This window comes from Brevibacillus choshinensis (assembly GCF_001420695.1).
GTDB lineage: Bacteria > Bacillota > Bacilli > Brevibacillales > Brevibacillaceae > Brevibacillus > Brevibacillus choshinensis.
Genome location: NZ_LJJB01000010.1, coordinates 1,855,131 through 1,970,473, shown reverse-complemented (window position 1 = coordinate 1,970,473; position 115,343 = coordinate 1,855,131). Strand labels below are relative to the sequence as shown.

At 48.7% G+C, this 115,343-nt stretch carries 118 protein-coding genes, 8 tRNA genes, 1 other RNA gene, 1 pseudogene and 2 other annotated features (2 of these 130 cut by a window edge); of the genes and pseudogenes, 22 read left to right on the top strand and 106 right to left on the bottom strand.

Annotation, left to right across the window (positions count from 1 at the left end):
* The 6 genes from AN963_RS19470 to AN963_RS19445 form a co-directional block, all read right to left on the bottom strand.
* Positions 1-4 (bottom strand) — tRNA-Lys (locus tag AN963_RS19470) (it extends 72 nt beyond the left edge of the window).
* 37 nt (positions 5-41) lie between these two features.
* Positions 42-118, bottom strand: a tRNA-Asp gene (locus tag AN963_RS19465).
* 18 nt (positions 119-136) lie between these two features.
* A tRNA-Met gene (locus AN963_RS19460) sits at positions 137-213 on the bottom strand.
* 30 nt (positions 214-243) lie between these two features.
* Positions 244-319 (bottom strand) — tRNA-Val (locus tag AN963_RS19455).
* 87 nt (positions 320-406) lie between these two features.
* Positions 407-480: transfer RNA gene (locus tag AN963_RS19450), tRNA-Glu, on the bottom strand.
* A gap of 18 nt (positions 481-498) precedes the next feature.
* Positions 499-591: transfer RNA gene (locus AN963_RS19445), tRNA-Ser, on the bottom strand.
* A gap of 786 nt (positions 592-1,377) precedes the next feature.
* Here AN963_RS19445 and AN963_RS19440 point away from each other — a divergent pair.
* Positions 1,378-1,842, top strand: a complete 465-nt coding sequence (locus tag AN963_RS19440; RefSeq protein WP_055746133.1) for a GNAT family N-acetyltransferase — start codon at positions 1,378-1,380, stop codon at positions 1,840-1,842.
* Between the two features lie 85 nt (positions 1,843-1,927).
* Here the strand turns inward: AN963_RS19440 and AN963_RS19435 are convergent, their stop codons facing one another.
* The 7 genes from AN963_RS19435 to AN963_RS19405 form a co-directional block, all read right to left on the bottom strand.
* A complete protein-coding gene (locus AN963_RS19435) occupies positions 1,928-2,692 on the bottom strand; it encodes a type III pantothenate kinase (RefSeq protein ID WP_055746132.1) in 765 nt (254 codons plus the stop codon).
* A 13-nt stretch (positions 2,693-2,705) separates the two neighbouring features.
* Positions 2,706-3,551 carry a carboxylating nicotinate-nucleotide diphosphorylase gene (gene nadC / locus AN963_RS19430; protein ID WP_055746131.1) on the bottom strand — a complete coding sequence of 282 codons (846 nt, stop codon included), beginning with the start codon at positions 3,549-3,551 and terminating at the stop codon, positions 2,706-2,708.
* A complete protein-coding gene (locus tag AN963_RS19425) occupies positions 3,541-5,163 on the bottom strand; it encodes an L-aspartate oxidase (RefSeq protein ID WP_055746130.1) in 1,623 nt (540 codons plus the stop codon). Before AN963_RS19425 ends, nadC begins: the two co-directional genes overlap by 11 nt.
* Before the next feature lie 254 nt (positions 5,164-5,417).
* The gene (locus AN963_RS19420; protein WP_055746129.1) at positions 5,418-5,843 is read right to left on the bottom strand and encodes a Fur family transcriptional regulator; all 426 of its coding nucleotides are present in this window, start codon (positions 5,841-5,843) and stop codon (positions 5,418-5,420) included.
* A gap of 38 nt (positions 5,844-5,881) precedes the next feature.
* Complete coding sequence (locus AN963_RS19415) at positions 5,882-6,721, bottom strand: metal ABC transporter permease (protein WP_055746128.1); 840 nt, start codon at positions 6,719-6,721, stop codon at positions 5,882-5,884.
* Positions 6,722-6,755: 34 nt separating this feature from the next.
* Positions 6,756-7,526, bottom strand: coding sequence for a metal ABC transporter ATP-binding protein (locus AN963_RS19410; protein ID WP_055746127.1), 771 nt, complete (start codon positions 7,524-7,526; stop codon positions 6,756-6,758).
* Between the two features lie 150 nt (positions 7,527-7,676).
* Entirely contained in the window at positions 7,677-8,657 is a 981-nt protein-coding gene (locus AN963_RS19405; RefSeq protein ID WP_055746126.1) for a metal ABC transporter substrate-binding protein, read from the bottom strand.
* A 277-nt stretch (positions 8,658-8,934) separates the two neighbouring features.
* On the opposite strand from AN963_RS19405, the gene AN963_RS19400 reads away from it, so the two are divergent.
* Positions 8,935-9,426, top strand: a complete 492-nt coding sequence (locus tag AN963_RS19400) for a PCYCGC motif-containing (lipo)protein (protein WP_055746125.1) — start codon at positions 8,935-8,937, stop codon at positions 9,424-9,426.
* Between the two features lie 43 nt (positions 9,427-9,469).
* Here AN963_RS19400 and AN963_RS19395 read toward each other — a convergent pair whose 3' ends face one another.
* The 17 genes from AN963_RS19395 to AN963_RS19315 form a co-directional block, all read right to left on the bottom strand.
* Positions 9,470-10,201, bottom strand: a complete 732-nt coding sequence (locus tag AN963_RS19395; RefSeq protein ID WP_055746124.1) for an MBL fold metallo-hydrolase — start codon at positions 10,199-10,201, stop codon at positions 9,470-9,472.
* A gap of 175 nt (positions 10,202-10,376) precedes the next feature.
* The gene (gene nadA / locus AN963_RS19390) at positions 10,377-11,321 is read right to left on the bottom strand and encodes a quinolinate synthase NadA (RefSeq protein WP_055746123.1); all 945 of its coding nucleotides are present in this window, start codon (positions 11,319-11,321) and stop codon (positions 10,377-10,379) included.
* A gap of 99 nt (positions 11,322-11,420) precedes the next feature.
* Complete coding sequence (locus AN963_RS19385; RefSeq protein ID WP_055746122.1) at positions 11,421-12,284, bottom strand: Cof-type HAD-IIB family hydrolase; 864 nt, start codon at positions 12,282-12,284, stop codon at positions 11,421-11,423.
* 100 nt (positions 12,285-12,384) lie between these two features.
* The gene (ftsH, locus tag AN963_RS19380; RefSeq protein ID WP_055746121.1) at positions 12,385-14,307 is read right to left on the bottom strand and encodes an ATP-dependent zinc metalloprotease FtsH; all 1,923 of its coding nucleotides are present in this window, start codon (positions 14,305-14,307) and stop codon (positions 12,385-12,387) included.
* Between the two features lie 69 nt (positions 14,308-14,376).
* Positions 14,377-14,916, bottom strand: a complete 540-nt coding sequence (gene hpt, locus AN963_RS19375; protein ID WP_055746120.1) for a hypoxanthine phosphoribosyltransferase — start codon at positions 14,914-14,916, stop codon at positions 14,377-14,379.
* A complete protein-coding gene (tilS, locus tag AN963_RS19370; RefSeq protein WP_055746119.1) occupies positions 14,913-16,337 on the bottom strand; it encodes a tRNA lysidine(34) synthetase TilS in 1,425 nt (474 codons plus the stop codon). The genes hpt and tilS overlap by 4 nt, the downstream gene beginning before the upstream one ends.
* On the bottom strand, positions 16,315-16,761 hold the full coding sequence (locus AN963_RS19365) for a threonine/serine exporter family protein (protein ID WP_055746118.1): 447 nt from the start codon (positions 16,759-16,761) through the stop codon (positions 16,315-16,317). The genes tilS and AN963_RS19365 overlap by 23 nt, the downstream gene beginning before the upstream one ends.
* A 4-nt stretch (positions 16,762-16,765) precedes the next feature.
* Complete coding sequence (locus AN963_RS19360; protein ID WP_055746117.1) at positions 16,766-17,515, bottom strand: threonine/serine exporter family protein; 750 nt, start codon at positions 17,513-17,515, stop codon at positions 16,766-16,768.
* Between the two features lie 15 nt (positions 17,516-17,530).
* Entirely contained in the window at positions 17,531-18,469 is a 939-nt protein-coding gene (locus tag AN963_RS19355) for a serine/threonine protein kinase (RefSeq protein ID WP_236708019.1), read from the bottom strand.
* On the bottom strand, positions 18,459-19,220 hold the full coding sequence (locus AN963_RS19350; RefSeq protein ID WP_055746115.1) for a VWA domain-containing protein: 762 nt from the start codon (positions 19,218-19,220) through the stop codon (positions 18,459-18,461). The genes AN963_RS19355 and AN963_RS19350 overlap by 11 nt, the downstream gene beginning before the upstream one ends.
* 63 nt (positions 19,221-19,283) lie before the next feature.
* Entirely contained in the window at positions 19,284-21,758 is a 2,475-nt protein-coding gene (gene spoIIE, locus AN963_RS19345) for a stage II sporulation protein E (protein WP_055746114.1), read from the bottom strand.
* A 354-nt stretch (positions 21,759-22,112) separates the two neighbouring features.
* A complete protein-coding gene (locus AN963_RS19340) occupies positions 22,113-22,484 on the bottom strand; it encodes a S1 RNA-binding domain-containing protein (protein ID WP_055746113.1) in 372 nt (123 codons plus the stop codon).
* Between the two features lie 43 nt (positions 22,485-22,527).
* On the bottom strand, positions 22,528-22,836 hold the full coding sequence (locus AN963_RS19335) for an FtsB family cell division protein (RefSeq protein ID WP_055746112.1): 309 nt from the start codon (positions 22,834-22,836) through the stop codon (positions 22,528-22,530).
* 20 nt (positions 22,837-22,856) lie between these two features.
* On the bottom strand, positions 22,857-23,429 hold the full coding sequence (gene yabQ, locus AN963_RS19330) for a spore cortex biosynthesis protein YabQ (protein WP_055746111.1): 573 nt from the start codon (positions 23,427-23,429) through the stop codon (positions 22,857-22,859).
* A complete protein-coding gene (gene yabP / locus AN963_RS19325; RefSeq protein WP_055746110.1) occupies positions 23,426-23,710 on the bottom strand; it encodes a sporulation protein YabP in 285 nt (94 codons plus the stop codon). Before yabP ends, yabQ begins: the two co-directional genes overlap by 4 nt.
* A gap of 106 nt (positions 23,711-23,816) precedes the next feature.
* A complete protein-coding gene (locus tag AN963_RS19320; RefSeq protein WP_055746109.1) occupies positions 23,817-25,853 on the bottom strand; it encodes a copper amine oxidase N-terminal domain-containing protein in 2,037 nt (678 codons plus the stop codon).
* Positions 25,854-25,914: 61 nt separating this feature from the next.
* A complete protein-coding gene (locus AN963_RS19315) occupies positions 25,915-27,702 on the bottom strand; it encodes an ABC transporter substrate-binding protein (RefSeq protein WP_055746108.1) in 1,788 nt (595 codons plus the stop codon).
* Positions 27,703-27,805: 103 nt separating this feature from the next.
* Here AN963_RS19315 and AN963_RS19310 point away from each other — a divergent pair, with 103 nt between their 5' ends.
* Positions 27,806-29,086 carry an MDR family MFS transporter gene (locus tag AN963_RS19310; protein ID WP_055746107.1) on the top strand — a complete coding sequence of 427 codons (1,281 nt, stop codon included), beginning with the start codon at positions 27,806-27,808 and terminating at the stop codon, positions 29,084-29,086.
* 29 nt (positions 29,087-29,115) lie between these two features.
* Here AN963_RS19310 and AN963_RS19305 read toward each other — a convergent pair whose 3' ends face one another.
* The 13 genes from AN963_RS19305 to glmU all read right to left on the bottom strand — a co-directional run bounded on the left by AN963_RS19305 (position 29,116) and on the right by glmU (position 45,827).
* On the bottom strand, positions 29,116-31,254 hold the full coding sequence (locus AN963_RS19305; RefSeq protein WP_055746106.1) for a GDYXXLXY domain-containing protein: 2,139 nt from the start codon (positions 31,252-31,254) through the stop codon (positions 29,116-29,118).
* Between the two features lie 115 nt (positions 31,255-31,369).
* Positions 31,370-31,663 carry an RNA-binding S4 domain-containing protein gene (locus AN963_RS19300; protein WP_055746105.1) on the bottom strand — a complete coding sequence of 98 codons (294 nt, stop codon included), beginning with the start codon at positions 31,661-31,663 and terminating at the stop codon, positions 31,370-31,372.
* A 3-nt stretch (positions 31,664-31,666) separates the two neighbouring features.
* Positions 31,667-33,154, bottom strand: coding sequence for a bifunctional methyltransferase/pyrophosphohydrolase YabN (gene yabN / locus AN963_RS19295; RefSeq protein WP_055746104.1), 1,488 nt, complete (start codon positions 33,152-33,154; stop codon positions 31,667-31,669).
* Positions 33,155-33,239: 85 nt separating this feature from the next.
* A complete protein-coding gene (locus AN963_RS19290) occupies positions 33,240-34,874 on the bottom strand; it encodes a putative polysaccharide biosynthesis protein (RefSeq protein WP_055746103.1) in 1,635 nt (544 codons plus the stop codon).
* Between the two features lie 128 nt (positions 34,875-35,002).
* On the bottom strand, positions 35,003-35,545 hold the full coding sequence (gene spoVT, locus AN963_RS19285; protein ID WP_055746102.1) for a stage V sporulation protein T: 543 nt from the start codon (positions 35,543-35,545) through the stop codon (positions 35,003-35,005).
* Positions 35,546-35,781: 236 nt separating this feature from the next.
* Complete coding sequence (locus tag AN963_RS19280) at positions 35,782-36,870, bottom strand: peptidylprolyl isomerase (RefSeq protein ID WP_055746101.1); 1,089 nt, start codon at positions 36,868-36,870, stop codon at positions 35,782-35,784.
* A gap of 31 nt (positions 36,871-36,901) precedes the next feature.
* Positions 36,902-40,450, bottom strand: a complete 3,549-nt coding sequence (gene mfd, locus AN963_RS19275) for a transcription-repair coupling factor (RefSeq protein ID WP_055746100.1) — start codon at positions 40,448-40,450, stop codon at positions 36,902-36,904.
* Between the two features lie 154 nt (positions 40,451-40,604).
* Entirely contained in the window at positions 40,605-40,835 is a 231-nt protein-coding gene (locus AN963_RS19270) for an anti-sigma-F factor Fin (RefSeq protein ID WP_055746099.1), read from the bottom strand.
* Positions 40,836-40,943: 108 nt separating this feature from the next.
* Positions 40,944-41,513 carry an aminoacyl-tRNA hydrolase gene (gene pth, locus AN963_RS19265; protein WP_055746098.1) on the bottom strand — a complete coding sequence of 190 codons (570 nt, stop codon included), beginning with the start codon at positions 41,511-41,513 and terminating at the stop codon, positions 40,944-40,946.
* 84 nt (positions 41,514-41,597) lie between these two features.
* Positions 41,598-42,575, bottom strand: a complete 978-nt coding sequence (locus AN963_RS19260) for a spermidine synthase (protein WP_055746097.1) — start codon at positions 42,573-42,575, stop codon at positions 41,598-41,600.
* Between the two features lie 138 nt (positions 42,576-42,713).
* Positions 42,714-43,334, bottom strand: a complete 621-nt coding sequence (locus tag AN963_RS19255) for a 50S ribosomal protein L25 (RefSeq protein ID WP_055746096.1) — start codon at positions 43,332-43,334, stop codon at positions 42,714-42,716.
* Positions 43,335-43,469: 135 nt separating this feature from the next.
* Complete coding sequence (locus tag AN963_RS19250; protein WP_055746095.1) at positions 43,470-44,420, bottom strand: ribose-phosphate diphosphokinase; 951 nt, start codon at positions 44,418-44,420, stop codon at positions 43,470-43,472.
* Between the two features lie 21 nt (positions 44,421-44,441).
* Positions 44,442-45,827 (bottom strand): bifunctional UDP-N-acetylglucosamine diphosphorylase/glucosamine-1-phosphate N-acetyltransferase GlmU, encoded by a 1,386-nt coding sequence (glmU, locus tag AN963_RS19245; protein ID WP_055746094.1) that lies wholly within the window; start codon positions 45,825-45,827, stop codon positions 44,442-44,444.
* A gap of 197 nt (positions 45,828-46,024) precedes the next feature.
* Here glmU and AN963_RS19240 point away from each other — a divergent pair, with 197 nt between their 5' ends.
* Positions 46,025-47,038 (top strand): CobW family GTP-binding protein, encoded by a 1,014-nt coding sequence (locus AN963_RS19240; RefSeq protein WP_055746093.1) that lies wholly within the window; start codon positions 46,025-46,027, stop codon positions 47,036-47,038.
* 54 nt (positions 47,039-47,092) lie between these two features.
* Here AN963_RS19240 and spoVG read toward each other — a convergent pair whose 3' ends face one another.
* The 11 genes from spoVG to metG all read right to left on the bottom strand — a co-directional run bounded on the left by spoVG (position 47,093) and on the right by metG (position 56,784).
* Positions 47,093-47,380, bottom strand: coding sequence for a septation regulator SpoVG (gene spoVG / locus AN963_RS19235; RefSeq protein ID WP_007719936.1), 288 nt, complete (start codon positions 47,378-47,380; stop codon positions 47,093-47,095).
* Positions 47,381-47,591: 211 nt separating this feature from the next.
* Positions 47,592-47,975, bottom strand: coding sequence for a RidA family protein (locus AN963_RS19230; RefSeq protein WP_055746092.1), 384 nt, complete (start codon positions 47,973-47,975; stop codon positions 47,592-47,594).
* A gap of 93 nt (positions 47,976-48,068) precedes the next feature.
* A complete protein-coding gene (gene purR, locus AN963_RS19225) occupies positions 48,069-48,893 on the bottom strand; it encodes a pur operon repressor (RefSeq protein ID WP_055746091.1) in 825 nt (274 codons plus the stop codon).
* Between the two features lie 55 nt (positions 48,894-48,948).
* Complete coding sequence (ispE, locus tag AN963_RS19220; protein ID WP_055746090.1) at positions 48,949-49,827, bottom strand: 4-(cytidine 5'-diphospho)-2-C-methyl-D-erythritol kinase; 879 nt, start codon at positions 49,825-49,827, stop codon at positions 48,949-48,951.
* A gap of 168 nt (positions 49,828-49,995) precedes the next feature.
* Entirely contained in the window at positions 49,996-50,178 is a 183-nt protein-coding gene (locus AN963_RS19215) for a small, acid-soluble spore protein, alpha/beta type (protein ID WP_055746089.1), read from the bottom strand.
* 204 nt (positions 50,179-50,382) lie between these two features.
* Positions 50,383-50,655: a biofilm formation stimulator Veg gene (gene veg, locus AN963_RS19210; RefSeq protein WP_055746088.1), complete on the bottom strand. Its 273-nt coding sequence runs from the start codon at positions 50,653-50,655 to the stop codon at positions 50,383-50,385.
* Positions 50,656-50,867: 212 nt separating this feature from the next.
* Entirely contained in the window at positions 50,868-51,764 is an 897-nt protein-coding gene (gene rsmA, locus AN963_RS19205) for a 16S rRNA (adenine(1518)-N(6)/adenine(1519)-N(6))-dimethyltransferase RsmA (RefSeq protein ID WP_055746087.1), read from the bottom strand.
* Positions 51,765-51,767: 3 nt separating this feature from the next.
* Positions 51,768-52,316, bottom strand: a complete 549-nt coding sequence (gene rnmV / locus AN963_RS19200; RefSeq protein ID WP_055746086.1) for a ribonuclease M5 — start codon at positions 52,314-52,316, stop codon at positions 51,768-51,770.
* 168 nt (positions 52,317-52,484) lie between these two features.
* Positions 52,485-53,579, bottom strand: coding sequence for a 3D domain-containing protein (locus AN963_RS19195; protein WP_055746085.1), 1,095 nt, complete (start codon positions 53,577-53,579; stop codon positions 52,485-52,487).
* Positions 53,580-53,953: 374 nt separating this feature from the next.
* Entirely contained in the window at positions 53,954-54,721 is a 768-nt protein-coding gene (locus tag AN963_RS19190; RefSeq protein ID WP_055746084.1) for a TatD family hydrolase, read from the bottom strand.
* A 35-nt stretch (positions 54,722-54,756) separates the two neighbouring features.
* Positions 54,757-56,784, bottom strand: a complete 2,028-nt coding sequence (gene metG / locus AN963_RS19185) for a methionine--tRNA ligase (protein ID WP_055746083.1) — start codon at positions 56,782-56,784, stop codon at positions 54,757-54,759.
* A 54-nt stretch (positions 56,785-56,838) separates the two neighbouring features.
* Positions 56,839-57,092: a binding site (T-box leader), on the bottom strand.
* Positions 57,093-57,515: 423 nt separating this feature from the next.
* Between metG and AN963_RS19180 the strand changes: the two genes are divergently transcribed.
* A complete protein-coding gene (locus tag AN963_RS19180; protein ID WP_055746082.1) occupies positions 57,516-57,767 on the top strand; it encodes an AbrB/MazE/SpoVT family DNA-binding domain-containing protein in 252 nt (83 codons plus the stop codon).
* 185 nt (positions 57,768-57,952) lie between these two features.
* On the opposite strand, the gene rsmI is transcribed toward AN963_RS19180, so the two are convergent.
* The 12 genes from rsmI to AN963_RS19120 form a co-directional block, all read right to left on the bottom strand.
* Complete coding sequence (gene rsmI, locus AN963_RS19175) at positions 57,953-58,834, bottom strand: 16S rRNA (cytidine(1402)-2'-O)-methyltransferase (protein ID WP_055746374.1); 882 nt, start codon at positions 58,832-58,834, stop codon at positions 57,953-57,955.
* Positions 58,818-59,147, bottom strand: coding sequence for a GIY-YIG nuclease family protein (locus AN963_RS19170; protein WP_083497007.1), 330 nt, complete (start codon positions 59,145-59,147; stop codon positions 58,818-58,820). The genes rsmI and AN963_RS19170 overlap by 17 nt, the downstream gene beginning before the upstream one ends.
* A complete protein-coding gene (locus tag AN963_RS19165; RefSeq protein ID WP_055746081.1) occupies positions 59,083-59,850 on the bottom strand; it encodes a tRNA1(Val) (adenine(37)-N6)-methyltransferase in 768 nt (255 codons plus the stop codon). The genes AN963_RS19170 and AN963_RS19165 overlap by 65 nt, the downstream gene beginning before the upstream one ends.
* A 103-nt stretch (positions 59,851-59,953) precedes the next feature.
* The gene (gene yabA / locus AN963_RS19160) at positions 59,954-60,325 is read right to left on the bottom strand and encodes a DNA replication initiation control protein YabA (protein WP_055746080.1); all 372 of its coding nucleotides are present in this window, start codon (positions 60,323-60,325) and stop codon (positions 59,954-59,956) included.
* Positions 60,326-60,353: 28 nt separating this feature from the next.
* Positions 60,354-61,169 carry a PSP1 domain-containing protein gene (locus tag AN963_RS19155; RefSeq protein WP_055746079.1) on the bottom strand — a complete coding sequence of 272 codons (816 nt, stop codon included), beginning with the start codon at positions 61,167-61,169 and terminating at the stop codon, positions 60,354-60,356.
* A gap of 2 nt (positions 61,170-61,171) precedes the next feature.
* A complete protein-coding gene (gene holB / locus AN963_RS19150) occupies positions 61,172-62,152 on the bottom strand; it encodes a DNA polymerase III subunit delta' (RefSeq protein ID WP_055746078.1) in 981 nt (326 codons plus the stop codon).
* Between the two features lie 18 nt (positions 62,153-62,170).
* Positions 62,171-62,617: a YaaR family protein gene (locus tag AN963_RS19145; protein ID WP_055746077.1), complete on the bottom strand. Its 447-nt coding sequence runs from the start codon at positions 62,615-62,617 to the stop codon at positions 62,171-62,173.
* 100 nt (positions 62,618-62,717) lie between these two features.
* Positions 62,718-63,047 (bottom strand): cyclic-di-AMP receptor, encoded by a 330-nt coding sequence (locus AN963_RS19140; RefSeq protein ID WP_007719896.1) that lies wholly within the window; start codon positions 63,045-63,047, stop codon positions 62,718-62,720.
* A 139-nt stretch (positions 63,048-63,186) separates the two neighbouring features.
* A complete protein-coding gene (gene tmk, locus AN963_RS19135; protein WP_201783760.1) occupies positions 63,187-63,861 on the bottom strand; it encodes a dTMP kinase in 675 nt (224 codons plus the stop codon).
* Between the two features lie 8 nt (positions 63,862-63,869).
* Positions 63,870-65,345 (bottom strand): aminotransferase class I/II-fold pyridoxal phosphate-dependent enzyme, encoded by a 1,476-nt coding sequence (locus tag AN963_RS19130; RefSeq protein WP_055746076.1) that lies wholly within the window; start codon positions 65,343-65,345, stop codon positions 63,870-63,872.
* Positions 65,346-65,440: 95 nt separating this feature from the next.
* Positions 65,441-65,623, bottom strand: coding sequence for a sigma factor G inhibitor Gin (locus AN963_RS19125; protein WP_055746371.1), 183 nt, complete (start codon positions 65,621-65,623; stop codon positions 65,441-65,443).
* 60 nt (positions 65,624-65,683) lie between these two features.
* On the bottom strand, positions 65,684-66,751 hold the full coding sequence (locus AN963_RS19120; protein ID WP_236708018.1) for a hypothetical protein: 1,068 nt from the start codon (positions 66,749-66,751) through the stop codon (positions 65,684-65,686).
* A 194-nt stretch (positions 66,752-66,945) separates the two neighbouring features.
* Between AN963_RS19120 and AN963_RS19115 the strand changes: the two genes are divergently transcribed.
* Positions 66,946-67,473, top strand: a complete 528-nt coding sequence (locus AN963_RS19115) for a hypothetical protein (RefSeq protein ID WP_055746075.1) — start codon at positions 66,946-66,948, stop codon at positions 67,471-67,473.
* 18 nt (positions 67,474-67,491) lie between these two features.
* On the opposite strand, the gene AN963_RS19110 is transcribed toward AN963_RS19115, so the two are convergent.
* From AN963_RS19110 to AN963_RS19065, 10 genes are all read right to left on the bottom strand, one after another.
* On the bottom strand, positions 67,492-67,758 hold the full coding sequence (locus AN963_RS19110; RefSeq protein ID WP_055746074.1) for a pro-sigmaK processing inhibitor BofA family protein: 267 nt from the start codon (positions 67,756-67,758) through the stop codon (positions 67,492-67,494).
* An 11-nt stretch (positions 67,759-67,769) separates the two neighbouring features.
* Complete coding sequence (locus AN963_RS19105) at positions 67,770-68,000, bottom strand: DUF2508 family protein (protein WP_055746073.1); 231 nt, start codon at positions 67,998-68,000, stop codon at positions 67,770-67,772.
* Between the two features lie 11 nt (positions 68,001-68,011).
* Entirely contained in the window at positions 68,012-68,986 is a 975-nt protein-coding gene (locus AN963_RS19100) for a CPBP family intramembrane glutamic endopeptidase (RefSeq protein WP_055746072.1), read from the bottom strand.
* Between the two features lie 63 nt (positions 68,987-69,049).
* Positions 69,050-69,526: an SRPBCC family protein gene (locus AN963_RS19095; RefSeq protein WP_055746071.1), complete on the bottom strand. Its 477-nt coding sequence runs from the start codon at positions 69,524-69,526 to the stop codon at positions 69,050-69,052.
* Positions 69,527-69,616: 90 nt separating this feature from the next.
* Positions 69,617-70,213 (bottom strand): recombination mediator RecR, encoded by a 597-nt coding sequence (gene recR, locus AN963_RS19090; RefSeq protein ID WP_055746070.1) that lies wholly within the window; start codon positions 70,211-70,213, stop codon positions 69,617-69,619.
* A 27-nt stretch (positions 70,214-70,240) separates the two neighbouring features.
* Complete coding sequence (locus AN963_RS19085; protein WP_055746369.1) at positions 70,241-70,552, bottom strand: YbaB/EbfC family nucleoid-associated protein; 312 nt, start codon at positions 70,550-70,552, stop codon at positions 70,241-70,243.
* Positions 70,553-70,590: 38 nt separating this feature from the next.
* A complete protein-coding gene (dnaX, locus tag AN963_RS19080; protein ID WP_055746069.1) occupies positions 70,591-72,294 on the bottom strand; it encodes a DNA polymerase III subunit gamma/tau in 1,704 nt (567 codons plus the stop codon).
* 180 nt (positions 72,295-72,474) lie between these two features.
* Entirely contained in the window at positions 72,475-73,905 is a 1,431-nt protein-coding gene (locus AN963_RS19075; protein WP_055746068.1) for a PAS domain-containing sensor histidine kinase, read from the bottom strand.
* A 291-nt stretch (positions 73,906-74,196) separates the two neighbouring features.
* Positions 74,197-74,461: signal recognition particle sRNA large type (gene ffs, locus AN963_RS30415), an RNA gene on the bottom strand.
* Positions 74,462-74,532: 71 nt separating this feature from the next.
* Positions 74,533-76,269 carry an HD domain-containing phosphohydrolase gene (locus tag AN963_RS19065; protein WP_055746066.1) on the bottom strand — a complete coding sequence of 579 codons (1,737 nt, stop codon included), beginning with the start codon at positions 76,267-76,269 and terminating at the stop codon, positions 74,533-74,535.
* 169 nt (positions 76,270-76,438) lie between these two features.
* Between AN963_RS19065 and AN963_RS19060 the strand changes: the two genes are divergently transcribed.
* Complete coding sequence (locus tag AN963_RS19060) at positions 76,439-77,332, top strand: EamA family transporter (protein ID WP_055746065.1); 894 nt, start codon at positions 76,439-76,441, stop codon at positions 77,330-77,332.
* Between the two features lie 10 nt (positions 77,333-77,342).
* On the top strand, positions 77,343-77,924 hold the full coding sequence (locus tag AN963_RS19055; RefSeq protein ID WP_055746064.1) for a hypothetical protein: 582 nt from the start codon (positions 77,343-77,345) through the stop codon (positions 77,922-77,924).
* Between the two features lie 79 nt (positions 77,925-78,003).
* Here the strand turns inward: AN963_RS19055 and AN963_RS19050 are convergent, their stop codons facing one another.
* The gene (locus AN963_RS19050) at positions 78,004-78,642 is read right to left on the bottom strand and encodes a DedA family protein (RefSeq protein WP_055746063.1); all 639 of its coding nucleotides are present in this window, start codon (positions 78,640-78,642) and stop codon (positions 78,004-78,006) included.
* Positions 78,643-78,663: 21 nt separating this feature from the next.
* Positions 78,664-79,251 carry a class I SAM-dependent methyltransferase gene (locus tag AN963_RS19045; protein WP_055746062.1) on the bottom strand — a complete coding sequence of 196 codons (588 nt, stop codon included), beginning with the start codon at positions 79,249-79,251 and terminating at the stop codon, positions 78,664-78,666.
* A gap of 253 nt (positions 79,252-79,504) precedes the next feature.
* On the opposite strand from AN963_RS19045, the gene AN963_RS19040 reads away from it, so the two are divergent.
* Positions 79,505-79,813, top strand: coding sequence for a DUF4870 domain-containing protein (locus tag AN963_RS19040; RefSeq protein WP_055746061.1), 309 nt, complete (start codon positions 79,505-79,507; stop codon positions 79,811-79,813).
* 87 nt (positions 79,814-79,900) lie between these two features.
* Here AN963_RS19040 and AN963_RS19035 read toward each other — a convergent pair whose 3' ends face one another.
* Both AN963_RS19035 and AN963_RS19030 read right to left on the bottom strand, forming a co-directional pair.
* Positions 79,901-80,536 (bottom strand): NAD(P)-dependent oxidoreductase, encoded by a 636-nt coding sequence (locus tag AN963_RS19035; RefSeq protein ID WP_055746060.1) that lies wholly within the window; start codon positions 80,534-80,536, stop codon positions 79,901-79,903.
* Between the two features lie 169 nt (positions 80,537-80,705).
* The gene (locus AN963_RS19030) at positions 80,706-81,335 is read right to left on the bottom strand and encodes a TetR/AcrR family transcriptional regulator (RefSeq protein WP_055746059.1); all 630 of its coding nucleotides are present in this window, start codon (positions 81,333-81,335) and stop codon (positions 80,706-80,708) included.
* A 202-nt stretch (positions 81,336-81,537) separates the two neighbouring features.
* Here AN963_RS19030 and AN963_RS19025 point away from each other — a divergent pair, with 202 nt between their 5' ends.
* Complete coding sequence (locus tag AN963_RS19025; protein WP_055746058.1) at positions 81,538-82,296, top strand: SDR family oxidoreductase; 759 nt, start codon at positions 81,538-81,540, stop codon at positions 82,294-82,296.
* A gap of 60 nt (positions 82,297-82,356) precedes the next feature.
* Here AN963_RS19025 and AN963_RS19020 read toward each other — a convergent pair whose 3' ends face one another.
* The 4 genes from AN963_RS19020 to AN963_RS19005 form a co-directional block, all read right to left on the bottom strand.
* Positions 82,357-82,746 carry a rhodanese-like domain-containing protein gene (locus tag AN963_RS19020; RefSeq protein ID WP_055746057.1) on the bottom strand — a complete coding sequence of 130 codons (390 nt, stop codon included), beginning with the start codon at positions 82,744-82,746 and terminating at the stop codon, positions 82,357-82,359.
* 17 nt (positions 82,747-82,763) lie between these two features.
* A complete protein-coding gene (locus AN963_RS19015) occupies positions 82,764-83,030 on the bottom strand; it encodes a metal-sensitive transcriptional regulator (protein ID WP_055746056.1) in 267 nt (88 codons plus the stop codon).
* A 55-nt stretch (positions 83,031-83,085) separates the two neighbouring features.
* The gene (locus AN963_RS19010) at positions 83,086-83,568 is read right to left on the bottom strand and encodes a DsrE/DsrF/DrsH-like family protein (protein ID WP_055746055.1); all 483 of its coding nucleotides are present in this window, start codon (positions 83,566-83,568) and stop codon (positions 83,086-83,088) included.
* A gap of 99 nt (positions 83,569-83,667) precedes the next feature.
* The gene (locus tag AN963_RS19005) at positions 83,668-84,459 is read right to left on the bottom strand and encodes a sulfite exporter TauE/SafE family protein (protein ID WP_055746054.1); all 792 of its coding nucleotides are present in this window, start codon (positions 84,457-84,459) and stop codon (positions 83,668-83,670) included.
* 116 nt (positions 84,460-84,575) lie between these two features.
* On the opposite strand from AN963_RS19005, the gene AN963_RS31550 reads away from it, so the two are divergent.
* Complete coding sequence (locus tag AN963_RS31550; protein ID WP_169791929.1) at positions 84,576-84,746, top strand: hypothetical protein; 171 nt, start codon at positions 84,576-84,578, stop codon at positions 84,744-84,746.
* 38 nt (positions 84,747-84,784) lie between these two features.
* Here the strand turns inward: AN963_RS31550 and AN963_RS19000 are convergent, their stop codons facing one another.
* The 4 genes from AN963_RS19000 to AN963_RS18985 are packed head-to-tail and all read right to left on the bottom strand — an operon-like array spanning position 84,785 to position 87,143.
* Positions 84,785-85,009, bottom strand: a complete 225-nt coding sequence (locus AN963_RS19000) for a sulfurtransferase TusA family protein (protein ID WP_055746053.1) — start codon at positions 85,007-85,009, stop codon at positions 84,785-84,787.
* Positions 85,010-85,058: 49 nt separating this feature from the next.
* Positions 85,059-86,210, bottom strand: coding sequence for an MBL fold metallo-hydrolase (locus tag AN963_RS18995; protein WP_055746052.1), 1,152 nt, complete (start codon positions 86,208-86,210; stop codon positions 85,059-85,061).
* Positions 86,211-86,227: 17 nt separating this feature from the next.
* A complete protein-coding gene (locus tag AN963_RS18990; protein WP_055746051.1) occupies positions 86,228-86,809 on the bottom strand; it encodes a sulfurtransferase TusA family protein in 582 nt (193 codons plus the stop codon).
* Between the two features lie 16 nt (positions 86,810-86,825).
* Positions 86,826-87,143, bottom strand: a complete 318-nt coding sequence (locus AN963_RS18985; RefSeq protein ID WP_055746050.1) for a rhodanese-like domain-containing protein — start codon at positions 87,141-87,143, stop codon at positions 86,826-86,828.
* 311 nt (positions 87,144-87,454) lie between these two features.
* Between AN963_RS18985 and AN963_RS18980 the strand changes: the two genes are divergently transcribed.
* Genes AN963_RS18980 through AN963_RS18970 form a run of 3 tightly spaced genes read left to right on the top strand, consistent with a single transcriptional unit; the run spans position 87,455 to position 90,658 of the window.
* Positions 87,455-87,943 carry a hypothetical protein gene (locus AN963_RS18980; RefSeq protein WP_236708017.1) on the top strand — a complete coding sequence of 163 codons (489 nt, stop codon included), beginning with the start codon at positions 87,455-87,457 and terminating at the stop codon, positions 87,941-87,943.
* Between the two features lie 18 nt (positions 87,944-87,961).
* On the top strand, positions 87,962-90,124 hold the full coding sequence (locus AN963_RS18975) for an ATP-binding cassette domain-containing protein (RefSeq protein ID WP_055746048.1): 2,163 nt from the start codon (positions 87,962-87,964) through the stop codon (positions 90,122-90,124).
* A 12-nt stretch (positions 90,125-90,136) separates the two neighbouring features.
* Positions 90,137-90,658 (top strand): hypothetical protein, encoded by a 522-nt coding sequence (locus AN963_RS18970; RefSeq protein WP_055746047.1) that lies wholly within the window; start codon positions 90,137-90,139, stop codon positions 90,656-90,658.
* A gap of 297 nt (positions 90,659-90,955) precedes the next feature.
* Here AN963_RS18970 and AN963_RS18965 read toward each other — a convergent pair.
* Positions 90,956-91,044: transfer RNA gene (locus tag AN963_RS18965), tRNA-Ser, on the bottom strand.
* 178 nt (positions 91,045-91,222) lie between these two features.
* Between AN963_RS18965 and AN963_RS18960 the strand changes: the two genes are divergently transcribed.
* Positions 91,223-91,939 (top strand): pseudouridine synthase, encoded by a 717-nt coding sequence (locus AN963_RS18960; RefSeq protein ID WP_055746046.1) that lies wholly within the window; start codon positions 91,223-91,225, stop codon positions 91,937-91,939.
* Between the two features lie 79 nt (positions 91,940-92,018).
* Here the strand turns inward: AN963_RS18960 and tadA are convergent, their stop codons facing one another.
* Positions 92,019-92,504 carry a tRNA adenosine(34) deaminase TadA gene (gene tadA / locus AN963_RS18955; RefSeq protein WP_407922557.1) on the bottom strand — a complete coding sequence of 162 codons (486 nt, stop codon included), beginning with the start codon at positions 92,502-92,504 and terminating at the stop codon, positions 92,019-92,021.
* Positions 92,504-93,103: a nitroreductase family protein gene (locus AN963_RS18950; RefSeq protein WP_055746044.1), complete on the bottom strand. Its 600-nt coding sequence runs from the start codon at positions 93,101-93,103 to the stop codon at positions 92,504-92,506. The genes tadA and AN963_RS18950 overlap by 1 nt, the downstream gene beginning before the upstream one ends.
* Positions 93,104-93,407: 304 nt before the next feature.
* Between AN963_RS18950 and AN963_RS18945 the strand changes: the two genes are divergently transcribed.
* The 6 genes from AN963_RS18945 (at position 93,408) to nagE (ending at position 99,445) form a co-directional block, all read left to right on the top strand.
* Entirely contained in the window at positions 93,408-93,905 is a 498-nt protein-coding gene (locus AN963_RS18945; protein WP_055746043.1) for a ribonuclease H-like YkuK family protein, read from the top strand.
* 434 nt (positions 93,906-94,339) lie between these two features.
* Positions 94,340-95,194: a glucose PTS transporter transcription antiterminator GlcT gene (gene glcT, locus AN963_RS18935; protein ID WP_055746041.1), complete on the top strand. Its 855-nt coding sequence runs from the start codon at positions 94,340-94,342 to the stop codon at positions 95,192-95,194.
* A gap of 129 nt (positions 95,195-95,323) precedes the next feature.
* Positions 95,324-95,818 carry a PTS sugar transporter subunit IIA gene (locus AN963_RS18930; RefSeq protein WP_055746040.1) on the top strand — a complete coding sequence of 165 codons (495 nt, stop codon included), beginning with the start codon at positions 95,324-95,326 and terminating at the stop codon, positions 95,816-95,818.
* A 22-nt stretch (positions 95,819-95,840) separates the two neighbouring features.
* Positions 95,841-96,104 carry an HPr family phosphocarrier protein gene (locus AN963_RS18925; protein ID WP_055746039.1) on the top strand — a complete coding sequence of 88 codons (264 nt, stop codon included), beginning with the start codon at positions 95,841-95,843 and terminating at the stop codon, positions 96,102-96,104.
* A 33-nt stretch (positions 96,105-96,137) separates the two neighbouring features.
* Complete coding sequence (ptsP, locus tag AN963_RS18920; RefSeq protein WP_055746038.1) at positions 96,138-97,850, top strand: phosphoenolpyruvate--protein phosphotransferase; 1,713 nt, start codon at positions 96,138-96,140, stop codon at positions 97,848-97,850.
* A gap of 155 nt (positions 97,851-98,005) precedes the next feature.
* Positions 98,006-99,445, top strand: a complete 1,440-nt coding sequence (nagE, locus tag AN963_RS18915; protein WP_055746037.1) for an N-acetylglucosamine-specific PTS transporter subunit IIBC — start codon at positions 98,006-98,008, stop codon at positions 99,443-99,445.
* A gap of 110 nt (positions 99,446-99,555) precedes the next feature.
* Here the strand turns inward: nagE and AN963_RS18910 are convergent, their stop codons facing one another.
* A complete protein-coding gene (locus AN963_RS18910; protein ID WP_055746036.1) occupies positions 99,556-99,918 on the bottom strand; it encodes a winged helix-turn-helix transcriptional regulator in 363 nt (120 codons plus the stop codon).
* Between the two features lie 182 nt (positions 99,919-100,100).
* Between AN963_RS18910 and AN963_RS18905 the strand changes: the two genes are divergently transcribed.
* Entirely contained in the window at positions 100,101-100,511 is a 411-nt protein-coding gene (locus AN963_RS18905; protein WP_055746035.1) for a DoxX family protein, read from the top strand.
* A 106-nt stretch (positions 100,512-100,617) separates the two neighbouring features.
* Here AN963_RS18905 and AN963_RS18900 read toward each other — a convergent pair whose 3' ends face one another.
* From AN963_RS18900 to guaB, 14 genes and pseudogenes are all read right to left on the bottom strand, one after another.
* Positions 100,618-101,826, bottom strand: a complete 1,209-nt coding sequence (locus AN963_RS18900) for an MFS transporter (RefSeq protein WP_055746034.1) — start codon at positions 101,824-101,826, stop codon at positions 100,618-100,620.
* Positions 101,827-101,862: 36 nt separating this feature from the next.
* Positions 101,863-102,288, bottom strand: coding sequence for a MarR family winged helix-turn-helix transcriptional regulator (locus AN963_RS18895; protein WP_161827294.1), 426 nt, complete (start codon positions 102,286-102,288; stop codon positions 101,863-101,865).
* Between the two features lie 123 nt (positions 102,289-102,411).
* Entirely contained in the window at positions 102,412-103,266 is an 855-nt protein-coding gene (locus tag AN963_RS18890) for a pentapeptide repeat-containing protein (RefSeq protein WP_055746032.1), read from the bottom strand.
* Positions 103,267-103,349: 83 nt separating this feature from the next.
* Positions 103,350-105,086, bottom strand: coding sequence for a stage II sporulation protein P (spoIIP, locus tag AN963_RS18885; protein ID WP_055746368.1), 1,737 nt, complete (start codon positions 105,084-105,086; stop codon positions 103,350-103,352).
* A 184-nt stretch (positions 105,087-105,270) separates the two neighbouring features.
* A pseudogene (locus tag AN963_RS32385) lies at positions 105,271-105,351 on the bottom strand (GNAT family N-acetyltransferase); the annotation flags it as partial.
* 7 nt (positions 105,352-105,358) lie between these two features.
* Entirely contained in the window at positions 105,359-105,562 is a 204-nt protein-coding gene (locus AN963_RS18880; RefSeq protein ID WP_055746031.1) for a hypothetical protein, read from the bottom strand.
* A gap of 208 nt (positions 105,563-105,770) precedes the next feature.
* Positions 105,771-105,847 (bottom strand) — tRNA-Arg (locus AN963_RS18875).
* 178 nt (positions 105,848-106,025) lie between these two features.
* Positions 106,026-107,315, bottom strand: a complete 1,290-nt coding sequence (gene aceA / locus AN963_RS18870; RefSeq protein ID WP_055746030.1) for an isocitrate lyase — start codon at positions 107,313-107,315, stop codon at positions 106,026-106,028.
* 56 nt (positions 107,316-107,371) lie between these two features.
* Positions 107,372-108,982, bottom strand: coding sequence for a malate synthase A (gene aceB / locus AN963_RS18865; protein WP_055746029.1), 1,611 nt, complete (start codon positions 108,980-108,982; stop codon positions 107,372-107,374).
* Positions 108,983-109,489: 507 nt separating this feature from the next.
* Complete coding sequence (gene serS, locus AN963_RS18860; protein ID WP_055746028.1) at positions 109,490-110,770, bottom strand: serine--tRNA ligase; 1,281 nt, start codon at positions 110,768-110,770, stop codon at positions 109,490-109,492.
* A 53-nt stretch (positions 110,771-110,823) separates the two neighbouring features.
* Positions 110,824-111,044 (bottom strand) — a binding site (T-box leader).
* A 124-nt stretch (positions 111,045-111,168) separates the two neighbouring features.
* Positions 111,169-111,744, bottom strand: a complete 576-nt coding sequence (gene pdxT / locus AN963_RS18855) for a pyridoxal 5'-phosphate synthase glutaminase subunit PdxT (RefSeq protein WP_055746027.1) — start codon at positions 111,742-111,744, stop codon at positions 111,169-111,171.
* Positions 111,745-111,754: 10 nt separating this feature from the next.
* The gene (gene pdxS, locus AN963_RS18850) at positions 111,755-112,639 is read right to left on the bottom strand and encodes a pyridoxal 5'-phosphate synthase lyase subunit PdxS (protein ID WP_055746026.1); all 885 of its coding nucleotides are present in this window, start codon (positions 112,637-112,639) and stop codon (positions 111,755-111,757) included.
* A 170-nt stretch (positions 112,640-112,809) separates the two neighbouring features.
* Positions 112,810-114,117 carry a D-alanyl-D-alanine carboxypeptidase family protein gene (locus tag AN963_RS18845; RefSeq protein WP_055746025.1) on the bottom strand — a complete coding sequence of 436 codons (1,308 nt, stop codon included), beginning with the start codon at positions 114,115-114,117 and terminating at the stop codon, positions 112,810-112,812.
* Positions 114,118-114,308: 191 nt separating this feature from the next.
* Positions 114,309-115,343, bottom strand: partial view of an IMP dehydrogenase gene (gene guaB / locus AN963_RS18840; RefSeq protein ID WP_055746024.1) — the 3' portion only. The gene runs 426 nt beyond the window's last position; 1,035 of the gene's 1,461 nt are visible here — the last part of the coding sequence; its start codon lies beyond the right edge, outside the window — the gene reads right to left on this strand; the stop codon is at positions 114,309-114,311.

The window sequence follows — 115,343 nt, the reverse complement described above, 5'->3', positions numbered from 1 at the left end:
GCTCGTGCTATTATGATGCCATGTTAACCACGAGGGTTAAATGGCGGAGCTGACGGGACTCGAACCCGCGACCTCCGGTGTGACAGACCGGCGTGAACTCCAACTTCACCACAGCTCCATATTTGGTTAAGAAATTTGGTTGCGGGAGCAGGATTTGAACCTGCGACCTTCGGGTTATGAGCCCGACGAGCTACCGAGCTGCTCCATCCCGCGACAGGGACCTATTCGGTCAATTTGAACAAATGGTGGAGGCTGACGGGATCGAACCGCCGACCCTCTGCTTGTAAGGCAGATGCTCTCCCAGCTGAGCTAAGCCTCCACAGTTCTCCACGAAGTGACGAGTATGCTCTGAAGCGTACTCCGAATACTTTGCGGAGGCCCCAACAACTAGTTGGGTTGTTCTAGGTGACCCGTAGGGGATTCGAACCCCTGTATGACAGCGTGAAAGGCTGCTGTGTTAAACCGCTTCACCAACGGGCCGTATATATAAAGGTGTTATGGCGGATGGAGTGGGATTTGAACCCACGAGACGGGTCGACCCCGCCTACACGATTTCCAATCGTGCTCCTTCGGCCGCTCGGACATCCATCCATGTATGATTAAGGATCAAGCGATCCGTGTTGTTTCCCTCACGGAATTACTATGTTATCAGGTTTCCTTAGTTAATGCAACTACTTTTTTAATTCCATTTAAAAAGTTCAACTAGACAACACATCGCTGTTAGACACAATAGCCATTGTATCTCGTGAAAGACCCGTTGTCAACGATTGTTTTCATTTTTTCGCTCAGCGCTTGCCTGCGATTATCATAACCTGCACAACCCGAAAATACTCTCTCCGATTTTCCCCTACCCCATGCAAGTTTCAGGGGTATTTTCCATTTCTGTCGCATATGGACTAGGAAGGACAACTGCACCATTTCTATAAGTATGAGGCCTAGGACATTTTTGCTTCTCTACAGAAATGGTATACTTTTCCTGAGACGAGATTGGCGGTGGACGACCACGGCGCAGCTTCCTGCAAAGGGGATGATGCTGATGGTCACGCTCGGCACGCTTTACTTTTGCCTGAAAGTATTAGCCACTCTGCTTAGCCTCTGGTTTAGCAGCAGGAAGCTTTTCCGCTGGTGGAAGAGAAGGTGTAACAAGCGAAAACCCACCGCCTGAGTTGACTGCCCGACGGTGAGTTTGCTGGTTTGTTAACATGCGCGCCGTGGGGTTCCACAGCATCTTGTCTCGGGAGCCTTGCCGCTGCAACGGCGTAGGCTCCTTTATTTTTATGTCTCGTTTTCATCATTGTATACCTTTATTTTATCACCCTGTGACTTCTACATACAAGAAAAGAGCCATTCCACACAAAGGAAAGGATGCTGCCTATCATGACCATGATCCGTCAAGCAACCCAGCAAGACATGACAGCTATCTGCCGAATTGATGCCATCGTGCTGGGAAATACCAGCCGCTCTCAGGAGCTAGGCGAGTCTGTAGCTGCGGGCGATTGCTACGTTGCCTACCTGGACACCGACATCATTGGTTTTGTTGTCATGAATCAAAGCTTTTTTAAACAGAGCTTTATCCAGCACCTGATCGTTCATCCCCAGTACCAAAATCAAGGAATCGGCGAAGACCTCATGCTCCATATGGAGGCTGTTTGCACGAGAGAAAAATTGTTCACTTCCACTAACCTTTCTAACAAACGGATGCAACGTCTCTGTCACAAGCTGCACTATGTCCAGAGCGGAATCATTGATAACCTCGATCCAGGAGACCCAGAAGTTATTTTTTGCAAGCAAATTAGAAGGCGCTTACCAAAAACATATCCAAGCAAAGTCCAGACGATCTGAAATACTACGTCAGGCGATTACCCCTAAAGTCGCCAGCAAAAAAGCCGCAAACTCGAAGGAGTCGCGGCTTTTTCTTGTTCACTTGCTATTGATTTCGTTCGTAGATCAAGCGAAGCCCTTTTAACGTCAAATAGGGATCAACTACATGAATGCACTCCGTTTCCTTTGCCACCAACGAAGCGAGTCCACCTGTCGCAACTACTTTGGGCTCGGTCCCATATTCTGCAACGATCCGGCGCACGATGCCTTCTACCTGTCCAACAAATCCGTAGTAGATGCCCGACTGCATCGCTGCAATCGTATTACGTCCCACGACACTAGCCGGCTTGGCAATTTCGATGCGCGGCAGTTTGGCTGCACGGCTGACCAACGCCTCGGTGGATATTCCGATCCCTGGTGCAATGGCACCGCCCCAATACTGCCCCCGCTCGTCCACATAGCAAAAAGTCGTAGCCGTCCCGAAGTCCACCACAATCAACGGCGTTCCGTAATGATGAATGGCCGCTACTGCGTTCACAATCCGGTCCGATCCCACTTCCCGTGGATACTCGTATTTAATGTTCAATCCAGTTTTGATCCCTGGACCGACAAGTAATGGCTTTTGATGTAAATACTTTTCACACATCCGCTCAATGGTAAAGTTCAAAGGCGGCACAACCGAAGAAATAATGACGCCGCTCACCTGAGCAAGCACCAGGCCCCCGTGATGGAACAGACTTGTTACCAGCATGCCGTATTCATCTTCTGTCTTGTTCCGGTCGGTGGCCACTCGCCAATGATGCCGCAGATCGTCTCCCTCGTACAAACCCATGACGATATTGGAATTGCCGATGTCTATCACTAATAGCATTGTGATTTACTCCTTAGCGTTTCCGCGTATTCAAATCAAGACTGATGTCAAATGCCTTGACCGAATGCGTCAGTGCACCTACAGAAATGATGTCAACACCTGTCTTCGCAATGGAACCAATCGTCTCGAGATTGACCCCACCAGAGGCTTCGACCAAAGCGCGTCCAGAAATCAGTTGGACAGCCTCCACCATTTGCTCGTTCGACATGTTATCCAGCATGATGATATCGGCACCTGCATTCAACGCTTCCTGTACTTGTCCCAGTGTCTCTGCCTCTACCTCTACTGTCATTGTATGAGGAATGGCAGCCCGTGCTGCTGCTACAGCCTGAGCAATTCCACCTGCACCCTTGATGTGGTTGTCCTTGATCATGACGGCATCATACAACGCAAAGCGATGGTTGTGCCCACCCCCGACGCGAACCGCATACTTTTCCAGAAAGCGCATACCCGGTGTGGTTTTGCGTGTATCGACTACTCGTACCTTTGTGCCAGCTACCGCCTGGACATACTCGCTCGTTTTTGTGGCGATCGCAGAAAGACGTTGCATCAGGTTGAGAGCTAAACGCTCCCCACTCAAGATCGATCGTACAGACCCGCTCACTTCTGCGATCTGCTGTCCATACTCCACTCGCGCGCCTTCTTCCACTTTTGCCGTGAAATTCAAATCGGGATCTACCGTCTCAAACACTTGCTGGGCGATTTGCAATCCAGCCACGATTCCCGCTTCCTTAGCGTACAGAATCCCTACCCCTTGCTCACTTTCAGGGATCGTACTCATGGTGGTAATGTCGCCATAACCCAAATCCTCATGCAGCCATTCTTCTATTTTCCGTTGTAGCTCTCGTCTATTCCACATCGTTCTTGCCACTCTCCTCCTGTACACCCGCACGAATGGACTGTACCAAATGCTTGCGCCAAATCAAGTCATCTTTATCAGGGAAGTCGTTGCGGTAATGCCCTCCCCGGCTTTCTTCCCGCATGAGGGCAGCCCTGGTCGTCAACACTGCCGCATTCAATAAGTTCAGGTATTCAAAATCTTCCCGTTCCACCGGAATCCCCTGATAGTCCTGCTCCATGCGCTCCAGCTCTTCCAACGCCTTTTGCAGTCCTTTTTCATCCCGTTTTACACTTACATAGCGAAGCATGAGCTTTTGGAGCTTCACCCGCTGTTCACGAGTGCTCGCATCACGGTCTTGGCAATGCTCGGAAACTGCTGTCAACGGCTGAATCTGTGGCAACTCCGGGAGTTCCTTGATCCGCTTGGAAATACGATGACCAAATACCACCGCTTCGGACAGCGAGTTGCTGGCCAGACGGTTGGCCCCATGAACGCCCGTGCTAGACGCTTCGCCGCAAGCAAACAACCTCTTGGTAGAGGTCTCTCCATGCAAATCGGTCTGCACGCCCCCCATAATATAATGGCAAGCCGGTGCTACTGGAATCCAGTCCGTCACCATATCCAGGCCGTACTGCAAGCAAAATTGATAAATCGTCGGGAACCGATGTCTAATCAGATCCGCCGATTCATGTGTGATATCGAGAAACACATTGGTTGTATTCGCCTTTTCCATCTCGGAGACAATCGCTCGAGCCACTACATCACGAGGAGCTAGCTCTTTTTGGGCATGATACTTGTCCATAAATCGCTCGCCGTTGCTATTGCGCAAAATCGCTCCTTCACCGCGAACGGCTTCGGAGATCAAAAAGCGAGGAGCCCCTGGGTAATATAGAGCAGTTGGGTGAAACTGGATAAACTCGACGTCTTTTATGCGGGCACCCGCTCTATAAGCGATCCCAATTCCATCTGCAGTAGCAATCTCCGGGTTGGTCGTATAGCGATACAATTGCCCTGCACCACCCGTAGCCAAGACGGTCGCTTCTGCCTCCAGGAAAAAGAGCTCTCCATCCGGCTTTCTCACGATCACTCCCACACATTCCTCATCCTGCGTAACGACGTCGATCGCAAAATGATTTTCCAGTACCATAATGTTCGGTTGTTCCATGACTCGCGCGGATAAGGCTCGGACGATTTCCGCTCCTGTCGCATCTCCATTGGCGTGCAAAATGCGTCGTTTGCTATGAGCGCCCTCCTGGGTGAGCTCATACTGCCCCTGCGCATCCCTGTCAAACTCCGTACCGTATGCAATCAATTCTTTCAGGCGTTCCGGGCCTTCATTCACCAGGACTTCCACCGCATCGTACGAGCAAAGTCCCGCCCCAGCTATCAAAGTATCCTGACGATGCAAGGCAGGTGAATCAGACTTGGCGGTCACCGCCGCAATCCCTCCCTGGGCCCAGCGTGTGTTGCTGTCGTCCAATCCCTTTTTACTGATCAGTACCACATCAGCATATTCACTCGTTTGCAACGCTGTATACAAGCCGGCGATCCCGGCTCCGATGATAGCGACCTTCGTTTTCTTTCGAGGCAAAGCGTGCAAATCAAAGTCGACGATATAACGGGGAATCATCCTCGTCCCTTCTCTCCTAATAGTCACAGCTTTTTATTTTAAAAACCTTCTGTCGTCCTATGCCTGTGAAAAAACCGATGATTTCCAAACCATTATAGCAAATCCTGCAGGTTTTTCGTTCATACAAAACGGTCATGACCGTTTTGCTTGACCGCAAGCGGTCACATCCAATTTAATGAAAAACGTCGAGACGTTTTTCACAGAAAAAGAGCATCCACCATCTCGGTAGACACTCCATCGCTTCATTTATCCATTCAATTGGAATGTTGCACGCATTCCTTACACGTGCCATAGACCTCGAATTTGTGACCCGTGACCTGAAAATCGTCGGGGACAGCCGACATGATATTCATGGGACAGCCTGGCAAAGAGGATGTCTTGCCACACTCGGTACAAATGACATGGTGATGATGATGACCGTCAGTCGAACAAGCCAAACGGAATTTTCCCTCGCCATCCAGCTCCGTTTCCTCCAAGATCCCCAGTTCTACAAAGGTGGAGATATTGCGATAAACTGTATCAAAGCTGAGGGTAGGATAAAGCTCCTTGATTCGCTCCATAATATCTTTGGCAGAAAGGTATCGCTTCTCTGCCGCGCAGATGCGAATCATCTCCTCCCGCTTGCCTGTATATTTGAATCCATGATCCTTTAATATCTGCAGCGCTTCTTCTACTTTCATCGACAAACACTCCTTCCTTTTGTCTTCACGTAGGTGACCTATCGCATGAGACTACGCAGTTTTTTTGCACCTAGTACAACGAGCAAAATCAATACAGCCATTAACACAATTGTACCACCAGATGCCCAATCTAGCAGATAGGCAAAATACAATCCGCTCAAAACAGATATTTCCGCAAACACGATGGAAAAGAAAATCGTTTGGCGAAAGCTACCAGCAATCTGTAGGCTGGCTGCTACCGGAAGCGTAATTAATGCGGAAATCAAGAGCACGCCGACAATCCGCATGGAAGCTGCGATCGTCAAGGCAACCAAGACCATAAACCACAAGTTGATCGACCGACGCGCGACACCGGATACACGGGCAAATTCTTCATCGAAAGAAACGGCGAACAGTTCCTTGTAAATCAAAATGACCGTTCCCAGCACGACGACAGCAACGGCGACTAGCGCATATAAGTCCTCAATGGACACCGTTACAATCTTCCCGAATAAATAGGAGTACAAGTCCGTATTGAAGCCATCCGCAACGCTGATCAATACCGTAAATAAGCCCAACCCAGTGGACAAAATAATCGGGATGGCCAGGTCCTGGTACGCTTTATACACCTTTCGTAAGCGTTCAATGAACAGCGACCCGATCACGGCAAACAGCATCCCAAAAAACAGCGGATTCACAGCCGAGAAAAAGGCCACCTTTTTGGATATCAGCATCCCGGCTGCGACACCAGAGAGCGTTACGTGGGACAAACCATCCGCCATCATCGACAAACGCCGAACGATCAGAAAAGTTCCTAATATAGGGCAGATCAGTCCGATCAAAATCCCTGAAAACAGGGTATACCTCAAAAAATCATACTGCCACCAATCAGCCAGCATGTTCATACTCCTTCTTTTTCCATGTTTTACGCACCTAGTGATGATGAGACAGCAGCTTTACTGAATCACCGTACATTTGCTGCAGGATTTGCTCATGATTGTGAGCGAATTCGTGAGCTGTTCCGTGGAAATGAATTTTCTTTTGGACACAAGCTACTTTGTTTACCCACTGCGTCATGACCCCTACATCGTGGCTGACAATCATCATCGTCATGCCGTTCTCCTCTTTCAAGGAGCGCAACAAGCTGTAGAACTGCTCGATGGATTCTTGATCCACACCGACAGTCGGTTCATCCAAAATCAGTAGCTCCGGATCCGCCACAAGCGCTCGTGCGATAAACACGCGCTGCAATTGCCCACCCGATAAGCTGCCAATCCGTTGATCCAGCTTTGCCGTCAGACCGACGCGTTCGACCGCATCCCGCACCTTCTCGTGATGACGAGAAGTCAACCTGCGAAAGAGGCCAACCTTACCGACCAGACCAGAAGCGACCACTTCCCTCACCGTTGCCGGAAAACCGCCTGCGCCATGAGCGACCTGCTGTGCTACATAACCAATACGGCTCCACTCGCGGAACTTGGGCAACGGCTGCCCAAACAGCTCCACCGTCCCCTTCGTGGGAGACAGCAACCCGAGAATGAGCTTCATCAACGTAGATTTACCCGAGCCGTTCGGGCCGACGATACCGACAAAATCACCGCGCTCGAGGGAGAAAGCCACATGATCGAGAACCACTTTTTCTTCGTATTGAAAGGATACATCCGTGAGCTTTACCACAGGTTCTCCTTGAGATGTCCGTTCCATGAATCGATCATTCCTTAAATCGGATTTGTTCTGATTTGATACCCTTCATCGTACTACGATTTTGTGTGTACCACAAGAGCCCAGGGACAAAAACAGCGAAAGTATGAAAAGATGCCGCCCATCCTAGAGCGACATCTTCATTATTCCCATTTATTTTAACGCTGTACGCAGAGTCTCGATGTTCTCACGCATGATCGACAGATAATCCCGACCTGCTTTGACATCTTCTTGTGTCAGACCCTCCAGCGGATTGAGCGTAGCTGTTTGTACGCCAGCCTCTCTAGCGATTACCTCCGCCACTTTCGGAGATACCAGTGTCTCAAACAAAACGTACGATATCTGATGTTCTTTCACATGCTCGACCAATTCTTTCAATTCGGACGGCGATGGTTCGTCAGCTGGATTTACTCCTGAAATGGCGATCTGTTCCAAACCGTAGCGATTAGCCAGGTAGCTAAATGCGCTATGCGAAACCATGAATTCCTTTTTAGAGGTTTGGACGACCATCTCTTTAAATTCTTTGTCCAACTGATCCAAATCAGCAGAGAGTTGTTGGAAGTTCTTTTCAAAATCAGCTGCATGCGCTTGGTCTTTTTTCACCAAGGCATCTTTCACCTTTGCAGCTTGTTCCTTTAACTTGCTAGGATCTAACCAAACATGCGGGTCGTTTTCTCCATGGTTATGTTCATGCTCTTCTGCCTTCCCTGTTGCTGCCGCTTCAGACTCGTGTCCATGCTCCTCTTCTACTGCGTGGAGCAAATCCATTCCCTCTGTAGCATTCACAATCGTCGTCTTGTTTTTGTCGAGGCTTTCTACCGTCTTGTCTACCCACAGCTCCAGACCACTGCCATTATAAGCAAAGACGTCCGCACCGGATAGAGCCACCATATCTTTTGCAGTCGGCTCGTAGTCATGCGGCTCTACGCCTGCCGGGATCAGGTTGGTGACCTCCACGTAGTCTCCACCAATCCGTTTCGCGGCGTACTCCAGCGGATAGATCGTCGTATACACTTTAGGCTTTGCTACCGCACCATCAACAGATGTTGGTGTGCTCGCCGTCTCCTTTGCTCCGCACCCTACGATGCTTATCGCTGTCACTATACTAATCACGGCCAAAAGGCTCTTCTTCATTCCCCGAGTCATCTCCTCATGCAATTCATAATGATTCCGATTTACTTTCTTCCCGTTTTTCATTATACGGACAGATGACTAGAAAGTAAATAGGATTTATTACGATTTAATCGGCATAATTAGGTAGCACTCTTCATAGCTTCACCATTTTTCCTCATTCCTGTGGTAAGAAGAGCCTCTATCCTCGTCTTACTTACGGGCGAGTGCTCCAGAATTCACAAGCGTTTGCGCTTACAAATTCCTATACGGTAAAATAAGCGGGAGGAGGTTTGTCCAGATGAAACGGAAATCATGGTTAGCCATCAGTATTATGACGGCTGCCTTGTTAACCGGCTGCGGTTCTACCGATCAAGCCGGTCAGGAGCACGCCAATCACTCTCAACACGCGGCGAACGGTGATCTGCAGGAAATGACCGCTTCCGCAGATCAATTGCCGAAATTTCTCGACAATCAGGATCCAGTTATCGTAGCGTCCTACAAAGCTGCAGCTGCCAACCGCGAACTACTAAAATCGATTCCTTGCTATTGCGGCTGTGGTGAAAGTGCGGGACACCTGCACAACGGTAACTGCTTTATTAAAGAAGAGCTACCCGATGGGTCCATCGTTTGGGATGATCACGGTACACGTTGCGGGGTATGCATGGAGATTGCCGTTATTTCCTCCAAGCTAAAGGACGCCGGCAAGACAACCAAGGAAATTCGCGATTACATCGATAGTGCCTACAAAGAAGGGTACGGAAAGCCAACTCCTACACCGATGCCGTCCTAAAAAGAAAAAGCTCGGAACCAAGTGTTCCGGGCTTTACGCGTATTTATAGAGAGAATCCTTCCTTGTGCTGTAGGACTCTTACCGTTACTTCTATTTGTGAAGCGCTGGTGTGCAATCGTGACAGTACGTCAGGAGTCTGCATATAGGTGGGGGGGTGATGAAACGATCCGTAATGAATCGGTACCAGTGCTGATACACCCAATATCGATGCCGCCGCTACTCCCTGCTCAGGTGACATACAAATTGGCTGGCCGTTTGAAGCTTCAATGACTGCACCATTTACAGGCAAGAAGGCGACATCCACATTGCCATATTCGCGAGCGATGTTCCACCATTGCCCATGCCACAGCGTATCCCCGCAGTGAATCAGGCGTTTTCCCTCGGCTTCGATTAACCATGCCACTTGCGGATCACCCAAACCATCTGCCGAATAGACTGCTGTGATCTTCATGTCTTCAATCTGGGCCACTTCCCCAAAGGCCATTCCCTTCACCTTCTTCAATCCTGCAGCTTCTGCCCGGGAAACTCCCTCGTATGGGACGAAAACTTGCACCTCATCTCCCCATGCCTCCTTGATCGCTTCTGGGTCAAAGTGATCCGAGTGCATATGGGTCACGGCTACTACATCAACGGAACCGAACTCAGTCAACGGATAAAACGGCTCCTTCGGTTGACCAAAAAAAGATGAATAACTTCCATACATCGGGTCAATCGCCAAGGTTACGTTTTTGGTACGAATAAGAGTACCTGCCCACTGTAGACGTTGAATGTGCATGAGTCGTCCCTCCAGGTTATAACCATTAATATTTTATTTCACAGGTTAATCTTACTACGACTTCTATAACCTGTAAATATGTATTTTAACAGTTAATAATCCATGCCCCTGCACCCTTTAGAAAACAAAATAAACTGCGTTTGCCTCAGCAAACGCAGCTTATTTACTAGATGGTTTACGCAGGAGCTACTTCCAGCATCCGTTCAAGAGATGCCCGAGCAGCATCGGCTACATCTTCTGGAACGAAAATCTCTGGCTTCATGTTCTCCAGTGCCTCTACACATTTTTTCAGGTTGTTCACCTTCATGTTCGGGCAGACCAAATATTTAGAAGCGAAAATAAATGTTTTATCAGGGCTGTCTTTTTCGAGCATGTAGCGTGTGCCATCTTCCGTTCCGATAATGAATTCCTTGTGAGAAGACTCGCGGCAGTATTTCAAGATACCAGTAGTGGATCCCACGTAGTCAGCCAGCGATACGACTTCTGGGCGGCACTCCGGATGGACGACGACAACTGCCTCCGGGTATTGTTGTTTCAAGGTCATGATATCTTCGACGGACAGCTGGTCATGCGTATTGCAGTACCCTTCCCAAATGATCATCTTCTTGTCGGTAAACTGGGATACGTAATGGCCCAGGTTTTTATCCGGCACCCAAATGATCTCGTCACTGTCGACGGATTCGATGACTTGTTTTGCGTTGGACGATGTACAGCAGATGTACGTTTCTGCTTTTACATCCGCCGATGTATTGATGTACGCTACTACCTTTGCATTAGGATGCTGCGCTTTGAGCTTGCGCAAGCCATCTACGTTTACCATATCCGCCATCGGACAACCCGCTCGTTCATCAGGAATAATGACCGTCTTTTGGGGATTGAGAATTTTTGCACTTTCTCCCATGAAGTGAACACCACAGAACAAAATGACGTCTGCATCTGTTTCCTTTGCTTTTTGAGCCAGCCCAAAAGAATCACCAATAAAATCGGCCACTTCCTGAATTTCCGGACGTTGATAAAAGTGTGCCAAGATAATGGCATTGCGCTCTTTCTTCAACTGCATCAGTCGTTCTCGTAACTCAGCGTTGCGCTGGGCTTTTTTTTCTAACGCTAAAGCGTCCATGGAAAAAATCCCCCTACGTAGGTGTCATAATTTACGGTCATTGTAAGCGGTTCCCCCGGCCTTGTCAATGTATGTCCGGTGGCAAAACTGTTTGGATCGTTACGTGCGTCCCAAAACATGGTCCCGAATAAAACGGGCCACACCATCCTCATTATGATGGGCCGCTACATAACGAGCGAGCTCCTTGATGGCAGGAGAAGCGTTCTCCATCGCCACGGAATAGCCAACCTCTGTCAGCGCTTCCCTGTCATTCTCCGCATCACCAAAAGCCATCACCTGATCAGGCGTAATTCCCCATTTGCTGCAAAAATAACGTAGGCCTTCCCACTTGGAAACACCATGAGGAATGACCTCCACGTTGTGTTTGCCGGACGTCGTAATCGACGAACGATTGGACCAAGGTTCCAGCTGCTCCCGAACCCATTCCAGACGCTCTGGACTATTGTGCCAGATAAAGAGCTTTACCACTTCGCTCTCCCCCGACTCGACCATATCCAGTAGCTCTGCCAGCGGTACGACGCGTGCCAGCTTATAAAAAGCAAAGCGGCGGATCGAAATGCCTTCGACCGAAGTATCTTCCTCGACTAATGCCTCCAGACGCTCCCGATCTTCCTTTACCATCAATCGATTGCTCGCCGTATCATGCAGTTCATAATAGATCGCTTCTTTACGCAAGGCGTGAATAGCACCGATCACCATGTCCTTTGGTAAAATGGTGCGGTGAACCATCGTGCCATCTGCCTCATAGACAGTAGCTCCATTACTGCAGACGTAGCCATCAAACGGAAAAGAATCAACGGGAATCAGTGCAGACCCGTACGTTCTGCCAGTAGACAATACCAGCTTGCAGCCTTGTTCCTGCAGCGCCCGACAAGCTTCCTTTGTGGCATCTGCCATTTGGGATTGTTCGTTTAACAGAGTCCCATCCATATCAAAAGCAGCCAAACGCGGTGTGAGCAGCATCCGTATTCCCCCTTTGGTGACATGAGACAAAATGACTTTCCAACTAAAGCAATATGATTACTTTCTAAGAGTAGAACAAAAGGAGCACCTGAGGCGCTCCTTATTGTGTAGGTTCATCGTTCGTTTCTTCATCTTTTTTCGGCTGAATGTTAACGACCACGTCGTTGTTTTCTTGAGGGTCATTTTCCAATTTGCCTGTTTCGATCAGTTGTCTGATTTGATCCGCATCGAGAGTCTCGACGCGCAACAAAGTGTTGGCAATCAGATCGAGCTGGTCACGGTGCTTGGTCAACAAATCCGTGCATCGTGCATAGCATTCGTGGATGATATTTTGCATCTCCTGATCGATCTCATAAGCGATCTGATCAGAGTAGTTGCGCTCGTTGCCGTAATCACGACCCAGGAATACTTGGCCTTGGCTCTTACCGAACTGCATAGGACCCAATTTGCTCATACCGTATTCCGTAATCATGCTGCGAGCAATCGCTGTCGCACGTTGGAAGTCATTGTGTGCACCGGTACTGATATCTCCGAGCACCAATTCTTCTGCGACGCGTCCACCCAACAACCCAACGATCTTGTCGAGCAGGTCTGACTTGGTGGCAAAGAAACGATCTTCTTTTGGCAACATGACCGTGTACCCGCCAGCTTGACCGCGTGGGATGATCGTTACCTTATGTACCATTTCGGCATTTCTCAAATGATAGCCGATGATCGTATGACCAGCTTCGTGGAACGCAACCAGACGTCTTTCGTCTTCGCTGACAACGCGGGACTTTTTCGCCGGACCGGCAATGACGCGGTCGATCGCTTCGTCCACTTCCACCATGTTGATTTGTTTTTTGTTTTTACGGGCAGTCAAGAGGGCTGCTTCGTTCAGCAGGTTCTCCAGATCAGCACCGGTGAAGCCCGATGTACCACGAGCAATCACATCCAGCTTTACGTCCTCGCCAAGCGGCTTGTTGCGAGCATGTACTTTAAGTACTGCTTCACGGCCCCTGATGTCTGGGCGATCAACTGTAATCTGACGGTCAAAGCGTCCCGGACGCAAGAGTGCCGGGTCAAGAATGTCCGGGCGGTTAGTCGCAGCCACCATGATGATGCCTTCGTTTCCACCGAAACCGTCCATTTCTACGAGCAACTGGTTGAGAGTTTGCTCACGCTCATCGTGGCCGCCGCCGAGTCCAGCTCCGCGTTGACGACCAACTGCGTCAATCTCATCGATAAAGATAATGCAAGGTGCATTTTTCTTAGCATTTTCAAACAGGTCACGCACGCGGGATGCACCGACCCCGACGAACATCTCTACAAAGTCAGAACCAGAGATGCTAAAGAAAGGAACGCCAGCCTCACCTGCAACAGCACGAGCGAGCAAGGTTTTACCAGTACCCGGAGGACCTACGAGCAGAACACCTTTCGGAATGCGGGCACCAACAGCATTAAACTTGCGCGGGTCTTTTAGGAACTCAACGACTTCCTCCAGCTCCGCCTTCTCTTCGTCCGCGCCAGCTACGTCGTCAAACGTAACGCGCTTCTTCTCTTCGTTGTACAGCTTGGCACGGCTTTTCCCGAAGTTCATGACTCGGCTGCCGCCACCCTGCGCATTGTTCAGAAGGAAGAAAAACAAGATGAAGATGATCACAAACGGAATGATCGAGGTCAGGAAGGTGAGCCAAATACTGTTGCCCTCCGCCGGATGAACCTCTACCTTTTTCACTTTTTGTTCATCAATCTTCTGCTCTACCAAAGAGATAATGTTGGAATCATACAGTGGAACATTGGTGAAGAATTTGTTGCTTTCCTGTCCCGGAATTGCTTTAGCCAACGTACCATCAACTCGGTATGTACCATTCTCAGGGCGAATAGCCATCTCGGTGATGTTATCAGCTTGCAACTGTACCCGGAAATCCTGATATGTAAGTTTCCCAACCTTATCAGTACCGGAGAGGATGAAATTCACGATCCCGACCGTGACAAGAAAAATCAGTAGGTAGAACCCGGTATTACGAAAAAAGCGATTCATTCCTTACCTCCTCTCACGAACAGACACTTTACACATTTTATCATATTAAGCAGGGTCTCCACAACAAACCTACTTTGTGTAAACCTCAGGCTTCAATACCCCAATGTACGGAAGGTTACGATAGTGCTCAGAATAGTCTAACCCAAATCCTACCACGAACTCGTCCGGAATATCAAAGCCGCTGTAGTCTGGTGAGATATCCACCTTGCGACGCTCCGGTTTGTTCAACAAAGTAACTACTTTGACAGAAGCTGCTTCGCGATGGTGCAAAAGCTCCACCAAACGGCTCAAAGTCAATCCGCTGTCCATAATATCTTCGACAACCAGTACGTGACGGTTTTGCACAGAGGAATCGAGATCTTTCAAGATTTTCACCATGCCTGAGGACTCTGTACCACTTCCGTAGCTGGAAACAGCCATGAAATCCATTTCGCACGGGATATCCATGTGGCGGATCAGGTCTGCCATGAATACGACGGCACCTTTTAGCACGCAGATCACCAATGGGTTTTTATCCCGATATTCATCAGCAAGGATCTTGCCTAGTTCTTGTATCTTACCCGCAATCTCGTCTTCTGATAGCAAAATCTTCTTGATGTCTTGATTCATGAAAAAACCTCCCGCCAATCTTCTCCAAACTCTACCCGCACGTGTAGCAAACGCCTGGTTTGTTCATCTACAGGCGCAACGGCGGAACGGCGCACACCCGGCACCAGAATCACTTCTTCTCCCGCAGTCAAAAGCGGAAGTCGATCTCGCCACGCTCTCGGAACTTTCGCATCAATCAACAAGTCCTTCAGCTTCTTTTCCCCTGAGCCAAACACAGCGAGACGGTCACCTGGTTTTCGATTGCGCAAAAACAGCGGCCCTGGTAAACGATCAGCATCAAACACCGCTTCGTTCCCCATAAGTCGCTCCCAATCCATGGAACGTTCAAGATAACTCGTATGTACCCAAACCTTGCTCTCGTCAATCCAGGTCGAGCCCGGAACGGAAAGCTCATAACAATACATATGTATGCGTTCTTCTCGTCCATTTGGACAAAAATGAATTCGCCCATACACCCGGCTCACAACCAGATGATCTGGCAAATGCAACTCTGCCGAAGGACGGCTACCACCTGACAAGTGCAAAACAGCCTCTACATGCTGAGAAGACCACTCAGTTTGTTTTGAGACATAACCTAATATTAGAGTAATCATTCTCCTTTGTAAAGCAACGTCACAGTTTTGAAACTTGTCGTTATCAATTACAATCTCATCTTGTTTTTGGGTGATCAAAACCTTTTGCAGATGCTCTTCTGCCAATCTCGCCAAAAACAAATGATCTTGCGAAATAGCCTCAGCTGCTTCCAGGATATGTTCCCTGTAACGTTCATTGACCTGCGCTAAAAGGGGCATGACGTCGATCCTCAGTAGATTCCGCTTGTACTTGCGAGAGCGATTGCTGCTGTCTTCCCGCGGCATAAGGCCATTCTCCCGACAGTATCCTTCCAGTTCCTGACGCGTTTTATGCAAGAGAGGGCGAACCAGCTCGATTCTCCCCTCATCCAGCCAACGCCGTTTTGGCATCCCAGAAAGTCCGTGCATTCTCGTGCCGCGTACAAACCGAAACAGAATCGTCTCCACTTGATCGTCAGCATGATGAGCCAAGACCAATTTGGTTGCTCCTTGCTCTTTTGCTACCTGCTCATAGTACCCGTACCGGACTTCTCGGCTCGCTTCCTGTCCACCCATGCCCGTTTGTTCCATATAAGCGGGCACATCAAACTCAAAAAGATGAAACGTGACACCGAGCTGTCTGCAAAGCTCCTGAGCGTACAAAGCATCCTGGCGTGACTCCTCACCCCGAAAACAGTGGTTCAGATGAACGGCATGGAGCATCCACCCGTAGTGATAGTTTTTATTGAGCGCCACCAAGATATGCAAAAGGGCTGTAGAATCATTCCCACCCGACACGCCTACGACAACGGTTTCTCCTGGAAGTAAAAGGCGCTCTCGTTGAATTTCATTGTGCACGCTTGCCAGCATGACGGGCTCCTTTCACGATCGTGACGACAGATATGCCAAAAATAAGTCCGGAAGCAATCGCTCCTGCCACCATCATCGTCTTGGTGGCCAGCGTTATGCCCCCAATGTAATCGTTGTTCACAAATGCGAGCATCGCCTTGTAAGCGAGTGACCCTGGCACTAATGGAATAATACCGGCCACGCTGAAGTTAGTAGATGGAACTCGCAAAAAGATCGACATGACTTGGCTGAGCAAGGAAACGATTGCGGCAGAAACAAAGGTCGACAGGAGTACCTCTGCGTTTAGGAGCGGCAATAAGGAGTAGACGACGTACCCGACCATCCCCGCAATGCCACCGGCGAAAATGGTGCGGACAGGAACGTTGAACAGAACACACCATGCCATGGACGAAACTAGACTGAGCGCCAAGCCTTTCAACAACATTAGATCACCTCGTAAACCAAAGAATAATTGCTGTAGCCACTGCGACAGATACCGCCGTCAGCATCGCCTCCACGCCGCGTGAGACACCTGCTACCAAATCGCCTGCCATCAGATCCCGCAGCGAGTTGGTGATCGCAATACCTGGAAACATCGGGAGCATGGCACCAATAATGATGATACTAATGTGAAGCTCAGGAAAAATCGTCACGGCCAGGAGGGCAAACAAGCCACCCAGTAAAGCTGCCGAAAACTCGGTAAAAAATTTCATTCGAACAAACTGTTCCAAATATTCAAGGCTGAGAATGACCGTCAGACCCGCCAAAGCAGATGGCAACAGGTCAAACCACGTACCACCAGCGAGCATGGCAAAAGAGCCGCTGGCAATAGCGGCTGCTATATGCTGCATCCACTTTGGATAAAGCGGTTTTTTCTGATCGATTTCACAAAGGGTCAAATAAGCCTGTTCCAAGGTAATGCTGCCCCCGACAAAACGTCGGGACACGTCATTGACCAACGTGATTTTATTGAGATTGGTCGTCCGCGAGGGGGTACGAACCATTCTGGTATGATCCAGACCTCTGCAACGAAATGAGAGAATAATGCTCGTGGGCGTGGCGGAGCTGTTCACATCATCCATCCCAGCCGCTTGGGCGATCCGCGCCATCGTCTCTTCGGTCCGGTAGGTTTCTCCCCCGTTTTTTAAAATAATCGAGCCTGCCAGCAGGCATGTATCCATCACCAAATCTGAGGACACGAACCGTCACATCCTTTACATGAACCATGCGTAATAAAGTGTGCCAGCCAAGAGCAACAAAGAAGCGACAAACAAGCCGCTAATCCCCATTCCCCCTGCCCCAGATTTCCGCTTTTTCACTTTCTTTTGCGGGGCGGCAACCGTGAGTTCTCGCAGAATTGGCAGCATTTCCGCTCTCATTTCCCCTGCCGTCGTGTACTTTCCGTGAAAAGCCTTCAGGAGAGGCACGCGATAGGGGTACAGGCCGTCACTTTTTCGTATTATATCACAGAGCAATACCGTGTGACGCGTCTCGCCCAGACTGCTTTTCCACGTCTCCCGGTCGACGGCGAGACGCACCATCATGACAGCAACGGAAAACAGGTCGTAGCTAATCTCTGCCTTTCTGTCCCCAGCATGCCAAAACGCACGATCGTATTCCTCGGTAAACTGGCGAACCGCATTGCCCAGCTTGGTCACTCCACCAAAGTCGATGAGGCGCACCTGCTTGTCTGACTGGGTCACCATCACATTTTCTGGCTTTAGGTCGCCGAACACCCACCCGTGCTTGTGTAGCACATCCAGCCGGGATAACAGCTGCACGATCATTACGGCAACCCATTCCTGACCATGTTGCCGGATATAGCGATCCAGCTGTTCGCCTTCTAGATATTCCATCGCATAAAACGTACTGGCCTTTCCATCGATAAGCAGATCATCGACATCAGACAGGAGCGGTCCCACTCGGGAATGCCGCCCCTGTTGTACGCTTTTCAGCACATTCACTTCCATTAAAATATCGATACCTTCTACCCCGACCTTGACCGCCCGCCTGACTCCACCCTGGGTAGTCAAATAAACCGCACCATTCGCTCCGCGCCCCAACTCCCTCAGGACATGGTACGATTTTTTGTTCCATTTTCCTTGAAATTGCCGGGGCAGGCTGGGGATCGTAGGCGTTTGATTAAAAGACATGGTCACGCAGGCTTCCATCTTCGTTATCGTCCGTTTCCATGTCGGCATAACGCTCAGACAGAGAGCGTGGGAGCTTCACATGCTCGAACAACGCAATCGCTTCAACAATGGCCGGACCTGTCGGCGTAATGCCGCTCATCGCCAGATCACTTGAAATCTGATGAGCTTGCTCCACTTTTTCGGTCCAAGGAATTCGTACGTCCAAATGCTTTTGTTTCCCAGGAAATGAACAGACGGCCATTCGACTCTGTCCGCTACGAGAGTGCAAACTGATGCTGAAATCATGGATCGCTTGTTGTACGGCCGACAGCTTGGGCTTCATGCTCCCCGAAGTATCCACCAGCATGACGACGTTCAGGCTGCTTTTTTCACCCAGCTCGTCCACCATGCCCGCTACTTGTACGCGCTTCTGCGGCTCTAGCTTTTCTATACCGGAATCGCCCAAAATCTCTTTCAATTCTTTATTGACCACTTGGTGAATGGTGCGCGTCATCGCTTTGCGTGTGAGCATCTGGACGGTTTGCGCCAATTGCTGCGGGTACACAATATCGCACAAACCGCCACCTGCTTCTGCAATCTCACGGATCTCCGTCTCGCCCTTTTCACCCAAATCACTTTTCTCAATAACCCCAATGACATTTACCGTAATCCCTTGTTCTCTCGCAAGGGCAGCTGCCGCGACCGGACTCATTCCTGTGTTGGAGCACCCATCCGTCACAACCAAAATTTGCCGAAGTGTCGCTTCTTTCACAAATTATCTCCCCATTCTGCTTTTTAGCAACAGTATCGACGGGGAGTACGGAAAACATACTTGTCAGCTGACAATCCGTGGTCGCTCGAGCTTTTGCATGCCGTGTACCTGAATGGCTGACCATTGCGGCACAAACCGATCAATCCGAGCGACCAGTACCGTCATATCGTCTACTATCTGACCGGAATGCTGCCGAATGACTTTTTCCAGAAGCAGATCCGCTACTTCCTGAGGATCGTCCGTTTCCAGCTCGCTGATTATTCGCTTCATCCACGCTTGACGATTCTCGATGTGTCTCGGCGCCTCGTAAATGCCGTCAGACATCATGATTAATAGATCACTCGGTTTGAGCATGCGAGAGACGACATCCACCTCGATCTCGTCCAAGATACCTACCGGCAAATTGTTGGCGGTAATGGTAATCACGTCAGAGTTCCTTTTAACAAAACTGGGTGTAGATCCGATTTTCACAAAACGGGTATGGGCCGTCTGCAAATCAATCAGGGCCAAATCGACCGTCGCAAACATCTCGTCGGTAGAGCGCAGCGCCAAGACCGAATTGACCGTCTTGATCGATATTTTTTCGTCCATGCCTGATCGCAGCAGCTGCTGGAGCATGTCCAGCGCAGACTGGCTCTCCAGGGAGGCTCGTTCTCCATTCCCCATCCCATCGCTAATGGCCAATGCCATTTTTCCATTGCCTAAGTCCATAGTCCGGAAACTGTCACCGGACAAAAGCTTGCCATCCTTGGCGGCCCCCGCCACGCCGATATCGATCTCAAACGTTTTGGCCGAAGCGAGACACATGGTGCAAGAGCCGTCCTTTTGGGCTTCGCAGTGCCTTTCCCTGACCACAATGTTCTCACCCAAAATTTCAGTCAGCATAGGAGCCACGATCTTGGCGCATTCGTCCCGCCCGTAGCACGTTGGCTGACTGATCTCGATGTCCACCCTTCCTTCTTCCAGACTGTGTATATCCACGCGGCGCACGGACAGACCGAGTCCCTCCAACGCCTGCGATACTTGCTTCTCCTGAAAGCTAAGCTCCATTCCTTCTCGCTGGATTTCGCGAGCAAAATCACTCATGACCCGGGAAACACCGGATAGCTGATCAGCAACAAGTTTGCGGCTCTCCTTTACCTGCTTCTTTAATTGATCAAAAGACTGCTGTCGGTCGTATTCTTGCTCCATAACGGTCATCACTTTGTCCGTCTTTACGCATTTTCTCTCCCAATCTTTGGGCGGTGTGACTCCTGCTAGCGTTCCGTTTTCCTGCACCTTTTCCGTGAGCCAGCGCATCCCCTGATAGGTGGACTGCATATCCTTGTCCCAGCACTGTTCTTTCTTCCAGCATTTCTGACACGTAAATTCCGTGACGCGACTGAGGAATGCGTCTGCCTGCTCCTCGATTTCTTCCGGATCTGCCGTTTGGGCAAAGCTGCGGGACAACTGGGTAAACAGCTCAGAAAACTGCTGGATCTTGCCTGCCGTCACATCGCGAACGCGGCGCATATATTCTTGATGGGACTGCTGATTTTCTGCAGAACCCGGGATAAACCTCGCTACTTTTTTCCACAGCATAGCCGGAGTCAGAATAAACAACACAATCGCTATTGCTGATTCCATTAGGGATAAATAAAGCGTATCTTCTGCGCCACCGTATATCGCCAAAATCGCCGTACCGATGAGTAGTCCTGCCGAAACGCCGACTTTTCCTCCCTCTTTCAGTAAACCCGCCATCAGTCCAGAGAAAGCGAGCAGATTGATCTGCAAAAGGGCACTGACGTTGGCCAGACTCAGGATTAGCCCCGTGACGACCCCTACGGCTGCCCCCACCGTCCCCCCGCCGACAAAGGCGAACAAGAGTAACAAATATCGAGAAAGAACATGCTCCATGGAGATGCCCTCTACCATCCAATCAACCGTTCCCGTCATCAAGGAAGCGAGTAATATGACCAGCGACACGATCTCTTCGTTTTTTAACGGCTCATACGGCTTGGCCAAATGAACGATCGAGAGAGACTGGATAAAGATCAGTGTCAGAACGAAACCCAATACCGATTCTACTGCCACCATGACCAGTTCGTAGGTGTTTACCTGATTCGTCAATGCGTGGTACAACAGATGACTGATAAATACAGTAGCCATGACGAGCAAGGGCGTTCGGGAAAAATCCTTTCGCCTCATTCGTTCACTAATTTTGCAGACTGCGAAAGCGAGTACGATGCTGAGCACCGTTTCCAGTCCGAGCGGCACGGATTGGGTAAACGCTCCCAGAATCAAGGCAAACCCGGTCGTTACGATGCAGTCCCGCCTTACATAAAACATGACCATGAAATAGGGGATGACAAAAGGAGTGAGCTCTTCTAAAATCAGAGCCCTACCTAGCAAGAAACCCATTAACAAGGGGAGCACATTCCATCGATGAGCAGCATCAGCTATTTTTTCTCCCCAGGTCTGTGCCGTCGTATCCATTTGTTCAGATACTTGACGAGTCCATACCTGACCGGTACCAGAAACATTTTTGTTTGCGATCATGTCACACCACCCCGTTCTTGTTCATTGTGTTTCTCAATTATACGGAGGTGGTATTGTAAAATTTGTCAAAAAACCAACGAATATTCCCAGAATCGTCCGACAAATTCGTTGACACATTTGGACATTCACGATCTCTTTGAAGAAACTACCGTGACGCCCTGTGTCGCAAGAAACGAACTGACGTGTGGAGACGAAAAAAAGCCGACGTTATGGCGGATAACGTCGGCTGACAGGTGATTCGCGCTTTGCGAAACGGGCTTACGATACCTATTCGTCACGAGTTTGAAATGACCTTCCTGCTTTTACAGTCAAAATGCATAATCCACAAAGATGGAAAAATCTAAATATTCCAAATCAATGTTGTCGACCGCGCCCCTTCTTGTCCCCATTTTTCTTTAACGGGGACTGGCGGTCTTCGCTCTCTTTCAAAAACCGATTCAGTTTATCTTCAAAGGCTTCCCCGCGCTCCCGGTGAGGACGAGAAGGCCTTTCCTTTTCCTGCGCTTTCTTGATCGACAAGCCGATTTTGCCCTCGCGAATATTCAAGACCTTCACGGTTACCATATCCCCGATTTTCAAAAAGTCGTGGATGTCTTTGACGAACGTGTCGGCAATTTCACTAATATGCACAAGACCGGTCACATTTCCAGGCAGCTCCACAAAGGCACCAAATTTCGTAATACCTGTCACTTTTCCTTCAAGTTTGCTCCCGATCTCGACTCCCATGAACGTGGAAAGCCTCCCTCTGCTTGAAGATCAGCCAGACAGCTTACTCCGGAATCACATAGATGCTCTCACCAGGCTTGGTATAGTAGATTCGTTTGCGTGCCAGCTCCGCCAAGTACTCTTGGTCGTTCAGCCGACTCGCATCGTATGTCAGTTCCTCTTGTTGTTGCAGCAATACTGCAGACTCTTGTTTTAGAGCTCCCAGTTCAGATTCTTTCTGAGACAGGTCCCCGCTCTGCAAATAAAGGGTATAGCCAGTCCAGACGAAAAAACAAAGAATGAAAAAGAAAAAAAGCCGCATTCTTCGCTTTTGCCCTTTTCGGTTGGTTGGAGAGGACGTTGCATCTTTCATCATTAGGCCACCTCGGATGTTTACTCCCGCTTTCTCTTTGAGTGAAACCAATTCTTCCAATTGGTCCAAATTCCTTTCGATTTTCCGAACATTTTTTTCCCTAAATGTTGACCCCATCTGGCAAACGGCGAAGTGACAAAACGCGTCACTTTCCACAAAAAGCCGAGGATCGCGAGCAACACGGAATACAAAAATGCCAGCACCATCAGGATCACTCGGTAGAAAAACAGGATGGGACGCACAACCAGGGCGTCAATGATTCGCAATACCGTTCGATATAACCACTGACAGAATTTTATCACGCGATGTAAAAAATGGATATACTTCTTACTACCCAATACAAAATATACCCAAGCACCGAAAATCATTCCAAAAAAGATGGGAAATCGAATAATCCCGTCGTTCACTTTTACCAATATCAAGAAAACAGCACCCATGCTGCCCACCCAAAAGAGAATGTCAAAGATGAACACCATCCAGAGTGGCAACCTGCTCTTTCCCTTGAATACGTGATACGTATCAAATCCGATTCCCATGAGAGCACCGCACGTCGACATGGCCAGCACCGTCTGAAGCTGGATCCCGATACTCACTTGAATAACTTGCCGAAGAATCCTCTCGACCGATCCCCGGCCTGCCCTTGCTCCAGATAGGCCATTTCGTGAACCAATCCCTCGATCGCCACTTCTCCGGTTTCCAAACTCAGATTTTTCATATGCAGATTTTGTCCCCGTATGGTTAAAAAGCCGCCTTCCGTCTCCAAAAGAAACTCTTCACTGTCAAAACTTTCGACGTTTTTCACACCCGAAATCGCCAAACTGCGTCGGTTGATCATCACGACTTCATGGCGAGGCCGCTTCGTGTGCTCGTTCATGCTAACTCCTCCCTTACGTACCCTTCTTGTACCATCGTATGGGAGGGGATGTCCTTTTAGAACAAAAAACCCCGCCAAATAGCGGGGCTCCTGCTCTTTACTCTGTTTATTTGTACACCGTGTAGTTGCCATTCACAAAGATAATCTTGTAGCCGGTCCGGTCTGTGATCGTGCGCAGAGGCAGGGCCGGAATTTTGTTTTTCAATTGAACAGCTACAGGCAGTGTCACGTTTTGACCATTGACAGTGGCCACGTTTGAGCCTACCTTGAACTGCATGACGGTATTGCCGCTCACGACCTTGGCTGTCGTTGTTGTCCAGGTAACAGACATACCCAATCCATCACGGAAGAACGAAGCCGGCATCAAGGTATTGCCATTGACGATATACGGTGCTGCTGCCATTGCCGTTGCTTTACCGGATTTGGTAAAGGAAGCTACGTTTGCCTTAAAACTAACCCCATTGAGAGCCACGATCGTCGCTGGTCGGGCAAACAGCAGTCCCTTTTCCTCGGAGGTGTAGACGCCGATGCTGTACACACCTGTAGTAGCCGGGTTTACAATTCCCCCAGCTTCCAGCACATTGACTTGGACAGCTGTCTGCGCCGGAATATCCTGCGATGGTACGATAATCAGGTTTTGACCGCGGACACCTACATAATTGACGGCAGCACCATTGACGGTCACTTGATTCGCCGGGATATAGGCAGGCACACGGAAGCCAGCTGGCAGGACGATTTCAAAGAAACCTTGCGAACGCACGATTGGCGCACCCAGTCCTTTGATCGCGATCTGCAAGCCTGTTGGAGTCGAAGCTGTAGCCCGAGTCAATCCAATCGTAGCAGCTGCGTTGTCTACCGCAACCGGTGCAGAAGTACCTGAGACCTCAAAGCTCTTCGAACGGTACGTTTTGTTGTCGATTTTGGCAGTCAGACTGTATGTACCAGCTGTTTTTGGGTTCGTCAAATACGCATCATAGGCAAATTTGACAGTCAGGTTGTCCGTACTTTTAAAGCCACTCGGTGTGCGGAATGACACCCTGCCGTTGCTCGTGCTTACTACTCCGACTTGGTCACCATTCACCGTAATGCTGTAACCAGACATAACTGGCGGCACCATGTCCGCGCTCGGGAAGTCGATTTGGATGTCTGTATTGGAATACAGCTTGGTCGAGAGGTCGATGTCGAACGAATAGCTCGAACGCGCTCCTGCTCCCCGATCTGACAAGGCTACATCAAATGACGCATTCGCTGATCCGGTGACTTCGATTTTCTCCGAAGTATACTTCTTGTCATCGTATTCAACTTCAAAGGTGTAATCGTCATCAGCACTTGAAGGGTTCTTGATTCCTGCCGAAGAGGTAAACTCCAGCTTGATCGAAGTATCTCCGTCTGCACCACTCGGTACTTCGATACGGATAGAGTCGCTATCGAGAACGGATACGTAATCAGCCTTGGTGCCATTCACTTTCACATCAGATTTACTGATGCTTTTTGGCAGCATATCTTTGGTTGGGAAATCTACATAGATGTATTTGCCCTTCTTTAATTTGGACTTAGAGGACAAGTTGAATTTGCCCAGCGTCAAGGAGATGCTTGCTTCGGCAGATTTGCTGCTTTGGGATACACTGAACTTGCTCCCGCTACTGCTGCTACTGCTGCTGCTCGATGATTTCCCGATGGTGATTTTCTCGTTTTTGTAAGTGGATTCCTTTGACGTTTTTACCCCGATGGAATAGCTTCCTTTGTCATCCGGGTTGGTAACGTTGTCGATGGTCAAGGTCAGCACGGTACCCTTGCTTACCTTTTCTTTCAGCTCCACTGTGACTACGTTGCTGCTGACAGACACGCTGGAGATCGATACATCGTCGCCATCGTCATCCTCGAGCGAAACATCTGATTTTTTCAGCTTTTTATCGACCGTGTAGCCCGATGGAAACTTGACGGAAATTTCGTCGCCGGATTTCAACTCTTTGTCGATTTCAAATTCAATCGTATATTCTGTTTCTTCATCTGCGCTCGTATCGTCGGCCGAAATGTCTTCGACTGTTAAAGCATAAGCGGCTTTTGGCACCATGACAAACGGGCTCGCCAACACCGTAGTCGCCAGCAATACGGAAATACCTGTTTTTGCGCTTTTGTGCAACGGTAACGCCTCCTTTAACCTGCAATTCTCTCTATGATAGGAAAAGAACGGCAGGAAAAGGTTACAGAGTGGTAACGAATGATTTCACCCACAGCTTGGAGAAATCGACCCAGCCGTAAGAATCCGTGACGAAGCCTTGCAGCGCGGGGTGGAAGCGATCGACTCGCTTCATATGAAAATGAAACAAAAGACCTACATCCTCATTGAGGGTGTCTTCGATCTGGACAAGGGCTCGTAGACGCTCTTCCCGATCCGTCATCCGCAGCACTTTGGACAGGTGACAATCAATCATTGCTCGTCTGTCATCATCCATGAAGCGGTGAACCATCGTGCATTTATTCTTGTATACCTCGAATAGCCCCAGCTCTATATCGTTCTGCAATACCTCCCCCATCACGGCCATATCCGCCTCACGATCCACATGCTCGGACAGGAAGTTCGCTTTGGTCATCCGTACGACTTTGATCTGGATCCCGATCTGCTCGCATCTGCCACATATCCAGGCCGCCTCCTCCTCAAACAGCTGCCCTTCACTGATAAAGAGGGAAAGCGTCTCCCCTCTATATGAACTGCGATGAAGCCAGGCTGCCGCTTCCTCCAGAGAACTCGAAGGGAATGTCATAGTCGCACTCTTTTTGGGCAAAAAGCTGCCAGCAGGTCCGTAGCTATACTTGCTTAACACTTCACTAAGTTGCTTGCGGTCGACCAACAAACGCATCGCCTTCCGAAAGGCAAAATCATGCTGTACACCTTGCCTGCGAAAATTGAAGGCGAGATAGTGGCAACCGATCTCTTCAAAAATTAGATTTTCACTTCCACTCACCGATTCATGCTTCGGCTCCTGATGTGGCAGCTGATACAGCTGTTCGGAGCACCCATCCCCCGGTTCAGGAACAATCCAAATCTCCACCCGATCGAGTACAGCACGCTCCCTGTAGTACTCGTCAAACGCCTCCAGAATCAGCCTCTCATCCGTGTACTCAGCCATCCGAAAAGGACCCGTACCGACGATGGCCCTCTGCGAAAAGGAAACGTCATGCGGCAGAATGGACATGGCAATTGACCCCACAAGGTGGAGAAAAAAATGGTTGGGCTGGCGTAAATGAAACGTAATGATCCGCTCATTTTGATGTTCAATCCATTCTACATCATCCATTTGCCATCGATACGGAGAGTCCAATTCTCTGAGGCGCTGGACCGTGTATTCGACATCTTTTCCCGCCAGAATGCGACCGTGATGAAATCGGACCCCTTTGCGCAAATAAAAGGTCCAAGCTGTCATCTCTGCATTGCACTCCCAGGCATGAGCAAGCTCAGGCAGAAAAGTCTCTTGCTCCTGATCGAAATAAACCAGCCTATGACACATCTGATGAAGAAAATGGCTCTCGGCTGCTACTGCCACAAAGGCTGGATCGAGGATAGAAAAACCACGTGGTCGAGGAATACGCAATACATCGAGACTGGCCGATTCACTCCGTTCGGAAACAAACCCGATTTGACTATCCCATATTTGCTGAAGCAATCGCTTGATTCTAGGCGGAAGCTTTTTATTTTGAATAAGCTCAATAGCCTCTCCAATCTTGCCGTCTGACAAGAGCTTTTTGAAATAGGCGCTAAAAAAGTGTGAGGTATCGCACAAAATCGTTAACGTCGAATGGTTCCCTCGTCCGACCCCCGCCTTCCAGCGCAAGAGTCCTTCGTTTTCCCATTTGCGAAGGATCAATTTGACATTGCGCGGCGTACAGCAAAGAATCTCCGATAATGCATCGACGCTAATGGACTGTTCTCGGTTCATTTCCCATTCGGATAGACCAAATAGCATTTGCATAAAGTGCTCCTGGCTCTTCATCCATTCCGCCCTCCTAAAAAGGTGAAATTCCTATACGAATCTTACCCTTTTTCTTCTCCTTTTGACAGGTAAAATGTAGAAAAACGAAAGGTGGTCTGCTCTTATGAGCTTTATGCAATTGCACCCGAACATTCGCATACGCATCGTGACTTCCTTTCTGACCAGGGTCGTTGGCACCATGATCTTTCCTTTCATGGCCATCTATTTCTCTGACAAACTGGGGCAGGCGGTCGCCGGCTTTCTGCTATTTGCCAATGTGTGCGCACAGATTTTGATGGGCTTTTACGGGGGATACCTCGCAGACCGCTGGGGGAGAAAAAAGGTAATGGTGTACGGCGAGGTCGCTCAGTGCATAGCATTTATCCTGATGGCGCTAGCCAACTCCCCTATTCTCGATTCTGCTTGGCTCACGTTTGCGATGATGCTCGTACAAAATGCGAGTAACGGTATGATTGGTCCAGCTGCCGATGCGATGCTGATCGATGTGAGTACGAAAGAGAACCGAACGTTCATGTACAGTATCAATTACTGGGCGGTTAATTTATCGATTGCCATCGGTTCCGTCCTCGGCGGCATTTGGTTTGCTACCCACCGCTTCGAATTGATTGTAGGTCTGACTGTAGTCAGCTTGTTCACGCTCGTCTTGACCGTCTTTTTCATGCAAGAGTCCTATCATCCACAGATAAGGAACACCCATTCCAAACCCAACATGTTGAAAGATGTATTCACCAGCTACAGGCAAGTGATGAAGGATCAGCGATTTTTGCTCTTCTCCTTGGGCGGATTGCTCATCTTTTCACTCGAATTTCAGACCGCCAATTACGTCGCTGTCCGTCTGACAAAAGAATTCCATACACAAACGGTGCATATGGGGAACCTGTTTTCCTTTGAATTGACAGGTCTCAAAGTATTCAGCTTTATTCAACTGGAAAATACGCTATTGGTCGTGTGCCTCTCCCTCCTGGTGAGCAAGCTGATCCGTCATGGTCGAGAGGCGAATGCCATGTACATGGGCGTACTCCTATTTATCATGGGTTACTCGATCATCAGCTACAGCAACTCGCTATTCGTTATTACCATCGCGATGTTCTTTGCTACGTTTGGTGAACTGCTCCACATCCCTACTCGACAGACCTACCTAGCACAAATCGTACGAGACGATGCCCGCAGCTCGTATATGGCGGTAAACGGCCTCGTATTCCAAGGGGCAAAGCTAACAGGAACCATCGGTATCAGTCTGGGTGCCATCCTGCCCTCCATGGCGATGTCGATTTTGTTCCTTGTTATGGGTCTCACAGGCCTTCTGTTGGTACGTCGCGTGCTGCTCCAGTTGGATCAACGAACCTCCCTTTCCCTTTCTCACGCAAAAGGAGCTACCGATTAATTCGGCAGCTCCTGACTCATTTCAGATGGTTACTGCGCGGACAACTCCTGTAAGATGGCATCCCCTTTTTTGCCTACCCTTATTTGTGCGAATTTGGCTGAGCGCTCTACCTCACGTCCAGTTCCCTCTGGGACAAAATAGCTTTCAATGCCATACTCGACTCGATCTGAACCGATTGCATGGCCGTTCAAAATGACATCGTCGGCTTGGGGCCGATACGTTTTGTTCCAGACCCCGTCTTGTTCGTAAAAGCCACTATATCCGTACACGCCATTCTGATGCGACCTCAGCACCACTCGAATTTTTCCATCCGCATCCGGAATATGTTCGTTATCGAGCGTGGAGATCGTGTAGTTCAGCCGCACATAGTCACCTTGTAACAGCGAACGCGGGTCGATCGGTGCGAGCTCCAGCTTCACGGATCGTCCTTGAGACAGAATCGATTCACTGCTCCAGATCTGGTACCCAACCATCACGAATTGCAGCAAAATAATCACTAGAAGAGCGAGTTGTTTTTTTGCAAATATCGGAGGCTGCGTGGCTTCCCATTGACCTCTTCCGGACCGGTCCAGCCAATAACTCACCACGAAGAACACCATACTCAGCAGCAAAAGGCTGAGGGATTTGTGCAGAAGACTCCAGAAAAAGTCGTAATACTTCATCAGCAAAAAGGCAAACCAGAAGCCGAGGGCAATCCCAAAGCTCGTTCTTCCCTTTTTGTGGAGGGTTCGATACACGAGATAGGTCGTGATCGCAAAATAGACGAGATTGATCGCAATGTTGTATGCCATCCCCCATGTAGTGGTTTCCGTCAGAAATAGCAACGAGAGTAGGGCATACACCAGTGAGCTGTTCTGCAGAGCGCTTGGCAATCGTGGTAGCAGATACATCGCCATCTGAAAAACAAATAGCAACCAGAGAACCCATTCCTCATGTCCCCAGTCACTGAGCTTCACATACAACACGAGCAGAAAGGTAAACTGTGTCAACAGTCTGGTGGGGATACTGCCAGAGGCTATCCATACGTATCCCAATGCCAACAGGAACACGACCCAGTAGTATCCTTCTAAATAAATGGACGAAGCAATCCCGATCATGTATCCCATCGTGAGAATCGTGTAGAATACCGTCGTGTTCATTTTCTTAGCGAGTATGACCGGCAATAGAAAGCCGATCAATGACAAAAAATAAAGGAAGTATACGACTGTATCATCCTCGAACAAAAGAAACAAAAAGCCCGACAAGGATATGGCTCCAATCGAAGCCGCTACAAGCGTTACGAGAACCGTAAACGCTTCCTGAACAAAACGCACCCATTTGCTTTCCTTCTGAGAGGACTGTTTACGCAGCCATTTGATACCTTCCACTGCCCCCCAGACGATACCCGCAGCGACCAGGAGTGCAATCAGGAAAAACCCCTCTGAACCGTATTCGAGCATAAACCAGAAGAATTTTCCGAGTAAAAACAAAGCGAGTAGAGTCGAGGTCACTACCAGCAATGCGCGATTTGGCTTCCACCTGAGAAAGGTAAAGAATAACGCTGCGCCGATGACCACATACAACAATTCCGGTAGCGGTCCATACACGTCGACAAAAGAGGAGAGGAACAGCGAGAACTGAAAGACAAAAAAAGACAGGTAGTAGATCGGACTAGATTTGAGACGTTCCGTTGAGGTGAGCCAAAACAGCACGATATTACCAAGCGCGATTAGCCAAAAGACCATAAACCACCACTGGCTATCTCGTGTCACGTGAATGACTGAGGGGTCCAGAAAAAAGCAGACGGCTAAATGTGCGAGAACATAGCTAATCACATAAAAAGGTTGGTACCTCGTCACGATGGCAAATAAAAGATTGGGAATCAGCCATACGACAAACAGCATGTAGCTATCGGCGTGGGAATTGTAGATTTGTCCTAACAAAGCTACGCTGATGCCAAAGGCCAGCCCCCCCGCGACAAGAAGCCAGTTGCTGATAAAGGAATGTTTTTTCAAGACAAGAGAGCCAACATACGCAAATAAATAGAAGAGAAGTAGTACGGACGCACTCACTCCGATTTTTCCCCATCGGTCGAGCGCTGGCCAATTCGATGCAAAGAAATAAAGAAGAGCGGATAGCAAAAGGGAAATCGCTAAAAAATATCCCAGTCGCACAGCGTTTTGTTGCATGTGTACACATCCCTTCGTCTTCGTGGTGCTCACATGTACACCCATTATATACCAAACTCTAACAAAAAAAGACTACCCGCTATGGGGCAGTCTTGAATCGCCTTCTGGATGAAGCCTAGCCTTTGATGTAAGCATCTTCTTCTTTTTCGTCTCGTGGGACGGGTACTTCGCCGATCACCGTGTAGAGCGAAGCCGCTTCTTCTTTGCGCGGATTTTCCTTGATGTCTTCCACTTTGACCGACACGATTTTTTGTCCGAATCGGATCGCCAGCTTGTCTCCAATCTTTACATTGCTGGAGGATTTCGCCTGCCGATCATTGATTTCGACACGTCCTTTGTCGCAAACCTCTTTGGCCAACGTACGACGCTTGATCAGACGGGATACTTTTAAGTACTTGTCTAGTCTCATGAACTATCCTCTCCTTTTTCCGTGTTGCTTGGCTTCTTCCCACCATTGATCCATCTCTTTCAGATCAGTATCGTCAAAAGACTTGCCAGTCTCACGGAGCTTATCTTCAATATAGGAAAATCGTTGTTTGAACTTATTATTGGTCAAAGCCAATGCTTCTTCGGGGTCGAGACCCATGAAACGGGCCAGATTGACGACGGCAAACAACAAATCCCCCAGCTCGCCCGCTCGTTCGTCTTCTGTTGCTTCTCGCAGCTCGCGATACTCTTCCTCTACTTTCGCATAGACGTCAGCTACATCGTCCCAGTCGAATCCCACCTGAGCAGCCTTCTTCTGCAGCTTGTAAGCGTACATCAGTGCAGGGAGATCGCGCGGAATACCTGCCAGTTGTGATTCAACCGTCGTATCGATTCCTTTTGCTGCCTTTTCCTGCGCTTTGATTTCCTGCCAGTTAGCCAGTGCCTCCTCAGAATCATTGGCACTCTTCTCTCCAAATACATGCGGATGGCGACGGACAAGCTTTTCGTTTAGGGTCGCCACCACATCATCAACGGTAAAATATCCATCCTCAGAAGCGATTTGCGAATGCAGCATGATCTGCATCAACAGATCACCCAGCTCCTCACACATGGCATCCGGATCTTCATCGTCGATTGTTTCTAATACCTCGTACGTTTCCTCGATCAGGTTCTTTCGGATGCTTTGATGCGTCTGCTCCCGATCCCATGGACAACCGTCTGGACTGCGCAAAATCGCCACGATGTCCTTTAGGTAAGAAAACTGTCGATAAGATATGCGCTCATCACGTGCTGGCGGCACATAAACGAGTGACAGGTTCCCAAAATGATCCAGTCGATCGAGCTCATACAACGGAACTGTCTCAATCCGCTCTTGTCCCGCTACTCCTACCGCTGTGGCAACCGTCACGAGAAAATCATCCGGCAAGACTTCCATGAGTGTCAGTTTGACATCGGATGCGACAAACGCGTCGTATACCTGGGCGATGATCGTGTGCAGTCCTGGCGATACTTGATCCGTTTTCAGTGCGGTTCCGTCGAGCAACGAAAACCCTTCGATTGGATCGATTTTCAGCCGTGCAAACAGAGGGTCAATGAAGCTTTGACCGCCGCCAATCTCGATCTGAACCCCACGGTCATGTCCTTGCTCCAGCAGTAGCTGCACCGTGCGCTCTGCTACAAGGGGATGTCCCGGTACGGCGTAGACAATCTCACCCTGCTGCTGTGCACTGACAAACAGCTTTTCTACGATGTCTGTGTACACATCCTCGAACGATTCGTGTTGCTCATATATCTCATCAAAGGAAGCAAAAGCGATATTCTCCGCGCTCAGCTGCGCGACGACCGGATGCTCCTGCGTACGCAAGAATAGATGCTGGGCCTGTTTTAGCGTCCGATAGATTCCATATGGCAATTGATCGAGGTCTCCTGCACCCAGACCAACTACTGTAATCGTGTGCTTGGTTGTTGCCAATCGTCACGCCTCCTTTATCAGTAAACCGATACAGAGATCACTCAAGGATGAGCGACCACGGTTCGACGGAAAATGTTTGAATCACTTATTTTGGTAACAGATGTAGTCTAGTGAGTAGCGAAGCAATCCGCTTGCCTTTCGGCAAAAACTGAATGTCGGTACGTGTCAGTCCGCCTGTCTTGAGGAGAGCCAACAGATAGACTAGTGCTCCGCAGCCGACAGCTACCAAACCGATGATGGTATGGAACAGACGCTCTGGGCCAGGCATGTTGCCCATAAGGGCGGTTGCCCCCCATTCGACCACCACTACCACGACAGACATGATCAGCACGGAGATCAATGGCTTCAATACCGTCTGGCGAAAGCCAATCTGTGCTCCAGTGTATTTCTTAACAGCCAGCACGTTCAGTCCCATCGCTACCAGGTAGGCGAGTACGGTCGATAAAGCCGCCCCGGATATTCCCCAGAACGGGACCAATGCCAGATTCAAGATGAGCTTGACCAAAACACCGATAAACAGATTGCGCGCTGGCCGCATGACGCGTCCCAGGCCTTGCAGAATACCAGCACTGGCGATACTCAAAGTCGCAAAGAGAATCGTAAAGGACTGCACGGCGAGCGCCTCTGTTCCGCTATTATCTCCGTAGAGCATCACGTTGATTGGCTCTGCGAGCAAGGCCAATCCAAACGAAGCTGGGAGTCCCAGCAAAAAGGTCAGGCGGATCGCGATTTCTGAGCGATTGGCAATCAGTTGATGTTGACGCTGCGCAACAGCTTCGCTAATCGCAGGAACCAAGGCCAGGGAAAGAGAGGTCGCAAAAAACGTCCCAAACTGAATGAGAGGCTGTCCACGGTCAAACGCTCCCTTTGCCAGCTTGGCGAGATCTTCCTGCATTCCACTCCACTGCAGCATGTTTACGACCGTGACCGAGTCTACCAACGGAATGAGCGGCAACACTAATGCCCCCATACATATCGGCAATGCGTAATACAAAAGGCTGCGCAAAACTTGGCGGTTGGTCCATTCAGCGACACCAGCAGACTGCTCTTGGTTAGCGTCCATCTGCCTGATCTGCTTGTCCTTGCGCCAATACCACAGTAAAACGAGAACAGCTGCCACTCCTCCAGGAAAAGCGGCAAATACCGCTCCTGTCCCTGCAAGATAAGCATCCTGATACACATTCATTGCCCAGAAAGCAGTGAGGAGGATGAAGATCACCCGGATCAACTGCTCGATCACCTGAGAAACACCTGTGGGCATCATATTCTGATGGCCTTGAAAATATCCCCGCAGAATCGCCGCCATGGGTACCAGCGGCAATGACCAGGCAACCGCCCGAAGTGGAGTCATCAAATGCTCATCACCCATGAAGCGAGCAATTAAAGGTGCCCCACTATACAGCAACAGAAAGAAAAACAAGCCGAGTACGACTAGTGCAATACTGGCAATACGAAAGGCTCGACGCGCTCCAATCGCATCACCCACGGCCACCCGCTCGGAAACGATTTTGGAAATGGCAATCGGAAAACCCGCCGTCGCCAAAATTAAAAGCGTGGTATACAGCGGGTAAACTTGCATGTATACGTACAGACCGATGTCACCGGCAATGTTTTGATACGGAATGCGGTATACAGCGCCCAACAGCTTGGAGACAAGACCGGCAACCCCGAGAATCGCGGCGCCTTTCACAAATTGTACAGAAGCCTTTTCTTGAGCCATATGAGTGAAATTTCTCCTCTCCAACCAGAAACTTTGTACATTATACCACATGCGTTTGGAGATAAAGAAAACTTGAATATCAACACAAAAACAGCCCCGATCATCGAGGCTGTTTTCTGGCTTTCCATCTACTGTTCCATTTGTTTTGCCAAGAATCCTGCGGCAGTCTCCGACATCTTCATTTCTAGATCACTCATCTTGGTTGACTCGTTTTTATTGAGTAGGATAACCGAACCAATCGGGTCTCCCCCTGCAACGATTGGAGCGACGACGAAGGACCCATACGTTTCACTCATATCGCGACAAATTTCATACGAGCCTGCATTTTTCTCCAAACGGGTTTTGCGTTCCTCCAGGCATTTCTCAACAATACTCCCAATCGGCTTCTCGAGATATTCTTTCTTGGAAGCGCCAGCCACTGCGATCACGGTGTCTCGGTCAGTAATCAATACGGTATGATTCATACTCTCATACAGAGAGTCAGCGTATTCTTTCGCGAAGTCTCCCAACTCTCCAATAGGAGAGTACTTCTTGAGAATGACTTCTCCATCACGATCCACAAAGATCTCCAGCGGGTCGCCTTCACGAATGCGCAGAGTACGACGAATCTCCTTAGGAATCACGACCCGTCCGAGGTCGTCAATTCGACGAACGATACCAGTTGCTTTCATGTCATGTTGCCTCGCTTTCCTAAGAGAAGTGGGTAGTGAATAAGCTTGGTTCGTTACCTGTATTTTTTCCTCAAATTCTAATTTTACCTATGCGTGGCGACTGCAACTTTTTCCAGCTTGTTTCAGTTACTCTCCCCCGGGCGGTAGCGAGTGATAATAGTATTTGCCCACGTTTCAAGAATATGCGAGAAAACGAAAAAACAGGGAACTAAAGTCCCTGTTTTCTTGTGTAGCGATTATTTCGTTGCTGGTGCCTGTGCCGGGTGATTCACTTTCGGCAGATTGTACTTGGTAATGAGCTTGTCCAACTCATTTTTGCCAAAGGCATCGTATGCTTTCTCCAATGCACCTGCACGCAGTTGTTCTTTCATTTCATCAAATGTTTTTTCTTTACGGCTTTCCACTTTAATGATGTGGTAGCCATAATCGGTTTTCACTGGAGGTCCAACTTGTCCTACCGGCTGAGCCAGAGCTGCATCCTTGAACTGAGGTACCCATTGAGTCACATCAGCGTCAGCGTAAAGGCCACCGTTTTCTTTGCTGCCTGGGTCGTCTGTAAACTCTTTCGCGAGCTTCGCGAAGTCTTCGCCCTTTTTCAGACGAGCTTCCAGATCGTTTGCCAGCTTCAGTGCTTCTTCCGGCTTGCGTTTTTCAGTGGAGATCAGGATGTGACGAACAGACGCAACGGTACGGGAAGCTTTATCCATGCTATCGTACTCTTTTTTCAGCGTGGCATCGTCAATGCCTTTTTTCAATACATTGATGGAATCGTTGATCAAAGCCATCTGACCGACAACCATTTCTTTCGTGACACCTTGACCTTCCATCAGCTTGGTAAATTTCGCTTCATCCTTGCCAATGTAGCCCAGGTATTGGTTTTTGATCTTTTCAAACGTTTTTTCCGCCAGATCCTTGGACTCTTTTTGCATTCCCGCATCAGCGCGGGCTGCCATGATCTTGGTCGCTGTGTATTCACGTGCAAATGCCTTCAATGCGTTATCGTCAGCCGCTTCAATCATGCCACCTTGTTGTGGATTCATGAAGTTGATGACACGCAGGAACTCTTCGAACTCTTTTCCATTCATGGTGCCACCCTGATACTCTACGAGGGTAGCTGTAGGATCTACAGTAAACGGCAGAGTCAGCTTAGGAAATTGAGCCAATGGGTCATTTGCATCCGCAGCTTGATTGCCTTGCCCGCTTCCTTCTGTCTGATTTGCTGGTGGTGTTTGTGGCTGAGCACTTTCATCTGCTTTTCCGCATCCTGCCAGCAATGCCATAACGAGTACAGCAGAGGACAGAACCGCTACAGAACGTTTCTTCATGAGGATCTCCCTTCCTGGCTAGCCCAGTTTTCTAGGATACAGGGCTCTCCGTACCGGTGTCTTTGCGCACCTGGTGAAATTGACGCAGCAGCTTCTCTACCAGCTGCACGCCCTCGTCTTCTCTCAACCCTTTTACTTTAACAGCAATGGTGATCTGTTGTCCACCCGAGAGCCCTACCCTGCGGCTCCAACTACTGGCAAGTGCGAACAAGGCGCCCCCGTCAATGTTGTTGTTTTGACTCGGATGTAGGAACAGCTTGATCTCATCCGGATTCTTTTGACTGATTTCCGTAATGCTGTGCTGCAAGGCATAGACGCGCATCCTGGAAATGGTCAACAGATTTTCCACTGGCTTCGGTACAGGTCCAAAACGGTCGAGCAATTCCTCTGACAAATCGTCCACGTCGTCCAGTGATGAGACGGCCACAAACTTTTTGTACATCTCGATCTTTTGGCGGCTGTCTGTGATGTATAACGAAGGAATATAGGCATCCAGTTGCAGGTTGATTTCCACAGTCGTGGCGCTCTCCTGCTTTACTTCGCCCTTCAGTTCATCAATGGCATCCTTCAGCATTTGACTGTACAAATCAAAACCGACCGTGTTAATGAAACCATGCTGCTCAGCGCCCAATAAATTACCGGCACCACGAATAGACAAGTCGCGCATGGCGATCTTGAATCCGGAGCCCAGCTCCGTAAATTCTTTGATGGCCTGCAGACGTTTTTCCGCTACCTCTGTCAGTACTTTGTCCCGTTGATACGTAAAGTAAGCGTACGCGATCCGATTGGAACGACCTACCCGTCCACGCAGCTGATACAGCTGGGACAAGCCCATTTTGTCAGCATTGTAGATGATCAACGTATTGACGTTCGGGATGTCCACACCGGTCTCAATGATCGTAGTACTCACTAAAACGTCGAAATTCCCCTCCAGGAAGTCGAGGATCACTCCCTCCAGCTCACTTTCATTCATCTGACCGTGAGCAACGGCAATCCGTGCGTCAGGCACGAGCATGGAAATCTGCTCAGCCATCTGCTCAATTCCCTGGACTTGGTTATAGAGGAAAAACACCTGTCCGTCACGGGCCATTTCACGTTCAATGGCTTCCCGCACCAATGCAGGGCTATAGTCCATGACGTACGTCTGCACAGGGAAACGGTTTTCCGGCGGCGTCTCAATAACCGACAAGTCGCGGACACCGAGCATGGACATGTGCAATGTACGCGGAATCGGCGTAGCTGTCAGTGTCATGACGTCCACATTGGTTTTGATTTGCTTCAGCTTTTCCTTGTGGCTCACCCCAAAGCGCTGCTCCTCATCCACGATCAACAGACCCAGCTCGCGGAATGTCAGATCTTTGGAGAGCAGACGATGAGTACCGATGACCACATCCACGGTGCCTTCCTTGAGTCCTTTTAACGTCGCATTTTGCTCCTTGCGGGAACGGAAACGGCTCAACACCTCGACACGGATCGGATAATCGGCAAAGCGCTCGCGGAACGTCTCGTAGTGCTGCTGTGCCAAAATTGTCGTAGGTACAAGTACAGCAACTTGCTTGCCATCCATCACAGCCTTGAATGCCGCACGAATCGCAACCTCTGTCTTCCCATAACCCACGTCCCCACAAACTAGACGATCCATCGGGCGTCTGCGTTCCATGTCAGATTTCACCTCTGAGATGGCACGCAGCTGGTCTGGCGTTTCCTGATACGGGAACATCGCCTCGAACTCACGCTGCTCCGTCGTATCCTGTGAAAAGGAGTGTCCGACTGCCGCCTCGCGGGATGCATACAGCTTGATCAAGTCTTCGGCGATATCTTTTACGGAGGATTGTACTTTGCTTTTGACTCGTTTCCATTCGCTACCGCCCAAGCTGTAGATCTTCGGTTGGGCTTCTTCGCTCGCCACGTATTTTTGGACGTGATCGATCTGGTCAATAGGAACAAACAGGCTGTCTCCAGCTGCGTATTGAATATGCAGGTAATCTTTATGAATTCCGAGTATTTCCTTGGTTTCAATTCCAAGGTATTTTCCAATCCCGTGGTTAACGTGCACCACGTAATCGCCCGGCTTTAGCTCCAGGTAATTCTTGATCCGCTCAGCGTTGTTCATGGTTTGCTGTACTTTTCGTGCCTTACGCTGCTTGGCCGTGAAGACCTCGCCCTCCGTAATGACCACGAGCTTGTTCAAGGGAAGCTCAAATCCGGTCTGCAGGTTGCCGAGAATGATCGTCGGACGACCTGGCGGCACGGTCTCTACTGCCTCGGCCAGCACATCTGCTTCCATGTCGTAATCATGCAGGACGCGTTCCAGTCGTTTGGCACGCTCCAGATCCGCTGCTACAAAAACGATCTGGTCATGAGACTTTTGCCACCGAGCCAGCTCTGTCTTCAATACGTTCATTTGACCGTGGAAGTTTTGCATCGTCCGACAGGTAAGATTGACGATATTTTGTGGCTGCGTCTTGGGGGACTGTCTCAGGAAAAGTGACAGATAGACGATCTGACGCTTTTTCGTCGAGATGATATCCTCGTAGGTTCGAGACAGGGTAAGATTGGCCATGTACTCACCGGAAATAATGCGTCCTGTCAGCCATTCTGCTTCTTCCTTTTGCAGTTGGGCAGCCGTATCCAATACGCGCGTCGGTTCATCTACAATCATCAGCGTGTCAGCAGGCATGTAGGACAGCAACGTCTCTTCGGTCGGATAGATCACGGAGATGTATGAGTACAATTGCGGGAAGCGTTGACCGTGACTCATCCGCTCGATGTCTGCTCCGATGCGCTCTACTACCTTTTCCTTGGCCGAGCCATCCTTTAGTTTGGCAACGGTTTCACCGAGCTTCTGCTCTAACCGAACGGCAGATTCTTGCAGCAACGGGGTAGACGCGATCATTTCTTTAGCAGGTCCGATGAGATAGGTCTGAACGGATTCCAGAGAGCGTTGGGAAAGCATGTCGAATGTACGGATCGAATCGATTTCCACATCGAACAGCTCGATCCGCACCGGCCATTCAGAATCGATCGGATAAAGGTCAATAATGCCGCCACGAACACTCAATTCGCCTTTTCTCTCGACCATATCGACTCGCTCGTAGCCTAATTCGATACAGCGGAGCAAAAACGTCTCGATGTCCAGCTCTTCACCGATTGCCAGTTTGATTTGCGATTCCTTCCACGCGTTTGGAGGAACCACCAGTCGACGCAATCCAGCGAAAGGCGCAACTAAAAAACCCGTAAAGCCCCGGGCCAAACGGTTGAACACATGAATTCTCTGTGCGAGCATTTCCGGACTGGCGATAGCGAGTTCGGAGCCGATCAGTTCATTCCCTGGATAGAGTAAAACTTGATCGCTGGGCACCAGCTCAATCAGGTCTTCGTATACTTTTTGCGCCTGATACATGTTATGGGTCACGACACAGACTGGGCGATCTGTCATCTGCTTCAGCGTCGCCATAAGTGTCTGCCGAGCAGAACCAGCCAAACCGGAGACGAGTTGCTCGTGCAGTCCTTTTTCTAGACCTGCCACGATCGTGCCTACGTTCGAGTCCTGCTTCATCGGGTTAATGATGACTTGCATTCACTAATCCCCTCTCTAATTCTTCTGTCATTCGTAAATGGGGCCCCAGCAGCTTTTGCCACATTTTTACATACAGGTCGGCCATGCGAAAAGAAGCCTTAGCTCCCCAAGCTAAGGCCTTGTCAGTGCAAGCCTTCCTAACGAGTGTATCCACTTATTGAAGTGGGTTTCCGACTAGTGAAAGCTCTGGATGCTGATTCAGCGCTTCACGGCAATAGTCGCACGTGATGCTGACGACCGTATCTCCACTTTGTTCTCTCGATATTATAAGAGCCCGCTCTTCCGGGGTCAAGGAATCAAACCCGAGCTGCGCCTCGGTTACTTGTGATTCGTCAAATTCTGCGATTTTCATCCCGCAGCAGCGACACGCATAACGTATGCTCATGTATATGCCACCCCCATACCTTTCATATCGATTAGTATGGACCGCAGGGTGGAAAATCATACTAGACTCGTACCTTCTGAGGGATGTGCATGGAGGCTCAAGCTTTCTTTACCGCTTCAAGCTGTTATAGTGGTTCATGACCTTGACAAAGGGCTCTCTGGTCCACATTCCAGCAGCATCTGCAGCCAGACTGACAGCCTCGTTGATATCTGCTTTCTCCCCAGCCGGAAATGACTGCAACACATAATCACTGACGCTTCTCCCTGGCTCTGGACGGCCAATTCCTACCTTGATTCGTTTAAAATCTTGTGTCCCCAAATGCTGAATCATGGATTTGATCCCGTTATGACCCCCCGCGCTCCCTTTTTCCCGTAGGCGAAGCTGTCCAGTAGGCATATCCAGGTCATCGAAAATGACGACCAGCTCATCCGGTATCAGTTTGTAAAATTTCAGGATTTCCGCAACCGATTCACCAGAGAGGTTCATATACGTTTGTGGCTTCACGAGAAGAACTTTCTCTCCCTCGATCCTGCCTTCCCCTACGAGTGCCCGGAACTTGTTTTGCTGGACAGAAATGCCCCATTTCTCGCTTATTTTATCTATGGCCATAAATCCTGCATTATGTCTTGTATCCTCATATTTCTTGCCAGGATTCCCTAGCCCTATGATTACTTTCACGGTGATCCCTCCTACTCTTTCCCCATTGTACTAGAATGGCCTCATGAACAAAAGATAAAGCCCCACCTGAAGTGGGACTCATAGTCAAATGTCTTCATTCTGAATATACGCCAATACTCTATTCCGGTCTGTCTGAATTTCGTCTTCTTCCCAGTACTTCCAGTAACCGTAGCGAATATGGAACATATCCTTTAGCCTGTCACGATTCAAGTAGCGGTTTGGAACCAGAATGTTCACATCTGCAGGTGAAATCGGTCTGGTAGCGGCCACACAGTATCCCCAGTCTTCTTCATGTTCCACGATAACGTCAAAGTGATAGGGTAATACCGAAAAACCGGCTGCCTTCAACGTAGCCTGTATGGTCCAGTAGTACTCTGGTGTGTTTGAAAGGACCGAGCAAGCTATCCCGACGACTCCGCCTGGATTCAACCGCTCTTTCAAGAGATGATAAAACTCCCAGCTATAAAGGCGACTGAGCCCGAGGCTTTCCATGGTGGGTTCGGGTAGATCCAAAATGATGACGTCCCACTTATCCTCATTTTTCTCCAGAAAAACTCTTCCATCCTCTACTACGGTACGAACCTTGGGATGATTCAACGAACCTTGATTAAACTTGACGAGCGGCTCCAGCGTTTTACCAAATTCGATCATGACAGGATCAATGTCAATCACCGTAATTTCTTTTACATCTGGATAGCGAAGTACTTCTCGTGTCGTAATACCCCCTCCCGCTCCAATGAGCAAGACACGTTCTCGTTTCTCTGCAATGGACACAGGAATGTGAATCATGGCTTCCCCATACATGTCTTCATCTTCGGTTGTACCAAACATGACATATCCATTTGAGTAGACCAATAACTTGTCTTCATGCTCAACTAAGGCTACTCGTTGGGTAGGGGTCTGCACCTTCTGCAAAATACGATACTTTCCTTCGGGCTCTTCATCCTCAGACACGTATTCTCGCAGGCTTCTGTCCCCCTCAAAATGCCAATAGACCCAAAAAAGACCGACGAATATCAAGGTTGACACTACACCAGTTGCAATCCAAAGTAATTCCATCATTTCTCAGCTATTCCACCCTCCATTTAACATATTAGCAAGATATGAAGCTTGTTCTCCTCTTGCATAGATGCATGGACAATGGAATTCAAAAAAGATGAAAAAAGGCTAAGGTGTCTTCACCCGAGCCTTTTGTGTAAACTACACTCTGTTTGCCTGCTCAGTCGAGCCCGCAGCTTCTGCCACTTGCTCGGCGTCATGCTGCGCCTCGATAGACTCCTCCGACTTGGCTTTGACAGGCAGCACGCTGATCAATACTTCTGTGGCATCCACCCCCAGCTCCACCCCCGGGGGAACGACCAAATCGCTGACCAGTATCACGTCCCCGATATTCAACCCGTCTACATCGACTGTAAACGATTCCGGAATATTGCCCGGCAGGCAGCTGATATCGACATTATGGCGGACTAGAGTAGCTACCCCAAGCTCTGGATCACCTGTCATGAGTACAGGAACTGAAGTGTTGACTTTTTCATTCATATTAATCTTTCTAAAGTCTGCGTGGAGGATATTTCCCATCACCGGATGCCGTTGCAGTTCGTTTACCATGACGTCGAACGAATTGCCATCTACCATTAGTTTATAAGGTTTGTTTGTCGCTTGACGACGTAATGCCGCATCCAGTTCTTTGCCTTGCACTTGAATTTCCTGATTGCTAATATCTGAGCCGTAAACAATGCCAGGTACCCAGCCGTTCCGCCGCAGTGCCTTGACCGAGTTTCCTATGCCCTGCGCTCGTGATTGACCCTGAATCGCTTCCACAAAAAAAACCTCCTTTGGACCGCTAGTAAAAGTTTCCTCACTAGCTTGTCCAACGGAGGTTTGTTTCAATCCCCTTACAAAGGGGCCCAAAAAACTGAGGTGATTGACTTCGAAGCGGAAACCGGGCCCCGGTAATTAATCGAACAGTTTGCTTACAGACAGCTCTTCGTGTACACGAATGATCGCTTCACCGATGATCGGTGCTACAGACAGCACGGTGATTTTGTCGATGATTTGTTCTTCCGTGAGAGGAATAGAGTTGGTCACGATCAGTTCGCGAATATTGGAATTGCCGATTCGCTCGATTGCAGGGCCAGACAGTACTGGATGGGTGCAGCAAGCGTATACTTCACGCGCGCCTGCTTCTACCAGTGCACTCGCTGCCAGCGTGATCGTTCCCGCTGTATCGATGATATCGTCGATGATGATCGCTGTTTTTCCTTCGATATTCCCTACGATATTCATGACTTCCGCTACGTTTGGCTCCGGACGGCGCTTGTCGATAATGGCGATTGGAGCTTCCAGACGCTCAGCCAGTTTGCGAGCACGAGTAACTCCACCGTGGTCAGGAGAAACCACTACGATATCAGACAGACCTTTTTCGGAGAAGTGTTTAGCCAGGATCGGTACGCCCAACAGATGATCAACCGGGATGTCAAAGAAACCTTGGATTTGAGTCGCATGCAGGTCCATCGTGATTACGCGTTGTGCACCAGCTGTTTCAATCAGGTTGGCAACCAGTTTCGCTGTAATCGGATCACGTGCGCGTGCTTTACGATCTTGACGAGCATAGCCGTAGTAAGGAATCACTACGTTGATACTCTTAGCAGAAGCACGTTTCAATGCGTCCACCATCACCAATAGCTCCATCAAATGCTCATTAACGGGAGCAGATGTTGGCTGAATAACAAATACGTCACAACCGCGAACGCTTTCATTCAATTTGATTTGGCACTCGCCATCACTAAAGCGCACAGCTTGTGCGTTTCCGAGTGGTACACCAATATGTTCGGCGATTTCTTTCGCCAGTTCAGGGTTTGCGTTGCACGTAAAAACCTTCAGTTTTGGGTCGCGGTAGTTAGCCATGATCTTCTCAAGAACCTCCCGTTATGATTGCTTTTTGCCCTTGCGAGGCATTCTGTTGGCGTAGTCGATTTTATTTACTTGTCTTTCACGAGCGATAGCCAGTGCATTGTCAGGAACATCCTGGGTAATCGTTGAACCAGCAGCTACATAAGCATTCTGTCCGACGGTGACCGGCGCAACCAGATTCGAGTTACAACCGATGAACGCACCATCTTGCACGACGGTTTTGTGTTTGACAGCCCCATCGTAGTTGACAGTGATCGTTCCACAACCGATATTGACGCCATCGCCAATCTCAGCATCCCCCACATAGCTGAGGTGAGGAACTTTCGAGCCTTCTCCGATTTTCGCATTTTTCAGCTCTACGAAATCGCCGATTTTTGCTTTTGGACCAATCAAGCTTCCCGGACGAACGTAGGCAAACGGCCCGATGGTGCTCTCCTGTTCCACGCGAGCATCTACCATTACCGTGTACGTAAGGGAAACACAGTCTGCTACCTGGACATCGGTCAAATCTGCCTGCGGTCCAATGACGCAATCGGCCCCGATGGTTGTCCGTCCGCGCAAGAATGTACCCGGATGGATGACCGTATCGGCCTCGATGGTCACGTCCGCTTCGATATAGGTGGAGGACGGATCCAGGATGGTCACACCATTACGCATATGACAAACGGCAATACGGCGTCTCATATACGCTTCCGCTTCGGAAAGCTGCACACGATCGTTTACACCCATTGTTTCATCTGGATCAGCTGCTTCGAAAGCCGTTACCTTTTCACCTGCATCCCGCAAAATACCGACAACGTCTGTTACATAGTATTCGCCTTGTACATTGTCATTTTTCACTTGTGTCAAGGCTTTCCATAATTTTTGGTTGTCATAGCAGTATATGCCCGTGTTAATTTCCTGGATCGCCCGTTCCTCGTCGGAGGCGTCCTTGTGTTCCACGATTCGCAATACTTCGCCTGCCTCATCACGCACGATGCGTCCGTAACCGGTAGGATCGGACAACACGGCGGTCAATACGGTTGCAGCCGCTTGCTGCTCTTCGTGATAGGTCAACAAAGCGGACAACGTCTCTGCAGACAAAAGTGGGACATCTCCGTACAAAAGAAACGTAGTGCCTTCTTTATCTTGTAAAAATGGCGCTGCCTGCTGGACGGCATGCGCCGTTCCCAACTGTTCTTCTTGTAGTGCGTATGCAACGTCCTCGCCTAGTTTGGCGCGGACTGCGTCTGCACCATGACCTACGACGACAACGATATCCTCCACCTGCATGGATGCCATTGTATCCACTACATGTTGGACCATTGGCTTTCCGCACACAGGGTGCAGGACCTTGTACAGCTTCGATTTCATCCGTGTACCCTGACCAGCGGCCAGAACCACGGCATGGATCTTAGACATGACAACCCTCCATCGTAGAAGTTCCACAATGACTATATCTTAATCATATGTGGATTTCAAGACAATCGATGCAGGATTATAGCCGTTTTCCGGACATTGCCTGAAAGTTGGACAAACATCTGACAACATTTAATCTTCTGATAAAAGTGTGATATATTGATGGACGATAGGGGTAATTGAGAAGGAGGCCAAACTCGATGAGCGCTCAAGTGTACTTGCTGACTGGTTATTTAGGAAGCGGAAAAACCACCCTGTTGCAGAAAATGCTCACTCATTTGCGTGCGCAGGATTGCAAAGTCGTGGTCATGATGAATGAAATGGGCGAGGAAGATATCGACGGAGAGCAGCTTCAAGGATTTGGATTTCCTGTAAAAAAACTGTTGGACGGATGCATCTGCTGCTCGATTCGGGGGGAAATGACGGAGAGTCTAAAGGAAGTAATTACCTCACTGAATCCTGATAAAATTCTCATTGAAACGACAGGGGTGGCCGATCCCATCGATGTGATCGACGGATTGACTCATCCTGAACTGTATGAGTCGATCGATTTAAAAGGCATCATCTCCGTCGTGGACGCCTCCCGCTTTCTAGAACTCAACTCACGCTTCCAGTCTACCAGTGCTCTCGTGAAAACGATACGCAATCAGGTGAAATATGCAGACCTTTTGCTAGTGAACAAGGTCGATATGACCCCAGCCGATATGCTGGAAAAAGTGCAGCGAAAGCTTTCCGAGCTAAATCCACATGCTCCCGTACACCTCACTATTCAGAGCGACATGGACCTTCACACCCTCTTATCCATCACACGCCTGACAGAACACTTGGCTGCACAGCGAGAGGCAGTCAGCAACGTACCTGTCCAAAAGAGCATCGGTCGTATGTCTCCTATGGATCGGCTAAAACAGTCACTCGGAATGAACACGAGCATGCCATCGCTGTTCAACAGCATCGAAACATTTTCTTATCCCTTTACAGGACCTGTAGATGCTGCCAAGTTTGAAGAATTCCTATACAGCCTGCCCAAAAACGTGTATCGGGCAAAGGGCTACGTCTTGTTTCACGGCAGAGAGCAACTCATCTCTTTTCAGCACACCGACAATCAGGTGCACCTGTTTCCTTTTGAAAATCACGGACCCAAAATGGTGGCCGTTTTTATTGGAGAGGGAATGAACCGAGAGAAAATGATTACGGACCTGCAGAAATGCTACTGATAGCCACACGTCGAAGCACCCTGTCCAAAGAGACAGGGTGCTTGTTTGTTCTACCTATGCACCTGCTTCGATCGTGCTTTCCTCTTCTTGACCTACGCGATCATACTCAGTCAAGACAGCAGCCTGAATTTTTTCGCGGGTAGTGGAAGAAATCGGATGCGCGATGTCACGGAACTCTCCATCCGGTGTACGCTTGCTCGGCATGGCAACGAACATACCATTGTTTCCGTCAATGACACGGATATCATGAACCACAAATTCATGGTCAATTGTAATGGACGCAATCGCTTTCATCCTACCATCCGTATTCACTCGGCGAAGTCTAACGTCTGTAACTTCCATCTAGTTCACTCCCTTTATCTATGAAAACGCGTTTAGGAGTATTTCCACCCTTTGGGTAAATATTCCTGCTGTCTCTATGCAAATTTTTAAAAAAATATATAAATTTATTCATATCGACGGAATTCGCACCATGACTATGGGGGGAAATGTCGAAAAAAAACAGCCTAGCGCGCATTTTGCACGAGGCTGTTCTGTGGTCATTTAGCGTTTCTTACGCTTCCAAATAAGCTACAATCTCAATTTCTACTTTCACATCACGCGGGAGACGAGCCACTTCCACAGTGGAACGAGCCGGTTTGTGATCGCCGAAATATTGTCCGTACACTTCATTGAGTTGGCCGAAGTCATTCATGTCTTTGATGAACACGGTGGCCTTTACGACGCTGGACAAGCTGCCGCCTGCCTCTGCCAGGACTGCCTGGATGTTGGAAAACACCTGATGGGTTTGTGCTACGATGTCGCCTTCCACGAGAGTGCCGTCCGCGCGCAGTGGAATTTGACCAGATGCAAATAGGAATGGGCCTACCTTAGCAGCTTGGCTGTAAGGACCAATTGCTGCTGGAGCTTTGTCAGTGGAAACAAAAGAGATTGCCATGTGGATCTACTCCCCTCTATTTTGGAAAACCTGGCTCTGCATTTGCTTTGCAGAGCCTCAGCTACACTGTTGTAGATAGGAACTTACGGATTCCTATCTACCAAAAAAGCTTCCGAGCTCGATTTCGATTTGCTTACCCTTGATGTCAACATCCTGCAGCTTGGCCAATGACACGTATTCATCGACCAAGCGTTCAGATACGTCAGCTGTCGTTTCTACCAATACTCCGCACCCTACTACAGTAGCGCGGAACTCTTGCAATAGATCGATCATACCACGCAGCGTACCGCCTGCCTTCATAAAGTCGTCCACAATCAGGACACGAGACTGCTCGGCCAGTGCGCGACGAGCTAGAGACATCGTCTGAATCCGCTTACTCGACCCTGAAACGTAGTTGATACTAACGACCGAACCTTCCGTCACCTTGTTGTCACGGCGCACAATTACCACAGGGACATTCAAAAACATCGCGGTCGCATAAGCGAGTGGAATCCCTTTGGTTTCCACTGTCATGACCACATCGACGTTTTTGTCCGAGTAAGCTGTAGCGAATAGCTTGCCGATCTGCGCCATAGTGGACGGATTGCCGAGAATATCGGACATGTACAGGTACCCACCTGGCAAGAGACGATCCGGATTAGCCAATTGACCAATCAGTTCTTGCACGAAAATCAGGGCTTCATCCGTTTTGACCTGGGGAATATACTTCACTCCACCGGCCGCTCCCGCCACCGTTTTCAACAAGCCTACACCCTGAACCTCAAACGCTTCTTTGATGATAGACAAGTCTTCACTGATCGACGATTTTGCCGCCCCGTATTGTTCGGCAAACAGAGTGAGCGGAATCAGCGTATGGGGATGGGCGAGCAAGTGCTGAGTCATATCGACGAGACGAGCACTTCTACGCAATTTCTTCATAGCTCTTCCTCCAAAACCGAATATTATGGTGCTAATGTATCATTTATATACGGGTTCATGCAAGCATTTCCCCTTCTTGCGCACCTAACATTCGGGCAACAAATACATCTTTCACAAATCCACGCAAGGCGTTGTATATACGATGCACCTTGGCTTCCTTCTGCACGAGGGCAAATACCGTAGGGCCGCTACCTGACATCAGCACGCCATCAGCTCCTGACGCCATCATCAGCTCCTTGATCTGCCTTACTTGCGGATGGAGCGCCAACGTGACATTTTCGAGCACATTTCCGAGCGATTGACACATTAACGAGAAGTCTTGGTCCTCGATCGCCATCAGCATCTCTCCGGTTTGTGGATGATCGGCAATCTCCGGCACTCGAAGATTCCCGTATACATCTGCCGTCGACACACCTATTGGTGGCTTGGCGAGAATGACCCAGCACGGTGCTGGAGGCCCCAGATGGGTTATCTGCTCGCCGCGACCTTTTGCCAGCGCTGTTCCCCCGTATACACAGAAAGGAACGTCAGAGCCAATCTCAGCTCCCACTGCCGCCAACTCGTCAAGGCTTAATCCGAGATTCCATAATTGATTCAGCCCACGCAGCGTTGCTGCCGCGTCACTGCTTCCCCCTGCCAGACCCGCTGCAACCGGGATCTGTTTATCGATATACAAATGCACGCCTTCGCGTACATGATAGCGTTCTTTTAATAGGACCGCCGCTTTATACGCGTGATTGCGGATATCATCTGGTACGAAGCTAGCAGAGCAGTCCAGCGTTATCTCTCCATCTCCGCGTAGAGTCAGATCTACACGATCCGCCAAGTCTACGGTAGTCATCACCATTTCCACTTCGTGATAACCGTCCGGCCGCTTGGCGAGAACATCAAGAGTTAAGTTAATTTTGGCCGGAGCTTTGACCGAGATACGCACGTTGTTCACCTCTGCCTACGTTCTAAATTTCCTAGTCTCTTATTGTAGCATAGGCATTCTCTTCCATGCCACTCGGTCGGAAAAAACAATATGATCGTGAAGATTATGACGGTTTAGAAAATATCGATCTCACAGAAAAGACCGGGTTTCCCCGGCCTCGCCAACGAGTCATGTAGTATGCTGTTTGGCCAATGCTTCCTCGGCAATCTGAATGGCGCGCTTGACTAGGTTTCCCGCGTCACGCGTCGTGATGGCACCCCAGCCCTCGGCTTTCACCGTATCGTAAAATCCAAGCTCCTTGGCGATCTCCATCTTAAACTGCTCAGACATAATGCCTCGTCTGCGACCCATAACATCCTCCCCTTCTCGTTGACACAAGTAGTGTGTGCAACATAGGGGCATTTCACTCTATATGGAGGCGGTAGTCAGCAACCGAATATTTGGCATTAGAAAACTTGGCTACGCCGTTTCTGGCGTAGCCGTAGTTGCACTTATGCGAATAAGAATTTTATAAATTCTTATCGTGAAAAATAAAACAGTAGAACCCAGGGGGTTCTACTGTTGTACAAATGTGATGCGGATGTGCTGATTCTCACGGCACACCGTCAACTCTACAGTTTCTGTCAAGATGTCCGCATAGCTGTAAGAAACCCGCTCGAAAAGTTGATCGTCGTCTAGCTTTACTACAAATACTGATGGGTATGTTTCTTCGAGGATGCCACTACGTTCGACGGTTTTGCGGCGACCGCCATTTGCCTTCAGCAGGATGCGCTCACCAATGTGTCCGTCTAAACTGCGTTTAATGTCAAGCAATGCGTTTCTTGCCATTGTTCCATCCACCTCGCTTACATCTATTATAACAGCACACATTTATTTTGTCAAAGAAATAAAAAATTATAGCAACCCAGTGCAGATTTTGTCAACGGGCTTTTTTTCATGAATTACGTAGATATTTGTCAGTATCATATCGAAAAGAAGCAGAAAACACAAAAAACCCTCACTTTTGGCGTTATTAGCCCAAAAATGAAGGTTTCCCTAGACTATTGCCCAATCAACCCTCGCCGCAAGCTTTCGTTGGCGAGGCGGGCAAACTCTTCGAGGCTGAGCGTTTCTCCACGACGTGTTGGGTCAACCTGGATGTCGGCAAGCATCTGTATTACTTCATCCTTCTGTTCTTTGCGAAACAGACCGTTCATGAGGTTGTTCAAAAGGGTCTTCCTGCGTTGGGCGAACGAGCTTCGTACGACGCGGAAGAACATGTCCTGGTCATCCACCTCGACTGGTGGACGATCTCGAACCTTTAGGCGGATGACTGCTGAATCTACGTTTGGACGAGGAATGAACACGCTAGCTGGAACGATCATCGCTACTTCCGTCTCCGCATAGAATTGAGCAGCGACAGAAAGAGAGCCGTAGTCTTTCGTACCAGGCTTTGCAGCAATTCTCTCTGCTACTTCCTTTTGTATCATCACGACGATGTTTTCCAGCGGCAGACGCTCTTCTAGCAGCTTCATCAGGATCGGCGTAGTCACATAGTATGGCAGATTCGCGACGACACTGATCTTCTCCACCCCTGCCATTTTTTCCGCTAGTAACGTTTTCAGGTCAAGCTCGAGCACATCACCGTGCACGACCTCGATATTTTCATAGGGCGACAGCGTGTCCTCCAGAATAGGGAGCAGTCGTTGGTCAATCTCGATCGCCATCACCTTTTTAGCAGCTCGTCCTAATTGCTCCGTCAATGCACCAATACCCGGTCCAATTTCCACGGCTCCCTTTTCTTTCGTCAGGTCCGCCTCCGCCACGATATTATGCAGGATGTTGGTGTCGATGAGGAAGTTTTGTCCCAGACTCTTTTTGAACGAGAAGCCGTACTTCTCCAGGACCTCTTTTGTCCGTGTGGGTGTGGCAATATCTTTGCCTGTCATTTGAGTCATCGCTTACTCCCTCTCTTTGTCTATGGCTTCCATAGCTGCTTCAAATTCATCCCGTTTGATCTGAAAGGCATTGAGTCGCTGTAGCATCTGCTTGGCATTGGCATATCCAATCCCCAGCTTCTCCCCTAGCTTGACCCGCCGCTCCTTGGAGGTAGCTCCTGATGTCAGACCGTGAGCCAGCATATCATCAGCAGTAATTTCTCCTGCTGTATCAGCCATCTCCGTGCGGACTTCCGACAAAGCCTGAATGATTACTTCAGGAGTGGCATTTTCCACCCCGATATCTCCCTTTTTCATACCATTCTCCTGGGTGATGAACGCATGCTTGCAGCCAGGCACCGCTTTGCTGATAATTTTGCGAATACGCTCTCCCTGGTAATCAGGGTCGGTAAAAATGATTACGCCGCGCTTTTGCTGCGCCAAACGGATTTTTTCAATAGTCCAAGTATGGATAGCGGAACCGCCTGTCTCGATCGTGTCAGCGTTGACTGCTCGCTTGATCGCAGCGGTATCGTCCCTGCCCTCCACCACGATAACTTCCTTGATCTTCATTCTTTGTTCCCACTTTCGTACATTGTCACTATGGTACAAGTATGCCAAAAAAATACGGCCAAAAGCCCCAGAAAGCTGAAACGACCCAAGCTATCGGAGCGTCTAACTAACAAACAGCTTAACACGGCCCGCAACCAAACAGAAGAACAGGAGCATATCGCTCCTGTCCTACGGCTTCTGCGGTCCAATTATATAGACAGTTTTGTTACGCTTGCGGCCAAACTGGACCGCCTCCGACTCCGTGCTAACAAATACGTCAATCTTGCCACCTTGCATGGCCCCACCTGTATCTTCTGCACGACGATACCCTACACCGTCGATATAGACCCACCATCCATAAGGAATGACGCGAGGATCTACCGCGATCGTGTGACCCGCCTTTGCCTTTACTCCTGTCGCCGTACGACCATAACCCGGCGAGCTAGGATGTTTGCCTCCTCCTGAAGGAGAATAGGCTGTCAAGGTAACCCCGTTCAGTACTTTTTTCGGCCTGAAAACTTTTCCACCGCGGGAAACACTCCCCGCTGCTGATGCGATCAGAACCCGTTGCGATTTGTCTTCCGTACGCATCGCCACCGCAGTTCCTACGGCAACTACATGGTCCTTCTTTGGTATGACGACGTCTCTCGTCACAAGCTCACGGGAGATTTCTTTGCCATCCATCATGACCAGCTTGTAGTGTGCAATTGCCTTACCTTCTTGTCCTGTTTGTAATACTTTGGTTTTACCTTTTTCCAACACAGGATCGTTCTTGCGAATCTCCTGATAAGTGACGCGCTCTTCCTCTTCTACCATCTTCTCGACAACGCGTTTGACGGTGATGGCTGAATTTTTGGCTAGAGACGCTGTCAAGGCCGGTTCCACCCGATCCTTTTCACTAATCGCGATGTTGCCGTCCTTCAACGCGCCAGCTACATCTCGACTGAGTGTATCAATCATTTTTGTCTGCCCGTCAATCTGGACCGGTATGGACCAGACTGTATGTAAAGTGATTACTGCTCCGTTTTTGAGTTTCGTCTCAGCTGTAGGTTGAAGGGAATCCCTTTCCGTTACCGCGATCTGTCGCTCCGTCAAGAACTGCTCGACGGTTTCGGCTTTGGTTGCCACTGTGCGACTCTCTCCGTCTAACGAAAAAGTGACCTGTTTTGGCTGGGTAGCCTGGGCAGAGAAATACCCAATCATGGGAACGAGCACAAGAGCAAGACCCCCGAATAAGACGAGCCCTCGATTCTTATACCTTTCCCAAATCGTGCGTAACTCCATTTCCCACACTCCTTTTCCTAGAAAAGCACATTGGCTTTTTCGGTCTAGCCAGGTAAGGGTCGTTGTAATTGCACTAATATTCTGGAAGTGGCCGGTACTAAACAAGATCGGATTTGATTGTATGTTACTTTTCCGGCTTTGTCAAATTTCCCCTACCTTTGGCCGAAGAGATAATGGTACAAGACTAGCAAAAAGCTTCTGACGAATCATAGTTGTTTGGTGTCGAGCACGTATGTCGATAGGACAATAATCGTTCGACACATTGTTCATGGTATGCGTCGACAAATCGGAGTAGAACCCGGGAAACACGAACGAAAAAAAGCGGAAAACCACGAGTAGGACCGTGATTTTCCGCTTTTTCTTTGTTTTATTGCTTATTTTAGCTGAAATAAGCGACGAGCGTTGTCTGATGTGATCTGGGCCATTTCCTCATAAGACAAACCACGAATGTTCGCCATTTCCTCACAGACGTAGCGGACGTATCCACTCTCGTTTCGCTTGCCGCGGAAAGGATGCGGCGTGAGGTACGGGCTGTCCGTCTCGATCAGGAGTCGGTCAAGCGGTACCTTGGCTGCTACCTCCTTGGGTTGCTTGGCGTTTTTAAACGTAAGCGGCCCCCCAAATGAAATGTAGAAATTCATGTCCAGAGCTAGCTTTGCGGTCTCCCAGCTCCCAGAATAGCAGTGCATGATTCCGCCAACCTCGGCTGCCTTCTCTTCTTTGAGGATGGCGATGACATCCTGATGGGCATCCCGGTTGTGAATGATGATCGGCATCCCGACTTTGCGGGCGAGACGAATCTGCTTGCGGAACACGTCTGCCTGTACATCCTTTGGCGACGTATCCCAGTAGTAATCGAGACCCATTTCCCCGAGTCCTACTACTTTTGGATGACGGGTAAGCTCCTCAATCCATGCCAGATGCTCGTCAGTCATATCTTTTGCATCCTGTGGGTGCCATCCGACGACCGCGTAAATAAAATCGTATTTCTCTGCCAGCTCGATGCAGGTCGGGATCGTTTCAGCATTGAAGCCGATGTTGACGATCGTGCTGACCCCATTTTCTCTGGCGCGGGCAATGACTTCTTCGCGGTCCTCGTCAAATTCCTTGGCATTCAGGTGCGTGTGCGTTTCAAATAACACAGGTCTGACCCTTCCTTTCCTACTGGATGCGCTCGTTACTTCACGATTGCGCCGTTCGGCATACTCGGATCTACAGTCGCCAATGTCAGCTGATCACCTGCAGAAGCTGCCAGAATCATTCCTTGGGACATTTCGCCACGCAGTTTCACTGGTTTCAGATTCGCTACGAGGATGACTTTTTTCCCAACCATATCTTCCGGGGAGTAGTACTTCGCGATCCCGGAAACAACCTGACGTTTCTCATACCCAAGATCCAGTTGCAAAATGAGCAATTTGTCAGCATTCGGGTGTTTCGCGCACTCCACGACTTGAGCCACTCGTAGCTCTACTTTCCCAAAGTCGTCAATGCCGATTTCTTCCTTGGCATCAGCCGGCTTTTCAGATGCTGCTTCCGGTTGGTTCGTTGTCGTTTCGCTCACAGATGGTTCCCCTTTCAATGCTTCTTGCTTTTTCTTGTTTTCTTCTGCCTGACGACGGGCTTCTGCAGTGGATTCGTCGATGAATGCCAGCTCTGCCGCAACGTCCAGGCGAGGGAACAACAGCTCTTTGCGGCTAACGGTGCTGCCCACAGGCAATCCGCCCCATACGCCCGCAGATTCCCAGCTGGTCGCTTCCTCATTTGCCGCAATACCCAGTTGGTCCCAAATTTTTGCCGGTGCTTTGGTCATGAACGGCTGAATCAGGACGGAGCTGATGCGAATGCTCTCCGCCAGATTGTACATAACCGTCGCCAGGCGCCCTTTGGTTTCCTCGGATTTGGCTAGGTTCCATGGCATGGTTTCATCAATGTATTTATTGGTCCGTCCCACCAGCTCCCAGATGTGAGCCAGGGCGTTGCTGAAGCGCATTGCTTCGATGTGCTCTTCTACCAGACCTTTTGTTTTTACTGCGAGACTGATCAGGCTATCATCCGGTTCTCCTGCATCTTGCGCAGCCGGAATTACCCCTTCGAAATATTTTTCGATCATCGTAGTCGTACGACTCAGCAGGTTGCCGATGTCGTTTGCCAGATCGAAGTTCAGGCGTTGGACAAATGATTCTGGTGTAAAGATGCCATCCTGCCCAAAGTTGATTTCACGCAGCAGGAAGTAGCGAACCCCGTCAGAGCCGTAACGATCGATCAACAGCTTTGGATCGATGACGTTCCCTTTGGATTTGGACATTTTTCCATCTGGCATGAGGAGCCATCCGTGTCCAAAGATTTGTTTCGGCAATGGAACATCTAGTGCCATCAAAAGAATCGGCCAGTAAATGGTGTGGAAGCGCAGGATGTCTTTCCCCACCATGTGTACATCAGCTGGCCAGAAGCGACGGTATTTGCTGTCGTCATCACTTAGATAACCCAGTGCCGAAATATAGTTGGTCAACGCATCGATCCAAACGTAGATGACGTGCTCCGGATCACTCGGCACTTTAATTCCCCAGTCAAATGTACTGCGGGATACGGAAAGATCCTGCAGACCTGGTTTCAGGAAGTTGTTGATCATCTCATTTTTGCGGCTCTCCGGCTGAATAAAGTCCGGATTGGCCTCGATGTGCTGAAGCAGTCTATCCTGGTATTTGGACATACGGAAGAAGTAGTTTTTCTCCTTCACCTTTTTCACTTCGCGACCACAGTCCGGGCAAATGTAGCCTTTGTCCGTTTTACACTGGGTCTCTGTCCAGAATGCTTCATCTGGCACACAGTAGTAGCCTTCGTATTCTCCCAGGTAAATGTCACCCTGATCGAGCAGGCGCTGGAATACTTTTTGCACGACTTCCTTGTGGCGCGGTTGCGTAGTACGGATGAAGTCATCGTAGGAGATGTCCAGCTTGTCCCACAGATCGCGAATCCAATCAACAACAGGGTCGATGAATTCCAGTGGTTGCTTGCCATCCTCGGCTGCACGCTCTTGCAGCTTTTGACCATGCTCGTCCGTACCTGTCAGGTAGTAGACATCAAAGCCACGCAGACGCTTGTAGCGAGCCATCGCATCACAGGCAATCGTCGTGTAGGCATTTCCAATGTGCAGCTTGTTACTCGGATAATAAATCGGTGTGGTAATGTAATATGTTGGTTTCATTGCAACAAAACCCCTCCATCTTACGTTTAGAAATAATAAAAGCCCGCCCCAAAAAATTGGGGCGAGCTCTAACTCGCGGTACCACCCAAACATTCCGTCTCCTCGCGGATGACGGACTTGGTGAGTCAAGGATTGACTCTACCCGTAACGTGGGCTTGCGTCGCAGACTACTGGAAACGGTGTGCCGTCTCATGTTCATCTGCGAGACTCTGGGTCCATGTTCAGCTTGCTCACTTATGCCGGTTCTCAGCTACCCCGGCTCTCTGGAATAAGGAGTGTCCGCTTACTCTTCCCATCATGGTCTTTTGCTATGTTTTGCCTCGTTACACCTATTGTACACGACCAACTTGTTTTGTAAACCTCCGTTCCTCCACTTTTCCCTGAAAACGGGCGGAAAGTAGAAATAAAAGGGAAAAGTGAGAAATAACGGCGAATATGTCGAATAAGCAAGAAGTAATTCGACACGAACCGACTATGGTCAAGGCGATAACTCCCAGTTAATTTTATCCATTTAATTTTACATAACAATTCCATTTTCTCGATAAACGTTGCTATATCAGCGTTTCTATTTTCAAAAAACATTTTTGTTTTCAAAGAATTGTCAAAACGATGTTGACACCTTTGGGAATCGCTGGTATGATGTTTTCAACAGAAAATGTCGAATATTGACGATTAATGCTTTCGGTTGAACAATAGCATCGACATGTCCAGATTTGGGAGGAGTAATCACAATGATGAAATCAACAGGTATTGTTCGTAAAGTGGACGAGTTGGGCCGTGTAGTGATTCCAATCGAGTTGCGCCGTACACTGGGTATTGCAGAAAAAGACGCTTTGGAGATCTACGTAGATGGCGAGCGCATCATCTTGAAAAAATATGAGCCAGCTTGCATTTTCTGCGGAAATGCTGACAAAGTATCTCACTTTAAAGGTAAAATCGTTTGCCAAGACTGTCTGTCTGAAATGCCAGTTGTAAAACGCTAACTTTCCCCTTTCTTCTATTACATATGACGAGCCTTTTTGCGGGACAAGCCCAATGAAGGCTCTTTTTGCATTCAAAACGGTCATGACCGTTTTATTTGACCGCAAGCGGTCATATCTACGTTTATGAAAAACATCGAGACGTTTTTCACAGAAAAAAGCTGACCGCACGCGGCCAGCTTCCTTATTTATTCTGCCTGATCGCGATGGTACTCGTTGTACACATCACGTTTGGATACGCCTCGATCATCGGCAGCTTTCTTGATTGCATCTTTTTTGTTCAATCCTTGCTCGCAATACTGATCGACATGCTCTACTACACTGAGCGAATTCCACCATACATCAACTTCCTCGTCCTCCAAGGTACCGGTGTAGCCTTCGACAATTAGGCAAAACTCCCCACGCGCTTCCCCTTCTCGTAGCCACTCCAGCAGTTCATCTATCGTGCCACGCACAAATTCTTCGTAACGCTTGGTAAGCTCCCTCGCCAAGACAGCTCGACGATTGCCCCACGCTTCCCGGATTGCTCCTAGCGTCTTTTCAATACGATGGGGAGCCTCGTAAAAAATCAAGGTCTCCGGGTACTTTTTGAGCCGTTCCAGCTCCTCGCGACGCTCTTTGTTTTCCCGTCCGAGAAAACCACAAAACACAAAGCGATCTGTCGGCAAACCCGATGCGATCAGCGCCGTCAAAGCGGCATTGGCCCCCGGTACAGGAATAACAGGAAAGCCCGCTGCCGTTGCATCGCGCACCAGCTCCGCTCCCGGGTCGGAAATCGCCGGAAGACCTGCATCACTGACCAAAGCGATTTTCTTGCCCTCTGCCAGCCACTGCAAGAGGCCATTCCCACTCGCTTCCTTATTATGCTCGTGGTAGCTCACCGTCCGTTTGTCGATTTGAAAATGGTTGAGCAGCTTTCGCGTTTGCCGTGTATCCTCGCAGGCAATGACATCGACAGAACGCAGCGTTTCCAGACAGCGAACTGTGATATCATCCAAATTCCCTATCGGTGTAGCTACCAAATAGAGGGTACCTGACTGCTCGGACGAAAAGCTACGCTGGACATTCATCATGCGGTCCCTCTCCAATCAGTTCTTCTTTTTTCAGGCGGGAGAGTCGTTTGATTGCTTCCTCGCGCCTCAGTCCCCAAGATCGGTCTGTCCCCTCTTCCCAATAAAGCAGTTCGACAGGTCCCCGACCACGGGTGTATTTGGCCCCTTTGCCTTCGTTGTGTGTACGCAGGCGCCGCAACAGCTCGGTTGTATATCCGGTGTAAAGACTCCCGTCTGCGCAAGATAAGATGTACACAAAGTGACTCTTATGCGAGGGAATCGCGTCTTCCGAAATAGATTTCCTGCAGTTCTTCACAGTATTCCTCTCCATTTTCATAGACAATCAGCGGCGGCTGGATTCGCAGCTCTGGCTTGCCTCCTCGCATCCCTTCGATCAGCACCATATTTGGCTCCGCATCTCGGCGCGGGTACACGAGACGCATTCGTTTTGGCTCGATGCCGTATTGACGCATCAAGGAAATGATCTCGATCAAGCGGGTGGAACGATGCACGAGAGCGAGCTTTCCACCGTTTTTCAGCAGTTTGCTGCCGACCCGAATCACGTCTTCTAAAGAAAGCATAATTTCATGACGGGCAATAGCAAAATGCTCACTGATGTTTTTTTCACCGCTGGTAGCTGGCATGTAGGGTGGGTTGCATGTGATTACGTCAAACTTGGCGTGACCAAACCGCTCCACGGCCTCTTTTACATCCCCATGGTGCATCGTAAAGCGTCCTTCCAGCTGGTTCAGAGCTACATTGCGGCTCGCCATGCTAAATAACCGCTCTTGGATCTCGATACCTTCAAAGGAAGCCTCCGGTGTCCGAGTAGTCATAATGAGCGGAATAGCCCCATTGCCCGTGCACATGTCGAGGATGCGTCCTCTTTTCGGAGCAGATGCAAAGCGAGCCAACAGGACAGCATCCATCGAAAAACAAAATACTTCGTGACTTTGTATGATCTTCATTTCATGAGTCAGCAAATCGTCGATGCGCTCCGATTCATAGAGCGGCACATTGATGACAGGTTCCATTCGTTGTTCAAAACCCCTTTGGTTTGTTCATGATTCATATACGTTTAAAAGCGACCTGACACATGGCCTAGGTCGCTTTTTTCATCCGGTTTTGGTTCACCGTTTATTTTTGAGGGCCTCCGCTTAAAAACGACAAGCAGAATAAACAATCGCCTTCTTTACGCAAGCTGCCAAAATGGACATTGCAAATATGGAACCCCTCTGCGTAGAGACGAGCCAGGTTGTCGTAACCTTCTCCGACGACTGCTTTCTTTGCCTTCTCCTGGGCAACCGGGCGTGTTCCCTTTTGCTTGGGCGAAGAGCTTGTCTTTTTCCTGTCCAGTCGGTTGCGAAGGTGCTGGTTTTCAACGAGTAATTGGGCATTCTCCTCCATCAAAACGACGATGACGTCTTTCAATTCACCGATCTCTTTATAAAGGTCCCCAATTCGTTCTTCAATGCTCGCCATTTTGACGAAGATTTCCCGTTTGTCCACTAGCTCACCTCTCCCCTACTCCCACGTTTTATTCAAAAGTGGGATGCCCTATCGCAATCTCATCTAGCCCAAACTCTGTGATCTTTTTATCGATCGAAAGTTCTACTTGAACTGAATGATCGAGTACATTGACGGAAACAACTCGCCCATTCCCCATCGGGGTGTTGACGACTTTTCCGATATCAGGCATTTCATCACGTGTACTCTCGTAGTTGTCGTTCTCGTATTTTAAACAGCACATCAATCTGCCGCAAAGTCCGGAGATTTTGGCTGGATTCAACGAAAGGTTTTGGTCTTTGGCCATTTTGATGGATACTGGCTCAAAATCGCCAAGGAACGTGGAACAGCACAGTAATCGTCCACAAGGTCCGATCCCGCCCAGCATTTTGGCTTCGTCACGTACACCAATCTGGCGAAGCTCGATACGAGTACGGAATACAGAAGCCAGGTCTTTCACGAGCTCGCGGAAATCGACGCGACCATCTGCTGTAAAGTAGAAGATGATCTTGTTGCGATCAAATGTGTACTCTACATCGACCAGCTTCATGTCTAGCTTGTGTTCCCTGATCTTCGTCTGACAAACGGCAAAGGCATTTTTGGCGGCCTGCTTGTTTTCGTCCACCTGTTTTGCATCCTTGTCGTCAGCGACGCGGATCACTTTTTTCAACGGCAACACGACATCGGAATCAGCTACCTGCTTCTTGCCGATTACAACCTTGCCATATTCAACCCCGCGTGCCGTTTCCACGATGACGGTACAATCTTTTTCGATCGGCAGTCGGTCAGGGTCGAAGTAATATATTTTGCCCGCTTTTTTAAAGCGAACTCCAACAACCTCATACAAGGTTATCCCTCCTGGATTTGAAGAACCAACCGCTCAAGAGCCAACTGTACGTTGGCATTTCGCTCTATCCGATTTTTCGTCTCCATGACCAAATCTATCCCGTGCAAGAGCTCAGCTTTTGTCCATACCAGTGCTTGTCCTTGCAGCACATCCTGTTGGTCGCTGTTAATGAGATGGGCATGCCTGCCTACTTGCACATACAGGATATCGCGCAGCCAAAGGATGAGCAAATCTAAAAAGAGGGGTAGTTCCTCTTTAATTTTGTCGCTCTTTTGCAACATATCATGGATGGTAAAAAGCGCAGATGAATTGCGTTGTTTGCACTCCTGAATCAATTGTATCACTAGATTTCTTAGCTGTGCAAACGATTCTGATTGGCTTAGCACCTTGGCCTCTTCCACATTTGTCGTAATGTGGGAAGCGACCTGTGCCATTCCTGCCAAAACGCCGTCTCTACGCAGTTCCCCAGCGATTGCTTCTGCAGAAAGTGGGGAAAATTGAACGATTTGGCAACGCGACAAAATGGTAGGTAAAATTGCATGGCTGTGCTCGGTCAACAAGAGGGCGAGTACACCAGCTGGTGGTTCCTCCAAAAACTTGAGCAGACTGTTGGCAGCCTGAGTCGTCATTTTTTCGACGTGTTCGATAATGTACACCTTGTGATGGGACTCTACCGCCCTCATTGCCATTTCCTTTTGCAAAGCACGGATTTGGTCGATTTTGATAGAAGCCCCGTCCGGCGTGATAAACATGACATCGGGGTGATTGCCTCCCTCGATGCGTCTGCATGTAATACAGGCCCCGCAGGCGTCAGCCTCCCTTTCCGGACAAAACAGGGATTTCGCCAGATGCAGGGCCATCTGCTTTTTGCCCGCGCCCTTGGGACCGGTCAGCAAATAAGCGTGTGCCAGCCGGTCGTTGCGCAAGCTATGGTACAGCAGTTCCGAGGCTCGTGGCTGCTGGGTAAATTGAGTCCATGTCATGGTCCATTCAACACCTAACTAAAAGTACAGGTTGATCAGCATACCGCGAATTTCACCAATGCGGGCTAACAAGTCAATCATAGGGGCTTGATCGCTGAGCAACTCATCTGTGAGTCTGAGTAGCTCGGTATCCACCTCTTTGACGATCTTGTACAGCCTACTGCGGCCTCGCCGATTCATCCCTCGCCGGTCATCCAAGGCGATACCGTACGTAACGGCCTCCTCCATGAACTGTTTGACGAGATTTTTATAAGAATAAAAGTCGCGCACGGAGCGGGAACGAGCGAGAATCTGCCCTTGCTTGTCGATATCGGACAGCAGCCGGTTCAACCGCTCCTGGGACATGCGTTCGTCTTCACCTTGAACCATCGTGCCAAAATTCAGCTTTTCCAGCTGAGGGTTTCTACGTGTATCTGAAGCTTTTACCATGTCCAGTTTAGGCCGAAGACCATCGCTGATTTTCATTTCGCACCTCCGCATCCAATCCGTAGGGTTTTGTCCCCATGAGATTCAGTATATACGAAAGCCGCGAAAAAAGAGAGCAGGAACTAAAGGAATGCGGTAGTTAGAAGGAGTGGAATTCTCCTACATCGAGCACGAACACGGCAGCTCCGCCTACCTGCACTTCGAGTGGGTATGGCATGAACGAGTCTACTGCATTGCTAAGTGGGGAAACAGGAGTGACCATCTGTTTGCGGGATTTGCAATTATGCGCAATGATGTCGATTACTTCCGGCACGCTTTCGTCAGACGTACCGATCAAGAATGTTGTGTTACCAGCGCGCAAAAAGCTACCGGTACTGGCTAGCTTAGTAGCTCGAAACCCTTTTTTCACCAGCTGTTGAGACAGACGACCACTATCTTTGTCTTGGACGACCGCAACTACCATTTTCATCGGCTATCACCCTTTCCGCAAATAATCATTCCCTTAGGGGGTTCTTGGTGCTTCATTGTATGATAAACATGTGGGCGTGGTACGATATTCTTCCTAAACATATTATACAGCATGTACGTTACGAAGCGGTACTCTCACCTTACAATCTGGCAGTTAATGCTGCCAATGCCGCCTGATAAACCTGCTCCATAGATTGACCTGCATCAATCACCAGGAAGCGTCCGGGATCACGAGCCATTGCTAATTGATAGCCTTCTCTGACCAGCTCATGGAACCTCATACCTTCCAGATCGAGACGATTTACTTCTCGTCCTTTCGCTGCATTAATCCTCGCGAGCCCCACTTCAGGCAAAACGTCGAAAAACAACGTCAGCTCCGGCATGCAGTCACCAACCGCAAATTTGTTGATGGCATATACCTCATCGATCCCCAGACCGCGAGCATGTCCCTGGTAAGCGAGGCTACTGTCAATAAACCGGTCGCAGAGCACCAGCTTTCCCGCTTCCAGTGCAGGGAGTACCTTCTCCGCCAGATGCTGCCCTCGTGCTGCCGCGTACAGCAGCGCTTCTGTTCGTTTATCCATTTGCGTGTGTGCCGGATTCAAAATGATTTCGCGAATCTGTTCGGCAATGTCGATGCCGCCTGGCTCTCTTGTGAGGAGCACATCGATCTCACGTGCCTTCAGCTCCTCATACAGCCGTGCGATGATCGTGGATTTTCCCGCTCCCTCACCACCTTCCACGGTGATAAATCGACCTTTTCGTCCTGTTGTCACTTTTATGCTCCTTCCGCTAATCACCTGTTGTAAGGCCATTCCTTGCTTTATTTTCGAATGACTCGTATTGTTTGCAACCGGTCATCCTGTACACCATGAAAACGAGTCTGTCCTAACCGCAGCTCCAGCAGCATCGCCAAGCCCTGAGCATCCATCCGCTCTCCTGGCACAAGCACAGGAATTCCAGGAGGATATGGGATGACCATTTCCGCTACGATTCTTCCTAACGAATTCTCCAACGGTACCATTTCGCTTGGCGCATCCACTGCCTCATCCATCGATACTACCTGCTCACGCAAATAGTGTGAGGAAACGACTCCTGCCTCCAGTACGCGTTCTTCCCCCGGCTCTACCTCCAGATCCAACGTCTCCAACAGACGCGTCAATGAATCCAGATCACGGGAGGTGGTCCCTGCAGAAGCGGCCAAAAGCACATGCGAGGAATCTGCCAGCTCCGCATAAATCCCGTGTTTTTCCATGACATGCTGTAGCGCAACCCCGTCTATTTGCTCAGTTCGCACATGGAGGAACAGCTTTAACGGGTCAAGAGTGGCGTACACGCTGCTGGCATTTACTTCTGGCCATTCCAGCCAAGCTAATCTACCCGTGCGTTCACGCAGCTTGTCCAGCTGAGGCAAAAGCCTGTCCCATTCCTCGGAAGCTTCTGTCACCAGATGACGCCGGGCCAAATCGAGCGACGCCATAAGTACATAGGAAGGGCTGGATGACTGAATCATCGCCAAATGCCGATACAGCCTGTCTCGATCGATTCGTTCTCCTCGCACATGTAGCATGGAGGACATCGTCATCGCTGAAGCCATTTTGTGCGTCGACTGCACAGCTGCATCCGCGCCTGACTGCATGGCGGATAGCGGAAAAGCAGGATGGAAACCGAAATGCGGACCATGCGCCTCATCGATCAAAAGGGGAATATCGTACCGATGCACGGTAGCGGCCATTTTCTCCAGATCGATCCCCATACCATAATAGGTGGGATTCGTTAAAAAGACTGCCTTCGCGTCAGGGTGAGCATGCAGGGCACGTTCGACGTCCTCACGTCTGACTCCTGCTGCGACTCCGGTAGCCAAATCGACAGCTGGCACCAAGAAAATAGGAGTAGCCTTCGCCATAATGATTCCGTGATAAACGGATTTGTGACAATTGCGCTGGACGAGGATCTTGTCTCCGGGACGACAGACCGTCATGATCAGCGCGAGATTTCCGACCGTACTTCCTCCAATGAGAAAACGCGTCTCCTCTGCTCTAAACGCTTCTGCTGCCAGCTCCTGCGCCTCGGCAATCACGCCCTGCGGCTGATGCAGATCATCTGTGCCATTTATTTCTGTGAGGTCCAATTCCAAAATCGTTTGAAACCGATGTCTTCCTTCGCTGTCAAAGCTATGTCCCATTTTATGTCCTGGAACATGAAACGGGTGCGGACGACGCTTGACGTGTCGTTCCAGCTGTTCATACAGGGGGGCACGTTTTTGCCTCTCCCGAAAATCAGCATTTTTCCCCAACACGTACACTCACGTCCTTTATGAAATGAATTACCCACTATTTTAGCATGATTTGGCAAGAAAAAAGGCATCGGGATTTATCCGCTGCCTTTTTTCCTTCATGCATCTTTCCGTAACCATATTCGCCGCATCTGGTGAATAAAGAACGGGTACTTTTCATCCTGTACGTCTGTATTAACCATTTCCTGCTCGCATCTCTGGCAAATGAACTGCTCACAGATGGCGATTCCGTCGTTCTGTTCCATTTCACAGACGATACATCGCTGAGCAACCTTTTCCATCATTTTAACGCCTGCCCTTTTCCTCAATCTACCAATCATTATACCCCATTATAATCAGCATCATTCCCAAACGTTCGTCTTTTCGCCGATAGCTCGGTAGCTTTTGAGTAGATTGCACGCTTCCTGCACGGGGAAGCAGGCGCAGGCATCCACTACGTTCGCTTGTTTCATGTAGTGGACGAGCTCGTTGAGTGGCATTTCACTGATGATGGCATCCGCCCTGCCAATGACCAAAAGATCCGTATTCTGTAAGGCTTTTTGCCATTGATCGCAAGGAGAGCACTCTTTATAGATCTCGTTCGGAATTGGCTCGTCCTCCGAAGAGAGCAAGCAAACCTCTTTTCCCTTTAGCCAGCTAGTATCCATCTCGTTCCACAACGCAGTTGGCCCCCACAATGCTATGCGCTGCACGTTCGCGTTTTCCGTCGCTAGCCTTCCCTCACGCTCAATCCATCTACACAGTTGCGCATGGTCGGTCCGGTCTGGAAACAACCATTCCTGTCCCACCCTCCTGTCCATTCCCAATGCTCGGGCCACCGTTTGCAGAGAGACACCCTCCCGATCACAAACTTCGCCCAGCTCTAGATAAAAGCGTTCTTTCCAATCCAAATAACGAGGGAGCTGCCGGATTACCTCATCCACCTCGCGTATCTTGCAGACCAGAGACACCCGCTCATCGTGGGCAAGCAGACGGCAAAGCGTACGTACCCAGTACCCATCCGGTTCTCCTCCGATCAGTACCTTCACTTTTTCTGAAAAAAACGCCATCCTGACCACTTCCCATCCTCCAAGACTGGCGGTGCAGACGATTTCTGATTCCGTCCATCCGTATGGGATATCTTCGCCGTACACCAGCAACAGGCCAGGGGATTTGGGTAAAATTAGGACTGCCTCTTCCCACCCTTTCACATCGGTATCTCTTGTCAGCAGCAGTCCATCTACCTCAAGGTTTGCCACTCCCTTCCCTTTTTCAACAAAGGGTATCGGATGGATTCCACACTCCTCCAAATTCCGACGAGCTTCTGGTGTCATCTCATTGGACAACGCCAGTAAAGTCAAACGCTGATGAAACAAGACCGCAACCTCCTCTACCACGACGAAACCAAGATCAGTACCCTTCCATTCCATCTAGCGTTCCCATTATCCGCCAGCACATAACGACGGCAGGATGCTGCATCACTGGATGTCCAAAAACACAAAAGCCGCTGGGCATCGCCAACGGCTGAAATCTTCCTGCTACACGCTATTTCATGCTTTTTCAACATTTGCGACTATGCGATAATTAGACCTGAATATCGGCTTGTCAGTAAAGGAAGTGACGTATGAAGGAACCCATCAATCAAACAATCTACAGTTACAAACTGCTGTACCGCTTCCGATGGGGCATGATCGGTCATTTGTTTCAATGGCTGCTGATGGGCTCGTCCCTGATCGTGGTCTCTATGTACCTGAACGTCCCTGTAGCTCGCTTGATCGTTACACTTGCCATCCTACCGGCAATAGCCGTTAGTCATCTGATCGTGTTTCGTTTGTTTGCTCAGCTACGTTTACTTAAACCTCATACGACAGCGGATATGCTTGTCTCCCCTTGGTGGGGAAGTGGGTATCGATTACCAGTTCCCTTATCGGTCTATCGTACGGGAGAGTGTGCTGTCCTGCTCGGTTGTCTGTTTCTCGCCGCTGCCGCTTACGTGTGGCTACCTGTGGAGTATGGCCTGACTTTGCTCTGCGGAACTCTGGTCTTGTCCTTGCCCAGAATGTTTGCTTTACTTGTTTCCTTTCGTCAAACCAAAAATAGTCGTGTGAAATACGAAAATAGAGGGGTCGCCTTTTTGCTTACGGATGGATAAATGCTGAAAAGAAATCGTCTACATGATCCACAGCTTGATGACGACCAAGGCCGCCAGACCCGGCAAGCGCAAAAAACCGGCGAGAAGAGCGGTAATCGGATTGATCGGGATATGGAAGCTAGCTAATTCCCCGACCAAATTGGCAAAAAACAGCAAGATCGCGCCGATGACAAGCTGCATGATCCCAAAACCAATCCAACGCACGGGGCCCGTCACCGATTTACTGGCCGCGATGACGAGTAGTATCCCCGCAATAATCAGAGCAATGACCCATCCCGTTTCCATGAGCTTCCTCCTTAGGCTTGTTGGCGATGATGTTCCCGCTTTGCTTGCGAGAGAAGATACATATAGCGTTTCTCCGTCAACTGCAAATAGTAAATTGCATCATCCAAGCCGCCATCCGGTTCGCTGATTTCTACCAGATGGCGGGCATGCTGCCAATCCAGACGTGCACGATTGACCGCTGTATCCAGCCCCACTACATCAACATCGACCAATACCCTCGCCTTTTTCCCCCACCTGCTCATCTGTGTACCCCCTATTGAAAGTAGTACAGTACGCCCGACAGATTGTTGACGGCATGCAGCAAAACCGCTCCCCAAATCGAGTGATAGCGATGCCGGACAAACCCTAATCCTAGACCAATGACAAAAAGCGGCACAAACAACGCCAAATCAATATGCAAGAGGGCAAACCAGAGACTGCTCAAAATGATTCCTACAACGGCCCCAACTCGACGCACCAAATACGTCTGTAAAACTCCCCTGAACAATAGCTCCTCCGCGATCGGGACCAATATGCCAATCACAAGAAAGGACGAGGTAGCCGCGATCATGTCGGTCTGCTTGGCTTGCACGATTTCTTTTTCGATCTGCTGTTCTCGCTCAGATGAGAGAGAAAGTCCTAGCCAGTCCGCCAGCGGATTCGTGATCGCCACGTCGAGAACCTTGGCGATCAGGAAGAACATAATCAGTAGCGTGATGATCATTTGTCCCAATCGCGCTGGACGGCAGACTCCGATTTCCGCCACGCGCCCCCGAAACCAAAACGGAATCAACATCAGGAGAAACAACTGAAACGAAGCCGATTCGAAAGCACCGCCGATCGTCCCCTCCGAAAAGAGCGTTCCCTCCAGTATCAATCCGTAGAAGAGGAGCGTACACGTCTGGAACACATGCATCCATGCCACCATATGCAACACGTCGTTGCCGTTTAGATCGTGATCTCCCCAGTACAATCGCGTTTGCCGTCTCTGCTTCCACAAACTGATGACAAACCCGATGGTCCCTACCAAGCTGAGTATCGTAATGGTTAACACCACAAGCGACAACCACATCTGCGGCTGTTCCGTTGTCGATGCCACCCATCGCCCATCTTCTCCCCGGTAGAAACGAATGATGGAAAACTCCGCGGCAAACATAAGCCAATACCCTATAAACAGCATGATCGCCCACGGAGTAGACCGTTGTCTCTCTGGCTCGATCCGCAGGGACAGCCCCGGTCCTGTCAGCATCTCTTCACGCTCCTATTTCAATCTATGTCTCGTCCCACCAAAAAAGTCCGGCTTTTCCCGAAGCTACTTTTCTTGCATTCGTCCGAACTGCTCCTCAGCAGCCTGCTTTAGGTAAAGGTTCCGCTCCAACAGAAAACGGGTCATATAGGCTTCTAGAAACAGCCGATCAGCCATTTTGCCCAGGAATCCTAGCGGTGAACTGTAGTCAAATGTATCGAGCATACGGGTTTGGTTTTTTCCTACCGGTATGAATTCATGCTGATGTCGAAACCGTTTGAATGCTCCGGACACCATTTCGTCGACGAAATAACGCGGGCTTTCCATTTCTGTGATCTTGGCAGTCAGTCTTTGCTTGATTCCAAAATGGACGGCTTCCCAGGTCACTGACTCACCCAGTTCGATCCATCCACTCGTGACCCCGTCAATCGCCTTTTCACCTGTTCGAGAGGTAGACTCCATATGTAAATCAATACTTCTTGCGGCATCAAAACACAGTTGCTGTGGGGCATCGATCACCAGCTCCGAACGGATGACAGGCATGTCCCTTCCCTCCTCGTCACGTTTCAAACGCTTCCCTCATTAGAACGTAAAAAAAGACAGGTTTCCCCCGTCTTTTTCTGTTCGTCGTTCCTATAGTTCACGTCGACCTTCCAACGCTTTGGTCAACGTTACTTCATCTGCGTATTCCAGGTCACCGCCAACTGGTAATCCATGGGCGATACGTGTCACGCGAATCCCGAAAGGCTTGATCAAGCGGGAAATGTACATCGCGGTCGCCTCTCCCTCGATATTTGGGTTGGTCGCCAGGATTACTTCTTTCACCTGCTCATCGCTGAGTCGTTTCAGCAGATCAGGGATGCGAATATCTTCCGGACCGATCCCGTCCATCGGAGAAATAGCACCGTGCAGCACGTGGTAATAGCCTTCAAACTCTCTCGTTTTTTCCATCGCCACAACATCTCTCGGCTCTTGCACAACGCAGATGATTGAGCCGTCACGGCGCTTGTCCCTGCAGATGTGGCAAGGGTCGAGATCCGTGATGTTGTTGCAGACGGAACAGTAGTGCAGCTGGCGCTTGGCATTTACAAGTGCCTTCGCCAGATCCAACACGTCGTCTTCTTTCATGTTGAGGACAAAAAAGGCTAGCCGCCCAGCAGTTTTAGGACCAATGCCGGGCAGTTTCATAAAGCCTTCGATCAGCTTGGATACCGGTTCTGGATAGAACATCGCGTGTGCTCCTTCAACTTTCTGGTTTTAGAACAGACCCGGGATGTTCATTCCTCCGGTGAATTTACCCATGTCTTTTGCCATCAATTCATCGGCTTTGCGCAACGCGTCATTTACTGCAGTAAGCACGAGGTCTTGCAGCATTTCTACATCATCTGGATCGATGACTTCTGGCTTGATGACGATTTCTTTTACTTGTTTGTGGCCGTCTGCTTTTACCAACACAGCGCCTCCGCCAGCAGAGCCTTCTACTACTTTATCCTTCAATGCTTCTTGTGCCTTTGCCATGTCTTCCTGCATTTTTTTCACTTGCTTCATCATTTGTTGCATTTGCTGCATGTTTTTCATGTGAGGGTTCCTCCCTTAAATGTCTTCATTTAGTCTTTTACTTCGACAAGTTCTTCACCCACGAGCTTGATGGCTTCAGCTAAGAACGGATCTTGCTCTTCCTCGGCAGGGCTATCCTTTTGCCCTACTTGCTGTTCGACCGACTGCCATTCCTCTTCCATAATGGAGAGCAATTGCAGAGGCTTACCCAGCGCACTCAACATGACCCGTTCTACCACGCCTTTTAATTCAGGCTCCATGGTTTTATCGCAGTGGATGGGACTGGTGAACGTGACAACCACCGCATCACTGCCAGCAGCAACAGGCTGACCGTTTACCAGCCATGCCTGGTACTGGATTTTCACCTTTTTTAGATCAGTCAATATCTGGCTCCATTGTCCGCGCACCTGACGAGTCAGATTTTCGTCCAATGCTCTAGCTACCTCACGCACCCTGTTCATCGAGGTACGGGAACCGCCTCCTGCCGCAGCCACTCGCTTCGGCTCAGCCTTTCTTGGCTCATCCGCTTTTTGCGTCGGCAAACTTACCTGCCCCTGCATGACCTGAACCAGACGTTCTTCCAATACGCGTATGCGGTTTGCCATGCCCGTCAGTTCTTCGCTGTTTACTTGTGGGGCAGCAGTAGCTGCCGTCGAACCTGCTTGCTGTGAAACAGGCTGACACATTTTGACCAGTGTCAGCTCCACGAGCACTCTGGCATATGTCGACCATTTCAATTGAGACAGCGCCTGATTACACGTCTCAATCGCAGCGTACAGTTCAGGAAAACCGTAAAGCTCAGCTACGTGGGCGAACTGATCGTCTATCATCGTCCGTTCCACGATTTCCTCTAGCTGAGGGGCAGTTTTCAAGAGCAGCATATCCCTATAGTAGTACAGAAAATCATGCAGGAACTGCTCGGGGTCCTTGCCCTGCACCATTACCTGGTCGAACTGCTCCATGACCTTTGCTACATCGCGCTCGGCGATATAACGAGCCAGGACAGAAAAGTACGTCTGGGAAACGGTACCCGTAATCTGCATGATGTCGCTTGCCTTCACTTCATCCCGGCTAAAGCTGATCGCCTGATCCAGCAAGCTGAGGGCATCGCGTGCTCCACCCTCTGCCATCTTCGCCACCAGCTGGAGTGCTTGTTCTTCGACTCGAACTCCTTGCGACTGGCAAATTTTCTGCAGAAGATCGACCATCACTCGGAGCGGAATCCGATGAAAATCAAATCGCTGGCAGCGGGAAATAATGGTAGCAGGAAGCTTATGCGGCTCCGTGGTCGCCAAAATGAAAATGACGTGCGAAGGCGGTTCTTCCAGCGTTTTTAACAACGCATTAAACGCCTCCGTCGTCAGCATATGCACTTCGTCAATGATGTACACCTTGTACTTGACGTCGCTTGGGGCAAATTTAACTTTGTCGCGTATGTCGCGAATTTCTTCAACCCCGCGGTTCGATGCAGCGTCAATCTCCAGCACATCTGTTACAGAACCGCTTGTAATCGCGCGGCACGAACCGCACTCATTGCACGGCTCACCGTCTATCGGCTGTTCACAGTTTACGGCTTTGGACATGATTTTGGCCGCACTCGTCTTACCCGTACCACGGGGACCATTGAACAAATAGGCATGGGAAAGCCTTCCTTCGCGTAATGCATTACGCAAGGTAATCGTCACATGTTCTTGTCCGACGACATCTTGAAACGTCTGCGGTCGGTATACGCGATATAGCGCGGTATAAGCCATGTTCGTGTGACACTCCCCATCTGCACAGTCCTCATTTATATCCTATTCATTATACACTATTGGCATCGTTCATTTAAAGCAAACTTGGTTTGCTAAGCTTCGTGCGTAGGCAAAGTATTAGTTTATGAAAGAAAACGCCCCGTTCACATGGTTGTGAGGGACGCTTTCGATGGGTTATTTCTACAGGTAGGGCAGCATGATATGAAAGGTCGTTCCGTACCCTTTGGACGAGACACGGATTTGACCTCCGATATCGTGGATGATCTTTTGGCAGACGGATAGCCCCAAGCCTGTTCCTTCTTCCTTGGTCGTAAAAAATGGATCGAAAATTTTGTCGATAATGTACAACGGGATTCCCGGTCCAGAATCATGGATATCGATACTTACCTTGTCTCCATCCTGATCGATATGGTGGGAGATCTGAAGCGTCCCTTGCTCACCCATGGCTTCGATGCCGTTTTTGCAAACGTTGATAAACACCTGCTTGAGCAATTCGGTGTCTCCTACGACCATCGGCAGCTTGCCATTGGAAGTAAACTTCACGTCAATCCCGTACAAAATGGCCTGTGATTCGACGATCGGCAATATTTCAGAGAAAACCGTATTGAGATCGACCATCGAATATTGGATGTTGCGTGGCTTGCTCAACAAGAGAAATTCGCTCACCAACGAATTGATGCGATTGATCTCCGTCAGCATGATTTCGGTGTACGTCTTTTCCCGATCCATCCCACTTTCCGTAAACGACTTTAAGAACATTTGCAAAAATCCCTTGATGGATGTGAGTGGGTTGCGAATCTCGTGGGCAGTGCCCGCAGCGATCTGTCCAATCATCGCTAGTCGTTCGTTTCGTTCGATTTTCTGCTCAAAGGAACGCAGATTGGTAATGTCCTTAAAGAGGACAAAAGCGCCCACCGTTTTGCCCGTATCGTCCTGCAGCGTATTGGCATCCACGATCAGTTCATAGCGCTGATTGTCGTTGGTCCATGACGTGGCGATATTGTGTAATTTCACTCCCTCTAGCAGCTCTTTTTTGATGAGCCGATGCTGTTCGGGAATTCCCGCGAAAACGCGATCAATGTGTTTGTTGATGACATGCAGCCGATCCATCCCCAAAAGCTTGCATGCAGTCTGGCTCGCCTCAATAATATTCGCCTGTTCATCCAGAATGAATAAGCCTAGATTGGTATCGTGCGTCAGCTTTGCCAACAATCGTTGAGACAAGGCGTAGTCGGTTTCCTTTGCCAACTGAAATAAATGAATTAAATACAAGGGCTGTTCTGCTTGCTGCACTAATATCATCGCAGGAGTCTTTCCACATTTCCCCTGTTTATTCTTCCATTCTACCTCCACGTTGAATTCCGATTGCGCTTCCTTTTGCAAAAGCTCCTCGTACATCTGTTCTACGGAGCCATCAAAAGGAAGGATGGTCTGAAACGGCTGATTGACAAGTCGATCGCGTGAATATCCGGTGACACGAAGCAGTTGTTCGTTTACCTCGACGATACTACCTGCCTGATTTACCAAGAAAACGGCAGTGGGCAATTGATGCATGAACTGCTGCAATCGTCCGGACGAGCCGACGAGATGTAGAGAAAAAGATGCACTCACAGCTTGTCCCTCCTGACCTATAACGTAGTTCAATGTGCAGGAAAGTATATTGTTTATCCTTCTATGAAAGTTCGTGAAAGTCCGCCCAAACCCTGCCTTTTTGGCGAGAGAGGGAAGGGAAATGTTTCGCTGTTTATCGTCAAAAAACAACAAAAAATACGTGGAACGATTGGAAAAGTTGGCTGAACAAATGAGAAAGGTGGGCCTCGAGGAAGCTCTTGGCGATGCCCAAGTAATAAAAAATAGCATGTCTCCCGGAGGAAACATGCTATTTACTGTCGTTAGAAGGTACCGTGCACCTATCTTCGATAATCCTCATCCAAGCGTTACTTATGGTAGCAGCTCAGACCAGGCCACCCTGCGGCACACGCGATGATCCACTTATGGCTGCTTCCTTCCGGACCTGACCAGGTTCATGGGTTCGCGTTGCACAGGACCCGATCCTCAACACCGCCGCCATAAGGCAGCCTCACATGAGGAAACCTATGATAGGAATTCAACCCTGCTATTGCGGATTGCAGGTTACAGGGCACCGCAACCTCCCCGTCTAGCACGGTACGATTAGAATACCAAAGATACGGATTGATAGCAAGGCGAAAAAGCCACCCAATACAGGGAAAAGTCCCCTCATTCTCGCTGATCGACTACGGATGCCGCTATTTCACGCTCTGTCCCGCTCGGATGAGAAAGCGAATCTACGTGGAGAACACAAGCATGATACGCTTTCTGAAACACGCTCACGATATACGGATCAAATTGCGTAGACGAGCATCGCACAATTTCGTCGTACGCTTCTTGAAACGTCATTGCCTTGCGATAGGAACGTGTCGTCGTCATAGCATCAAACGTGTCGGCAACTGCAATGATCCGCCCTATTAAGGAAATTTCCTCTCCCTTTAATTGGTCAGGATAACCTCGACCATCCCATCGTTCATGATGATGTCGAACTCCTTGGCTGACGTGAGCCAAGCTCTCGATCTGCTCCACGATATTTGCCCCGATGGTAGAATGCTGCTTCATGTGTTCGTATTCCTCGTCCGTCAGTTTCCCTGCCTTTAGCAGAACATGATCAGGTATCGCCACTTTTCCGATGTCGTGCATCAAGCTGGCATAGCGCAAGTCGTCCCGTGAGAATTGACTGCTTGATTTTTCATCCAGATGATCGTAGAGAATAAGAGCGTACTCCGTAACACGTTCTGTGTGTCCTGCTGTATAAGGATCCTTCATTTCCACCGCCAAGTAAAAGTTGCGTACGATTTGATCAAGACTCTCCTGCATGTACTTCCTTTCTCGCACGATCAGCGTATGCATCTGCCCAGCCATCTCGTTGAATTTCTTTTCGAGTATCGTGATTTCTTCCATCCCTTGTATCGGGACGCGTATAGAAAAATCGCCTTGCAGCAATGAATCAGTGGCTGACACTAATGTATAGATAGGTTTTCCGATCCACAAAGAGAGACGAAGCGCTACATACGCGGAGAAGCCGACGACAAGACAAATGGTAAAGAGCAAAATCAGCTTCAGCCGATCGAGACGTTGCGTAATTCCTTTTCCTCCGATCCATTCGAAATACCCATTGCCACTTATCGGTGATACGAAGTAAAAGGCGTAGATTGTCTCCCCATCTTTTCGGAACGTGAATACGCCCTTTTCCTTTTCGTTTTGCAACGTCCTGCTGATCGCGTCATAATCCGGAAGCTCCTGTATATGTCTTCCTATGAATTCGCCGATCGTATGTATAAAAATGTTCCCCGTGGGAGAGATGACCATCATATCGTTCTGTTCCGGCGCATAATTCGTTCGAATCCAACGACCAAGCTTATCCAGACGAATTTCTACCATCAGCAAGGATTCTGACTTCCCTGATACATGCTTTACCTTTTGTGCAATATATATCGAATTGGGATTACCGAGTTCATCTTTCCGACTTAATAGCCAAAGCTTACTGGTATGTAACTCAAATGACTCCCGAGAAAAAGAAATCGGCATGTCTTGCGGCTCCCAGCCTTTTTCAGGGCGCAGGGAGACGACGCTGAGGTCATCTCTAAGCAAATGAATGTTACCTACCATATCTTGCATGCGGACAAACTGCGAAAATAGTGCCTGTAGAGAGGCATCACTCCGCTCGTCCGCACGTAGCAGCTTATTTTCCGCCAAGTCATTGACCTCTTGTTGCATGGTTCGTAAAAAAAAGGACAAGCGCACATCTGCTAGCTTCATGTGGCCTTCGGTACTCGTTTTGTACTGCTCAAACACTGCCTCTTGGGCTTCCCCATAGAAAAGGAAGCAGATGAACAAAATGGGGATAAGGCTTAACAACAAAAATGTTGCAAATAGCCGGACTTTTACTTTCGGAAAATACATCTGCCTCCCCCTGTTCTTCTACGCTGTCTGCTAGTCACTTTATTTCCCGCACATGGCCAATGGAAAACCTTTGATTGGGGACAAAGTGTATTTCCTTACATAGACAAACTTTGTATCGCGTATTATCCTTGCTAAGGATAAATTGAACTGGGACAAGGAGATACGACTCATGCGTTATATACTACTGGTCTTTATAGGAGCGTGCAGTTACGGAATCCTCTCCACGATTGTAAAACTCGCTTATGGACAAGGATACTCCCCTGCAGAAGTGATCGGTGGGCAAATGTTTTTCGGCTTTGTACTAACCTGGCTGCCTGCATTGTTTTTCTTGCGGACTAAACCGCAAATGCGACAATTACTCCTGTTGGTAGCTGTAGGTCTGACTGTTGGAACGACGGGCATTTTTTACTATAACGCCCTTCAATACATTCCTGCTTCAGTTGCAATCGTTCTGTTGTTTCAATTTACGTGGATGGGAGTATTTGCGGAAGCCATCCTGTCCCGTCGGCTCCCTGACAAACAAACGGTAGGCTCACTGGTTTTGTTGCTCATTGGAACTTTGCTTGCCGGAGGACTTTTCGAAAGCGGCGGATTAGAGCAATTCAACCTCATCGGCGTCATTTTCGGATTACTCTCGGCGGTATCCTACACCTTGTTTCTTTTAAGTAGTGGTAAGGTTGCTATCACCGTTCATCCGTGGGTGCGCAGCTCGACCATGGCTACAGGCTCCCTGCTCTTGGCCAGCCTGATATACCCACCCGTCTTTCTCTTCAATGGCGCGCTGTGGGACGGGTTATTCCCGTATGTATTCCTGCTCGCCTTTTTCGGAATCCTCTTGCCGACAGTCCTCTTCAACTTTGGCATTCCGCACATCGGCGCAGGCATGGCTGCCATTCTCGGTGCTGCCGAGCTACCCATGGCCGTCATTTCGTCATACTTCATCCTGCACGAATCAGTAAGTTTGCTGCAAACAGTGGGGGTTATCGTCATTCTGATCGCGATCGTCCTGCCGGAATGGCTGCGCCAACGGGGGAAACGCAAAAATTCCACTTCGAACGAATAGGGGGATCCGTGTGAACATCAAAAGTGGCCTAACCATACAAGATTTTATTCAAATGGAACAATTAGAAAAAAAGTACTATGGGGAGGAACATATTACCCCCTATGCAGAATCGTACGAATGGTATGTGCATCGTCCTCACTCGATACTCGCACTGGAAGTGGACAATCGCATCATTGGATTTATGAATTTATTTCCCGTTCGACAGGATATTTTCGAACAGATTGAAAACGGTACTTATAACGACAAATATCTTACGTACAGAGAAATCATTCCTGTAGAAAGCGAACCTGTCACTTTTTTGAACTTGTTCCTCTCCTGTGTTGTCATTGACGACCATTTCCGGAAGTCTCATGCGTTACTGTTGCTAGTAAGCAGCTACATGGATTACTATGAGGCACTTCAAAGGAAGGGAGTGAAGATCGAAGGGATCGTGGGCGATGCTGTGACCGCAGATGGCGAACGATTTTTAAACAAAATCGGATTGAATCGGTATTGTTCTTCCGACCACGACTCCACGATCTATCGGGGGACCTACGAGGAATTTGTAAAGGCGGTTACGAAAATGAAGTCAGGTTCTAAGACTGTAAGCTAGGCTGAAGCGAATCTGGAACGAACAACTAGAGCAGTTCCTTTTTGATTGCCACGAAAAAACCTCTGCGAGAGCAGAGGTTTTATTTGCTGTATTCTTTGGATGTGACGACGCGTTCCTTCCGTCTTTTCCACACCTTATAGACATATACGCCCACTACAGCAACGAGAACAAGACCCGCTACACCCGCTGCCATTCCTTGCGTTAGCGTGTTTATGTGTGCACTGAGATAGGCGACATTATTCCCTGTGAAATGGCCAATCGCAAACAATGCTAGCGTCCAAACCAGTCCAGTCGTGTACGAAAATAAAGCATAGCGGCGAAAGGTCATCTTTCCAATCCCCACCAGATAGGGGACAACGTGACGGACGACCGGCAAAAAATAGCTGATGCACAACGCATAGCTTCCGTACCGTTCCAGAAGCGATTGCGCGTGCGCTACGTACTTATTCATCCCTTTTTTCCGCCCGATCCAATTCAGTGCTGGCGCCCCTACTGTCCTGCCTAATACATACCCTAACGACAGGCCGGAAACGACTCCCAAGTAGGTAGCAATAAAGGCAGGGATGACGTGCAGCACACCTGTCGCAGTCAACACACCTGCTGATAGAACAATCACTTCATCCGGAATCGGCATTCCTACAATACCCAGCCATAAGAGAAAAAAGAGTGCAAAATAACCAAACTGGCCTACCGAGTCCGTCATCATTTCCACTACCATACTGCGTACCTCCCTCCCTTTCTAGCCGAGTTCTTTTCGACACACATATACAAAAGCAGGCGGTAGGTTGAACGGAACCATTTTGACGGAAACGTCCGTAAAGACCGTTTGTAACTGCTTTTTCATCTGCAAGGAATATTGAAACGCGACAAAGACTCCCCCTGGCTTCAGTGCTGCGTATATCTGCTCCATGATCTGATCGCGCAGCAATTGGGGAAAATTCGCGAATGGCAAGCCGGAAATGATAGCATCAGCCTTGCCCAATCCTGCCTCGGTCAGCACACTAACCAACTCCACGGCATCCTCGTGAAACAGGGCTCCCGGAAACTGAAGTTCCAAGCGCTTTCTCATACTGGCTTCTTTTTCAAAGGATACGAGAGTCGCATCCGGCTTTTTCAGTTCATCGATCCATTTGGTAAAAATACCGGTTCCCGCACCCAGCTCCACAATCGTATTCGCTCGTTCCCAGTCCACTGGCTTCATCATTTGCTTTGCCAACGCATGAGAACTAGGCGTGATGCTCCCGACTTGACCAGGTGCCTGCAAGAAATTATAGAAAAACATCAGCCGTTCTTTAAAGCCGATCGGTTGATGGCAATCAATCATCATGATTATTTCGCCCCTTTTTGTAAACCTACATCTCATCTTACCCATTTCACCTTTAGAATTACTTGTGAAAAAACAAAAGATTTTCTTAAGATTCACATTAACTGATCTGAATGGAATTTTCCTCCGTCTTCAGTCGGAGCGGGCAATCACGCTTTTGATGGTTTTTGTCCGTTGCACTCCTCATGTACAATAGGATCATAGAAGTTCGTCATGAACGACGATGTTCGTCATGAACGACGAGGAGGACTATTCAATGAATTATAACGGTGTAAAAGCAATCACACATGCGAGTGCCTTTTTCGCGCCCTTCCTGGTTCCATTAATTGTATGGCTGCTCATGCAGGATCGCGATGCTAAAAATATGGCATTACAAGCTCTTTTGTTTCACGTCATCATGGGAATACTCATCAGTATTTCCTGGGCACTCTCTTTCATACTGATTGGCATTCCATTCCTGATCGTCTTCGGATTGATGGGAATCTACTATCCGATTAAAGGAATCGTCTACTCTCTGAAAGGGCGACCGTTTCATTACCCGGTGATTGGGTCGATGGTGCGATAAGGCAAACCGACGAATACAAAAAGACCAGCTCAAAAAAATGGGCTGGTCTTTGTTTGTTCCGATGCACTTTTCGTAGATACGGAATTTTTATTTCGATCCTACTGTGAAGCGTTCGTTGCGGTGCTGTGGGTTCTCGATTTCATCCAGGACCGCAATGGCATAGTCAGCATAGCTGATGTAGCTTTGTCCGCTTGCATTCACCAGCAAATGATCTTTTCCTGCTACATACGAACCGCTGCGTGCTCCTTCAGCGTCAAAGAATGCAGATGGGCTGAGGAACGTCCATTGAATGGAATCAGTTCCCTGCAGAATGCGGAGATTTTCTCCCTGATTTTGAGCAGTAGCCAAAAACATCTCTGGGAAATCGGGTGTTTCCAATACGCGAGTCGTTTTTGCTTCATCCACGAACAGGCTACCTGCTCCACCCACTACGAGCAATCGAGTGTTAGGCGCACCCTTCATCGCTTCAATCAGTACATTTCCTGCTTCCACGTGCAGATGTTCCTGACCGAGTGGGGCACCAAACGCATTGACCACGACGTCAAAGCCTTTCAGATCATCGGATTTCAGTGCGAATACGTCCTTTTCCAAAACAGCCACGTTTGCTTCAGTCACTTTCGCTGCATCACGAACGATTGCTGTTACTTCATGACCCCGATCCAGTGCTTCCTTTGCAATCCATTTACCTGCTTTACCACTTGCTCCAACAATAGCGATCTTCATGATTGTTTCCCTCCATAAAAGTAGAATTGGCCACATATAGCAATCGTATTACCTGAACGATCAGTTGTAACACAATCAGTTACATCTCGTATTAAAAAAGAACAAGGTGTGTGTTTGTTTCCCTGTTGTAATCATTTTAGTTACAACAAACCAAGATGTCAAGGCCGTATTATTCTTCCTTTTCCAATGTCCCTGACGAAGCTTTATTCATGTGAATGGGTTGAGGAGGAGAAAAATGCAGTATATTTAACAATTGTTCAGCCATGTAGGAAGGTGAATAAGTAAGCCCACCATCTACCCACTCCATAATCATTCCAAATATGGCGTAAGAATGATAGCTCGCAAATAATGCCTCATTCCGCTTGGCATTCCTCTCCGCTGGAAAGAGATCTTTCAAGTAGAGATTCTTCAGCTCCTGACAGATTCTGTTTTGAAAGCCGGGTAATGCGTTGGATTTAATAATCATCGTATAGAAACGGGAGTGTGTTGCGACATGCTCAAAAATCTTGATTGCAGATGAAGTCAAATTTCTTACGTCGAATATCTCGACCTGCACATACGGCTCCCGATAGGATTTGACGAGATCAGTCAGAACTTCCTCAATCAATTCGTCCAGAAGTTCCTCTTTATATTGAAAATGTCGATAAAAGGTCCCCCGGTTGACGTCGGCTGTCTCCACGATGTCTGTGACGGAAATATCCCGAAAATCCTTTTCCTGCATGAGGGATATCAAAGAATCTTTTAACGCATTTCTCGTTTTTCTCACTCGCTTGTCGACACCTTGCTCTGCTTTGGACACGTGACACCCTCACTCTTCCTGATCGTTTATTGAGAAATGAGACAAAACCTTCGTCAACTGTACGTTACGCAACAGAATCGATTACTTTTGCTGATTGAACAGTCCGTTTTGAAGTCATTATACTAAATGTGTCGGATAGATCGTTAGTCCACTACTACACGTAAAGCTGTGAAAACGTTATCCATACAAGGAGGCATGATTCATGAAGCTTCAAGACAAAGTCGTCGTTGTAACGGGTGCAGCATCTGGGATGGGAAAAGCCATCGCTACTCTTTTTGCCAAAGAAGGCGCAAAAGTAGTTGTATCTGACATGAATCTCGAAGGAGCTAACGGAACTGTCGCCGATATTGAAGCGAATGGCGGAAAAGCGATTGCCGTAGCAGCCAATGTGGCTAAAGAAGAAGATGTACAAAACATGATCGATACAGCCGTGAATACGTACGGCACCTTGGATGTTCTCGTAAACAATGCAGGCATCATGGACAATATGGTTCCTGCTGCTGATTTGACCGATGAGCTATGGGATAAAGTATTCGCAGTAAATACGACAGGTCCTATGCGTGCTATCAGGAAGGCACTTCCATTGTTCATGGAAAAAGGGCACGGCACCATCGTCAACATCGCTTCTCTGGCTGGATTAAACGGTTCTCGGGCGGGAGCGGCCTACACCTCGTCGAAGCACGCTGTCGTGGGTTTGACCAAGAACGTTGCTTTTCAATACGCGAATCAGGGAATTCGTTGCAATGCGATTGCGCCGGGTGGAGTAAGTACGAATATCGGAACGACAATGGCTACTCCAAATCCATTTGGCTTGGAGCGAGCTATGGCTGGTATGTCACTCAATCCACGCACGGGTGAGCCAGAGGAAATCGCTACGGTCGCTCTATTTCTAGCATCCGATGACTCGAAGTTTGTGAACGGCGTCGTGATCGCGGCCGATGCCGGCTGGACCGCTTATTAATAGCGAAAAACCCACAGTGCATGGTGCGCATTTGGCCGTCCATCGCTGCGGGTTTTTCTTTTATTTCTTTTTGACTGCACCGTTCCACGTAGAAATGCCGCCTTTTAGATGAGCCATGCTGGTAAAACCATGCTTGCTCAAGACTTTGGCTGCCTGTTTGCTGCGCATGCCACTACGGCAGTAGAGCAATACATCATTCTTATTGGATATTTCTTTGACACGGCTGTTCAGCTGAGACAGAGGAATGTTGACTGCAGATGGGATGTAGCCTCTCTTGTATTCATGAGGCTCCCTCACGTCGATCAACATCACTCTGCTTTTTTGATTCACTCGCTCTTTAAATTGCTCTGCCGTTAAATTTTGAAGTCCCTTCACTGGCATGAATCGCGATACCAAGTACCAGGTCGTGACGGCATACGCGATAATCAGGAGAATAGTCGTGAAATCCATACAGACACCCTTTCGTTTTAGCGGCTTTTCACCAACAGTTCAACAGCTTCTTTCACCATCTTGCTGGTGTCCCCACCGGCTGCTTGTTCGTCCAACAAACAACGTTGGAGATTTTCCGCCACGATCTGTGCGATAGCTCGATCGGATGCATTTCGCACAGCAGATAACTGAGCGACTACTTCCTTGCAGTTTTTTTGATCCTCCATCATTTTCAAAACCCCGCGGACTTGTCCCTCGATTCTACGCAGACGTCTTTTAATATCTTCACCATAGTTGTAGTCCATGAAATTTCCTCCCGTCTCTACCTATACAGGTATATTATACGAAAAAGGGAGCGGCTTAAATAAACAGATTTACTCTTGCTTGTGTAGCATCGCCCAGATAAGCCGCTACTCCTGCATATTCCATCCCGTCCAACAGTTCTTCTTGCTTGAGGCCCAAAAGGTCCATGGTCATGGTACAAGCCACCAGCTTCACACCTTGCTCTTGAGCCAGTTCAATCAGTTGTGGCAACGTCAAGGCGTTATGCTTTTTCATGACGTGTTTGATCATCTCAGGACCCATACCCATCATATTCATTTTGGACAACCCGAGCTTTTTCGCTCCACGCGGCATCATCCAGCCAAATGCCTTCTCCAGAAAGCCTTTGTTCACTTTGACGATCTCGTCTTTTCGCATAGTGTTCAAGCCCCAAAACGTAAAGAATATCGTCACGTCATGATCATAAGCTGCAGCACCGTTCGCAATAATAAAAGCAGCAATCGCTTTATCTAAATCCCCGCTAAATAGGACAATCGTTGTTTTTTCTTTTTGAGCTTCCATGAAAAAGACCCCTCCCGGATTTTATATTTATACTTATACCCCTATAGGTAATTTTAACGCATTGGAGTGCAATTGCAACGGAAATTTGTAGAATTCCGTTTACAGGATAATGTCACTCCAAATTTTGATCGCAGTCGCACAGATGAGAATGAGCAATCCGTAACGCAGAACGTTCACATTCATCTTCGCACTGACCCTACTGCCCAGAGGTGCACCTATTACACTACCGATCACGGTAAACAAAACGGGCCACAACGGAATGTGTCCCGTAGTCAGCTTACCCAACACACCACCGATCGCGGAAATGAATACAATGGCTAAAGACGAAGCAATCGTGACTCTGGTGGGGATTTTCAGAACGGTCAGCATGATCGGGATGAGGACAAAGGCACCACCTGCCCCGACAATTCCTGAGACGATACCGACTACGAAGGCGGACGGAATCGCTATTCCCCTGTTGTAAGTCACATCCTGTACGTTTTCTTCTTTCCCTTTGTTTTTGATCAGCATGAGAACGACGGCAACTACAGCCAAAATCCCGTAGACGAGATTGATGCTTTCTCCCGATAAATACTTCGAGATAAATCCACCCAGCAAGCTCCCCATGAGGATACTGATCCCCATATCCTTGACTAGCCCTTTATGAATCAATGGCGACCCTTTTCCGTTTTTCTTGCGGAACGCCAGCACTCCTGACAAAGAGGCAAAAAACACTTGGAACATGGAAATCGAGGATACTTCCTGCGCGGAGAAATGGGCAACATTCAGCCAATCAGGCACAAAGAGCAGCAATGGGTAGTTAATGATCGCACCGCCAATTCCAAGTAAACCGGAAAAGAAGGAACCAATTAAGCCCAGTGATAGCATGAGTATAAACAGTAAAACGTCCATACGTCCTCCCTTCATTCTCAAATAGTGACGGCTTGAGAATGTTCTGACTGCTTTTCAAATGAAGGATGATCAGGTAAAATAAACCCAAGTAATTTAATGTGAATAAGGTGATATAAATGATTCGATATTTGAAATCGATTTTTCAGCACCGTTGCCCTACCTGCAACGAGCCGTTGTATTCTCATATAGATGAATTGCGCAGTGAAAAAATTTGTCCCAACGGTCATTATCGAGAAGAGACCTACGGACACTTAGGAATTCGCATCATCTATGAGGATGTGGAATAAGCGAACACGACTACACATCGTGCTCGCTTCTTTTATTTTTAGGCTTTCTTGACCAAAAATTTGAATACTCCATTGTCCTCTTCGTGGGAAACCAGCTCATTCTTGGTTTGTTTGACCCACGCCTGAAAATCGTTCAGGGAGCCTTTATCTGTGGAGAGCACCTCCATGGTTTGACCAGGAGCCAAGCTGTCCAACGCTTTCTTTGCCTTTACGATCGGCATCGGGCATGCCATTCCTTTTGTATCTACTGTAATATCTGCCATTTTACATTCCTCCTCGTATTTTTTAATCCTATTTTTGTGAATTTTATTCTTATTTATCGTGAACGGCACAACGATTTGGACCAATTTCCATTTCTCGCTGCTCCTCATCACTCGGTGTTATTTTCCCCATGTTGGTTTGGCGAATTTCTTGATACGCATTCGGTTGTGGTGGCAGGTTTTGCGTCACAATTTTCCGGAATTCGCCCTCGTCCTTGATTTGCAGACCTGGGTTATTCGCAAACAGGTCCCCGAGTCGAGCAGACACCTTTCCTCCCTCTCCCAGCTCCGTATATTTACCAAAGTGAGCTGGCAAGACGATGAGATCATCAGAAAGCTCTCTGTAGCGATTATACAAAGTATTGCGCAAATCTCCCACCCAATCTTCGGCTAAACCTGCCAAATCTGGGCGACCAATAGACTCCACAAACAGGATGTCACCAGTCAGAAAATACGTATCATCCACGATGAATGACGTGCTCCCAATCGTATGACCTGGAGAGTGGATGGGTTGAATCGTGATTTTCGAGTTCCCCACATGAATATCGCGGCTCTCTTCCAGCTTTTCATAGGAGAACGTAACCTCTGTCGCGTCTTTTTCCGGCAGCCAGTACGTAGCTCCAAGCTGATCGGCCAATCGTTTCCCCCCAGAAATGTGGTCTGCATGGAGATGGGTATCAATCGTATGGGTGATCTTCACATGATGTTTGTTGGCGAATTCCGTGTAGGCGTCCGTCATGCGTAGTGTATCGACAATCGCAGCTTCGCCGTTAGATACCACCATGTAGGACAGGCATCCCTTTCCAATGCGAACAAATTGGTAAAGCTCTCCTCCATCGCGTAGATTACCGACTTTGATTGGCTCCAGATGCTCACTCCATGCTTTCATACCGCCTTGCAAATAGTATACGCCGCTTCTTCCTGCTTCTACGAGTTGTTCTCCCACAAAGATAGAAGAACCCTCTTTGGCACAGACGACCAGTACTTTTTGACCTTCTGGAATTTTGTCCAGAACCGCGTCTACGCCTTCCATCAGATCAAAGTAAGGAATGTTGACGATCTGGACGTTGTGGCCTTCAATTTTCCAATCGTTAAAATCACCTTCATTCCGTACGTCCAGAATAAATAGCGGCTGTTTTTGGAAGAGAATTTGCGTCAATTCATGTGGCGTCATAGCTTGCAAAGCTGCTGTTTGTGTAGTCATGATTCATTTCCTCCTCTTTATTGATTTTCTGTTGGACCTGTCCATCCAGCCATGCCGGGAATAACGTTTTTCACTCGAGTGAAGCCCTTTTCAGCGAGCAGCTGGCAGGCCAAGTCACTGCGATTGCCAGAGCGGCAAATGACGAGTATCTCGTCTTCTAGTTGTAACTCGTCGAGCCGACCCTCCAATACTCCCAGGGGTATTGAAATGGCCATAGGAATACGTTGAAAAGCAAATTCTGCCGGCTCCCGTACATCGATAACAACCATCTGCTCCTGATTTTGCAGCTTTTTCATCAACTCTTCATTAGAAATGGTGTGCGGATATTTCGTTTCTTCTTTGACTTCATGAGCATTCGCCTTGCGCAGAAAATGTTTGAGCACATCTCCATCGTGGATCGTCCCTAGATACTGATGACCTGTGTTTTTCGCCCAGCCTTGCATGTCTGCGAGTGAGCCTTTATCGGTAGCCTGTACTTCTATGACTTGCCCTGGCTGTAGTTCGTCCATGGCTTTTTTCGTTCTCACGATGGGCATCGGACATGCCAGCCCTTTGCAGTCCAATACTTTATCGACCGAAATCGTTGGTTGAACCGTCATATATACCCCTCCTGGTTTAGTTGCGTTCTTGTTTTCCTGTCCACGCCAGCATACCGCCAACCATATTGTTCAAGTTTGCATACCCTAGCTGATCCAAGTATTCGCATGCTTTGCCACTACGATTCCCACTTCGGCAAATGAAGATGACTTCCCGATTTTGATCGATTTCATGAATGCGCGCAGGCAGTTCAGGCAACGGGATGAGCGTGGAACCTGGTATATGTCCATCCCCATATTCATCTGGATTTCGTACGTCGATTAGCTGTAACGGCGCATCGCTAGATAGTCTCTTTTCTACTTCCTCGGTCGTTACGTCTTGCCAGCCTTTGCTCATAAAAGATTCCCTCCTGCAGATTTAATGTATATGAGACGAAATTTCTTAATACCAATACCCCTATGGGTATCATGATAAAGCGTAAAAGCTCCTTTGTCAACACCTCTCTTACTTTCTCTTACGTCTGACAACCAGGCATCTTCCACGCTCTTTCCTTCCGCCATTGAGAGAACAGGTAAATAGTTACAGCAACAATGATTGTTTGATATAGTGAATGAAGTGCAATAGGTAATCTGTCCCAGTCAGATGGAAGATCAAAGGGTGTGAATGAAATGAGCTATTATTTTTCTCCTTGTAGAACGGAAATGTATATGCAAAAGTACCTTGAATTTCTGCTGGAGCATTACCGCGAACTGAATTTGCCTTATTCGTTCCCCGTTACCTTCAGCTACATCGCCAGTCCTTCCTTTATGGGGCAGGAAGCGATCTTGTGCTATTCGGACGAGTACGAAATAATCGGTGCAATCGGCTACATAACTGGCACCGGGGAAAACGATTATCAGGACACACATATCGCTCAAATCCAGATTGCCTATTTCCTCGAGCCCTATCGCGGAACCTTGCTCTTTCTCAGAGCTATGCAATTTCTTACACAGCATCTTGAACAGATTCCTCATGAAGTAAAGGAGCTGCGCTTTTGGGCACCGGTCGATGATCGATTACGTCCTTTGTTTGCCAAGCTAGCTGAACGAACGACTACCGTAGAAACCGAAAACGGATTCCTCGAGGAGTATCGTGCTTCTTTCCCTGACTTGCATTCCCTCGCTACAAGATTCCGGCACGATAAATACTACAACTGATCAGAAGGAGACGTCTTCATGCTAACCGTCATCAAAAACGTGTTGAGCTACCTGCGAACCTATAAGCTGTTGACGGCTCTCTTTTTACTGACCTTGCTGTTCGACCTCGCTTTCCTTTCGTTGGCTCCCCTGAGTTTTAAGTTCATTATCGACAAAGCTGTAGAACCGCGCGATCTGGGCTACTTCTTCTTTATATTGAAAGTATTAATCGTTAGCGGTGTCATTTGCCTCAGCTTTGGAATTTTGAGTGATTATGTCTTAGCCAAGCTGAATGCACGTGTACAAACTGAGTTGCGCAAACGGCTGTTTGAACACCTCCAATACTTGAATATCGACTTTTTCCATAAAGCACGTGCTGGAGACCTCATCTCTTATTTCTCGGTTGATCTGCCCGCGGTTGAACGGGTCATGACCGCCATGTTAACGACAGGAATTCAGTCGCTAACTGTTGTACTTGTTAGTACGGTTGCCTTGTTTTATTTACAATGGAGCATGGCGATCCTGATCTTGATCGGTGCCATGGTTATCTTTATCGGTCCATACCTGCTTGGACGTCGTGCACACGCTGTAAATGAAAACTACATCAATCAGTTTTCGCAAATGACTAGTGACATTCAGGAAAACATGAAGGCCCAAAAGGTGATTAAAGGCTACAACCTACAAGCGGACATGATCAAAAAATTCAGTGCGCGATTGCAATTATTATCTGTCAGCAGCTACCAAAGACAAGTTATGAACTATCAAATGGAACGCCTTCCTCTGATCAGTCTCCTTTTCATCAACCTCACGATCATCGGATTAGGTTCATACCTGGCTCTGAAAGGTCATATTACGATAGGCGCGCTCATTGCTTTCTTTACGATGTATACCTCCATGGGTAATTCCGTTTTCAACCTGACCTTCATTATTCCTTCCTTTACTGATGCCCAGGTCAGTATGGAAAGAATCGCCCATTTGCTGGATCAACCTCGGGAATCGAACGGTCGTTTTTCCCTATCGCCATCAGACGATAACCGACAGGTGGACATTCGAGTCGACGATGTCACCTTTGGCTATCAGGACAATCAACCTGTCCTCCAAAACGTCAGCCTCCACATTAGCCCTGGCACCAAGGTGGCGTTCGTAGGTTCGAGTGGTTCCGGGAAAAGTACGCTTCTCCAACTGCTGCTAGGCTTCTATGATCCACAGCTTGGGCAAGTACAGGTGAATAGTATCAAGCTACAGGACTGGGAGCGGGGAGCATATAGGGAGCGCATCGGCGTCGTGTTCCAAGACAATTTCCTGTTTCACGGCTCGATCTATGACAATATTCGTATCAGTCAACCATCGGCTACTCGAGAGGATGTTGTGGCAGCCGCCAAACAAGCGGAGATTCATGACTATATAAGCGGTCTCCCCGATGGCTATGAGACCCTTGTACTTGATGAAGGAAGTAACTTTTCTGGAGGTCAGCGACAACGGATTGCTATCGCCCGAGCGATCTTACGTGATCCACCACTCTTGCTATTGGACGAAGCGACCTCTGCGCTCGATCCAATCTCAGAGTCGTCCATCAACCGGACGTTTGAGGAAATTGCCAAGGATCGAACCGTCGTATCCGTCACACATCGTCTGTCATCCATCACAAGCTATGATCAAATCTTTGTATTTGATCAAGGTAAGCTCCTTGATCACGGAAGTCATCAGCAGATGCTAGCAAACGGTGGATTTTACAAAAGTCTGTGGGAAAAACAGAGTGGTCTCTCCCTTTCCCAAAATGGGCAGGAAGCCACAATTGACGAGGAGCGTTTGTCTCGTCTTCCTTTCTTTCAAGGAATTGAGCGTTCTGTTCTAAAAGAAATCTCCAATCTGTTCAACACGGAGACTTACGGTGTGGGACAAACGGTTATTCATGAAGGGGAGCCTGGGGAAAAATTTTACCTCATTGCCAGGGGGAGAGTAGAGATCACAAAATCAACCCCTGACACCGAGACGGGACAAGTCCGTTTGGCTGTTTTGGAGGACGGGGATCACTTCGGGGAGATCGCACTGCTGGAGAACGTACCACGCACGGCGACTGTCTATGCGCTCACACCCTGTGTTTTTTTGACCCTCCAACGCAAGGTGCTATACTACATCCTGTCTAGGTACCCGGAAATCGATGCCCATGTGCGACAGACATTAAAGGAACGACGGAGCTAGGAGTGAATGCTGATGATAGGTAAATTCAGACGATGTGTGAGCGATGAAGATTACGCACAATTCGCCCTATACTTTATCCGCCACCGAAAAGAGTTCCATTCGCAATTTTCCTTGAACGACACATTGGTTCACATTCTGGAAACGATCCAAAACTCCCGGATTATCCTGGTAGAAGATCACTTGGATAACATGATTGGGTGGGTCCATTACCATTATTACAACGCCGATTATCAAGATGACTCTACTGGTGAGATTGCTTTTGTGAATTCGGTCATTATCGCAGAGCAATTTCGAAGCAGTCGCATTTTCCTACAGGGATTTCGTTACTTGGTCAATCAGATCGCCGAGGAGAGTCAGGCCATCAAACTCTTTCAGTTTTGCGCACTAGAAGAAAATGCTTATTTAAATCGATTGTATGCTAAATTTGCGCAACCGATCGGCAAGCGAGAAGGGTACAACGGCATTGAAAATATCTTTTCTACCGAATTTCAGTTACTTCTGTCTTATTTGAATCGAGCGAATATGTCTAATTGACTATTTTTTCACCCCAATGTTATGATTTACATAAAATAACATTTGCGAAAGGAGCGATAGACATGGTACCTATGTTGCCTAGTTTTAAGAAGGATCGCAAGCCCTTTACTTTCTCCAATCTGCTGAAACAAAACGAACAACTGAGAATCGCAGCCACTCCTGCGAAATAATCAGAGCTTAAAAAAGACAAGCTGTCATCGAGAAATATCGCGATGGCAGCTTGTTTTGTTATTTTGATGGGAAAAATAAAAAAAGCACAACTCTGCCACTAAGGCAAAATCATGCTTTTTCTGTAAGCGGAGAGAGTGGGATTCGAACCCACGCACGCCTCACGACGCCTAACGCATTTCGAGTGCGTCCCCTTATGACCACTTGGGTATCTCTCCATGATAAATGTTTGGTCAGAAACATTACTAACTATAGCAAATACATGACAAAATTGCAAGACTCAATCCTCTGTGTTCCTCTTGATTTGCGAGCTGCATTAGGCCAAACTAATAACCATATACCAAAACGGGTTGGACCGTTTTGTTTTATATAGAAGAAGAAAAGTGAGGAACATACATGAAACGTGAACGTTTGGATAAAGTACTAGCCAATATGGGACTGGGCACGCGCAAGGAAGTGAAGGTCCTGGTCAAACAGGGGTTGGTCGTAGTCGAGGGCATCGTCGCTACAGATCCCGGCATGCATGTCGTGGCAGACGAACAGGACATCGTGGTGGACGGAGAACCACTGAACTTCAAGCGTTGGGTCTATGTCCTGATGAACAAGCCACCTGGAGTTGTATCAGCGACAGAAGACAATGTGCACGAGACTGTCGTGGATCTCTTGCCTTATGAATGGGCGATTAAAGTACATCCCGTAGGACGGCTCGATATCGACACCGAAGGACTCCTGCTGTTGACGAACGACGGACAGCTGTCCCACAGCCTGCTTTCTCCAAAGAAGAAAGTCGACAAGGAATACTTTGCTCGAATTGATGGCCGGGTCACGGAACACCATGTTCAGGAATTTGCCAAAGGGGTAGAACTCGAGGACTTCACAACCCTACCTGCCAAGCTAGAAATCCTCTCTTCCGGTGACACCTCTGAGATTCGCGTCACCATTATGGAAGGGAAGTTCCATCAGGTAAAACGCATGTTTGCCGCTTTTGACCTTCACGTGACGTATTTACAGCGTATACGTATGGGCCCTCTCCATCTGGACACAGACCTCAAGCCTGGTGAATATCGCGAATTGACCGAAGAAGAGCTGGACATGCTTCAAAACCATAGATAAAAATAACTTCAGAATAAAATCACAAACCGCCCGATAGCACCACGCTATTTCCGGGCGGTTTGTTTGTATGCTGCAAAAATCAGTTCTCTTTTGGTTGCCGCTTATGACGCAGAGCGCGGAAGAAATCTTTTAGCATTTGCCCGCACTCCTCTGCGAGAACGCCTTCGACGACAGGGACCTGATGGTTAAAGCGTGGTTCTTCCAGCAGGTTCATTAATGTCCCTGCACATCCTGCCTTGGGATCACGAGCCCCGTACACCACCTGCTCGACTCGGCTTTGGACGATGGCCCCAGCACACATCGGACATGGCTCCAAGGTCACATAAAGAGTACAGCCAATCAATCGCCATCCGCCTAAACGTTCGCTGGCTTCACGAATCGCGATCATTTCCGCGTGCAACGTCGGATCCTTTTGGGTTTCCCGCAGATTGTAGCCTCGTCCCACAATTTCCCCGTCGCGAACGATCACAGCTCCGATGGGCACTTCACCGATCGCAGCAGCTTTTTCGGCTTCTTCCATAGCAGCCTTCATGAACGCTTCGTGTTTATACAAATCCTGTTCGATCACTTCGCTGTAAACACACCTTCAAATACCGTTTCAGACAGATCGCGGCGGGCCGATGGTTTTTCCCGCTCCTGCAAAACTTCATTCAACTCTTCTTTGGCTCCTTGGTATCCGACCGCAATAACCGCTTGTGGCTCGTATCCCTCAGGAATTCCAAGTACTTCACGCGCTTTCTCCGGGTCAAAGCCGCCCATTGCGTGTGTAACAAGACCCTGACGAGTCGCTTCTAGAGCCAGATAACCCCATGCTGTACCTGCATCGAATGCATGGGCACGGTTATGCGTGTCGCGAGAGCTGATCGTTTTCGAAATGACGAGAACCAGTACAGGAGCTTTTTCGCACCATACGCGGTTTCCTTCCGCGATAAACGGATAAAAACGCTCCTTGTCTTCCGCTGTACGGACAAATACAAAGCGCCATGGCTGCTCATTGCTCGCAGATGGTGCCCAACGCGCTGCCTCGAACAGGCTAAACAATACTTCATCTGGAATAGCGTCAGACTTGTAAGAGCGTGGGGACCAGCGATTCAAGAAAACAGGATCGATGTCGTGACCTGCTTCGCGATTTTCTTTTACTTGAGGAAGATATTGATTCATCATGTGTGTAAGCCTCCTGCAATTCGTTAAGGTTTATCAGGGATATGAACCCCATTTTATAATAAAGAACAATGTTCTTATTATCGTTTTTCTTCCTATGTACGACTATTTCATAAAATCACCTTTGATCCATCACATGAATTATCGCTTTGGACAAACTACTTTCTCATGCTAATACTCCGCTACATGATTGATTAGTTACGTTTTTTGTCCCTACCTGTTCACATACTCTCTGCGAGATTACATACATTAATGATGTACGGATCATGTATGGAAACTATAGTTGCCTCTATCTGGAGGGATGTGAGTGGGCTTAACCTCTGCAAATACTCTGTTTGATTGCTTTCACAGTCCGACTAAAGGGCTGCTTGCCAAGGAGGATGTGTTCTCCCACATCGAGCAAACCATCTCGTCAATGACAGGTCCGTTTGAGATTATCGTAGGAGCCGATTCACAGCTAAAAAGCCGCGGAACGTTTTTTGCCCTGGTCATTACTGTGATTCGTCCTGGCCACGGAGGCACCTTCTTTTATCACAAATTTCAGGAGCGGCGTTATTCATCACTGCAGCAGCGTATTTTTCAGGAGGCTATGTACGCAGTCGGTCTCGCTACGGAGGTGCGTCAGTATCTTCGCGACCGCCAGCACGATACGCCGATCCGTCTGCATTTTGACATCGGGATGAACGGCCCTACTCGTAAGTTTATCCAGTCCTTGCTAAGCTTAGCAGAGACCAATCATTTTCCGGCTGAAATCAAGCCGAATTCGTTCTGTGCTTCCACGATTGCAGACAAATTCACGAAATGACCGAACAAGCTGGCGGATGCTCTTACCGATCCGTCAGTTTGTTTGTTGTTATTCGTGAATCATTCGCGGACTCCTGCCCGTGTGTACAGTTCCGAAGAGCCACGTAATTTCAACAGCCAAGAAATCTTCTTCCTTCCTCACAAAATAGAGATAATCATATGTCATCACCTTCTGTAAAAAAGGTATATTTTTCCACGATTTTACTTCTACCTTCCCCTCTTCCCTGTCAATAAAAGCCGCAATTTCCCTTTGTACAGGGTGATTGACAACCGGAAAATCGTAAGCTAAGATATAAATCAATTGAAGCGTTTTCACACAGGCGTGTTACTGGTTATGCAGGCATGAGCCGAGAAGATCTTTTTATGTGCTAAAAAGGTTTTTTCGGCTCTTTTTTGTAAAGTAACCGCGTTTGGTTCTAAAGGTGGTGGAATTGGTTGTCCCGAGAACAGGAAAAAGTGTATGCGATCACTCGCGTGTTGAACCACAACGTCGTACTCGTCGAAGAGCCTGACTCCCAGCAGGAGATCGTGCTGTTCGGAAAAGGCATTGGATTTGGCGCAAAGCCCGGGAACACCATCCCTGCCCTTGATCCTCGTGTGGAGAAGCGCTTCCGATTGGAAAGTGAGAGTCATCAAAAGCAGTATCAGACCATTCTCAGCCAAGTGGATCCCGCTGTCGTAGGTATTGCGGAGGAAATCATTGCGTTGATCGCTATCGAGATCACCCCGCAATTAAACGAGCATGTGCACGTTGCCTTACCTGACCATATCCAGTTTGCCATTTATCGACTAAAGAATGGCATGGAGATCGTCAATCCGTTTTTGTTTGAAGTGCAGTCGCTGTATGCAAAAGAGTACGCGCTGGCGAAACGGGCAGCGGACATGATCAAAAAGGCGTTTTCGTTGGATATCCCTGAAAGCGAGATTGGCTTTCTGGCCCTGCATATACACTCCGCAATCAGTTATACACCGGTCAACAAAGCTGTCCAGTTCGCCAACATCATCAGTGAATTGGTCACGATCATTGAGCAACGAACAGGCAAAACCATCGAACGAAGTACTGTCGATTACGTTCGTCTGATCACTCATTTGCGATTTGCTGTAGATCGTATCCGTCAGCAAAAATCTATTCAAAATCCTCTACTGGATCGGGTAAAAACGACGATCCCGGAAGCTTACGAGCTGGCCTCTGAGCTTGCCGACTACATTTCGTCTCGTCTGGAAGTGACGGTACCTGAAGACGAAATCGGCTATATGGCCATGCATGTCTTTCGTTTGTTACAACAATAAATCAATATGAAATCCTGCGTGTTACTAGTTCGACTAGGCATGAGCGGTGAGAACATACGGACATAGTAAGTATGTCGTGTGTCTTTACCTGCTCATGCCTATTTTCGTTCAACGCAAAAGGAGGAACTTATGCTACGCAGTTTGTTTTCCCGTAAAAAACAACAAGAAATCACTTTCCTTGCCCCTCTGACTGGTACGATCGTGCCACTATCTGAGGTGCCAGATCCAGTCTTTGCTCAAAATGTCGTGGGTGATGGAGTAGCGATTCAGCCAACTGAGGGACTCCTGCTCTCTCCGATGGATGCCAAAGTGACGCACCTGTTTCCCACTCATCATGCTATTGGTTTGACTAGTGATACCGGTCTGGAGATCCTCATGCACATCGGGATTGATACCGTCAAATTGAAAGGACAGGGCTTCACTCCTTTTGTAGCTGTCGGTGATCAAGTCAAAGCCGGTGACAAGCTCATCCAGTTTGATCTTGCCACGCTGCAAGAATCCGGTTGCCCGATCGTTACTCCTATTGTGATTACCAACGGCGATGTCGTAGCGGAAAAGAACGTGGTGGCCAAAGCCAATGTGCAAGCAGGCCAAGAGCCACTTATGACCGTCGTTTTAAAATAGCCAACCAAGCAGGAGGTCCCTGATGATTCAATTTGAAGTAACCGTTACAGTCGAGGGCGGGCTGCATGCTCGTCCCGCAGCTCTCTTCGTCAATCGTACGTCGCAGTTCCAGTCCAAGATCACGCTCAACAAGGGTGCGAAAAAGGTGGACGGGAAAAGCATTCTTGGCATCATGACCCTGGGTGTCACCCAAGGGGACCATTTGACTATCGAAGTCGATGGCTCGGATGAAGAGCATGTCGCGGCTGAAATCCGTGAGCTTTTTCATCAAGAATTCGCGAGCTGATTCACACGCGAAAGGAAGGACGGTGAGTTACACATGTTAAAAGGTATACCCGTATCTGCTGGCATCGCGATCGCTCCCATCGTCCGATTGTCCCAAGAGCAGCCTGTCATCCACGAGACCGCGATCACTTCATCCGACATCAAAGCAGAGCAGGCACGACTCGCACAAAGCATCGAGTTAGCTCGTGACCAGCTAGAGCAACTGAGACAGCAGACCGAAGATACGCTTGGCTCGGAAAAAGCCGCTATCCTTTCTGCCCATCTTGCCTTTTTGGACGATCCGGCCTTCGCGGGAGAAATGAACAGCGTGATTGAAAGCCAGCTTCTCAGTGCCTCCGCGGCAGTACAACAAGTATCGGATCAATTCATCTCCCTGTTTGAAAGCATGGATGACGCATACATGCGAGAGCGTGCCGACGACATCCGCGATGTGAGCCGCCGAATCATTCGCAATCTGTCTGGGAATGAGCAGTCTGTGTCCTTCCCTGAAGAGCCTTTCATACTGGTTGCAGTGGATGTAACACCATCTGAAACGTTGCAATTACCGATCCAGCACGTTCGCGGGATCGCTACGGTAAAAGGCGGAGCAACCTCCCATGCAGCGATTTTGGCCCGATCGCTGGGCATTCCTGCTGTGATGGGCGTAGGCGAACAGCTTCTCTTCGAAGTGGAATATGGCACCATGTTGATCCTCGACGGAACCAGCGGAGAGCTTTTCCCCGATCCTGATGGTGAAGCGCTGACCCGTTATCAGGAAAAAGCGGCTCTAGAGCAAATTCAGCGCCAAGCCTACGAAGCCATGAAAGATCTACCAGCAGAGACCCTCGATGGTCATCGCGTACATCTGATGGCGAACATGGCAGTCCCGGAAGAAGCAGATGCACTCGTTGCATCCGGGGTAGAAGGCATCGGATTGTTCCGTTCCGAGTTTTTGTTTATGGACCGTAGCACACTGCCAGATGAGGAAGAACAATTCCAGGCCTACAAACGAGTGGCCATCGCTTTTGGGGAAAAGCCTGTCATCATCCGAACCCTAGATGTCGGTGGCGACAAGCACTTGCCTGCTCTCGATCTGGATCAGGAAGAAAATCCTTTTCTCGGTTTCCGGGCCATCCGTATATCGCTCGCCCGTCCTGAGTTGTTCCGCGTACAGCTGCGCGCTCTGTTGCGTGCCAGTGCATACGGTCACTTGCTGATCATGTTCCCGATGATTTCTCATTTGGAGCAATTACGAGAAGCCAAGAGCATCCTGGAACAGACGAAAACGGAGCTACGGGCTGAAGACGTAGCCTTTGATGAAAACATCGCTATCGGTATGATGATGGAAATCCCAGGGGCATGCCTCCAAGCCGATGCCTTTGCCAAAGAAGTACAATTCTTCAGTATTGGTACGAATGATCTCGTGCAATACACCTTGGCAGTAGACCGTATGAATGCCCATATCGCTGACTTGTACAGCTACTATCACCCTGCAGTGTTGCGCCTGATCTCCCACGTGATCGATGCTTCCCACCGAGGCGGTATTTGGACCGGGTTGTGCGGGGAAATGGCTGGCGATCCTCTAGCGACAGAGTTGCTGTTGGGGATGGGACTGGATGAATTCAGTGGCGCCGCCTCGGTCATGCCGAAAGTAAAAGAGCGTATACGCGCTACCACAAGGGAACAGGCAAAACGCACAGCCGACCACGCCCTGACTCTGTCCACCGTGGAAGACGTCGTCTCGTTCCTGAACAACAAAGCAGACTGACTGTTTTGTTGTTGTTTTTCTCTCCCGCTTGTAAGCGATTTCAAAATAATTGATCAGAATAGTCATCTCCGGGCCATTCTTCGTGCCCTCATCCTCTGCCTTTCATCCGGAGAACGACTTGCTGATATACATCTCATTCCAAGGAGGTTTTTCTTATGCTCGCCTTTCTGCAAAAGATTGGGAAAGCCCTGATGCTCCCAGTCGCCACGTTGCCGGCCGCAGCGCTTTTGCTCCGCTTCGGTGCCATCAACTACGAAACCGAGTTTCACCTGGGATCAGCTGTTGGTGGTTTCCTGAACCAGTACATCGCGCCTTTCCTGCTCGCTGGCGGATCTGCTATTTTCGATAACTTATCTTTGATTTTCGCCGTCGGTGTTGCAATCGGTCTGGCAGGTGACGCCGTAGCCGCCTTGGCAGCTGTGATCGCCTACATGGTACTGACTGCCGTCCTGTCCAAAGTACCTGCTGCTATGCCTTTTATCGCAGACGACGCGAAGCTGAACATGGGTGTTCTCGGCGGTATCCTCGCAGGTGGTGTAGCTGCTTACTGCTACAACCGTTACCACAATATCAAGCTCCCCGAGTGGCTAGGCTTCTTCGGCGGAAAGCGTTTCGTACCCATCATCACTTCGCTTAGTATGGTTATCATCGGATTGCTCTTCGGGATCGTTTGGGGTCCTATCCAGGACGCTCTAACCAGCATGGGTAACTGGATCGTGGGTCTAGGCGCTGTGGGTGCCGGGTTGTTTGGATTCTTCAACCGTTTGCTCATTCCGTTTGGTCTCCACCACGTGCTAAATGCTATCGCTTGGTTCCAAATCGGTGACTTTACAGATGCAGCTGGAAAAGTGGTCCACGGTGACCTGAATCGTTTCTTTGCCGGTGACAAATCGGCTGGTATGTTTATGACTGGCTTCTTCCCGATCATGATGTTCGCACTGCCTGCAGCTGCTTTCGCTATCATCCACACAGCGAAACCGGAAAAGCGCAAAGCAATCGCATCTGTGTTTATCGGTACGGCTCTCGCCTCGTTCCTGACAGGGATTACGGAACCGCTCGAATTTGCGTTCATGTTTGCGGCACCTTTGCTGTATGTCATTCACGCGATCTTGACGGGTATATCCGGTTATATTGTGACTGCGATGGGGATCAAGCACGGCTTTGGTTTCTCGGCTGGCTTGATCGACTACGGACTGAACTTCCCGCTTTCCACCAATGCATGGCTGATCATTCCGATTGGTCTAGCGTTCGCAGTCGTTTACTACTTCCTGTTCCGTATCTTGATTGTGAAAATGAACATCAAGACCCCAGGACGCGAAGATGACGACCTAGAAGTCAGCACATCTGGAGGATCGAATACCATGCAGGAAAAAGCACAAAAAGTACTGACCCTCATCGGCGGCAAAGAAAACATCGTCAACGTCGATGCGTGTATCACTCGTCTTCGCCTCGTGCTCAAAGACGACAAGGTCGTGAATGAAAAAGGCTTGAAAGATCTCGGTGCTGCTGGTGTCATGAAGCTCGGCAAAGGTAGCGTACAGGTAGTCTTTGGTACTCAATCAGAGCTTTTGAAAGACGAAATCACGAAGCTGTAAAGCAAACGCCAAGCAAAACAAAAGTTGCCCGGTAACGGTCTATCCGTCCCGGGCTCATTTATGAACGCGTCGGGTAATCCCGGCGCTTTTTTTATTGGTCACAGCTTTTTTTATTCATCACAGCTTTTCTCTTCGCAACAGCCTACCGGTTCTTCTGCATCTAATTCAATCCATGTCTGGGCCCAATTCTCAATGCCTTTTAACACCGGTTCCAGAGCAAGACCCATTTCAGTCAGAGAATACTCCACCCGAACGGGAGCGGAATCCGTATATACTTGTCGATGCACAAGGCCTTCCTTCTCCAGATCTTTCAGTCGTTCAGAAAGTAGCCTTCCGCTCACAGGCAGAGCACCTTCCAACGCACAGAAACGCTGAGGTCCCGCCAGCAACTGATATAAGATTAGCCCTGTCCATCGTTTTCCTAGCAACTGCATACCTTTTTCAAATCTTGGACAGAGAGAGGACTGTTTCATAGGAATCACCTCATTCTTCTTTCAGTATAACGCTCTTTCGTAAATCCTTCAAAAAGAATGATTGGATTTGGACAATTACTGTACAATTTCAACCATTGACCCAGCGCATTTATTATTATACACTAACTAACGAAAAGTAACCTTGTTACTTACTATCAATTTCTTCTTGGAGGTATTTATACATGTCTACACGTTTTGAATGGAGTGCTCTCGTTTTACGTTTGATTGCTGGTCTCACTTTTCTCATCCACGGTATTGATAAGTTCCAGATGGGTTTGGGAAATGTAGCCGGATTCTTTGGAACAATGGGGCTTCCTGCTTTTATTGCGTACTTTGTCGCTTTCCTTGAACTCATCGGTGGGATTGCACTGATTTTGGGCTTGGGTACTCGCCTTTTTTCGGCCGTTATGGTGGTTATCATGGTAGGTGCCATTCTTACAGCTAAACTCTCTATTGGCTTCTTGAGTGGACAAGCGGGCGCCGGCTATGAGCTGGATCTGGCTTTGCTGGCTATGACGCTCTCTCTCGCTATCAGTGGCAGCTCTAAATACAGCCTGGATGGCGCTCTCTTTGGCAAAAAGAACATCGCGTAATATCCTTTTCAAAAGCGCTCTCCACCACAAGTGTGTGGCTTCGAGCGCTTTTTTTTCTACAAAAAAGAGCCCCACCGTGTTTTGGTGAAACTCTACTATCCTTCACTCACTCGGAAAACTGCAGACGTTCACTTTCCTTGCGCAGCTTTTTACTGGTCGCCCGATGATACAGGCTGTAATAAACGACACCTGCAAAGGCAACGATCAAAGAAGATATCATGTACATGGAGCTAAAATTCATGGACGAAGCAACGATCCCTAACACAAACGATCCGACCCCCATACCTAGATCGAACAACAAATAGTAGGTACCTGTCGCCAAGCCTCTTCGCTCTGTCGGAGATGACTTGATCGCAATCGCTTGAAAGCTGGGAAACACGCTCCCATAGCCCAAGCCAATCAACGCACTGGCGACGAGGAACATGGCAGGACCATGCGCCTGACTGAGCAGCACGAGTCCAATGGCGTACAAAATGATGCTCGGATAGATCACGACATGCTCCCCCAGCCGGTCAAACAGCTTCCCGGTAAAAGGACGCGACAATACAATCATAATCGCATAAATAACAAAAAAGTAGCTGGATACCTCTGACGCTCCAATATCCTTTGCATAGACAGGAATAAAAGTTAGAAGTCCACTATAAGCAAAGGACATGAGACAGGCAGTCAACGAGATCGGCATAGCACCTGGCTCAATGAAGTTTTTCCAGTGAAATTTCTTACCATGTTGCCTTTTCACAGCTGCCTGAGCTTCCTGAACCTTCGTCAAGCCTCCACATGCAAAGGAAACAATAGCGAATACGGAAAGCAGCATGCACAATACAGAGAAGCTGTACTTGTCCATGATCATCAGGCCGACAAACGGACCGATTACCATGGCCAAATTCATGAAAAGTGCATAGTAGCCGATTCCTTCTCCTTTTCGTTCTTCAGGAACGAGATCTGTAGCGATGGCAGCCATGGCAGTAGTGGCAAAACCAAAGCTCAGTCCGTGCACAAAACGTAGAGCCAGTAGAAAGAAGAGGCTGATTACTCCGAAATATGTAAAAGTAGAAACCATAAACAAAGCCGACGCCAAGATGGCCACCTTTTTCTTGCCCAGCTCATCTACCCATTTTCCGGCTATTGGCCGAACGATAACGGCTGCAATAATAAAAGCTGTTAAGGCCAAGCCTACTTCCTGCTCGCCCCCACGCAACGTATCCATGATATAGACAGGCAATGTTGCGAAAAGCGCGTAATACGTAATAAACAAAAACAAACTGCTCAAACAAATCTTGATAAAGTCCCTGGTCCATAGGGGCTGCTTTTGCAAGTGAATCTCTCCTATCCACACGGCACCAAGCTCTCTCTATTCCGCGCTCACGTTCTCTCGTATTTTTGACAGTACTTGCTTCAGAAACGCTATTTCCTGCTCAGAGATTCCTCGCAACGCGATCTCATGGACTTTTTCATCGATCGGGATCAGCTGGCTGGTGATCTCTCTCCCTGCTTCTGTCAGATAGACCAACGATGATCGTTTATCTTCTGGATTTGGCTTTCGGATCAGATATCCTTTGCGTTCCAGCAGATCTGATATTCTCGTCACGTTAGCTTGGTCTTTCCCTACCCTTCTACTCAGCTCCTTTATCGTGATGCTGTCTTCTTCCTCCAAACGTTTCAATACCGACCATTGTTCAGGCGTGACTTCCAAATGACTGAATTCGCTTGTCAATAATCGCGTTAAGCTGCGGCCCGTGTTATTTATCGAAAATCCTACCGCATCATCTAGATTCAAAATGGTCCCTCCTGCCCATAAATTACATGTCATAACATATATGTTGCAACAACAAAATAATAACATAGGTAATGAATTGGAATCAATTTATAAAAAAAGAAAGACCCTTATGCGAGATAAGGGTTAATTCCAGTGCGGAGGGCGAGTAAATGACGGCGGAAGCTTCGTGTCAGCATCGCCTTTCGCAGCATTGAGTTGGGTTTGGGTAAGAAAGAGGCACTCGGTCAGATCCGCTCCTCGCAGATCAGTATCGCGGAAATCTGCCCCAATCAGGTCCGTCATCCGCAGATCAGCTCCTCGAAGATCAGCGGCAATTAGGTACGCTCCTCTCAAGTTGGCCCCTCTGAGGTCTGCTCCCTTGAGCTTTGCCCCGATAAGATCAGCTCCTCGGCCGTACGTCTTCTTGCCTTTTTGCTGATGACTGACTTTTCCTCGTACGAGTTCGCTCGTCCGCAAGAGCAGTTCATTGACCCTTGATCGATGCACGGCGATATCCAGCTTTAGGAGAGCTTCTGGGCTAAGATCAGTGAGTCTCTTCGTCTCATCGAGGGCGTCTCTGATAGAATCGTGGATCGAACTGGCTGATTCCAATGCCAGTGCCTCCGTCAAATACCAGAGCAGCTCATGAAGTTGCCACATGATCGGAAACACATCAAACATTTGCTTTGCCGACTCCGGAGCCTGGTGCCAGTCGCGTCCCTCAAAAGTGCTTTGGGAAACCTTTTGCCCCGCACCAAAGCAGTCATATACCGTGCAGCCTCGGAAGCCAATTTCTCTAAGGCTAGTATGAACGCTGCACCGAAAGTCAGATTGTAAGTTGCGACAGGGCTTGCCGGCATCTTTATGGATGGCAAAGTCAGAAGAAGCTGCAAAAGGCAGTGCCACACAGCACAAGCCAAAGCAGCTTTCGCAGTCACCTTGCAGCTGGTGCCGCTCCTCATTCGTGAAAGGTTCTTTATTTGGATGATTCTCTGACATGTAGACCTCCCAGTTTCGTAGTTACAGAAAAAACACGACTCCCTCGCACTGTAGGCGAAAGGAATCGTGCTGGTTCTTCGTTCTTACTTAAATGCAATTTGTGATTCCAGCATGTAGTTGACGAACACGTCCGCAAAAGCCTCTGCCGTATTGTAGCATTCCTCTAGCGTATTGTTGGTTCCCCCGAACTCCAAAAGCAGGCTTCCCTCGGAAACAGACTGATTGTATACGCCGTTCCCTTCGTTCTTCCCTTTCAGAATCACTCCGCGTGACAAGCCAGGATAAGTCGCTTCCAGGCGAGCATGCAGATTTTCCGCTAGCTTCTTGTTTTCCAGATAGGTCGGGTTGGCAGTTCCAATCACAAACAAAACGCGTGAATACGTCTTCCCATTCAACGTAAGGGCAACCTTGCTGCGTGGCTCATCACTATCCCGATGGATGTCGAAAATGTATTTCAGGTTAGGGCTCGTTGTCGCTGCTGCCATGACGGCTTTGTACGATTCCGTGTAGGACATCGAGTAGCTTTTATTTTGCTCCGCCAGCTTCTGAGCAAAGTCGTCCTGATTTACCATAGACTCAATACCTTTGCCTTGCAACAGCTCACCCAAGCGTTTTCCAACCAGCGTGATATTGATTTCCGGGTCATCCACGGAGCTTCCTTGCGTATTTCGCGCAATATTTCGCCAAGACTCTCGGTTATGCGTAGAGTAAATGTACACCTTTTCATTCCCGATCATGCCGTTGTTGTATCCTACGCCTGATGTGTCTCCTCCGCTCGGTGGCAAAGTGTTGACTGGCTGAATGCGATCTACGATCCAACCGGCGATGTATGCTGTAGAATTGTCAGGCATGCGGATTACATACCAGTCTCCCTCTGTTTGTACAATAGGGAAGATCTGACCTGGCTGTACATTACCCACGACCGGATATGTTGTTCCGGGACCGCTCCTCAGATTGGTATCCGCATTTTTCACGCGAATCGTCGCTTCTTGTTGTACCGGATCTGGAGTAGTCGTCACGGGTATTTCTATCGGCAGTGTCTGCCCTGGATCTTCCGGTACGATTGGTTTATAAATGTAGGCGTAGGTGCCGTTATAGTTAATCGTATACCAACCGCCTGCATATCCGTAATGGTTGATAATGGTACCTGCGCTAACTTGTCCGATCACTGTGCCCAAAAAGTCTGGAGCCGTGTACACATCATAGCCTTCTGTTAATTCAATGGTACCCGCCCCAATACCAGCATCAGAAGGATAGGAAGGAACTTCTGGCACCGTCTGAATAGGAACCGGTTGTGGGATTGGTACAGGCATTGGTGCTGGTGCTGGAACTGGCTTTGGCGCAGGCGCTGCCGTTTCCGTCAAAAAGCGCACATTTACCCAGCCGCTTACTTTGTCAGACAGCTTAATTTGCGCCCAATCCCCTTGTTTTTTCACTTGCAAAAACACGCCATTTTTATCGATAATCTGCAATATTTGGGCAGTCGCATTCGGTTCTGCCCGAACATTCAGCATGTCCACATTGCTTTTTACATATTTGATTTGTGGAACCTCAATCATTTTGACATACTTATTATTGATCCAACCCGTCTTTCCATTGGCGAGCTTCACCTGTGTCCACTCTTTTTGTTCTTGCAGAATGGGCAGTCGTGTAGCTTTCGTGACTGTTCCGACGATTTGGGTGGTTGTTCCTGGAACGCTGCGAATATTTAACTGATCGACTGCTACCTCGACATGGGTGGCTGCTTCAGCAAATGACGGGGGCATCAGCAATAGTAGAAAGCAAACAGCTAACAAGCTGTTTTTTACACGTACAAGCAAGACCCTCATTCCCCTCCTCTTCCTCTTCTTTTTTTGGAAAATACATCCTATAGTACAAAGTTCTCGACTCGTCAACATATTCCTTCATTGTGCGACATCTTTTGCTTGTACAAAGACATAAAAAAGGATGAAGCGACAGGCTTCACCCTTTTCTCTTACGATCTCATTCCTGTTCCTCTTGTTCCTCCTTGTGAAAGCCACATTTCAGCAGCACTTTTATAGAGCCTGCGTTATTCGGCATGACCCCTGCTTCTATGCGATGAAGATCTGGCTCACCTCTTGCCATTTCTCCAGAGCATGTAGATATTCGCGAGGGAAGTAAGAAAGAGCAAGCCCAAAAGAATATTAGTCACGACCAGCGTGTTCGTTAAGCTCTGAATGGGTTCATTGATTAAAGTAACAATCCTCATCAACTTGCTCGGGAGCTCGTTAATCGAGGTGATGATGTCATGGAAATACTGAACGTAGCCCGCCAAACCGCATACCTCCTTTGTTGCCCGGTTCTATGTATAGTTTGAAAAAGAAAGCGAGCTTAAACATCGATGGATGAATCTATCCTACAAACACTAGGAAAGGCCCAGGGTGTCATTCATCCTTGGGCCTCCCAACTACTCTGTCATCTTCTATGATGGATAGACCCATAAAAAACAAAAAAGCCTTGATATATCAAGGCTTTTTCATCAATGGCGTCCCCGAGAGGATTCGAACCTCCGACCTACAGTTTAGGAAACTGACGCTCTATCCTGCTGAGCTACGAGGACATAGATATGATCTGGACAAGCCACCTAAATCTGCTGCCCACCTACCACCTTATTATATGCCGTTACCCTCCTTTTGGCAAACAAACAGGCCTCTCGAGCCGTGCCTGTGAGTACCGAAACGTACAAAAAGAAAGGACTAGGAGACGCTTCCCTAGTCCTCTTCCCGCATCTTTATCCCTTACTGATGAGCAAACTGCTCCTCCTCTGTAGACCCACTGAGAGCCGTCGTAGAAGATGTTCCCCCTGCAATGACTTGTGCGATCTCATCAAAGTACCCAGTACCCACCTCACGTTGGTGACGAGTAGCCGTGTAACCATGGACCTCGCTGCCAAACTCTGCTTGCTGCAGCTCAGAGTAAGCAGCCATACCTCGATCACGATAGCCTCTCGCCAGCTCAAACATACCGTAGTTCAGAGCGTGGAAGCCTGCCAACGTAACGAATTGGAACTTGTATCCCAGCTCACCCAGTTCATCCTGGAAGCGTGCGATCGATTCTTCATCCAGCTTTTTCTTCCAATTGAAGGAAGGCGAGCAGTTGTAGGCCAGTAGCTTTCCAGGGAATTTTTCATGGATCGCCTCGGCAAAACGGCGTGCTTCCTCCAGATTTGGCTCAGATGTTTCGCACCAGATCAGGTCAGCGTACGGAGCATACGCGAGACCACGAGCGATCGCTGCATCCAATCCACCATGTAGACGGAAGAATCCTTCTGGTGTGCGTTCTCCGGTGAGGAATGGCTGATCTTGTTCATCGATGTCGCTGGTAATGAGGAAAGCGCCATTCGCATCGGTACGTGCCACGATAATTGTCGGTACTCCCATTACATCCGCTGCGAAACGAGCAGAGATCAGGTTGCGAACAGCTGCTTGGGTCGGAATGAGTACCTTGCCACCCATATGACCGCATTTTTTCTCAGAAGCGAGCTGGTCCTCAAAGTGAACACCTGCTGCACCCGCTTCAATCATTCCTTTCATCAATTCAAATACATTCAGAGGGCCGCCAAATCCCGCTTCTGCGTCAGCTACGATCGGCGCGAACCAATGAGTATCGGTACCACCTTCGGATTGATCGATTTGATCGGCGCGCTGGAGTGCCTGGTTGATGCGCTTTACGACTTGAGGGACGCTGTTTGCTGGATAGAGACTTTGGTCGGGATACATTTGCCCGGAAAGATTGGCGTCCGCCGCAACTTGCCAGCCACTCAAGTAAATAGCCTTCAGTCCCGCTTTTACTTGCTGGATAGCCTGATTCCCGGTTAGTGCACCCAACGCCTTGATATGATGCTCAGTATGGAGCAACTGCCACAAACGCTCTGCACCCAGTCGCGCTAACGTATGTTCTACCTGAACAGATCCACGTAGACGGACGACGTCTTCTGCAGTATACGTACGAGAAATTCCTTGAAAACGCTCGGCTTGCCAGCTTTGCTCTACCTGTTGAATCGCTTCTTGCTTGTTTTGTTTGCTCATTTTCGTTTCCCCCACTCGATTTTTATTTTTTTATAAGAATTTACGATTTCCTACGATTATGAAAGATAGCGATAACCAGGCACGGTCAGGAAGTCTTCGAATTCATCTTCCATCACCAATTGCAGAAAGAGTCCTCCTGCCAACGGAAACTTGCTTTCCTCATACCGCTCCAGACCCATTGTTGTTTTCAATGTTTGCAGTTCCTCACTCAACCATTGTTTCACCAATGCCTCTGTTACCTTTCGTCCATCCTGTAAGACTCCACGCGGGTGACGCATCCACTGCCAGACCTGTGCTCTAGATATTTCTGCGGTCGCTGCGTCCTCCATCAGATTGTGGATGGGTACAGCACCAGAGCCGCGCAGCCAAGCTTCTACATATTGCAATCCGACACTGATATTCGTGCGGACGCCTTCCTCGGTTATCACCCCTGCTGGTACAGCCAACAGATCGCTAGCCGTTACTTGCACGTCCTCACGTTTGTACCAGATCTGGTTGGGCTCTCTCATTAAACGGTTAAATACTTCCATTGCCACTGGCACCAAACCAGGATGTGCCACCCATGTGCCGTCGTGACCGTCGTACGCCTCACGCTCTTTGTCCGCGCGTACTTTGGCGATTGCTTCCTCATTTTTGACCGGGTCGTTCTTGACCGGAATTTGTGCGGCCATCCCACCGATGCATGGCGCTTGCCGCTTGTGGCATGTTTTTACTGCCAACGACGTGTAGGCCTTCATAAATGGAACCGTCATCGTCACTTGAGCACGGTCTGGTGTAATGACATCTGGTTGATTGCGCAGCTTTTTAATGTAGCTAAAGATGTAATCCCATCTTCCACAGTTAAGTCCAGCACTATGCTCCCTCAACTCGTACAAAATTTCGTCCATTTCAAAAGCAGCTAAGATCGTTTCTATCAACACCGTTGCCCGGATCGTGCCGCGAGGAATATGGAGTTCATCCTGAGCAAACAGGAATACATCATTCCATAAGCGTGCCTCAAGATGGCTTTCCAGCTTGGGAAGATAGAAATAGGGGGCTGTACCATTCGCCATCAACGCCTGCACATTGTGGTAAAAGTACAGACCAAAGTCGAGCAGGCTACCTGAGATCGGTTTGTTATCTAAGGCGATGTGTTTCTCTTCCAAATGCCATCCGCGCGGGCGAACGATTAGTACAGCTGTCTTTTCATTCAGTGAGTACTGTTTCCCCTCAGGACTGGAGTAGGAGATATTCCGGCGTACGGCATCCTTCATGTTGATCTGGCCTTGAATGGTGTTGTCCCACGTTGGTGAGTTTGCATCCTCAAAGTCTGCCATGAAAAGACGCGCCCCTGAGTTTAGTGCATTGATGACCATTTTGCGGTCACCAGAAGGTCCGGTGATTTCTACACGCCGATCCATCAAATCAGCTGGCAGGGGCGCTACTGTCCAATCACTTTTGCGGATCTCTACAGTCTCTGGCAAAAAGTCAGGTAGCTGTCCCGCGTCAATTTTTAGTTGTCGTTCTTGTCGCTCGGCCAGCAGTTGCTGGCGTCTGTCACCAAACTTCTGTTCCAGCCTGATGATGAATTGGATCGCTTCTGGTGTAAGAATGTCGCGATAGTCGTCGAGCAATTCTCCGGTAATGCTCAATTCCAAAGGATAGGGATTAGTAGGGATCGTGGTCAAAATAGCTCCTCCTCCATCAGAGAAACGTTATTATGATACAGACGCATTTTTAAATTCGTATTATAGTACAGGAGGTTCAAAAAAAATAGTCTTACTCCTGATATCCGCTGCCGCTGCAATGACTGCAGCTGACATGCCCATCGCCTAGACAATTGTGGCAAGCCGCCCCATTTTCGTCGTGACCTACTCCTCCACATCTTGTGCAACATTGTTCGCCGTTTCCCTCGCAACGGTAGCAGTCCATTTTCCATTCCCTCCACATCTGTATTAAAACAATATTCTTAAGATTTGTTTTTATTATATAACAGAGATTAGTACAGTGCAACACACATTTTTTAAATTTTTCCTTCTGTATTACAACAATAGAAAACTTGGAAGCCTTGGCGCTGGCGAATTCTTAGTTGCACTTGTACTATCAACCTTAAATATGAGTTTTTACGATAGTACAAAGAAACAGCCCTTGTCCCTAGGGAGCAAGAGCTGTTCTGCACGTCTTTTTTGTACTTCTTATTTAGGCGAAATTTTTTCTACTCCACCCATATACGGACGAAGTACTTCTGGGATGATGATCGATCCGTCTGCTTCTTGGTAGTTTTCCAAAACAGCAGCGACGGTACGACCAATCGCGAGGCCCGAGCCATTCAGCGTATGCACGAATTCAGGCTTCGACTTGGTATCGCGGCGGAAACGAATGTTGGCACGACGAGCCTGAAAATCTTCGAAGTTCGAGCACGACGAAATTTCCCGGTACATATTGTTGCTCGGAATCCATACTTCGAGGTCAAACTTCTTGGCAGCTGTAAAGCCCAAATCTCCAGTACACATGCTCAATACACGATAAGGCAAGCCCAAGAGTTGCAGTACTTTCTCCGCATTTTTCACCAGTTTATCCAACTCATCATACGAATCTTCCGGCTTGGCGAACTTAACCAGCTCGACTTTGTTAAATTGGTGCTGGCGAATCAATCCACGTGTATCACGGCCTGCCGAGCCCGCTTCCGAGCGGAAACAAGCGCTGTATGCTGCATAGTAACGAGGCAGGTCTGCCCCATCCATGATTTCATCACGATGCATGTTGGTCACAGGAACTTCAGCCGTTGGGATCAGGAAGTAATCAGGCCCTTCCAGCTTGAACGCGTCCTCTTCAAACTTTGGCAATTGGCCGGTTCCCGTCATGCTCGTACGGTTGACGATATAAGGTGGGATTACCTCTTCATAGCCGTGTTGATTAGCATGCAGATCAAGCATGAAGTTCATCAAGGCACGTTCCAGACGAGCTCCCATCCCTTTGTAGAACACAAAGCGGCTACCCGTTACCTTTGCCGCTGCTTCAAAATCGAGGATACCTGCTTGGCTAGCGAGATCCCAGTGAGGTTTTGCCTCAAAATCAAAGTTCCGTGGCTCTCCCCATGTCCAGGCGACTACGTTCTCGTCCTCGGAAGTCCCGATCGGTACACTATCATGAGGTAGGTTAGGCAGGCTCAGCAAAATCAGTTCTTGCTGTTCATCCAGCTGGCGCAGCTCCTCATCGAGAACTTTGATTCGCTCGTTTACTTCTTTCATTTCTGCAATCAAATGATCCGCATTTTCCTTATTGCGCTTCATTACTGCTACTTGCTCGGATACATTATTCCGTTTGTTTTTTAAGGCGTCAGCTTCCTGAATCACCTGGCGTCTTTTTTCATCCACTTCAGCGAATTGATCCAACGCCGAAATATCTTCATTGCGATGGGCTAAACGACGTCTTACTTCTTCCAGATCTTGACGCAATACTTTTACGTCCAACATGTGAGAATCCCTCCGAATCGATTTTCAAAAAAACAAAAAACACCCGTCCCCTGGTAAGGGACGAGTGTTGTATACCCGCGTTGCCACCCTCGTTGACAAATGCACCGTACTACTCGCATCTGTCCACTCTTCCGTCATAACGGGACGGTGCCGGACAAAGTTTATCCTTTGCCACTCCGAGATGGATTCCTTCGCACGCCGGATCGGTTTGCACCCACCACCGACTCTCTAGGCCAGGCTCTTGCGAAGTACTTGTTCTCATCAGCGCATTCTCTCATTCATTCTTGCTTCTATTGTTAACTGTACTACAGGTTCTATACCTGTGTAAAGGGCGGCTGTCTGCGCAAAAGAAAAACCGACACCACATCGATGTCGGTCTTGTTTTGTTTCATAATCCGTTAACTATGGTATTCTTTCACCATGTCGAGGAAGTACTTGTGCAAACGGATATCATCAGTTAATTCCGGGTGAAAAGCTGCAGCCAAATAATGACCATCTCTTGCAACAACGATCTTCTCTTCGTATTTCGCCAACACCTGGCCATTTTCCCCTACTTCCATCACATAAGGAGCACGGATGAAAACAGCAGGATAATCAGCGGCCACACCCGCTACAGGCATCTCGACCTCAAAGCTATCCTTTTGACGACCAAATGCATTACGTTCTACTTTGATGTCCATCAGACCAAGGTGGAAATCGTCTTGCCCGTTGATCCGATTCGCCAACAGGATCGCTCCTGCACATGTCCCGAAGATCGGTTTCTTCGCTTCACCAAATTCGCGAATCGCTTCTATGAAGCCGTATTTATGCATGAGCTTGCTGATCGTTGTGCTTTCTCCGCCCGGAATGACTAAACCGTCCAGGTCGTCCAACTCTTCCACTTTTTTCACGGAAACGGCTGTCGCTCCTGCCTCTTCCAGCATTCGGACGTGTTCCACTACCGCACCTTGCAAAGCTAGTACACCGATTTTCATAGCGCTCACCTTACCAGCCGCGATCTTGCATGCGGTCCGCTTCACGGATTTTGGAGATCTCGATACCTGTCATTGCACTACCCAAGCCTTTGGATACGCGAGCGATCAGTTCGTAATCGTCATAATGAGTGGTTGCTTCCACAATCGCGCGTGCAAATTTCTCAGGATTTTCTGATTTAAAGATTCCGGAGCCTACGAATACACCATCGGAACCCAGTTGCATCATCAGCGCTGCATCTGCAGGAGTGGCTACACCACCTGCTGCAAAGTTAACGACTGGCAGCTTACCGGTTTTGTGTACTTGTTCCAGAAGCTCATATGGTGCCCCCAGATTTTTCGCTTCTGCCATCAGTTCATCGTAGGACATTGCTTGAACTTTACGCATTTGAGCCATCATCGTGCGCATATGGCGAACTGCCTCTACGATGTTTCCGGTCCCTGGCTCTCCTTTTGTGCGGATCATGGATGCACCTTCACCGATACGGCGCAGAGCTTCACCCAGATCACGTGCGCCACATACAAACGGTACAGTGAAATCTTTTTTATTGATATGGTACAAATCGTCCGCAGGGGTCAATACTTCACTCTCATCGAGGTAGTCTACACCCAGGGACTCCAGAACACGCGCTTCCACGAAATGACCAATACGTGCTTTTGCCATGACAGGAATCGATACAGCGTTCAACACTTCTTCCACGATGCCCAGATCAGCCATACGTGCTACGCCACCTGCTGCACGAATGTCAGATGGTACACGTTCCAGTGCCATTACCGCTACTGCACCGGCTGCCTCTGCAATCTTTGCTTGTTCAGCATTGATAACGTCCATGATGACGCCACCCTTTTGCATTTCAGCCATACCTTTTTTCACGCGGGATGTTCCTACCTGTACCATTTCGATTCCCCCTATATCACGAAGTCAGAACCAGAACTGTTCTGTGGTGTTATGGTTCGTTGATAAGGTCATTGTAAACGAAAGGTGTAGAAAAAAACAACCCTTATTTCTTCGATCCAGAAAAAAGAAAAAAAGATCCCCACCTCGCGTAGAGATGGGGACTGGCTTATTTACTTACCTGTAGCACTGCTAAACAGGTTGCTAAAGAACTGAATAATGCTACGGAAGAACAGTCGGATCCAGCTACCTTCTTCGACTTCCTGGCTAGCTACGACGTCAATGCCCGCTTTTGCTGCATCTTCCGGTTGCAAGTAATCGCTGTCCTTTGCTCCCTCTTCTTTCAAGACGAGCTTACCGATGACTTGACCTTGCTTGATTGGTGCCGTTAGCTCTTGGAAGGTCACGGTTGGTGTATACTTCGCTTCCGTACCAATCTTGGTAAGCACGTTTACTTCACTGCCCGCTTGAGCACCGACAGTCAATTCTACACCGTTTTTCACAGGTGCGGTTTCAAAGCCTTTGATTGTTGCGCCCTTGTCCATTTGCTTCGTGAGTTTAAAGTTGCTAAACCCGTAGTCAAACAGCTTTTTGGTTTCCACAAAACGTTTTGTTTCATTGTCGGTACCCATAACAACGGAAATGACACGCATGTTGTCACGAGTCGCTGTTCCTGTAAAGCAGTAACCAGCAGCTTTGGTATAGCCTGTTTTCAGACCGTCTGCCCCTGGATAGTAGTTGTTCAGATCAGGCAGCATCCAGTTGTAGTTTGCTTTCTTCAGCTCATTCGGTTTACCGTCACGGAAAGTCAGGCGAGGAATTTTGGATACCTCGATCGCTTCCGGGAAATCGCGTATCAAAGCACGTGCCAAAATGGCGGAGTCACGAGCAGACATCAGGTTTTCTACTTGGTCCGTTTGTACAGAGTATGGACCCAGTTCATTCGCTGGCAAACCAGTAGACGTTACAAAAGACGTATTGGTCATACCCAATTCTTTTGCTTTTTTGTTCATCATTTGCACAAAGTTTGGTTCACTGCCGGCAACTTTTTCCGCCAACAGGACAGTCGCATCATTTGCCGATACAACAGCCATTGCCTTGTACAGTTCTCTGACACTAAAAGACTCACCAGCATTCAAGTAAACGCCAGATGCATCAGAAATTTTCGCCACATAAAAAGCGTATTCACTTACGGGAACTTGCTCGTCCCACGTGATCTTCTTTTGCTTCACGGCCTCTTGCACCAGATACTCGGACATCATTTTACTCATACTAGCAGGTGGCAATGGCACGTCAGGATTAATGCTATACAGGATTTTACCTGTTGATGCCTCTAAGAGAATGGCAGATTTGGCTGCCAGTTGTAGATCGGCTGCAGGTGCTGCATCGGCCTTTGTCGCAGCTCCTCCCATTGCTGTAGCAAATACAGCGACAGAAAGGAACAGACCTGTCAAACGCTTCGTCCATGTCTTTCGTTTCATTAGATTCTCTCACTCTCCCATTTCTGTCGATATCTTGTCTTCCTACTAAACGCACACACCATTTTAAGTTTACCATAGTTTATAGGCACGCTTGAAGCTTGTTTCGGCCTGTAATCTATGGCAAACCTTAGAAAAAACCCCCTTTCACTAGAAGGAAAGGGGGTTTTAGGTCCTGTGAACTACAGGGTTCCCTAGGAAATTGAGTAGTTTGGAGCTTCTTTGGTGATTTGAACGTCATGTGGATGACTCTCACGCAATCCAGCACCTGTGATGCGAACAAACTGGGAGTTTTCGATCAAATCGTCGATCGTTTTCGCTCCGCAATAACCCATACCGGCACGCAGACCACCGATCATTTGGAACGTAACGTCTGCCAACGGCCCTTTGTAAGGAACACGACCTTCGATACCTTCTGGAACCAGCTTTTGTTCGTTTTCCTGGAAATAGCGATCTTTACTTCCCGCTTTCATCGCACCGATGGAACCCATCCCGCGGTAGACCTTGAAACGACGACCTTGGAAAATTTCAAATTCCCCTGGGCTTTCTTCCGTTCCTGCAAAAAGGCTACCGATCATAATGGCAGATGCGCCAGCTCCTATCGCTTTTGGCAAATCACCGGAGTATTTAATGCCCCCGTCGGCAATAATTGGAATATTGTACTCTCGCGCTACACGGGCGCAGTCGTTAATCGCTGTGATTTGCGGCACCCCGATACCAGCTACTACACGGGTTGTACAAATGGAACCAGGTCCAATCCCTACTTTTACTACCGATGCCCCTGCTTCGATCAGATCGCGCGTAGCTTCACCAGTCGCTACGTTTCCTGCGACAATTGTCAGGGTCGGGTATACTTTTCTAATTTCTTTTACCGTATCGATTACGCCTTTGGAATGGCCATGAGCAGTATCAACTACCAGGACATCCACACCGGATTTTACCAAGGCTGCAGCGCGTTCGAATGTATCACCGGAAACTCCTACTGCCGCACCACACAATAAGCGTCCCTGTGTGTCTTTTGCTGCATTCGGATACTGGATGGCTTTTTCAATATCCTTGATGGTGATCAATCCCATCAGGATGTTATGCTCGTCCACCAGTGGAAGCTTTTCAATCTTATGCTTTTGCAGGATAGCTTCTGCTTGTTGCAGGGTTGTCCCTACTGGGGCAGTCACCAGACCATCCTTTGTCATTACATCATGAATCGGGGTGGAGAAGTCGTGCACGAA

What these genes read in the sequence shown, in the direction of transcription:
- mfd (WP_055746100.1), bottom strand. Translation starts at nt 40,450, where the DNA reads ATGCAAGTCATCATTAACCCGATGAAGCAGGACTCGAACGTAGGCACG.
- AN963_RS19300 (WP_055746105.1), bottom strand. Translation starts at nt 31,663, where the DNA reads ATGAGACTAGACAAGTACTTAAAAGTATCCCGTCTGATCAAGCGTCGT.
- AN963_RS19385 (WP_055746122.1), bottom strand. Translation starts at nt 12,284, where the DNA reads ATGCTGCTCACACCGCGTTTGGCTGCTTTTGATATGGATGGGACTCTG.
- AN963_RS19020 (WP_055746057.1), bottom strand. Translation starts at nt 82,746, where the DNA reads ATGGATTTCACGACTATTCTCCTGATTATCGCGTATGCCGTCACGACC.
- AN963_RS19310 (WP_055746107.1), top strand. Translation starts at nt 27,806, where the DNA reads ATGAGCTTTATGCAATTGCACCCGAACATTCGCATACGCATCGTGACT.
- AN963_RS19270 (WP_055746099.1), bottom strand. Translation starts at nt 40,835, where the DNA reads ATGAGCATACGTTATGCGTGTCGCTGCTGCGGGATGAAAATCGCAGAA.
- AN963_RS18980 (WP_236708017.1), top strand. Translation starts at nt 87,455, where the DNA reads ATGCAAAAGTACCTTGAATTTCTGCTGGAGCATTACCGCGAACTGAAT.
- AN963_RS19095 (WP_055746071.1), bottom strand. Translation starts at nt 69,526, where the DNA reads ATGCCTGTCATCCGTTCGGAGCTGGTGATCGATGCCCCACAGCAACTG.
- AN963_RS18950 (WP_055746044.1), bottom strand. Translation starts at nt 93,103, where the DNA reads ATGATGAATCAATATCTTCCTCAAGTAAAAGAAAATCGCGAAGCAGGT.
- spoVG (WP_007719936.1), bottom strand. Translation starts at nt 47,380, where the DNA reads ATGGAAGTTACAGACGTTAGACTTCGCCGAGTGAATACGGATGGTAGG.
- AN963_RS18995 (WP_055746052.1), bottom strand. Translation starts at nt 86,210, where the DNA reads ATGACTACACAAACAGCAGCTTTGCAAGCTATGACGCCACATGAATTG.
- AN963_RS19165 (WP_055746081.1), bottom strand. Translation starts at nt 59,850, where the DNA reads ATGGAACCTGTCATCAATGTGCCGCTCTATGAATCGGAGCGCATCGAC.
- AN963_RS19115 (WP_055746075.1), top strand. Translation starts at nt 66,946, where the DNA reads ATGAAGGAACCCATCAATCAAACAATCTACAGTTACAAACTGCTGTAC.
- AN963_RS19340 (WP_055746113.1), bottom strand. Translation starts at nt 22,484, where the DNA reads ATGGGAGTCGAGATCGGGAGCAAACTTGAAGGAAAAGTGACAGGTATT.
- metG (WP_055746083.1), bottom strand. Translation starts at nt 56,784, where the DNA reads ATGAAACCAACATATTACATTACCACACCGATTTATTATCCGAGTAAC.
- AN963_RS19335 (WP_055746112.1), bottom strand. Translation starts at nt 22,836, where the DNA reads ATGAAAGATGCAACGTCCTCTCCAACCAACCGAAAAGGGCAAAAGCGA.
- pdxS (WP_055746026.1), bottom strand. Translation starts at nt 112,639, where the DNA reads ATGGTACAGGTAGGAACATCCCGCGTGAAAAAAGGTATGGCTGAAATG.
- recR (WP_055746070.1), bottom strand. Translation starts at nt 70,213, where the DNA reads ATGTTCTATCCAGAACCGGTATCCAAGCTGATCGAAGGCTTTATGAAA.
- AN963_RS19040 (WP_055746061.1), top strand. Translation starts at nt 79,505, where the DNA reads ATGAATTATAACGGTGTAAAAGCAATCACACATGCGAGTGCCTTTTTC.
- AN963_RS31550 (WP_169791929.1), top strand. Translation starts at nt 84,576, where the DNA reads ATGATTCGATATTTGAAATCGATTTTTCAGCACCGTTGCCCTACCTGC.
- AN963_RS19180 (WP_055746082.1), top strand. Translation starts at nt 57,516, where the DNA reads ATGATGAAATCAACAGGTATTGTTCGTAAAGTGGACGAGTTGGGCCGT.
- AN963_RS19010 (WP_055746055.1), bottom strand. Translation starts at nt 83,568, where the DNA reads ATGGAAGCTCAAAAAGAAAAAACAACGATTGTCCTATTTAGCGGGGAT.
- AN963_RS19435 (WP_055746132.1), bottom strand. Translation starts at nt 2,692, where the DNA reads ATGCTATTAGTGATAGACATCGGCAATTCCAATATCGTCATGGGTTTG.
- AN963_RS19405 (WP_055746126.1), bottom strand. Translation starts at nt 8,657, where the DNA reads ATGAAGAAGAGCCTTTTGGCCGTGATTAGTATAGTGACAGCGATAAGC.
- AN963_RS19215 (WP_055746089.1), bottom strand. Translation starts at nt 50,178, where the DNA reads ATGGGTCGCAGACGAGGCATTATGTCTGAGCAGTTTAAGATGGAGATC.
- AN963_RS19105 (WP_055746073.1), bottom strand. Translation starts at nt 68,000, where the DNA reads ATGAGCAGGTGGGGGAAAAAGGCGAGGGTATTGGTCGATGTTGATGTA.
- AN963_RS18930 (WP_055746040.1), top strand. Translation starts at nt 95,324, where the DNA reads ATGCTACGCAGTTTGTTTTCCCGTAAAAAACAACAAGAAATCACTTTC.
- dnaX (WP_055746069.1), bottom strand. Translation starts at nt 72,294, where the DNA reads ATGGCTTATACCGCGCTATATCGCGTATACCGACCGCAGACGTTTCAA.
- tmk (WP_201783760.1), bottom strand. Translation starts at nt 63,861, where the DNA reads ATGGCCTTACAACAGGTGATTAGCGGAAGGAGCATAAAAGTGACAACA.
- hpt (WP_055746120.1), bottom strand. Translation starts at nt 14,916, where the DNA reads ATGAATCAAGACATCAAGAAGATTTTGCTATCAGAAGACGAGATTGCG.
- AN963_RS19100 (WP_055746072.1), bottom strand. Translation starts at nt 68,986, where the DNA reads ATGCTGACAGGACCGGGGCTGTCCCTGCGGATCGAGCCAGAGAGACAA.
- AN963_RS19240 (WP_055746093.1), top strand. Translation starts at nt 46,025, where the DNA reads ATGAGCGCTCAAGTGTACTTGCTGACTGGTTATTTAGGAAGCGGAAAA.
- purR (WP_055746091.1), bottom strand. Translation starts at nt 48,893, where the DNA reads ATGAAGAAATTGCGTAGAAGTGCTCGTCTCGTCGATATGACTCAGCAC.
- AN963_RS19280 (WP_055746101.1), bottom strand. Translation starts at nt 36,870, where the DNA reads ATGAAGAAACGTTCTGTAGCGGTTCTGTCCTCTGCTGTACTCGTTATG.
- AN963_RS19315 (WP_055746108.1), bottom strand. Translation starts at nt 27,702, where the DNA reads ATGAAGAGCCAGGAGCACTTTATGCAAATGCTATTTGGTCTATCCGAA.
- rsmA (WP_055746087.1), bottom strand. Translation starts at nt 51,764, where the DNA reads ATGACTCAAATGACAGGCAAAGATATTGCCACACCCACACGGACAAAA.
- glmU (WP_055746094.1), bottom strand. Translation starts at nt 45,827, where the DNA reads ATGTCTAAGATCCATGCCGTGGTTCTGGCCGCTGGTCAGGGTACACGG.
- aceA (WP_055746030.1), bottom strand. Translation starts at nt 107,315, where the DNA reads ATGAGCAAACAAAACAAGCAAGAAGCGATTCAACAGGTAGAGCAAAGC.
- AN963_RS18925 (WP_055746039.1), top strand. Translation starts at nt 95,841, where the DNA reads ATGATTCAATTTGAAGTAACCGTTACAGTCGAGGGCGGGCTGCATGCT.
- AN963_RS19120 (WP_236708018.1), bottom strand. Translation starts at nt 66,751, where the DNA reads ATGGAATGGAAGGGTACTGATCTTGGTTTCGTCGTGGTAGAGGAGGTT.
- AN963_RS19025 (WP_055746058.1), top strand. Translation starts at nt 81,538, where the DNA reads ATGAAGCTTCAAGACAAAGTCGTCGTTGTAACGGGTGCAGCATCTGGG.
- AN963_RS19035 (WP_055746060.1), bottom strand. Translation starts at nt 80,536, where the DNA reads ATGAAGATCGCTATTGTTGGAGCAAGTGGTAAAGCAGGTAAATGGATT.
- AN963_RS19125 (WP_055746371.1), bottom strand. Translation starts at nt 65,623, where the DNA reads ATGGAAAAGGTTGCTCAGCGATGTATCGTCTGTGAAATGGAACAGAAC.
- AN963_RS19230 (WP_055746092.1), bottom strand. Translation starts at nt 47,975, where the DNA reads ATGGCAATCTCTTTTGTTTCCACTGACAAAGCTCCAGCAGCAATTGGT.
- AN963_RS18990 (WP_055746051.1), bottom strand. Translation starts at nt 86,809, where the DNA reads ATGACGGTTCAACCAACGATTTCGGTCGATAAAGTATTGGACTGCAAA.
- AN963_RS18975 (WP_055746048.1), top strand. Translation starts at nt 87,962, where the DNA reads ATGCTAACCGTCATCAAAAACGTGTTGAGCTACCTGCGAACCTATAAG.
- AN963_RS18905 (WP_055746035.1), top strand. Translation starts at nt 100,101, where the DNA reads ATGTCTACACGTTTTGAATGGAGTGCTCTCGTTTTACGTTTGATTGCT.
- ptsP (WP_055746038.1), top strand. Translation starts at nt 96,138, where the DNA reads ATGTTAAAAGGTATACCCGTATCTGCTGGCATCGCGATCGCTCCCATC.
- AN963_RS18970 (WP_055746047.1), top strand. Translation starts at nt 90,137, where the DNA reads ATGATAGGTAAATTCAGACGATGTGTGAGCGATGAAGATTACGCACAA.
- veg (WP_055746088.1), bottom strand. Translation starts at nt 50,655, where the DNA reads ATGGCAAGAAACGCATTGCTTGACATTAAACGCAGTTTAGACGGACAC.
- AN963_RS19420 (WP_055746129.1), bottom strand. Translation starts at nt 5,843, where the DNA reads ATGAAAGTAGAAGAAGCGCTGCAGATATTAAAGGATCATGGATTCAAA.
- AN963_RS19065 (WP_055746066.1), bottom strand. Translation starts at nt 76,269, where the DNA reads ATGTATTTTCCGAAAGTAAAAGTCCGGCTATTTGCAACATTTTTGTTG.
- AN963_RS19145 (WP_055746077.1), bottom strand. Translation starts at nt 62,617, where the DNA reads ATGAAAATCAGCGATGGTCTTCGGCCTAAACTGGACATGGTAAAAGCT.
- AN963_RS19410 (WP_055746127.1), bottom strand. Translation starts at nt 7,526, where the DNA reads ATGGAACGGACATCTCAAGGAGAACCTGTGGTAAAGCTCACGGATGTA.
- AN963_RS19425 (WP_055746130.1), bottom strand. Translation starts at nt 5,163, where the DNA reads ATGATTCCCCGTTATATCGTCGACTTTGATTTGCACGCTTTGCCTCGA.
- AN963_RS19195 (WP_055746085.1), bottom strand. Translation starts at nt 53,579, where the DNA reads ATGGAGTTACGCACGATTTGGGAAAGGTATAAGAATCGAGGGCTCGTC.
- AN963_RS19110 (WP_055746074.1), bottom strand. Translation starts at nt 67,758, where the DNA reads ATGGAAACGGGATGGGTCATTGCTCTGATTATTGCGGGGATACTACTC.
- rsmI (WP_055746374.1), bottom strand. Translation starts at nt 58,834, where the DNA reads ATGAATGTCCAGCGTAGCTTTTCGTCCGAGCAGTCAGGTACCCTCTAT.
- AN963_RS19000 (WP_055746053.1), bottom strand. Translation starts at nt 85,009, where the DNA reads ATGGCAGATATTACAGTAGATACAAAAGGAATGGCATGCCCGATGCCG.
- AN963_RS19170 (WP_083497007.1), bottom strand. Translation starts at nt 59,147, where the DNA reads ATGGAGAGGAATACTGTGAAGAACTGCAGGAAATCTATTTCGGAAGAC.
- AN963_RS18890 (WP_055746032.1), bottom strand. Translation starts at nt 103,266, where the DNA reads ATGTCAGAGAATCATCCAAATAAAGAACCTTTCACGAATGAGGAGCGG.
- AN963_RS18910 (WP_055746036.1), bottom strand. Translation starts at nt 99,918, where the DNA reads ATGAAACAGTCCTCTCTCTGTCCAAGATTTGAAAAAGGTATGCAGTTG.
- AN963_RS19355 (WP_236708019.1), bottom strand. Translation starts at nt 18,469, where the DNA reads ATGTCTTTTAATCAAACGCCTACGATCCCCAGCCTGCCCCGGCAATTT.
- rnmV (WP_055746086.1), bottom strand. Translation starts at nt 52,316, where the DNA reads ATGAAGATCAAGGAAGTTATCGTGGTGGAGGGCAGGGACGATACCGCT.
- AN963_RS19440 (WP_055746133.1), top strand. Translation starts at nt 1,378, where the DNA reads ATGACCATGATCCGTCAAGCAACCCAGCAAGACATGACAGCTATCTGC.
- AN963_RS19260 (WP_055746097.1), bottom strand. Translation starts at nt 42,575, where the DNA reads ATGATGGAATTACTTTGGATTGCAACTGGTGTAGTGTCAACCTTGATA.
- nadC (WP_055746131.1), bottom strand. Translation starts at nt 3,551, where the DNA reads ATGTGGAATAGACGAGAGCTACAACGGAAAATAGAAGAATGGCTGCAT.
- pdxT (WP_055746027.1), bottom strand. Translation starts at nt 111,744, where the DNA reads ATGAAAATCGGTGTACTAGCTTTGCAAGGTGCGGTAGTGGAACACGTC.
- AN963_RS19250 (WP_055746095.1), bottom strand. Translation starts at nt 44,420, where the DNA reads ATGGCTAACTACCGCGACCCAAAACTGAAGGTTTTTACGTGCAACGCA.
- AN963_RS19005 (WP_055746054.1), bottom strand. Translation starts at nt 84,459, where the DNA reads ATGGACGTTTTACTGTTTATACTCATGCTATCACTGGGCTTAATTGGT.
- spoIIE (WP_055746114.1), bottom strand. Translation starts at nt 21,758, where the DNA reads ATGATCGCAAACAAAAATGTTTCTGGTACCGGTCAGGTATGGACTCGT.
- spoVT (WP_055746102.1), bottom strand. Translation starts at nt 35,545, where the DNA reads ATGAAAGCAACTGGTATCGTTCGTCGAATTGACGACCTCGGACGGGTC.
- yabP (WP_055746110.1), bottom strand. Translation starts at nt 23,710, where the DNA reads ATGAACGAGCACACGAAGCGGCCTCGCCATGAAGTCGTGATGATCAAC.
- AN963_RS19140 (WP_007719896.1), bottom strand. Translation starts at nt 63,047, where the DNA reads ATGAAAATGGTAGTTGCGGTCGTCCAAGACAAAGATAGTGGTCGTCTG.
- AN963_RS19365 (WP_055746118.1), bottom strand. Translation starts at nt 16,761, where the DNA reads ATGTTGTTGAAAGGCTTGGCGCTCAGTCTAGTTTCGTCCATGGCATGG.
- AN963_RS19045 (WP_055746062.1), bottom strand. Translation starts at nt 79,251, where the DNA reads ATGATGATTGATTGCCATCAACCGATCGGCTTTAAAGAACGGCTGATG.
- AN963_RS19415 (WP_055746128.1), bottom strand. Translation starts at nt 6,721, where the DNA reads ATGCTGGCTGATTGGTGGCAGTATGATTTTTTGAGGTATACCCTGTTT.
- AN963_RS18960 (WP_055746046.1), top strand. Translation starts at nt 91,223, where the DNA reads ATGAAACGTGAACGTTTGGATAAAGTACTAGCCAATATGGGACTGGGC.
- AN963_RS18985 (WP_055746050.1), bottom strand. Translation starts at nt 87,143, where the DNA reads ATGAGCAAAGGCTGGCAAGACGTAACGACCGAGGAAGTAGAAAAGAGA.
- AN963_RS19060 (WP_055746065.1), top strand. Translation starts at nt 76,439, where the DNA reads ATGCGTTATATACTACTGGTCTTTATAGGAGCGTGCAGTTACGGAATC.
- AN963_RS19290 (WP_055746103.1), bottom strand. Translation starts at nt 34,874, where the DNA reads ATGGCTCAAGAAAAGGCTTCTGTACAATTTGTGAAAGGCGCCGCGATT.
- AN963_RS19305 (WP_055746106.1), bottom strand. Translation starts at nt 31,254, where the DNA reads ATGCAACAAAACGCTGTGCGACTGGGATATTTTTTAGCGATTTCCCTT.
- AN963_RS19015 (WP_055746056.1), bottom strand. Translation starts at nt 83,030, where the DNA reads ATGGACTACAACTATGGTGAAGATATTAAAAGACGTCTGCGTAGAATC.
- serS (WP_055746028.1), bottom strand. Translation starts at nt 110,770, where the DNA reads ATGTTGGACGTAAAAGTATTGCGTCAAGATCTGGAAGAAGTAAGACGT.
- AN963_RS19395 (WP_055746124.1), bottom strand. Translation starts at nt 10,201, where the DNA reads ATGCACATTCAACGTCTACAGTGGGCAGGTACTCTTATTCGTACCAAA.
- nadA (WP_055746123.1), bottom strand. Translation starts at nt 11,321, where the DNA reads ATGGACGCTTTAGCGTTAGAAAAAAAAGCCCAGCGCAACGCTGAGTTA.
- ftsH (WP_055746121.1), bottom strand. Translation starts at nt 14,307, where the DNA reads ATGAATCGCTTTTTTCGTAATACCGGGTTCTACCTACTGATTTTTCTT.
- nagE (WP_055746037.1), top strand. Translation starts at nt 98,006, where the DNA reads ATGCTCGCCTTTCTGCAAAAGATTGGGAAAGCCCTGATGCTCCCAGTC.
- AN963_RS19085 (WP_055746369.1), bottom strand. Translation starts at nt 70,552, where the DNA reads ATGCAGCAAATGCAACAAATGATGAAGCAAGTGAAAAAAATGCAGGAA.
- holB (WP_055746078.1), bottom strand. Translation starts at nt 62,152, where the DNA reads ATGACATGGACTCAATTTACCCAGCAGCCACGAGCCTCGGAACTGCTG.
- AN963_RS19400 (WP_055746125.1), top strand. Translation starts at nt 8,935, where the DNA reads ATGAAACGGAAATCATGGTTAGCCATCAGTATTATGACGGCTGCCTTG.
- AN963_RS19050 (WP_055746063.1), bottom strand. Translation starts at nt 78,642, where the DNA reads ATGGTAGTGGAAATGATGACGGACTCGGTAGGCCAGTTTGGTTATTTT.
- AN963_RS18845 (WP_055746025.1), bottom strand. Translation starts at nt 114,117, where the DNA reads ATGAAACGAAAGACATGGACGAAGCGTTTGACAGGTCTGTTCCTTTCT.
- tilS (WP_055746119.1), bottom strand. Translation starts at nt 16,337, where the DNA reads ATGCTGGCAAGCGTGCACAATGAAATTCAACGAGAGCGCCTTTTACTT.